The sequence below is a fragment of the Planococcus sp. TJ-307 genome (assembly GCF_058268435.1).
Map to the genome: position 1 here is coordinate 1093028 of NZ_JBZDOJ010000001.1, position 115343 is coordinate 1208370.

The following is a 115343-nucleotide window of genomic DNA, read 5'->3' on the forward strand; positions in this document are numbered from 1 at the left end:
GGATAGCACGCGATAAAAAACCTGCGAAAACAGCAGAAGCTTAGTAAAACACAAAACCGGTCGGGGCGTATGCTCCGGCCGGTTTTATTGTTTCATTATCTTTACCAGGAACAACGAAAAAAGTCATCACCCGAAGGCGATGACTTTTTCAAAGCAAACTTTGTTCCTAAAGCTTGCAGTGGGTTTGGCACCCAATGGTTCCTATTGATTTCGACAATCTCCTAAGAACGATCGATGCCAAATCTTTTACTTGGCTAATCATATAATGCCTCGGGCCAAATGTAAAGTAGTTAGAAAATTTGACGAATCGGCTGTTGTGTCCGCTTAACAAAAAGAACGATTGTTGGAAAACCTTTCTATAGGAATTCGCACTTGCTATATACCAAATTTATATTTTCGTAAAAGGGATTGTCGTCGTGATATTCGTGGTATAGAATAAGAACAAACGTTCCCTTTCGAGAGGTGGTAATTGTAATGGCTTTTGAATTGCCAGAACGTTATATATTTTGTATTGATATGTGCGGCTTTTATGCCAGCGTTTCCGCCGTTGAGCTGGGTTTGGATCCGCTCGAAGTCTGCCTCGCGGTAGTTGGAAATCAGGAGCGGAAAGGGAGTGTTGTTTTAGCGGCATCGCCGATGATGAAGGAGCGGTTTGGTGTGAAAACCGGCACCCGGCTTTTTGAAATTCCGGATCATCCCGATATTTTGCTGATCGAGCCAAAAATGAAACTGTACTTGCAAAAGTCCATGGCCATCACCGAATTGTTGGGGACTTATGTGCCGAAAGAATCGATTCATATCTACAGTGTAGACGAGAGTTTTATCGAGTTGACCGGAACTGAAAAGCTATGGGGTCCGCCGACCTCCACCATGCACCGCATCCAGCAGGAAATTCTGGATGATTTCAAATTGCCTTCTGCAGTTGGGGGAGGGCCAAATATGCTGATGGCCAAATTGGCACTGGATTTGGAAGCGAAAGAAAAAGGTTTCGCCTATTGGACTCACACGGACATTGCCATGAAGTTGTGGCCAGTAAGACCGTTGAGTAAAATGTGGGGAATTGGGCACCGGACAGAAAAAACCTTGAACAGTATGGGCATCTATTCTGTTGGCGATTTGGCGTGCACAGACGTTGCCCTCCTGGAAGAACAGTTTGGCATTATGGGAAACCAGCTCCATCAGCATGCCAATGGCATCGATTTATCAGATATGGGATCGCCTTTAATCGAAGGCCAGATCAGTTACGGGAAAGGACAAATTTTGTATCGGGATTACATAGAAGAAAAAGACATCATGACGATTATCCTGGAAATGTGCGAAGATGTCGCTATGCGAACGCGGCAAGCCCGCCGTGCAGGGCGAACCATCCATTTGAGCATGGTTTACAGCAAGACCGCTTTTGGCGGAGGATTTTCACGCTCACGCTCTATTGACGAAGCAACAAACGACACTTTAAAGATGTACCAGGTTTGCTTGCAGATTTTCAGGGAGAATTTTCAGTACAAACCCATTCGGCAGATTTCACTGGCGATTAGCAACCTAGAAGAAGAATCAACAATGCAGCTAAGCCTTTTCGATGAGAAAAAATTTGAAAACAGAAGCCTTGGAGAAGCGATGGACAGGATCCGAAAACGATATGGCTACTCGGCGATTTACCGGGGAATCTCGGGTACTGCGGCAGGAACGGCCATTGCAAGAACAAAATTGATTGGCGGACATAATAAAGAATAAGGAGGTGGCCCAATGAAGCGCAATAAATACTTGAAAACAGTAGGAGACATCAAAGACCGTGGGCGCATTAAGTGGACAGCGTTAATGTTGCCAGAGCATGTTGAGTTGATCCGGGCATGGTATGAAAAAGACGAATGGGTGCCAAAACCCGATCTAAATGAATTCGATCTGGAGTTGATACAGGAAGAAATGGACATTGCACTCAAACGCCAATGCAACGTCATTATCCACAGCTGGAAGGCCGGGGTGATCTATACAAACAGAGGGGTGATTAAAGGAATCGATGCGACAAGCCGGATGCTGATTTATGGAGATCAATTGGCGAACCACAGGCTGCCGATGGATGAAGTCATTTCAATTGTGATTGTTGATTAGAAACTGCCAAGTCTATCGCAAAAGAAAAACCGCACAGCCCAAAGGCTACGCGGTTGCTTTTATATGATTCCTACTGGGCTCGAACCAGCGACCTCTACCCTGTCAAGGTAGCGCTCTCCCAGCTGAGCTAAGGAATCGTGGTAAACGTTTATGTAATGACGCTTACAGTACTTCGACATTATTTAGTATATACGTTTGAGACGAGCACTACAATAGCTTTTTGAAAAAAGTTGAAAAGTTTTTATGATTGTTGTTTCTGCCTTGTTTGTTGAGAATATGGTAGAAAGAGGATGGGATCTGCGATTCTTGACTAATAAAATGAGCCAACTTGAAATTTGAGTTGGTTCATTTTTGTTCTGATTTTTAGGTTATTTAGAATCCGTAACAAATACTAAGGAAAATATAGTACAATAACGGATAGAAGAATTTATAAATCTAAGCTGTTTCTCTGAGGAAGATAGTAAATAATCATAACAATTTTAAAAGTATGCTAACTGTTAAAAGTTAAATCAATAATAAAATGATAAAATCCCAACTTTCAACTAGAAGGATATGGAGATTTAATAAACGCAAGTTAACATTAAATCGAATGTTAACAGTAAGGAGTTGGGTTGCACTGAATCGTGAAATTAATTCTATATATTATATTCGTATTATGGCAATGGTGATGGTAGTTCTCGTACATACTACCGCTCAAATTTTTCACTTGTTTGAACCTTTCACATATCAACATCAATTTTATCACTTCATTAACCGAATAATCCGTGTGGAGTCGTCACTGTTTGTTATGTTGGTCGGCATTGTGTTTTTCTACAACTATCGGACACGTGTATTAACAAAAGATGTTTTTAAGTCCTATTTTAAAAAACGGGTAACGTATATTATTATTCCTTACATCATCTGGTCTATTTTTTATGAATTTTTCAATGTCCATCTAGGTGCCAGAACTTTTGTTCTTGAGGAAGCGTGGCATAGGCTGCTAAACGGTGAAAGTCATTATCAGCTTTGGTTCATCTATCTGATTGTGCAATTTTATCTTATATTTCCACTCATTCTAGTCATAGTGCGTTATTCGAAATTTCTGCGGAAATACTTGTGGCTCATTGGCTTTTTGATTGAATTTATCTTTTTCACATTAAATATGGAGTACCGCTTAACATCAACGCACTTTTTCTTGAACTATTTTGCGGCATTTTCATTAGGTGCATGGATTGGCCTTCACTATGAAACCGTATCCGCTAAAATAACCAATCGAAAAATTGCGCTGGCCGGTGCTGTCTCGCTTTTCTGTGGCATAATTTTTGTATCCATACATTACCGGAATTTGTTCGGTGAGCGGGTTGACATACCTATAGAATATTATCGCCTTATTGGGATTATCTATTTGACTGTAGGTGCACTTTTCTTCTTTTATATTTCCGAAAAATTTGCTGCGTTCTTTGGTGGGAAGACTACTGCCAAGCTTAAATATGTAGCTTCTTATTCGTTTGGTTATTATTTGGTGCATCCATTTATCCTGTATTACGTGATGTTATTCTTCCCAACAAAGGAAACAGGACTCTCCTGGCATATCATGATATGGCTTCAGTTTGGACTTGCAGTTGTATTCTGTTACTTTTTCATCTGGGCGTTCCATCGGTTTATACCTTTTGCGGGCTTTATTTTCGGAAAGTTACCGAAAGATGCTCCGCTTTTCTGGAAAGCAGGACCCAAAGAAAAAAACTGGGAGCAACGGAAACAGATTAAAAATCCTGATATTTGACTATGATTAAATAGAGCGGATTTATGAAGTAGCTTTGTGAATTGTTATTTTTAAAAATACTCATTCAGTTTTTCGTTTTTTGAAAGCTGCTTTAAATTTTTTATCCTCAAAATAAGTTAGAAATAAAAGAGCCTGGCTTTTCTACTTCATCGTAGAAAAGCTAGGCTCTTTACAGAGTAAAAACACTATATACCAGTCTTTATTGCCCAACGCCTCGAAATCCAGCATCTTGTGCGTCCTGCTCCGAACAAAACCATTCTTCGGGATTGGTCTGTTCATACGAAGAGTCGCTTGGCAGGTGGTAGATTTTGTTGCCGCTGCGGTTGATGTTGCCTTTGATATCGCAGTCGCCATTGGTCTGTTCTTCATTGAAAGTAGTGGTTTCTTCCTGTCCATAGGCATCCGCATTAAAGCCTCGGTCAGTTGAATAGTTTTCGTATTGCCACACGCCAGTTTCATCGTCTTTTGCGATTTGTTCCGCTTGCTCAAAGTCATCGAGGTAGCGGGTGTTTGGAGGGAATACGTAGGCGACTCTGGCCAGACCAGACTCGAGCAGCTGTTCTTGAACGCTTTCGCCATCAACGTAAATATAAGCCAGCAGCCGGTCATAATCATCAAAGCGGTCGCCAACGTCAAATTCAATTGATACGTCACCGGATTCGATCAGCCGTTTGTTGGCTTCGGTCGCTTCTTTGCCAAGAGGCTGCTCGCCAAGTCGCGGGTGATTGGTTTCCGGCGTATCCATCAGCAAGTACCGAACGGTCACTTCTTCGCCTTCGTAGATGATTTTAATGGTATCGCCGTCGATGACTTGTGTCACTTCCACACCAATGCGGTTGGTCGTACCGGACGTATCAGTCGATTCCAGCATGCTGCAGCCGGCCAGGAACAGTAAAGCCGCTAGCATTAGTTTTAATTTCATAAGGATCCCCGCTTTCATTTCTTCATCAGTATAGGAACAAATAGACTCTTTGGCAATCAGACCGCTGACTGCAAATTTTGAATCTCTCTGAAAATCTGCATAACAAAACGCCTTTTTCAATCGTAAAAGTTGAACAAGGCGTTTTTATGTACGTAAGCAAAGCCGATAGGCAAGTTTCAGCAATTAAAGGGCTGACTCTGTGGGTGCTGCTTCTTCGTAATATAAGAACGATTCTTCGGTCGTGCTTTCCAGCTTTTCTTTATTGACACCGATTTCCAGTTGGCCAGTAAAGATCGGTTCCCACCAATTTTTTTCTTCATTCATGTTATTTCCTCCTTAAGGGTGTAATGCTATTGTTTGACTATTCTATACCCTTACAGGTTACACTAATAAACAAATAGCAAAAAAAGCCGAAAGGCGTTTACAAGGGGAGATTTTATGATTTCAATTGGCATTATTGGAGCCGGCATTGTTGGAGAACGGATCATTAAACAAATTCAGCAGGAAAGCCATGTAGAAATAAAGATAGTCTACGACCAGCAAACAAAACGTCTTACAGAAATCAGCGAAGCGTATGGCCTCCCAATGGCTAAATCTGTAGAAGAAGTGCTGCATTCGGACATTAACTGGGTTTACATAGCAACGCCGCCTGCATTTCATGCCGAAATCGCAGAACTGGCGGCCAGTGCCGGAATCAACATCCTGTGTGAAAAGCCATTGGCACATAATGTCGAAGCCGGCGAACTGATGACAGCTTCGGTTCAAAACAACCGTGTCCGGACAGCTATGCACTTTCCGCTAATGTACAAGCCAGCAGTCCGCGAAATGGCCAAGCGCATCAAGGGCGGCGACATTGGAAAAGTAGTCCGGATTGAACTGCAAACCTTTTTCCCGGACTGGCCGAGATTGTGGCAGCAAAACCCATGGATCGGTTCTAAGAGTCAAGGCGGGTTTGTCCGGGAAGTGTTCCCCCATTATTTCCAGTTGATGAACCGGCTCTTCGGCGAACTGTCATTTACTTCCCATCACATTACGTATCCGGAACAAGCAGACAAATGCGAAACTGGTTTGATTGCCCACGGCTATACCGCTCAGCAAATTCCGTTCTTGCTGACTGGAATCAGTGGCATTGGCCAAAAAGAATTGCTGCAGTTTAAAGTTTACGGCGAAGAAGGCGTGTTGACGCTGGAAAACTGGTCCGATCTCTACGAATCAAGAAAAGGCGAAGACCGCCAATTGATCGCTGAATTTGAAGAGGTTCCTTCACTTTTTGAGGAGATGGAAAATCAATCAACTTTATTGGTCAATTTTGATGAAGGACTGGTCATTCAACGGTATATTGATCACTTGTTAGCTGAATAAGCATTCCTTTTTGAATTCCATGCGGTAGTTGGTATAATTTAGAAACTTGAAGGAGGTTGGACTGTGAATTTTACAGCATACGATGTAGAAAACATGATAGAAGAACAGCGAACTTATTTTTATACAGGTGATACGAAGCCCGCTGCTTTTCGGATTGAGCAATTGCTTCAATTAAAAAGTGTGATTCAATCCCACAAATCAGAAGTGATTGACGCTTTGAAGAAAGATCTAGGCAAAAGCGAGTTTGAAGCTTACGCCACAGAGGTTGGCTTTGTGCTCGACAGCATTGGCAACATGGCCAAAAATCTGGAAGAATGGATGAAGCCAGAGCAAGTAAAAACGCCGATCCACCTTCAGCCGTCTAAAAGCTTTATCCTCCGTGAACCGTATGGCTCTGTTCTGGTCATTGGCCCATTCAATTATCCATTCCAATTGGTGATGGAACCGTTGATTGGTGCAATTGTCGGTGGAAACTGTGCAGTAGTTAAGCCTTCTGAAGCGACGCCGAATGTGGCAAAAGCAATTCGGACAATCATCGAAGAAGCATTTCCTGCCTATTACATTCGTGTAGTAGAAGGCGAACGGGAAGAAGTCACAGCGTTGATTCATGCTTCGTTTGATTATATTTTCTTCACAGGCAGCGTCAATGTCGGAAAAGTCATCATGAAAGCAGCATCTGAACGATTGACGCCAATTACATTGGAACTTGGCGGAAAAAGCCCGGCAATTGTGGATCAAACAGCAAATCTGGATCTGGCAGCAAAACGCATTGCCTGGGGAAAGCTGGTCAACACCGGTCAAACGTGTGTAGCTCCTGATTATATTTGTGTGCATGAATCGGTCAAAGACGAATTCCTGAAAAAGCTGACGAAAACGATACAAGAGTTTTATGGCAAAGATGCACAAAAGAGTCCAGACTACGGACGTATCGTCAATCATCAGCATTTTGACCGCTTGGCAGAGATTGTACAGAAAGAATCCAGCCATATTATTTACGGCGGCAAAGTAGATCGCAATGACCGCTATATTGAACCTGTGATTTTGGATAACATCACTTGGGACAGCCCTTCAATGGAAGATGAAATTTTCGGTCCGATTTTGCCAATCATCAGCTATACAGATTTGCCGCTTTTGCTGCGCCAAATCCGCAAGTTGCCGAAACCGCTATCCGCTTATTTATTTTCGGAAAATGACCGTGCTGTCCGATTCTTCCTGGATCAATTGCCATTTGGCGGCGGATGCATCAACGATACGGTTTCCCACGTTGGCAGTTCTTACTTGCCGTTTGGCGGAGTCGGCACGTCAGGCATGAACTCTTATCACGGCAAAGCCAGCTTTGAAACGTTTACACACGCCAAATCGATTTTGAAGAAATCAACGAAGTTTTCAGTGAACATCGTGTTCCCGCCTTATAAAAACAGAGCAAAATGGATTAAAACGGTATTGAAATAAGCGGCCTGCGGGTCGCTTTTTTTATTTTACTCCTGCTATGATAAACAGAAGAGGTGATGGGGATGGCGGAACGCATTTTGATAGTGGAAGATGAAAAAAGCATTGCACGTGTATTGGAACTGGAATTGAAATTTGAAGGATATGAAATTGGCGTCGCCTACACGGGATCGGAAGGGTTGATTCAATTTCGCGAGCAGGACTGGGATTTGGTGCTGCTCGATTTGATGCTGCCGGAAATCCACGGCCTTGATGTATTAAAACGCATCCGTTCGGCAGATGCGGCGATTCCGGTTATTTTGCTGACGGCCAAAAACGATGTCAAAGACAAAGTGGCCGGTTTGGATTTGGGAGCCAATGACTACGTCACCAAACCGTTTGAAATTGAAGAACTGCTGGCGCGGATCCGTGCTTGCCTGCGCCTGTCGAATGGCAATGGAAATGCTGCTTTGCACCGTTTCCATGAGTTGGAGATGAACGAAAGCACGCGTGATGTGAAACGCAACGGGCGCATGATTGAACTGACACCGCGCGAGTTCGACCTGCTGCTTTACTTGATAAAAAATCCACAGCAGGTACTCAGCCGCGAGCAAGTGCTGAACGCTGTGTGGGGCTATGATTACTACGGAGATACCAATGTTATTGATGTCTATATCCGCTATTTGCGCAGGAAAGTGGATGCCGGTGAAAGTACAACTTACATCCAGACGGTGCGTGGCGTCGGCTATGTCATGAAGGAGCAAGGCGATGAAGCTAAAAAATAAAATTTACATTTCTTCCGCCTTGCTGATGCTGGTTATTTTGCTGATTCTGGCTTTTGTTATTTATTTTTCATTCAGCCAATTGACGTATTCAACAGAAGTGGAGCAGCTGCAGGCTGAAACAAATGCATTGGTGGCGGAACTCAACGATACTGAAGCGGCAGATCCAGGAATTTTGCTTCGCGCATACTTGCCGGTTAACGGGCTTGTGAAAGTGACTCTTCCGGAAGGTGAGCAGCCAGCGCCTATCCAATCTCCGTTGGTCACTGCGGCATTTCCTGCTGAACTTGATGGTCAGTCTGGAACGGTGGAAGTAGAAGGGGAACGCTTTGCCTATGCCAAAGCGCCGGTGATCTGGACAGACGGCCAAGTGGCAGAATTGACAGTTGCCCAGTCGCTGAGGGAAACAACCAATAATTTGAATACATTGCGTTTGGTTTTGATGATAGGCACTTTGTTGGCCATGATTCCTGTTATTATTTCCAGTATTGTGCTCGGGAAAATTGTGACCCTGCCAATTACAAATTTAACGAAGACGATGACGCGCATTCAGCGCAATGGCCAGTTTGAAAAGCTGCCAATTGAAGGGGAATCTCAAGACGAGCTAACGCAGATGGGCAATACATTCAATGAAATGATGGGCTTATTGGAAGAAAATTATTCCAAGCAAGAAGAGTTTGTTTCCAATGCATCCCATGAATTGAAGACGCCATTGACGGTCATTGGCAGCTATGCCAAACTCCTGCAGCGACAAGGCATGCAGGACGAAAAGATAGCAGAAGAAAGTGTGGCTGCGATCCGTACAGAAACGGATCGCATGAAAGCTTTGATTGAGCAATTGCTGCATATTGCCCGCCGCAGTGAATCCCGGGTGGAGTGGGCAAAAGTAGATGTACTCGAGCTATTGGAGCAAACTGTCACAGCGCTTAATACATCTTATGATCGTGAATTCAAGTTGATCACGACTGAAAAATCCTTGCCGGTTATTACCGATACTGCAAAGTTCAAACAATTGCTGTATATCCTATTGGATAATGCTCGGAAATACAGTTCGGACAAGATCGAAGTGGTGGCAAAAAAGAATGGGGACACCGTTATTCAAATCCGGGATACGGGAATTGGCATCCCGAAAGACGCTGTGCCTTTGGTTTTTGAACGTTTTTACCGTGTGGATAAAGCGCGGAGCCGCGAAACAGGCGGGTTTGGTCTTGGCCTGGCACTGGCAAAGCAATTGGCCGACTCGCTGAAAGTAGAAATTGAGCTAGAAAGCATTGAACAATTAGGAACTACGGTATCCATCATTTTCTCAGAGAATTTTAATGTTGAGGATGTACACTCAAATCAGGAGGGATTGTGATGCGAAAATGGATTTTAATGGCGTCAGCAACAGTCTTATTTGGTGTGGCAGTCTTCGCTTTTCTGCTATTTCCACGTGCTTCCCCGCAAGTGACCGAAGAACAAGCCAATGAAACGGTAGTTAACCTGTACGGGGGAGAAGTAGAACAAACTACAGAATCCGGAGATGATTACAGAGTCGAATTTAATCGGCCGGATGGGCGCTATTTGGCTCTTGTCAATCGCCAAAATGGACAAGTGGAGTCGATGGAGCTGATGGAAAAAACAGAAGCGGCTAAACAAGTTACTGAACAGCAGGCAGAGGAAATTGCATTGGAGCAAGCTGCAGGGACGATTGACGACGTTCTCTACAACGAAGAACGAAACGAATATGATGTCAAAGTAACAGGCGAAACACAACAATCAACGGTCATTCTATCTGCAGCCACTGGTGAGGTGCGGAGGATCAGCCAAGAGGCGGTCGAAGCTCCAGCCCCTGTTGAGGAGCCGGCACCTGAACCAGAGCCGGAACCTGATCGAGTCATTACGCGTGATGAAGCAATTGTGCTGGCAAAAAAAACACTCAATGGAGAAGCACAGGAAGCTGAGTTTGTGCAGACGGCAGATGGCGGCTACTATCTGGTGGAAATTGAAAACGACGAGACCGACCAAGAAGCGACCATTCAAATCCACGCAATCCGCGGCGATACCATGTCGGTGGAGTGGGACGAAGATGATTGACTCTGAGAACAGTTTCATGTATTTCTCATCAAATTCTCATAAAGCCTTAATCTTCTCCTCAGAACAGGAGGTTATTGTAAGAGTAACAACAAATGAGGAGGAGAAATTACATGAAAAAACTAATTTACATTCCGGTGGCAGCAGGGGTTTTAGCATTTGGAGGGATTGTCTTGGCAAACTCAGAATCACCCGCAGAAAATCCATCATCCACTTCAGGTACAGTAACGAACGAGGTCCAAAAGTCGTCAGCAACTGAAGAAATGCTCAGCTTTGAAGAAATTTCGGCAAAAGCATTAGAGTTGGCAAACGGCCGCATTACCGATATCGAGTTGGACAATGATGACAGAAGAGCTCATTACGAAGTCGATATCGATTTTGATGGGTATGAATATGATTTTGAGTTTGATGCTTACACTGGAGAAGTGCTGGAGCAAAAACGTGAGAAGGATAGAGATGATGATTCGTCACAATCGAAAGTTGCACCTAGCAGCGCACCATCTGCAGCCAACAATTCAAACAATGTAAAGTCTTCTCCAAGCGAGGGACTGATCGGCTCTGACAAAGCGATTGAAGCGGCATTAGCTGTAGTGAGTGGAACGGTTGAAAAATTCGAACTTGAAAATGACGATGGCATTGCTTATTACGAAATTGAAATTAGAGATGGCCGAACGGAGCATGATGTCGAAGTTCACGCAAAAGACGGATCTATCCTGAAAGTTGACTCAGATGACGATGATGACGACAACGACGATGATGATTGAAATTGAATGCAAAGAGAAAACTAGGCTATAAACAGATGGCGTAAAAAAGACTGAAGGAGAAAAATCCACTGATTTTTCTCCTTCAGTCTTTTAGTTATTCTGCCGGCAGCAAGATGGTGGCGACCGTTCCTACTCCCAGTGAGCTTGTTATGATCAGGTCCCCTTGGTGTTCTTGAACAATCTTTTGAGAAATAATCAGTCCAAGGCCTGTGCCGGTTGCTTTTGTTGTATAAAAAGGCTGGAAAATTTCACCCAAATCTTTTTCGGAAATGCCATTTCCGGAATCGCTGAAGCTAATGGACAACATAGAATCCTGTTCAGCTTTGAGCAGGATCCGAATCTCTCCAGGCTCTTCCATGGATTCTATCGCATTTTTTAGTAAGTTGATAAAAACTTGCTTCACATGGTGTTCTTCTCCATTCACATAAAAATCTTCCAGCCAGTCTTTTTTCACCGTGATGCCATGTAAATTCAGCTCTGGGCCAAATAGCAGAAGAATATCATCCAGTGCATTGTGTATGCTGAACTTTTTCAATGCCGAAGCTTGAGGTTTAGCCAAAACTAAGAACTCGCTAATGATTAAATTGATGCGTTCCATTTCAGATTGAATCAAAGACGTATATTCTGGAAACTGATGTTTGGGATCATTGTGCATGATTTGGACGAACCCGGAAATAACGGTCATGGGATTTCTGATTTCATGAGCAACGCCTGCGGCAATTTCTCCAGCCAGCTTGAGTTTTTCAGACTGAAGCATCATTTTTTCTGATTCTTTCTGGTAACTCATGTCCCGTGAGATAATGGACGTAGCAATCACTTTGCCGAACTGGTCGAAGATAGGCGACAATGTCACTTGAGCATGAAAGCGTGTGCCATCTTTGCGGGCGTCCACTGTTTCCAATAGAGAATAGCTTTTGCCTTGCTGGACTTCCCATGTTCGCCTCTCTGCATCTTCTTTCATATCATCTGGATAAAGCGGCAGCGATTTGCCAATGCATTCTTCAGAAGTCCAGCCATACAGTTCTTCAAACGCAGGATTGACGGCAATAATCTTATTATTCGAATCAAACACTGCAATCGCATCTTTGGCAGTTTCAAAAAACAGCTGCAAATATCCTTCTTTCGACAGCAAAGCTTTTTCCATCGATGCATTTTTCAGCTCTAATTGTTTCCAGTAACGGCTGAAATAAATGCTATGAAGCAAAGTGATCGACAATACGGCCAGAAAAAAGACAATGATGGACAATTGGATATAAGGCAGCGGAGCTCTTGCAGTAAAACGGTCAAATACAGTAATGAGAAGTAAAAACTCGAAAGAAGTGACCATCCCCAGCAGGATAATTGGTTTTGTATCGTTGTACAAGGCGGCAGCGATTATAGGCACAACAAAAAAGATGAGTGTAATAGAAGATAGGGATTCCAGGTTTAAAATAAAAACGTGCACATTCATGGCAAACAGAATTGCAAGTTGAAGAACTCGTTCCTTTATTTTGGTGGAAAAAAAAGCTAGCAATACTACATAAGATGCCATGCCAAAAAAAGGAGAAATGATCGCTGAATTCATATCTACCCATTGATTAAGCAAAAAATGCAGGATGCTTGAAAAGCCATATAAATGAATAAATAACTGGTTCCTTTTGCGATTGGTTGCATTGCTATCCATTGTACACCTCGAATTTTCTACATTTTGATTTTTAGCGAGCAAGCTAAGCGGAGAAACTGCTTCGATCTTCCTTAAGCCTGCAGAAAAAAGGCCAAATAGAAAGAACTCTACATGGACGCGATTCAACTGAATTAAAAGACTTTAACTAAATACTATAATACTATAAGACAGGACTGTCCGAACATCCTTGATTTTGATATGATTATAAGACCGAGGAGTGATATAAATGACTTATCAATGGAATCACGACGAAACGATCGAGTTATTAAAAGAAATAGTGGAAATTCCAAGTCCGTCCGGCTATACCATGGACGTCATGAAAAGAATCCGCAGCTTACTGGCACAATGGAATGTTGAACATACAACAACCCACAAAGGTGCAGTAATTGCGACCATCCAAGGGAAAAATCAACAACAACATCGTTTGCTAACAGCACATGTCGATACACTTGGTGCCATGGTAAAAGAAATCAAACCGAGCGGCCGTTTAAAGCTGTCGTTGGTCGGTGGATTTAAATTTAATGCCATTGAAGGCGAAAATTGCCTTGTACATAAAGCCGACGGTTCCACCGTATCGGGAACAATCCTGCTTCATCAGACTACAGTTCATGTCTACAAAGATGCGGGAACAGCTGAGCGCAATGCCGACAATATGGAAGTGCGCCTGGACGAAAAAGCCTTTTCAAAAGAGGCGGTTCAAAACTTGGGGATTGAAGTAGGGGATTTTGTTTCATTCCAGCCAAGGTTTGAAGCAACCGCATCCGGCTACATTAAATCACGGCATTTGGATGACAAAGCAAGCACGGCTTTGTTGCTTCAGCTCGTGAAGCATTTCAGTGAATCAGGAGAAGAGCTTCCTTATACAACTCATTTTTACATTTCGAATAATGAAGAAATTGGTTACGGCGGCAATTCCAGCATCCCAGTGGAAACACAAGAATATATTGCGGTTGACATGGGCGCTATTGGAGATGGCCAAGAGTCGGATGAGTACACGGTTTCTATTTGTGCAAAAGACTCGAGCGGCCCTTACCATTATGGGTTGACTCGCCATTTAATTGCGTTGGCACAAGATAACGCCATCGATTACAAAGTCGATATCTATCCGTATTATGGATCAGACGCGTCAGCTGCCATCAGCGCAGGACATGATGTTAAGCATGCGTTGTTTGGTCCCGGAATTGAAGCTTCCCATTCATATGAACGCACCCATACCGATTCATTAAAAGCGGCGGCAGCATTGCTACACGCATATGTGTTGTCTCCCTTGGTTTCTTAACAGTAAGGAGAGGAATTTCATGAACAGCAAAGAGTTACTGACGGCCATTCCATATAAGCAGATTACAGGTGTGCTACCGGAAACGATCGAACATTTGACAATAGATTCCCGTGACATTAAAGCAGATTCGATGTTTGTCTGCATTGCGGGCTATACAGTGGACGGCCACAATTTTGCCCAGCAGGCAGCCGATCAAGGAGCTACCGTGATCGTGGCAGAAAAACCATTAACCATCGACAATGCAACAGTAGTCATTGTTGAAAGCACTTCGCGGGCCCTTGGCTTGTTAGCGACAAAATTTTATGACTATCCTTCCAAGCTTCTCCATATGACAGGTGTGACGGGCACTAATGGCAAAACCAGTGTAGCAGGGATATTGCATTCAATGCTGATGAAGCTCGGAGAAAAATCAGCGCTGACTGGAACCATCGGCTTTGATTTGAATGGCCAATTGCATGCATCAGCCAACACAACAAACGATGCGCTCACGACCCAGCAAATGATTGCACGTGCCCGTGATGAAGACTGCTCGCACATGACGATGGAAGTGTCCTCGCATGGATTGATACTAGGGCGCTTAGCAGGTGTCGAGTTTGATACCGCAATTTTCACCAATTTGACGCATGACCACCTGGATTTTCACGGGACGATGGAAGAATATGGACATGCCAAAAGCTTGTTGTTTTCGCAGCTTGGCCAGGATCTGGCAAATCAGAAACAAGCTATTTTAAATGCTGATGATCCATGGTCTGATGAAATGGCGAAAATGACTCCGCATCCGGTTTACACATATGGAATCCAAAACCAAGCCCAGTTCCAGGCAAAAGATATCCAATTGACAAACGAGGGGACAACTTTTACGTTGAAATGCACAGAAGGCCAGTTTCCAGTGAAAATGAAACTGCTTGGTGAATTTAATGTTTCCAATGCTTTGGCGGCCATTACAGCTTTGTATGCAGAAGGCTATAATTTGAATGAAATCCTGAAAGCACTGGCAGAAATTGCGCCAGTAGAAGGACGGATGCAAAAAGTTGACCTGGACGTGCCCATTTCTGTTTTTATCGATTACGCGCATACGCCCGATGCTATTGAAAAAGCGATTGAGGCAGTGCAGGATTTTAAAGAACAGCGCATTATTTTCCTGGTAGGCACGGGAGGCAACCGCGACAAAACAAAGCGTCCCATCATGGCTGAAAAAGCATCTGTTGCAGATTATGTAGTTTTAACAACGGATGATCCGCGCGATGAGAGCTACGAGAGCATTTTAGGAGATTTGGAAACGGGAATGACCCATAACCACTTTGCCTGCATTGGTGATCGTGAAGAAGCAGTAAAGCATGCTGTTCAACAGGCGCAGCCAGGAGATATTGTCATCCTGGCTGGAAAAGGACATGAGGATTACCAAATTATCGGCAACACCAAGTACCCACACAGCGATAAAGAAATTGCGATTCAAGAAGCAATGAAAAAGTTTCAGTAAAAAGGAGCCTTTAAAGGCTCCTTTTTTCTGCAGGCGTTAAAATTCCTTGTTTTTTTCAGTTGCCTTCTCTAAGATGAAGAGAGTAGATTAAAGGAGCGTATAAACATGTCAGACCAATTAAAGAATGAAATTCAAAATAGAAGAACCTTCGCCATCATTTCCCACCCGGATGCCGGGAAAACGACCTTAACGGAAAAACTACTGTTATTCGGTGGAGCTATCCGTGACGCTGGAACGGTTAAAGCCAAAAAAAGCGGCAAGTTTGCTACATCCGACTGGATGGAAATCGAAAAGCAGCGGGGCATTTCTGTAACTTCTTCCGTCATGCAATTTGACTATGATGGACACCGCGTCAATATACTGGACACGCCTGGTCACCAGGATTTCAGTGAAGACACTTATCGTACCTTAATGGCGGTTGATAGTGCTGTTATGATTATTGATGTCGCCAAAGGAATTGAAGCGCAGACCGTCAAGTTATTTAAAGTTTGCAAAATGCGCGGCATTCCAATTTTTACGTTTATCAATAAAATGGACCGCCAAGGCAAAGAACCGTTGGAATTGATGGAAGAACTGGAAGAAGTTCTTGGCATCCAATCCTATGCAATGAACTGGCCAATCGGTATGGGCAAAGAGTTTCTTGGTATTTATGACCGTTTTAACAAGCGCATTGAACCGTTTCGTTCAGAAGGCGATCGTTTTCTTGAACTTGATGAACAAGGCAAAATGATCCAAGATCACGAAATGAAGAAAACTTCTTATTACACACAGGCAATGGACGACATTGAATTGCTGGATGAAGCAGGTAATGATTTTTCTATTGACCGAGTGAAAAAAGGTGAACTGACACCGGTATTCTTTGGCAGTGCGCTGGCTAACTTTGGTGTCGAAACGTTTTTAGAAACGTACTTGCAATTTGCACCGTCGCCGCAACCGCGCGACACGCAGGAAAATGAAGAAATTGATCCAATCGATATGCCTTTCTCGGGTTTTATTTTCAAAATTCAAGCCAATATGAACCCGGCTCACCGCGATCGGATTGCTTTTGTGCGAATTGTTTCCGGCAAATTTGAGCGTGGGATGAACGTAACATTGGCTCGCACTGGAAAAGTCTTTAGGTTGTCGCAAACAACGCAATTTTTGGCAGATGATCGGGAGATGGTCAACGAAGCTGTAGCAGGCGACATTATTGGTCTTCACGATGTCGGGAATTACCAAATTGGAGATACCATTACGAGCGGTAAGAAGTTTCAATTTGAAAGTCTGCCGCAATTTACCCCGGAGCTTTTTGTCAAAGTTACCGCAAAAAATGTTATGAAACAAAAGCATTTCCATAAAGGCATACTTCAGCTGGTACAAGAAGGCGCTATCCAATATTACAAAACGCTTCATTTAGAAGAAGTTATTCTTGGTGCAGTAGGCCAACTTCAATTTGAAGTGTTTGAACACCGCATGAAAAATGAATACAATGTGGATGTGCGGATGGAGCCGGTTGGTTCCAAAATCGCCCGCTGGATTGAGAATGAAGAAGATGTGAAAGAATCCATGTCCAGTGGACGTTCGATGCTCGTTCGCGACCGTTTCGACAATTATGTCTTTTTATTCGAGAACGAGTTTGCAACACGCTGGTTCCAAGATAAAAATCCAGGCATAAAATTATACAGTCTGTTATAAAAATGAAAACCTGCTGCTGGCAGGTTTTTTTGTTTTTTTCAAAAAAGTGGCATATAGGTGAACAACTGTTGTAAAGTTTGCGGTTGCAGGTATTTTTTCTTATGATAGAAAGAGAGGGAAAGAGGGTTAAGCAGATGAAAATAAGCGATTTTTCGATAAAAAGGCCAGTTTTTACACTGGTAATTATGTTTTTGATCATTATCTTGGGAGCGGTATCGTTTACTCGTATTCCTATTACTTTAATCCCCGAGCTTAGTCCTCCAATTGGTGTGGTAGTGACCAATTATCCAGGCGCGAGCCCGACAGAAGTAAGTGAAAAAGTGACAAAACCCCTGGAGGCAAGCTTGTCAACATTGCCAGGAATTGAATCGATTCAATCAAACAGCCAAGAAGGCTCAAATTTTATTTTACTGGAATTTGATTGGTCAACTGATATCGACGATGTCCAAACTGATATCATGCAGCGGATTGACCAGACACCAATCCCGGATGATTCAAATGATCCTCGTTTTTTAAAGTTTGACCCTTCACAATTCCCAATTTTGCAGCTGTCATTGCGTTCAAGTGATCCGGATGCTGACGTGCGGGTAATTGCAGAGGAACTGGAAACAGAGCTTCGCCAAACAGATGGTGTGGCGAGCGTTAATATCTCAGGTTCTTTAATAGAAGAAATTCAAATCGAGTTAAACCAGGCTGAGTTGGAAGAACGTGGCCTGCAGCAATCGGATGTTGTCCAGCTGATTCAGGCAAACAATATCTCATTGCCAGGAGAACCGATTGAGACAGAAGACGGGCGTAATTTAACCACTCGGATCATCAGCACCTTGACCAATGTAGACGAAATTCGTGATTTGGTTTTAACGATTGATCCGATCGAAGGCAATAATGTCACAATCGGCGACATAGCTAAAGTCAATGTTAGTGAACGCGAAAGCAACAGCGAAACAAGAACGAACGAAGAACCAGCTGTTTTGCTGTCGGCGCTCCAAGAGTCTCAGGCAAATACAGCGGATGTTTCGGATGCTTTCCAAGAGAGATTGGATGAACTGCTGAGCGAAGAGCGCTTTGAAGGAGTCGAAGCAGACATCCTGTTCGACCAAGGTGACTATGTCAAACTAGCCATTGGGAATATTGGCCAGACATTGGTTCTGGGTGGTCTATTTGCCATGTTAGTTTTGTTTTATTTCCTTCGTGGCATTAAAAGCCCAATTATTATTGGAGTCGCGATTCCATATTCGGTCATTGTTACGTTTGTTCTCATGTTTTTTGCCGATTTTGCGCTAAATATTCTAACCTTAGGTGCATTGGCATTGGGTATAGGGATGCTCGTGGATAATGCAATCGTTGTAATCGAAAATATCGAACGTCATTTGGCGATGGGCAAAAAGGCCAAACAGGCAGCGTCAGATGGTGCAAAAGAAGTTTCCGGTGCAATTATTGCCTCTACTTTGACAACTGTAGCGGTTTTTATTCCGGTCATCTTCATTTCTGGTTTAATAGGGGAAATATTCTTTGAGTTTGCCTTAACGATTTCGTTTAGTCTTTTCGCTTCCTTAGCGGTTGCGCTGACCGTCATTCCGATGATGGCCTCGCGAATGCTGGGGAAACCCGGTATGAAACCGAAAGTACAAAAAGACACTTCAAGAAGTGTCAAGGCGTTTGAGGGGTCCGTAGTTTGGGCACTGCGCCATAGAATTCTTGTACTGTTAACTGCATTGGTGTTGTTGGTCGTTGGAGCTTTCGGTGTCATGCAAGTAGGTACAGAGTTTATTCCAGCAACTGATGAAGGTTTTGTTAGTGTTTCAGTTGAACTCGAAAATGGATCTTCCAGAGCTGCAACGGACGAAGTGGTTAACTTAATCGAAGAAGAATTGAAAATTGAAGAAGAAGTAGATGTCTACGTCAGCTTGGTTGGCTCGACGCAGCAAGATCAGGCGCAGGACGCCTCCCAATCGAATACGGCTGAAATTTATGTGAAGCTCGTGGACTTAGCGGATCGTGACCGTTCAATTTTTGATTTTGTGGATGATGTGCAACCACGAATTTTGGAAACTGTGGGAGACCGTGCATTGGTTAGCTTTAATTTGCAAACAGCTGCTGGTTCTTCACCAAACACATTGTCATTCACTGTAACGGATACGGATCGTGCACGCTTGGATACAGCCGTCGCTGATATAGAAGCTGCATTAGAAAATCTTTCAGAAGTGACCGAGTTAACGAATGATCGCCAGGAAACGATTGACGAAATCCAAATGACCATCAATCGGGAAGCAGCGACCGAATACGGGCTGCCTCCGGCTCAGATAGCACAAACGGTCAATAACATCACGCGTGGTGTGTTGGCTACACAAGTATTGACAGAGAATGATGATGTTCTTAGCGTATATGTGGCTTATGGAGAAGAAGAAAGAGACAGTCTTGAGCAGCTTCGGGCTTTGACTCTTCGGACGCCTTCAGGAGAATTTGTAGAGCTTCAGGAGTTGGCAGACATTGAAGTGGCTCAAGGCCCAGTCAGCATTCAACGGGTAGACCAGGCAGATAGTGTTTCTTTCACACTTCAGCACCAATCAAGCATCACTTTGGGAGACATGTCAGATCAAGTGGATACAACAATTGAGGAATTGGACTTGAATGAAAATACGGTAGTGTCATTCGGTGGCGACCGAGAGCTGTTGGACAACTCGATAAACGATATGATGATGGCTGTGGTACTAGCTATTGTTCTCGTCTACATTGTCATGGCAGCCCAGTTCGAATCCTTTAAATACCCACTGGTTATCATGTTTACTGTACCATTGATGGCAATTGGTGTAGCAATCGCATTGTTTGTTACGCAGACGCCGATCAGTATTACTGCCGTTATCGGTATACTGGTTCTGGTAGGAATTGTCGTCAATAACGGGATTGTGCTGGTGGACTACATCAATCAGCGGAAAGAAGCGGGCATGAATTCTTATGATGCCATTATTACTTCGGTCCATGATCGCCGCCGTCCGATTTTGATGACGGCCTTGACGACGATACTGGGACTATTGCCATTAGCAATTGGAATCGGTGAAGGTACAGAAATCAACCAGCCAATGGGAATTACTGTAATTGGCGGACTGATCAGTTCGACCTTGCTGTCACTTTATATTGTGCCAATCGTGTACAGTCTGTTTGATAAAGAAACGAGAAGAATGAACAAAAAGTAAGCCTTCGGGTTTACTTTTTTTCTTTTTCTGCAAGTTAATAAAGAATTTAGTATGATGGGAGAAAAGGGAGCTGAAGCTATGAAAGAAGTGGTATTTACAGGCTTTCCAGGTTTTATTGCCAGCCAATTAATTCAAAAGCATGCACAGAAAAATGATTCTATTGCTGCCATTGTTTTATCGTCAGAACGTGCAAAAGCTGAGACGGAAGCTGAACGCATTCAAAAAGAGACAAATTGTCGAAGCATCAAACTAATAGAAGGAGACATTACAAAAGATGGACTGGGATTGTCCAAAAGCGATAAAGCATACCTGATGGAAAAAAATATAGTTTTCTGGCATCTTGCAGCTATTTATGATTTGGCTGTTCCCAGAGATATTGCTTGGAAAGTCAATGTGGAAGGAACACAAAAGGTAAATGAGTTTATCAGTGAGTTGCCCAGACTGGAGCGTTATGTATACTTCAGTACCGCCTATGTAGCTGGTAATCGACAAGGAATCATTTACGAAAATCAATTGGAGCGACCGGGAGTTTTTAAAAACTTTTACGAAGAAACCAAATTCGAAGCGGAACTGCTGGTGGTGGAACTAAAGAAAACAGTACCCACTTTAATCATTCGTCCTGGCATAGTTCGTGGGCATTCGGTAACAGGCGAAACAATCAAGTTTGATGGTCCATACTTTTTCTTGAATCTGATCGACCGACTCAAATGGTTGCCAATAATTCCATATGTAGGACACTCGAACTCATACATCAATGTTGTGCCAGTCGATTACATTTTGGATGCTTCTATTTACCTCAGCGAACTGGAAGCGGCGTCAGGTGAAACTGTACATTTGACTGATCCCACTCCTCATCCTGTTGAAGAAGTGTATCGAAGTATGGTCCAATCAATGACAGGAAAGAAACCGAAAGGACGGTTGCCACATAGTATGGCTAAAATTTCGCTGTCTTTTGGTCCTGTAAGAAAAGGGCTAGGTGTTGAAAAAGAAACGCTGGATTATTTAACTTGGTCAGCTGATTTCGACACGCAAAATGCACAGCGGTTGTTGGAAGGGAGCAATATACACTGTCCGGATTTTCTGGAAACCATGCCGGCGATGGTACAGTTTTACAATTTGCATAAAAAAGACAAAAATTTTCAAATCTCCATTATTTAAACTACCACTCTAAATTAAATGGTGCTATACTGACATTACAAAATAATACACTTTGACTTTCAGTCAAGGGGGAGTAGCTATGGGGAAACCTATTTCACAGTCGTCAAGACATGGTTAGTAGCCATCGGTTGTGATAGCAAATTTTATTTGCTTAGCGAGACCTTTGCCTTTATTTAGGCAGAGGTCTTTTTTGTGGGGAAAAATAGGGAGGGAAAAACGGAATGGAAGCAGTATTATTGGAGTATGCTTGGGTCTTATTGGTTTTAGTAGGGCTTGAGGGGTTGCTGGCTGCAGACAATGCAGTAGTAATGGCGGTCATGGTGAAGCATTTGCCAAAAGAGCAACAGAAAAAAGCGTTATTTTATGGTTTGGTGGGGGCTTTCGTCTTCCGTTTTGCAGCATTGTTCATGATTACATTGCTGGTTAATATTTGGCAGATTCAGGCACTTGGAGCAGCATATCTCTTGTTTATTTCAATCAAGAGCATTTATGATCAGCGCAAAGGGGACACGGACGAAATTCTCGAAGGCGTAGATGCACCTGCGAAAAAAGGATCAAGCTTTTGGATGACGGTATTAAAAGTTGAATTGGCTGATATTGCTTTTGCCATCGACTCTATGCTTGCAGCGGTTGCATTGGCTGTTACCTTGCCTCACTTGAATGTATTTGGAATGGATGACATTGGCGGTATAAACTCTGGCCAGTTTATGGTCATGCTTGCCGGTGGATTAATTGGTGTTATTATCATGCGATTTGCAGCCCATAAATTTGTTCAATTGCTTGAAAAATACCCACAACTCGAAACAGCTGCGTTCGTTATCGTTGGTTGGGTAGGAGTCAAATTATTGGTCATGACCTTATCACACGAAAATGTAGGCGTCTTGCCGCACGACTTCCCGCACTCAACACCATGGACACTGGTCTTCTGGACAGTATTACTCGGCATCGTAGTTGTAGGCGGTCTGCTTGGAGTTAAACAAAACAAAGATCAAGCTAAAGAACACGAGGCAAAATAGATAATGAATTTAGGTTAAGAGTAGAAAAGTGCATTGATTCCATTTCAATGCACTTTTTCTTTGTCTTATTTTAAATGAGGTTTATGGAATTGAAATAAGGCGGACCACCCACAAAAGAATTGGCAATTGGGCGAATATATGAGAGAAACAGAAAACCTGCCTCTTTTCAATCGAATCCTTCAAAGTTACAATCAAATAGGCAGTGACTTTGAGAAGAGGTGAATGATGTGCTTTTGTCTTCATTAAGCGGGAGATTTGGATGTATTGAAAAATCCAATGCTGAAATAATGGTATTACAAGCACAAGGCGGTGACGAACAGGCGCTGCACGATTTGCTTTTTTCTTATGCACCTTTTATGAAAAAAACCGCTTCTCAAATATGCAAACGATTTATTGACGATCACGATGATGAATACAGTATTGCTTTGGCGGCTTTTAATGAGGCAATCCAAAAATTTGATCAAACCAATAATGCTTCATTTCTGACATTTGCCCATATGGTCATTCGAAGGCGAATCATCGATTTTATACGCAAAGAAAGTCGCAGAGAAGAATTTAGCCATGATTTTATGCCGTCTGCAGATCCGGAAGGGCATAATGGCATCGCAGATCATGCAGCATCTTATGCGCATACAATTGAGCAACAAGATCAAAAAAGACGTGAAGAAATTTCCTTGTATGAAGAAATGCTTCAAGAGTTTGGGTTATCATTTCGCATCTTGGCCAAGGTATCACCAGTTCACGAAGATGCACGCATTACGGCTATTCAAATCTCGCAGTTGGTGGCCGAAACAGATGAATACAGGAACCACTTGGTGGACACGAAGAAATTGCCTATCAAGGAAATTGAGAAACTGGTCAAGGTATCTCGAAAAACGATTGAACGAAATCGGAAATACATAATTGCAATGGCTTTGCTTCAAATGAGCGATCTGCATTTTTTAAAAGATTACTTAAAGGGGCGGTTAAACTAATGCGCATACAATCAGGAATATGCATTGAATCAAACCAAGACCGCTCGGTATTTCTAGTGAAAAATGGTGAATTTGTTCGAGGAACGCCGACCGGCACCCCTTTAATAGGAGAAGAAGCCTTTTTTTATCCATTCGAAAAACAACCATTGCTTCGCTGGCAGTCAGCTATGGCTCCAGTGTTAGCAGCAGTAGCAGCCCTTGCTTTCTTTGTATCTGCTTTAGCATTTCCAAAGGAAGAGGCATTTAATTATGTTCAGGTTGAAATCAATCCAGGCATTGAACTGGGACTCAATGACCAGTATGAGGTTGTTTCGATTCGAGAGCTGAACAGCGATGGACATGACTTGATTCACGAATTGGGTAACTGGAAAAATGATTCGGTGACGAGTGTCTTGGATCGCGTGTTTGTGTTGGCTGTAACTGAACAAACTCAACAAATCACCATTACTTCGGTTGAAGAAGATGGCAACAATCTGGATCGGTCTATAAAAGAATTTGTTTTAGCCCTATCTTCAGTTGCAAAAAATGAAAACATAGCGATTCAAATGAAAGAGGCTACTCGGGCACAATGGCGTCAATCGAAAGAAGATCTTGTGCCTATGGGCCAATTGATTGATAAAGCTGAAACCTTAAAAATACAAAAAGAACCCGAAGTTCAGGTTCCTGTAAGAGAAAGTGAACCAAATTCTACTCCGAAAGAAGAAAGTTCAATAAACGAACAAGAAACATCAAACGATAAAAAAGCAGAAGATCCAATTCAACAAAACAATGAAAGCAAAGAAACAACTATTCAAAAAGAAACGAATGAACCCAAATCTCCAGAAAAGAAAGTCGTTCCGCCAATCGTGGAAAAGAAAAGTGAGGCTGCAAAGCCAGAACCGCAAAAAACACCCGAACAAACTAATATGAAGGATAAACCATCAGAAAAAAATGAGAATACCCCTCCAGTGAAAAAACAGCATGAAGAACCTAAACCAAAAGAAGTACCTTTTGGAGAAGAAGAACAGAAAACACCAGCAGAGAGCGAACAGAAGGAAAGTGAAGCGCCACGCCAGCAAAAAAAGGATGATGCTCCCAATGCCACTAGTTCCACTGTAGAGAAAGAATCCCGTAATCTGTCAGGACAAGAAAAAAATAAAAAACAGCCACCCGGCAAAGAAAAGCAAAAAGAGCAAGAGAAAAAAGACAATGCCGCTAAACAGAAAAACCAGCAAAACAATAACGGAAAAGAGTAGGAAATTTTTTCTACTCTTTTTCGGTATTTTGTTTCAAGTCTCCTAGTGAATGGGTAGAAAAGCAAGTTTCTAATTATGAAAGCTCTAGACATTCACGAGCTATTCAAAAACCGTATGGCTAGTCCTTTTGCACAAGAGCAATCATCTTTACGTGAACTTAAAGTAGTAGAAATCAGACCCATTCGCAAATTCAACTGCTTATAGCTAAATAGATTTTCGATTTCTCTTTCTTTTTATCTATTCTTTTCATAGAATGGGGAGAGAGTAAAACGTTGAAGGGAATCTATGTCTTATGAATAAAACATTTCAAAAAGTGCGGAATCTTACACCTGCCCAGGCGATTGTTTCGTATTATTTTGTCGCAATTGCCATTTCCTTCTTATTACTAAGGTTGCCAAATGTCCATAAACCTGGAATGACGATTCCTTTGATTGACAGCCTGTTTACAGCTGTAAGCGCTGTGAGCGTAACCGGTTTGACTGTTATAAACGTGGTCGATACTTATACCACTTTCGGTATCGTTGTTTTGATGTTTATTTTGCAGCTGGGTGGCATTGGCATTATGTCCATAGGGACGTTTTTTTGGCTTCTTGTCGGTAAACGCATCGGGTTGCGTGAGCGCCAATTAATAATGGTGGACCATAATCAATCGAGTATGTCGGGTGTTGTAAAATTGATTGTGGAAATCGTAAAAATTTTACTGTTGATTGAAGCGGTTGGAGCACTTATTTTAACGCTCTACTTTACGCAATATTTTCCAACGTTTCAGGAAGCATTGCTTCACGGCGTTTTTGGATCTATAACTGCCACAACAAACGGAGGATTCGATATTACTGGAGAATCCCTGGTGCCTTACTTTAATGATTATTTCGTTCAAATCATTAACATGATTCTGATCATATTAGGAGCTATTGGTTTCCCGGTTTTGATTGAAGTAAAAGAATTTTTGTCGAACAAACAAAAGCATTTCCGTTTTTCGTTGTTTACGAAAATCACGACTAGTATTTTCGCTATTTTATTGGCTGTCGGAGCCATTGGTATTCTGCTATTGGAATCGTTTCGGGCATTTAGAGGAATGAGTTGGCACGAAACAGCATTTGCAGCAATCTTCCATTCGGTGTCGTCGCGTTCTGGTGGCTTGGTAACAGTCGATATTACGCAATTCAGCGAGGCGACCAATATTTTTATGAGTGCATTGATGTTTATTGGGGCTTCTCCAAGTTCTGCAGGAGGTGGGATCCGGACCACGACTTTTGCCATCGCCATCCTGTTTTTGATAAACTTTGCACGTGGGAAAAACACCATCCAAATCTTCAAGCGCGAAATTGAATTGATTGATGTTTTTCGTTCGTTTGCCGTTATTTTTCTAGCAGTTTTCATGGTATTGACGGCAACGATCACATTGCTTATTACCGAGCCGCAGGCAACGATTGTCGAAATTATATTTGAAATTACATCAGCGTTTGGAACATGCGGAATGTCTTTGGGCATCACGAGTGATCTTTCAGAACCCGGGAAGTTTATCATTATGGCGCTGATGTTTGTGGGGCGAGTTGGTTTGATTTCATTCCTCTTTACAATCGGCGGCAAAACAGACCCAACAAAGTTCCATTATCCAAAAGAGCGTGTAATCATTGGCTAATATTCTGAACGAATCTTGGAAGATGTTATTTTAATGAATAAAGACTATAATTAGTGTAACGTAGCTTAAACAGTGGAAAGAGTGGATAGCATGAACGAAGAAATCAAACAATCACTAAAATTATTTATTGTGCTGTCGCGTGCACATAAAGCCATTACCGAACAGACCAATCATTTCTTTCAGGCAAGCGGAGTCAATCCGACAGAATTTGCTGTCTTGGAGCTTCTGTATCATAAAGGAAAACAGCCGCTGCAAAAAATAGGTGGAAAAATTCTGTTGGCAAGCGGTTCGATTACCTATGTGATTGATAAGCTCGAAAAAAGAGGTTACATTACCCGAGTGAATTGTCCGAGCGATCGACGTGTGACTTATGCTGAGATATCGGAGCAAGGCAAAGAGTTCATGGCACAGATTTTCCCGGAACACGAAAAGAAATTGCACGAGCTCACAGATGCGTTATCAAGTGAAGAGAAAGAACAAGCAATCGAATTAATGAAAAAATTGGGGTTATCCATTAAAGACTTATCTTACTAATCATACAAAAGGCCTTCCGCAAGTCGGAAGGCCTTTTGTATGTGTAAGAAAGAAGTTTAGTTTTATTCTTCCGGTGAATCGATCGTACTTCCCATAGCGATAAAATTTTCTGTGGCATTGACAGTACTGTCATCAAAAATTGTCAAGCGCACCAACAGGTTCTCGTTTTCAAAAACAATACCGGTCACGGTGCCTTCGGTGCTTGGCACTTCATATGCTGTAGATTGATCAAAATCTTCTCCGTCAAATCCTGTAACTTCAGCAGGTTCTTCCTCCGGATTTACAGCTTGAAGAGTCTGGATCATGTTTTCCTCAGCGGCTGTAAAATCGATTTCTCCAGGAGCAAAAGTCTCGATGCGCATAAAGACGGCAGAATTATCAACGGCGAAAAGCGAATCTTTTTTAGGTTCTTCAGCAGTTAGTTCGTAGCCGTCAAGAACATACAATTCATAATTTTGTCCATCACTTTGTGTCAGAGTGCCGGCGGGATCAGCGTCTTCAGTATCTGTCTCTTCTTCAATTTCACCAGCGGGCTCACTGTCATCTGTCACTTCATCTGTTTCATCAGCCGACTCACTGTCTTCCGTTTCTTCGGCAGTTTCTTCAGCTGGTACACTATCGTCTGTTTCTTCTGCTACTACTTCTTCAGTCGCTTCGTCAGGAGAAGACCCAGTGTTTTCTTCGGCAGTATCAGACGATCCACAAGCTGCCAGAACGACGCCAACCGTCAGGACAGATGATAATAAAAATAAATGCTTCTTCATAAAAAAATTCCTCCTTATCGGTTTGTCTAGTAGACGTTCGAAAAGGAGGAATGTTTCATTTTATACCGGAAGAGGCAAAACAAGGAATAGGAGTATAATCATAACAAGATGAGCAACAATGATAAGAGGCAGGCTCCTTTTCCATTCGTAAAGCAAACCCAAAATCAAGCCTGCTGAGATACCTGCTGCTACACCCGGCCAAAACCCGCTTAATGCTAGGGCAGAGCCGAAAAGAATGGAACTGATCAAAATCGAAAGTGGAGTGGACAAGTATTTCTTCAATTTTTGTTGGACCAAGCCCCTCCAAAAAACTTCTTCACCTGGCACAATGATAAACATCAGGAGAAGATAATGCCAAATCGAAACCGGCGCAAATGCAGACAAAAAGGAGGCTACTGGCCCGGATATGTTAAAAGGAGAAAGCAGCACCAGTTGAAATCCACCAGCAATAAGGGCATAAAGAACAGTTCCATAACCTAAGCCATAAATGAGTGATTTCCACGTGACGAGTTCATCGAAAATCTTGACGAATATAATAGCGAGTGACATAAGGATCAGCATCGCAAATGTATACATATACCAGAAGATGGCGGTGTTTTCAAATGCTAAATTATATAAATAAAAAGCCAGGGGCAGCATCAAAATCAAAGGATGCTGTTTCAAAAAATTAATCATGTAAATCCTCCTAAAAATCACAGCTGCAAGGACAAAGATGTCCCACTTGTTTGTTTACTGTATACTATTTCCTAGTACAGATCTTTAGCATCTGTATATTAGGGTGGCTTTCAAAAATACTAGCCAAAATCGATAATGTTCATTCGTCTAGTATTATAACAGAAGGGCTCATTAAAACTAAGGCAAAAGGGGAACAATTCATGAATGACTATAACCAGCAACTCGAAAATTTGAAAAATGGGGAACTCGAATCCATTACAATTGCGAAAGAAGATTTCCTGGATTTTCGCACCGTCTTGATTGCACGAGAAGATTTCAAGCATTTCAGAGGTACAGCTTATCACCATGGAACTACTGTCTATACATACACAGTGGAACCATCAAAATAAATGAAAGTGAAGCGGGGGATAATGTGGAGAAATTAACGAAAGCTAAAGCGCAGTTGAACAGATTGGTAGTCGGCAGAGAAAAAGAAATTGATTTTATGCTAATTGCTTTGATTCAAGGGGGGCATGTCTTGCTCGAAAGCGTACCGGGTTCAGGCAAGACATGGATGGCTAAAGCATTTGCTGGATCGTTTGCCGGCCGTTTTCAACGAATTCAATTCACACCAGATGTCTTGCCGTCAGACGTGACCGGCATTCGTTTTTTTAATCCGCAAACTCAAGAGTTCGAGCTGCGTGCAGGGCCTGTCCAAACCAATCTGCTGTTGGCGGATGAAATCAATCGTGCAACACCGCGGACGCAGTCGAGCTTGTTGGAATCGATGGAAGAAAAACAGGCAACGATCGATGGGGAAACCATCCAATTGCCAGATCCGTTTATCGTCATCGCTACTCAAAACCCAGTCGAATCACAGCAGGGAACTTTTCCGCTTCCTGCAGCACAGTTGGACCGTTTTCTATTTCGATTGGAAATTGGTTACCCCAAATACGAAGAAGAGCTGTCCATCATCCGGAACTTCCGCGACAATGTTTCCCATAAAAAAGAAATTTTTCCGGTGGCATCCATCGAAGATGTTCAGCAATGGCAAATTGATGCTAGCAAGATAGCGGTTCACGAAGACATCGAAACCTATATTTTGGCGCTGGTTCGGGCTACTCGCGAACATCCTTCCATTGAGCTGGGTTTAAGTTCCCGTGCGGCGCTGGCGCTTGTTCATGCTGCTCAAGGGAAAGCCTTTGTGGAAGGACGGCAGTTTGTAACGCCGGATGATGTGAAATACATACTCGAACCTGTCGCAGTCCACCGTTTGATGCTGACTGCTGAAGGCATGCTTGTTCATGAGCCACGTGCTATTTTACACGAAATTTCAAATTCAGTGCCTTCACCGGTAGAGGCATTTTAGATGGTGTGGATCCGTCATACTGACGATACGAAAAATATGAAATGGGTACTAGGATTTTTACTGGTCTTATTTTTTATGGCTATGGCATTTTTGCAGTTTTTGGCGGCAGCGGTCATCAGTTTTGCCGCAGCAGTAGTCGGATTGCAACTCCTTTATTTGGAGTATGCCGGGAAGAAGCTGCTGTTCCAAAATGAACGGATGCGCAAACGCGTGCTTTACGGAGGGGATTCTTCTTGGGAGCTCGTTTTTAAAAATGACGGCTTGCCAATTTGGGGAGGCCAATTGAAAATTTGGTTTTACGATGCAGTGGAACCAAAAGAAATAGATGCAGCAAGTTACGGAGACCTGGTTGAGCTTGATCTGCCTTTTACCGTTGGCAGCAAGCAAACCATTAAAATCGAGGTGCCCATTACAGGCAAAAAGAGAGGGCTGTCACGCATCCAAAAAATGGAGGTACTTATTCCGCAGCCATTTGGAGAAGGCAGTTTGACTCTGGAGTACAAACTGGCAATTTTACAAGAACAGCTCGTTTTTCCTAAATTGCAAAATTACCCTTTTCGTTCCACGCCGTCCCGGCACAAGCCTGGCCAATTCAATTTGCGGCATTCCCTATTTGATGATGCTTTTCAGCCGATCGGCACACGCGACTATGTCTCAACAGATCAATTCAATCAAATTCATTGGAAAGCCAGCGTCAGAATGCAGAATTACCAAACCAAAATCTTTTCGCAAGTGGCCAATGAATCGATGCTGTTTGCACTGAACGTCTCTGCTCTTTATGGGACCATCCACGATTTGGAAGAGCGAATTGAAGAATTGGCTTCGTACGTAGAAAATTGCTTTCGTGCGGGAGTGCCGTATGCACTGGCGATAAATATTCGCTCAGCGGGTAAGATGCCTTATTTATATTTGTCTGCGGGACAAGGCCAGAAGCAACGCCAGCAGGCATTGGAATTGCTGTCGATCATTTCAAAAAACAGCGCTACACTTTCTTACCGCGCGATGCTTGGACATTTGGACATCCACACAGAATTGCCTTACACGACCTACCTATTGACCGGTGAGCCGAAAGAGGCTGTGCATTTTATTACCAAATGGAGCAGCCAAACAGAATTAACGGTCTTGCTGGGCGGAAAGGAACGTGATTTGGCATGACGGCGCGCTTAGTATCGGCCATTTATTTTATGTTGGATGCTTTTATTATTTCCATGGTTCTGGTTTTTGTTTCTAGTGAGACGGCATTGCCGGTAGTTTGGATTTGGCTGTTGGCAGCCATGCTGATGGCGTGTAGTTCTTATTTTTTGTTTTCAAAAAAAACGTATCGAGTAACGTGGGTCGTCGGTATTGCACTTGTTGCCGCGGCTGTTATGTGGACCGGAGGGATGGCATTATGGCTGGCCTTGATTTTAAGCATGCTATCTGTTTACTTGCTCCATGTCCGCTACTCAGTCCGATATGAAGGGTTTAATCACGGTTCCCAATTTTTGATGAAGTTTCTGGTAGTTTTCAGCATCATCTGGGTTATTTTACTGCTGAACCCGGAACCGCTGTCAAGCCGTTTACTCTTCACTCTTGTCCCTGTTGCGGTGTTGTTTTATGTAGCATTGCACTTGGTATACAGCTACCTTCACTCTAAGGCTGATGGTGCGCGGTTCAGCCAAGTTGTCGGTGCTTTTGGCACGCTTGCCATTCTCCCTGCAGTTGCGGCGATCGGTATATTTTGGATTGCTGATGAAGTTCGGAGTTTGGCTGGTTGGGCTGTTGGAGGCGTGATAAAACTGTTGTTTTGGCCACTTGCTCTGGTTCTTGAGCAGGTCACTGAGTTTTTGTCGGCTCTGTCGACTGAGGAAGAAATGCAGGAGACGATCGAAAAACTGGGTCCGGATGCAGAAGCTGTTCAAAACGATTTGGCAGTAAGCGAAGCCGTACCGACCGATTTTCCCGTTGAAATCTTCTTAGGCATTGCAGTACTGGCATGCGCCATAGCATTGGTGTATTGGGTGCGAAAAATAAAACCTGATTCACAAGAACCGGTGGAAGAAAATAAGGTCAGCATTACCAGGCATGACCACGCCTCAGTAGAGCAGCTTGTGCCGAGGCCGGCTGCACCTCATAGCCAGAATCTGGATCTCCATCAAATTCGGGAGGCTTTTCGGGAATTGGAGATGTTGGCAACAGAACAGCAAGTGGGACGCAAAAAATATGAGACGGTCCGTGAATGGACAGCAAGACTGCACTGGGACGTAACCGATTCTTTTTTCAAGACTTATGATCGGGTCCGGTATGGAGACATGCAATTGCCAGACTCCCAGGCCATGGAGTTTATCGGCGAAATTACAGAAATAAAAAGGAAATATTTAAATGAACATGTTTAAAGAACTTGGAAGAAGGGCATAATATACAAGAACACAGCAACATTCTCATTTCCCCCTTTTGTGGTCGGTCCGTTATACGGGTCGGCTTCTTTTTTTGCATTTTTTGAGTGGGAAATAAGTAAAAAATGTACAATATGTTCTTTTTAAAAAGAAAAGTGAATATCCTGAAGATTTTTGCTAAACTGAAGATAGATACAGAAGGAGGAAATACATATGAAGCTCGGATTTATTGGGACTGGAGTTATGGGCAATAGCCTGGTCAAACATTTACTGGACCATAAGCATGAGGTTTTCATCTATACAAGAACGGCCCAAAAAGCAGAAAACCTGATTGAAGCAGGTGCTATTTTAGTAGAGTCGCCTCAACAAGTTGCTGAAAATAGTGAAGTCATTTTCACCATGGTCGGTTATCCTTCCGATGTTGAAGAAATTTATTTTGGTGATAAAGGCATTATTCACCATGTGAAGACCGGGTCAGTGCTTGTCGATATGACAACTTCAAAGCCGCAGTTGGCGCAGCGGATTTTTGAAGCAGCGGCTGAAAAAGGATTACATGCCTTGGATGCTCCTGTATCTGGCGGGGATGTAGGTGCCAGAAATGCGGTTCTATCCATTATGGTTGGCGGTGAAAAAGAAGTTTTCGAACAAGTTAGTCCTTTGCTGAACCTATTTGGGGAAAACGTGGTATTTCAAGGCCCAGCGGGTTCTGGACAACATACTAAAATGTGCAACCAAATTAACATCGCAAACAATATGATGGGAGTTTGTGAATCACTGGTCTATGCAAAAAAAGCAGGTCTTGATCCAGAACGAGTCTTGCGTTCTATATCTTCCGGGGCAGCCGGCTCATGGTCATTGTCGAATTTGGCACCGAAAATGATTAACGAAGATTTTCGACCGGGCTTTTACATTAAGCATTTTATTAAAGATATGAAAATTGCTGCAGAAGAAGCAGAAAACTGGGGTTTGAATTTGCCGGGCCTTCGATTGTCACTTAGCATGTACGAAGAAGTGGCAGCCCAAGGATATGAAGATAACGGCACACAGACCTTGATCCGGCATTATGATGCATAAGAAAACCGGAAACCTATAAAGGTTTCCGGCTAAAGTTCAGCTTTAGTCAAAATAAGATTTTTTCGGCGAATAAAACCGGTCAAGTTGCCGGGGCTGGTAGGACTTGGTAAAATTGGAGACAGCCGCTTCTTTTTTCTGCGGCTCTAATCCGGTCAAAGTCCGCAAAATTTCTTTTGCCACTTTTAAATTCATTCGGCTTGGTGGATTACGGTATGTATCATCCAGATTGCCTAAATGCTCAAGTGAAGAAAAATCGTCTTTTTTCGGGAGCATATGAAAATAGTAATTGCCGCATTTTACGAGGACGGAAGATTGTTGTTGGCTTTTCTGAGGATTTTTGCTGAAGTGCAAACCGACTTTTTTAGCGCGTTGCTTTTCGATCATAAGATTTAATGCTTCTTTTTTCAATGCATACAAATATTGATTGTCGGGGGCAGTTTTTGCATGCCGATTAACTGTGAAGATGGCTTGTGCAATATCTGAATCAGACTTAGCAGCAGACATGGACTCATTCCTTTCATTTAAAAATATTGATATTTTCATCTCCATCATATCAAAATTTTCAGTCACTGTATACTCAAGGGGCATATGTGAAAAAAGGGGAATCCATTCGCTTTGTAGAACTAATGAATACAAGTGAAAAGATCTAAAATCACTGGTTGTAATCTAATTTAAAGGGGATGTTTGCATGTTTACGGATCAAACGATTATTGTTACAGGCGGATCGAGCGGCATGGGGCTGCATATGGCTAAAAAGTTCGCTTCAGAAGGTGCCAATGTTGTCATCACAGGGCGTGATATGGACAAATTAAACGAAGCAGTGAAAGCGATTACAGGAAGCCGTGGCTCAGTTGAAGTGTTTCAAATGGATGTACGAGAACACGAACATGCGAAAGCCATGGTACAGTTCGCACACGAAAAATTTGGAAGAATCGATGGACTGGTCAACAATGCTGCCGGCAACTTTATTGTGCATGCAGAAAAACTATCGCCAAATGGCTGGAAGTCGGTAATTGATATTGTATTAAATGGCACTTTTTTCTGTTCTCATGCAGTCGGCAATTACTGGATAGAGAACGGTACGAAAGGCAATATTATAAATATGTTAGCCACTTATGCTTGGAATGCCGGAGCAGGTGTTGCACACTCAGCTGCAGCAAAAGCGGGTGTTATGTCTTTGACGCGGACACTTGCAGTTGAATGGGGAACTCAGTTTGGCATCCGGATTAACGGCATTGCCCCTGGACCCATCGAGCGGACCGGCGGAGCTGATAAACTTTGGGAATCCGAGAAAGCAGCCAAACGGACGTTGGAGTCAATTCCGCTTGGCAGACTCGGAAAACCTGAGGAAGTAGCGGAGCTTGCTGCTTTTATTATGTCGGATAAAGCTTCTTACATGAATGGAGAAATCGTTACTTTGGACGGCGGCCAATGGCTGAACAAATTTCCTTTTTAAGGTATTTTGTGCACCAATTAAATAGTTTCAGGAATCCTGATGTGTTATGATGAAGTCTGAATGGATGGCATCTAATACAAGCGATGCAAAAGGAGTAGAGTACATGATTTCATTACCAAGCAGAGATTTTCTGGATACACCGATCGAAGACTATATCATTTCTTCCGAAAAAGTTGCACATGTTCAAATGGGCAATAGTGCCGAACATGCGTTACTCGTGTTGACGAAGACGGGCTATTCAGCCATTCCGGTACTGGATTTAAAATATCGCTTTCGCGGTTTGATCAATGCACAACGGATTACTGATGCAATTCTCGGAATGGATCATATAGAATACGAACGGCTTTCTGATATCCGCGTGGAAGATATTATGGAAAAAGACTTGCCTTTGATCCACATTAACGAACGTTTTCAAAAAGCGCTGGATATGGTCATCAACCAAAATTTTCTGTGTGTCATTGACGATGAAGAAATGTTCATGGGAATCTTGACGCGGCGTGTTGTGTTGAAAAAGTTGAAAAAACAAATTTATCAATTAAAAATTTAACCAAGCATCGCAGAAGGTCTCGTTCTAGAGGCCTTTTTTATGCTTAAAAAGCTAATTAAGCTGTAAAAGTGGAGCTTCTCATTTTTTGTTGAAAGACCAACTCAGAGCTCCGACCAATCTTTGCCGCTTTACTACATAGTTTTTGAACTCCAGCGCCCTGATGACAGGAACATAAGCCATTAGGGCTGTGTCGATGCAATCCAAAAGGGCGTTTTCGCTTTGTGTTGTCAGTTGAAAAGAGGTTTGGAAAATGAATAAAACAAAAAGGCCGCTTGTTTTGGTTGCTGTAATGCTGGCTATGTTTGTCAGCGCGGTTGAAGCGACGATTGTGTCGACTGCCATGCCAAGCATTGCATCTGAATTGGGTGGATTTTCAAAATACAGTTGGGTATTCTCGTCTTATTTGTTGATGAGCACCGTGACGGTCCTTTTGTACGGCAAGCTGTCCGATATATTTGGGCGAAAGCGTATATTCGCAGTAGGGATGTTGCTGTTCTTATTTGGTTCTCTATTGTGCGGCTTTGCGGATTCGATCGAACAATTAATTTTCTACCGGTTTGTTCAGGGGATGGGCGCAGGCGCAGTCATGCCGATTGCAACGACGATTGTCGGTGATATTTATTCGAGTGACGAAAGGGCGAAGATTCAAGGGTATTTATCCAGTGTCTGGGGTATTTCCGCCGTTACAGGCCCTGCAATCGGCGGGATTCTTGTCGCAACTATTGGGTGGCAATATGTGTTTTGGATCAACCTGCCTCTTGGTGTTTTATCTTTGATTGGTGTTCTGCTGTATTTGAAAGAGCCCGTGAACAAGAAAAAACCAGTTATTGATTACAAAGGAGCGGCCTTGTTGACGGCTGCCTTATCAACAATGCTGTATTTATTGGTGGAAGGCGGCGTGTCGTTTGACTGGCTATCCAGGCAATCGTTGATTTTGCTGTCAGCCAGTTTATTGTTTTTTGTGTTATTCATCTGGGTGGAACAAAAGGCAGTCGATCCGATGATGCCTTTTGAGATATGGCGGAACAAAACGATACTTTACGCCAACCTTGTTTCATTAGCCACCGGCGTTATTTTAATCAGCATCTCCAGCTATTTGCCTACTTATGTAACAGGCGTAATGGAGCAGCCAGCAGCCATTGCCGGATTCACCTTAACCGCTATGTCAATCGGCTGGCCACTGGCGTCCTTCTTTTCCGGGCGGCTGCTACTGAAAATTGGCTACTTTAGAACATCGTTGGCAGGCGGCGCTTTTCTGGTCGTTGGTACCTTGCTGTTTGTCTTGATGCAGCCTGGCTTCGGTCCGTTGTGGGCCGCCATGTCGAGCTTTTTTGTAGGCATTGGCATGGGCTTGACCAGCACCGCATTTATCGTGTCGATTCAGGCGGCAGTATCTTATGAACAGCGCGGATCGGCTACTGCTTCGAATATGTTTATGCGGAACTTGGGCAGTACCATTGGTGTGGCTTTGCTTGGCAGTGTCTTGAACAGTTCTTTGCTGCGCTCGTTTGCCGACAGTGGCCAAAATTACTCTCTAAGCTCCATCAACGATTTGCTGAGTGCTGACAGCCGCGCCGGCATTTCTGCCGAAGCACTGGATTTTCTGCAGCAAGCACTGGCCGGAGCGCTTCAAAATGTATACTTGGCCACTGCGGCTTTCGCGATCGTCAGTTTTATCTTAATCTTCGGGCTTCGGGGTCAAAAAGGAGAGAAGAGCCATGTCAAATGAAGAACTCATTATTAAAGTATTGGCTGAAGAAGGCAATATGAGAAAAGCGGCAGAACGGCTGTTTTTGTCGCAGCCCGCTTTATCACAGCGTCTTCAATCCATTGAGAAGGATTGGGGCCAACAATTGTTTATTCGCTCGCAAAAAGGATTATCGCCAACACCTGCCGGAGAACTGGTCATTCAATACGCCAATGAGACTATCCTGCGAAAAGAAGAAGTGTTTGAAGTGTTGCACACATTGACTTCCAAAGTGCATGGTACCTTGAAAATTGCCTGCGCAACAATCATCGGCCAAAATTGGTTGCCTAAAGTACTGAAGGATTTCGTGACACTTTATCCGGAAGCAAAAATCCAGTTGATTACAGGATGGAGCTCAGAAATCGTTCGTTCGCTTTATGATGGGGAAGCCCATATCGGAATTGTGCGTGGCCATACGGATTGGAAAGGGACAAAGCATCATTTATTTAAAGATACTCTGTATTTGGTCGACAAAGAAATTCGCTCGCTTGAAGAACTGCTTCAGACAGAGCGGCCCTTTATCCAGTTTAAAAGTGACTCGAATTATTACGAGGAGATCCAGCAATGGTGGCAAAAGCATTTTGCTTCCAATCCAAAACGGCAAATAACGGTCGACCAAATTGAAACCTGCAAGCAGATGGCGATCAACGGAATCGGCTACGCCATCCTGCCGTCAATTACATTGACGGGCACAGAGGATGTGCACATGATGCCGCTTACCAACAACAAAGAAGAACTGGAATTGACACGGGATACGTGGCTAATCGGCTATGAATCTGCTTTTCAACTGCGCCAAGTAGAGGCATTTGTCGATATAGTCGAAAAACATGCCGCTTTATTAAGGTGAAGCGGATGAATTTTTATGCTGAATCAGATATAATAACAACATCACTTATAGAAAGAGGTTTTTATTGATGAAACAGATGGATGCAAACGAAATAATCTCGTACATACAAAATGCAAAAAAGGCGACACCTGTAAAAGCATACATAAAAGGCCAAGGAGTGGCTGATTTGGATTACGGCACAGACTCTAAAGTATTTGGAGAAGGCAGTTCAATTACTGTATTCGGCGAATGGACAGATATCCAGAAAGCGTTGGAAGCAAATGCCGCTGTTATTGAAGATTCGGTTGTGGAAAACGATCGCAGAAATTCTGCTATTCCGCTGCTTGATATGAAAAATATCAACAGCCGCATCGAACCCGGTGCGTTTATCCGCGAAAACGTGGAAATTGGCAATAACTGCATCATCATGATGGGTGCTGTTATTAATATTGGTTCTGTCATCGGTGACGGAACAATGATTGACATGGGCGTAATCATGGGCGGCCGCGCAACGGTCGGCAAAAACTGCCACATTGGAGCAGGTGCTGTATTAGCTGGCGTTATCGAGCCAGCATCTGCAACTCCAGTCATCATTGAAGACGATGTTTTGATTGGTGCCAACGCAGTTGTACTTGAAGGCGTTCGCGTCGGCAAAGGCGCCGTAGTCGCAGCAGGAGCAATCGTAATCGAAGATGTTCCTGAAAACTCAGTAGTAGGCGGCACGCCAGCACGCGTATTGAAATTGATGGATGCAAAAACACGTGCAAAAACAGAAATCAAGCAAGAACTTAGACAGCTGTAATCGGTGAACCCGATGGAGTTAGTAAAAATCAGAAGAGATCTGCATCAGATTCCGGAAATTGGTTTTCAGGAAGTGAAGACACAAGCGTATCTTTTGAAAACGATCTCGCAGTTGCCGCAAGGACGGTTAGAAGTGGTCGAGTGGCGGACGGGGATCGCGGTCAAAGTGATCGGCACTAATCCTTCTAAGCGGATTGGTTGGCGAACAGACATTGATGCCTTGCCAATACAGGAAGAAACAGCATTGCCATTTCAATCGACTCATCCAGGATTTATGCACGCATGCGGCCATGATCTTCATATGGCCGTTGCACTTGGGCTGCTGAAAAAACTTTTAGATGAGCCAATTGAAGATGACGCTGTGATTTTGTTCCAACCTGCAGAAGAAGGTCCAGGCGGAGCCTTGCCATTTCGTGAATGGCTGAAAAACGACCGGCCTGATTTACTGCCGGACGTGATTTGTGCGCTGCATATTGCGCCGGAACTTCCAGTCGGTACAGTAGGCACCCGACCAGGTTTGTTGTTTGCCAATACTTCAGAATTGTTTATTGATCTTCATGGCAAGGGCGGCCATGCTGCTTTTCCGCATTTGACCGAAGACATGGCAGTTGCAGCTGCTTCGTTGTTGATGCAGCTGCAGACAATTGTCAGCCGCAACGTCAATCCAATGGACTCAGCCGTTCTGACCATAGGTAAGATGAGTGCGGGAACGGTTCAAAACGTGATTGCTGAGCACGCACGGTTGGAGGGAACGATCCGCACCTTAAACAGTGAATCGATGATTCATATGAAGCAGCGGATTGAAGGTTTCTGCCGTGCGGTCGAAGAAGCCTATAATTGCCGGATCCGTATTGATTACGGTTCGGGCTACTTGCAAGTGACGAATGATGAGGCGCTGGCAGAAAAATTTCTGGAATATGCCAGTAAATCAGAAGGCATAACAGCCATACGCAGTGATGCAGCCATGACAGGCGAAGATTTTGGTTATTTTACCGAGCAGCTCCCTGGACTGATGTTCTGGGCTGGTGTTTCCTCACCATACGGATTGCACCACGCAAAGCTGGAGCCGGATGAAAAAATCCTCAGTTTCATGCCTGAATTTATCCACAAGTTCTTTTCGGAACTATAAGAACGGATAGCATTTGCTGTCCGTTCTTTTTTCTGGAAAGAAAGTGATTTAAAAGATGCTTTTTTTGTAAGAAGATGGAACTATTTTTCATTGCCAGCGTACTAATAAAGAGACGCGTAAAAGGGGGATCATCATGCATAAACGCTTGCTGGCATTAATTGCTTTTGCATTGCTTATTAGTTTATTTATCATGCCGCAGCTATCGTTGGCGGCACCACAAATTACCGTGGATTCTAGTGCCGGATTTCAAAATAAGGTCAAGTATGAAAAAGGCTTGCCCCTTCAGTTTACAGTTACCAACGAAGGCTCGGCGTTTTCAGGGGACTTGGTAATCAGTTACTCGGAAACCTATAATCTTGGAGCTGGTATGGCTATGCCGATTGAACTTGCTGAAGGCGAAAGCAAGACGCTACACATCGCGTCGTCGGGTTTATCAGACATGAATTATACAGGTGGCCCTAACGATCAAAGCATTTTTCTGTTTGAGGGCGGCTGGGAAGAAGGCGAATCAATTGCTTTCAAAGGCAAAAAAACGATACAGCCCAGTTACTATTCGCCAGGGACAATGTTTGTTGCCACCTTGACCGATAACCAAGACCGCTTGCAGCCATTAAAACAACTTGCCGTACCATCCGGTGAAGGGGTGGAAGTGATTCACCTGAATCAGCTGCAAAATTTTTCTTTGCCGACGGAAGCACAGGCTTGGAGTATGATTGACTACTTGGTCATTGACGAGTTTTCATATAGCGATTTGCCAGAGCCGACTCAACAAGCCATTTTGCAATGGGTCCAGCAAGGTGGCCATGTCGTTACAGGTTCGACCAGCAATTTGGAAGCAGAGCTTGGCAACTTAAGCGAATACCTGCCATTAACGCTGGGGGATGAAATCAATGTTTCGGTTTCAGGGCTTGAAAATCCAGTACCAGCTTTCCAAGCAACAGCTAAAGAAGGAGCTGCAGTCAAGCTGCAAAATGATGGACAAGTATTTGCTGCCACACAGTCTGTAGGTTCGGGGAATGTGACCCAGATGAGTTTTTCTCTTGGAGATGAACCTGTGTCGGCACAAAAAGGCTATAGCCAAATGATGTCAAATTATTTTCCGGCACCAGTAACCAATTATAATTCGATGGGTGGCCAGTCAATTCTTGATTATATGACATATGAAGTTGGGGATGTCAATGAGTTGTTTGACAGCTTTGCTGTTTCAAAACCGTTTATTATTGCCATCATTGTGCTTTATATTCTATTAATTGTACCGGTTCTTTACATCGTTTTGAAGAAAAGGGACAAACGGGAATTCGCTTGGTTTATCATTCCTGCTGTTGCTTTGTTGACCTCGCTGGGACTTTTTGCGTATGGAGCCCAAGACCGAATCGGCAACCCGCAAATACAGCAAACTGGTTTTTTTGAGGTGGATGCCGATAACGGATTAAATGGCTATTATGTCAATTCATTGCTATCAAATCGAGGTGGGGATTATCAATTCACAGCTCCTTCTACCACGACGATGACCTACCGAATGGCCAGTGAATTTTCCGGGACCCAGCCACATCTCTCAGCCATGATGGAAAAGGGCGCAACCAGCAATCAAATGACAGTTCGGGATATGCGTTATTGGTCTGTCGAATCAATCATGGGCCAGTCCTATATAGAAAACACAGGAAACTTCGGAATTGATTTGGAAGTGGCCGATAATAAAGTGGTGGGAACCATCCTTAATAACTTTTCATTTGGAGTGCAAGACGTTTCAATTTGGACGGGTACACGCTTATTGGATCTGGGCGACCTGAGCCCTGGCGAAGAAGTGGCGGTGGATGAAACAATCCAATCGGATATTCTTTCACCGGCAGCAGCTATCGGCCAATCTTATGGCTACCAGCCCATTGCTGATTTGGAAGAGTTGGAAAAAGCACGTCGCCAATCGTTGCTTTCAACTTCCTATGAACAAATGTCTGAAAATGGAAAGTCGCCATATGTGATTGCCTATACGCAGGATGCCATCGTACCAATCACCCTGGAAAATCAGCGGGCTTCTGTAGACTCAGTCCATTTGCTTGCACAAAGCTTTAAACCAAAATTGACTTTGAGTGGAGAGATTAGTTTGAATGCGGATGCTTTCGGCATGGAACTGGCTGGTACCAGTACAAATGCCTATTTCGATAATATGTCGAATGATCCTTACTTATTTTATTTGGAGCCTGGAAACTATGACCTGACCTATACGCTTCCAGAAGATATAGAACTTTCAAAAGCTGAATGGAATGAACTTTCAATCGCCACTTCAGGCCAGGGACTAGCAGTCACACTATTAAATCATGACAGTGGAGACTACGAGGAAATCACCGAAGCCAACCAAAATTTCACCGATAATGCGATAAACTATATAGGAGAGGATGGAGACATCCAGTTAAAACTTGAAATGACGGACGGTTCAGCAACTGCTGAAGTTGTCGTGCCAAAAGTTAAATTGAAAGGAGTGATTGCTCCGTGATTGAAACAATTGGATTGACCAAAAAATACGGTTCGTTTTATGCGCTTCAAGATTTAAATCTGGTTGTGGAAGACAGCACCGTTTTTGGTTTTGTCGGTGCAAACGGTGCGGGGAAATCAACGACTTTTTCGATACTGGCAACGCTTCTTCAGCCAACAGCGGGCGATGCGTTTATCAATGGCATAAGTGTCACCAAAAATCCGCAGGAAGTGCGCAGGCAAATTGGTTATGTGCCGGATTTCTTTGGAGTTTACGATCAGTTAAAAACAGATGAGTATTTGGATTTTTACGGAGCGAGCTATGGCATCAAACCGAAAGAGCGTGCGGTGCTGATACCCAAACTGCTGGAACTGGTCAATTTGGAGAACAAACGCTATGACTATGTGGATTTATTGTCACGCGGGATGAAACAACGGCTATGTTTAGCGCGCGCATTGATTCATGACCCAAAAATTCTGATTTTGGATGAACCGGCTTCTGGACTCGATCCGCGTGCGCGCGTCGAAATGCGGGATATTTTGAGAGAGCTAAAAGCAATGGGCAAAACCATTTTGATTTCATCGCATATTTTGCCGGAACTTGCTGAAATGTGCGACAGCATCGGAGTCATCGATAATGGCAAGTTGATTGCACAGGGTTCTGTACACGCGATTCAAGCGCAACTGCAAAGCGAAAAAGTGCTTCGGGTCAAAGTAATGGGTGATACTCATTCGGTCGTACCATTTTTTGAAATGGATCCTTTTGTTTCCCAAATCGAAGAACAGCAGGATAAACATACCATTCAATTTTTCTATCGGGGAACCGAACAAGATCAATTGCGTTTACTGCAGCAAGCGATCGCTCAAAACGTACCGATCCTGTCATTTTCGGAAGAAGAAACTGATTTGGAAGATGTATTTATGGCAATTACAAAAGGAGTGGAAATCGGATGAAAACCCTCCTTACCAATCCTGTGCTGATCAAAGAACTTAAATTGCGTTTCCGCAACCTGAAAAGCTTTACGGGAATTTTGTTTTACTTGATTGCCATGAGCATTTTCGTTTTTGGTTTTATCTTTTTGGCAACGTCTTTGACCGGAAATGGATTTTTCCGGCCAGATGAAAGTTTTATGCTATTTAGCATCATGACGTACATTCAATTGGGCTTGATTTTATTTATTACACCTGCATTGACTGCAGGAACCATCAGTTCTGAGCGTGAAAAACAAACCTTGAATATTTTGCTGACCACCTCCCAGACTTCTTTTCAAATCATTTTTGGGAAAATGACATCATCCATTGCTTTTCTGTTGCTGATGATTGTATCCGGATTGCCGATTTACAGTTTGGTATTCTTGTATGGAGGGGTTTCACCCAGCCAATTGTTTTACATCTTTTTGTTTTATTTGCTGACTTTGCTGGCAATCGCCAGCATCGGCGTGATGTTTTCAACATTAATCCGAAAGACCATTGTTGCGATCATTGCAACCTATGGCGCCATGATTTTCATCGCAGGTGTCACAGCGTTTTTCTTGTTGATCTCGGTGCAAGTTTCACAGATGGGTTCGGGTGCGCCGAGCATGTCACCCTTGGCTCATTTCTGGGCTTCCATTAACCCACCGGCAGTGTTGTTAACTTTGCTGCAACCACCTATGGAAGATCAGTTGCAAGCTGTAACTATGATATCGATTCCGCTGTGGATCGGGTACGTAATCTTCTACAGTTTGCTAACCGTCGCCAGTATTTTTCTGGCAGTCAAAAAGCTTCGAGTCAATATGAATAAATACAAGTAAGGAGGGAATTTCATGACCAACCGCGATATCCAAAAGTATGTCAAAAAGACAGACAGGCTGCTGCGAATGCTTCATTTCACCCGCAGCTTTCAGTTCGCCTTGTTTGCAGGATTTGCTTCAGCAGCTGGTTTGCTTCTGGTATCGCGGTTGTTTGTGCTTCCTTATTATGAATTTTATGCATATGCAGCGGGATTTGCCGCTATCGCAAGTTGGATCTTGTTGACGATGAAAAATTTGCCGAGTACCAAACAGGCAGTCCAAGAGTTGGACCGTTTCACACCGCACAATCAGTTGCTGACCGTATGGAAACTGAACGAAAAAAATGCGCTGGCAGAAATGTTAACGAACAAAACTGCAGCAATTGTGCCTTTTAGCTACCAGCTGTTTCGTCAAGAACGTAAAGCTTGGCTTCGACCAAAATGGCTGATTGGGGCAGTAGCAAGCGGCGCACTGATGATGCTTCTACTGGTTTTTCCAAGCAATCTGCAAAATCAGGCAAATGATGTTGAAGAAGAGTTGGAACTGGTACAAGACATCAAAAAAGAAATTGATGACATAGAAAAGCAGGCAGAAACGGAAGCAGTAAAAAAAGAAATGGAAGCATTGAAAGCAGCAATTGAAAATATTGAAGATCCGGAAGCTGTGCTGAAAGAGCTTGTCAAAAAACAAAAAGAGCTGGATTTGAAAAAACGGCAGCTGGCGGAAGGACAAACTGCAGAAGCTGAAGCTGTTTCTCAGGATCTCGAAGAAGTTTCCGACAGATTGGCTGACCAGGCAGGAAAAACCCAAACCGCTTTGAGCAACATGGGCAAACCGGTAGCATTTCCCTTGCAGCAGACCATTGCTAATCGTGGGCAATCTGGCGAGGAAAACCCAAGCGGTTCCGCTGCCGGGGAATCTTCCAGTGAAGGCAGTGAGTCCAATACTGATGGTCAGGGATCTGGTAATGGAGAAAATGCAGGAGAAGCTGAAGAGCCAGAAAACGGCCAAGGGGAAGCTGAAGGGCAAGGCGAAAATGAAGGCCAGGGTCAAGGACAAGGACAAGGCCAAGGCCAGGGTCAAGGACAAGGACAAGGACAGGGTCAAGGACAAGGCTCAGGGCAAGGAGCTGGCCAGGGCCAAGGCAGCCGCGACTTGTTGACTGTACCTGCTCGCATCGGCGGAGAAGGCGATACGGCAGTTGATAACGGAAAAATTGGAGAAGGTCAAGCCGCAGGGGAACAGGAAGGGTCTGTTGCGGCAACTGCAGGCAGCGTGCAACCATACGCCGACGTAGTGGGTGAGTATTCAGCATCTTATTTTTCAAGCGCAGATCGCCTGCAATTGCCGCCTGATTTGCAAACCGTTGTAGAACAATACTTTACGGATATCGAAACCGAAGAATAGAAAAGAGGGGTTTTATGACGTATACAACCGACCAATTTACAGAAATGAGTCAGCTGCTTGGGGAAGTAAGATCAGAAATCGGACGTTTTATTGTAGGGCAGGAAAGCGCAGTTGAGTTTTCCATGTATGCTATTTTGGCGGACGGCCATGCGCTGCTTGAAGGGCTTCCCGGGCTTGGCAAAACCATGTTGATTCGAACTATTTCAGATGTGCTCGATTTGTCGTTTTCAAGAATTCAGTTTACGCCTGATTTGATGCCATCGGATATTACTGGCACAAGTTTGATCGAGCGGGATGCAGAAGGGCGACAGCAGTTTACATTCCGGGAGGGACCAATTTTTCATCAAATGGTGCTGGCTGATGAAATCAACCGGGCAACTCCTAAAACCCAAAGTGCATTACTGGAAGCAATGGGAGAAAAAACGGTGACCATCTTGAGAGACACTAAAGTGATGGCACGGCCATTTTTTGTACTGGCTACCCAAAACCCGATCGAAATGGAAGGAACTTATCCGCTGCCGGAAGCGCAAATGGATCGCTTTCTATGCAAAATCCTGGTTTCCTATCCAAGCCGCAATGAGCTTGCCGAAATCAGTCGCCGAACAACCGGAGCTGATACGGTAAGCCTTGATAAAAAGATGAACACCCAAAGCTTGATTAGGGCACAGCAGATGGTTAAAGAAGTGTTGATGGCAGAAGACATTTTGATGGTGGCAGTCGACATTATTCAAAATACCCATCCGGAGCATTCAGAGCACGACTCCATTCAGCAGTATGTGCAGTATGGCAGTGGACCGCGTGGTCTGCAGAGTTTGATCCGTCTGGCAAAAGCACGAGCATTGATGGAAGGCCGCTACCATGTTTCTATCGGCGACTTGAAATATGTTGCCAAGCCTGTATTGCGGCATCGCCTCCTATTGAATTACGAAGCTGAGGCAATCGGCAAACAAGCGGATGAATTGATAGATTTGGTACTCAGCACAGCTGGAAAAGGCGTTTTAAAATGACTTTATTGAACTTACCGGCTGATTGGGGTTCACGCCTCAGCCGCTACGCCATTGGAACCAAAGCGAAAATCAGGGGGCATCACAAAGGCTCTCATCGGTCGATGCGTTTTGGCAGCTCTTTGGATTTCTCCGATTTTCGCGAATATCATCCCGGAGATGATGTTCGCCACATCGACTGGAACGTTTATGCCCGAACCGAACGTGTTTATATTAAGCGCTTTTTGGATGAACAGGAGATGCGTGTTCATCTCCTGATCGACAGTTCAAAATCGATGGACAGCAAATGGCTGTTTGCCAAACAGCTGACCTTTTCCCTGGGGCTGATGGTGTTAGGAAGTGACGATCGCCTGACGGTCTCATCTGGACAAAAAGAAATTGTGCCTTTTCGCAAAAAAGGGAAGTCTGCGAAAAAACTGTTTGAGCATTTTCTAGCTTCGATGCCGGACCCGAAAAATCTTTCCTTTGCCAAGCAGGCAAGCTTCTATGCAGCAAAAGATTCCACGGTGCTTTTCATCGTTTCGGATGGATTGGAACCGCTCGAAGACTGGCACGTTTTTTTCAAACAGGCACCTGCATATGCACATGACCTCCGGTTTATCCACATCAGTACGGAAGAAGAACGCGCCCCCTCTTATAGGGGAGACCTCCGTTTTATAGACGACGAAACACAGCAAGTATTGAATGTGACGGTTACAGAAGAGGCGCTGCGCGCATATCAGCAACAAAGCGATCTTCATGCCAAAGGGCTGGAATCGCTTTGCCGAACTTACGGCATAGCTTATTTGCCAGTGCATGCAGAAGATGGAATTGAGCAAGTGCTATTTCATCAGATGATGCGAAAAAATTGGATCGAGTGAGGTGAAGCGGCATGGGTGCATCAAATTGGGGAATGATCTGGACAGCAGTGATGCCGCTGGCTGTGATCCTCTATTATTTCTTTAGAAAAAAATACAGGGACCAACACGTATCCTCGACGCTTTTTTGGCAAGAACGGATGAAGGAGCTGCAAGCTTCCCCGTATTTGAAAAAACTGCAGCATCATTTATTGTTTTATTTGCAATTGGCAGCGCTTCTGCTGTGCGTACTGGCACTGCTTGGACCGTTTAGTGAGTCGGAAACACTGGCAGGCAATGATTTTATCTTTGTCGTGGATACTTCAGCGACGATGCTGGCCGGTTCGCCTTCTCATTTTGAAAAGCACCAGCAGGAGATGAAAAGTTTGGCTGCACAAGCGGGCGGCAAACCGGTAACGATCGTCACAACCGGCACCAGTCCAGAAGTGGTCCTCCGCAATGAGCAGGAACTGGAAGCGATTGAACAAGCAGTGGATCAATTAACGGTAAGCTATGAAGAGGCTGAAATGGAACAAACCGTTTTATTTGCCGATACCTTGGCCATCACTGATTCAACAGTTATCCACATTTTTACCGATAGCTTAGACCGTGAACTGTTGGCCAGTAAAACCGGACAAAGCTATCAAGTTCATGGCGTTTCTGATACACTCCGCAATGTTTCCATCCAACAGTTTGGTCTTTCCGAAGCGGAAGACGGTGTCCGTGGTATTGTTCAGCTAGTCAATGGCAGCGATGAAGCATTGCCCGCTACAGTCCGGCTGTCCGCTGGTGATATCGAAAAAACCATGGAAGTGGAGCTGGCAGCGGCTGAAGTACGATTGGTTCCTTTCGAAGATTTGCCAACTGAAAAAAGCTGGCAGGCGACTGTTGACGTGCAGGACGATTATGCAGCTGATAACACAATGGCTGCTTACTTAACGCCTCCGGGAGATGCGGTCGTCATTGATTCGGCATTGCATGAATTGATTGCCAGCGGCTTTCGTTCGCTTGACCTCGATGTTAACTTGTCTGAGGCAGCCCAATTGCAGCCAGATTCAGGATTGCCGATTGTGACCAATCAAAGCGAGTTATTGGAAGAAGAGGCACCCATCTTGTTAATCGGCCGCAATGATGAAACGGCAGTTGAAGTTTCAGGACAAATTGAAACGCAGGAACACCCGTTATTTGCGTATGCCGAACTGGAAGAAGTATTCGTTTCCCAACTGTATCCGCCTTTTAATGGCTATGAAACCATCGCATCGATTGATGGACAGCCTTTTATTCAATTGTCTCCAAAAGGCGATATCGTAGTATTGGCAGATGTTCAGTCGACAGATTGGCCACTTTCCCCGTCGTTTCCGTTATTCCTTTGGAGTGCCATGAACAGCTTATCCGGGGATGAGGAATTTCTTGGGTTTTTCCAGCCAAACGAACACCGCTCCGTGTCTCTGGCTTCCGACACCGGAGAGTGGGAAATCTTTAAAGATGGCGCATACAGCCATTCTTATATTGAAGGCAGTGGTCCACTTATTGCGCCTACCGAACCTGGAGTTTATGAGGTGATCGGAGATGCAGAGACGATGGCCTTAATTGTTCAACTTGCCAGCGAAGAGAAAACTTTGGCTGTGGGCTCAACATACACGATGGGCGCAGCAGAAACAGCTCAAGACACGGTCCGCTTTTCATTTGTGCCGTTTATTATCGCATTGATCCTGCTGCTGGTTATTGCGGAATGGGAGGTGTACCGCCGTGGAATTGCGACTCGATGAACCGCTTTGGCTCTTATTGCTTGTCCCGGCACTCCTCTATTTTGGCTGGTTTGGAATAAAAAATTTCAAAGCCAACTCCAAAATGGCGAAAACGGTTTATGTCCTCCGGATAGCGACTGTCGTTTTGTTGATTTTTGCGTTGGCAGTTCCTTCCCTGTTTCGCTCGGTGAAAGAGGAGCAGGTTATTTTTCTGCTTGATCGATCTGCTTCTCTGGAGGGAATGGAGACAGAGATGGCAGCTGCCGTAGAAACGGCGTTGTCAGCAAAAAAAGATCATCAATCGGTTGGGATTTATACGTTTGCTGAGGATTTTTTGAGTCTTGTGCCCATAACAACAAACCCTGACACTTTGCCTGCCGAACTGGCTGTAAGCCAAGAAGGGCACACCAATATTGCGCGTGCGCTGGAACTTGCTTCAAACAGCGGCGATACGGATCTGGCGACGCGTCTGGTCATCTTAACCGATGGCAATGAAACGCAGTCTTCGGCTCTGGAAAGTTTAAACCGCTTGGAATCTGAACGGCTGCAGGTAGATGTTTGGCCGGTCGAACAAACAGTACAAAACGATGTAGCCATCAGCCGTTTTGAAACCCCTTCGCGGGCATTTCTGGGGGAAGCGCAATCTTTTAATGTCACGGTCGATGCAGATGCAGCAGCTCAAGCGAGGTTGGTTTTTTCTGTAAATGACCGTGATTTGGATGCACTAGATATCGAATTGGCAGAGGGGCAAAACGTCTTTACTTATTCATATCCGGCAAATTCAGAAGGCCTCTTAAAATACGAAGTACGTTTGGAAACAGCGCAAGATGCATTTTTAGAAAATAATTCACTGGCCAGCCTCACCGAAGTATCTGGAAATCCAGATATCTTGGTGGTCAGCGGAGAAGAGGGCAGTCCGATACCCGCTTTATTAGACACAAACAACTTGCGCGTGACTGAGCTGGCTTCCGATCAATTGCCGACCAGCTTGTCTGCTATTCTTCGTTATGATTCCATTATTTTCGATAATGTTTCAGGTACATCGGTTGGTGAGCAGCAGATGAACATCATCGAACAAGCTGTTCAGCAATTTGGGGTTGGATTTATGATGGTCGGCGGTGAACAAAGCTTCGGCCTTGGCGGCTATTTTAAAACGCCTATTGAGCGCTTGCTGCCGGTTGAAATGGAAGTGAAAGGCAAGCACGAATTGCCTTCACTTGGGTTGATGATTGTGATGGATCGTTCCGGAAGCACGATGGGCATGAAAATGGAATTGGCGAAAGAAGCGGCAGCCCGTTCGGTTGAACTGCTTCGGCCGGACGATACATTGGGGGTCATCGCTTTTGACGATCAGCCGTGGGAAATTTTGCCGACAGCCAAAGTGACCGATCCACAAGAAGCTGTGGATAAAATTTTGGGCATTACCCCCGGCGGCGGGACTGAAATTTATCGCTCGTTGCAGCAGGCTTATATGGAATTGGAAAATTTGGAGTTGCAGCGAAAGCACATTATCCTGCTGACGGATGGCCAATCGGCAACTTCCAATGATTATGACGCATTGATTGAAGGCGGCAAAGACAATAACATCACCTTATCCACGGTCTCAATCGGACAGGATGCGGACCGGAATCTGCTGGAGCAATTGGCAAACACCGGAAGCGGCCGTTTTTACGATGTGACCGATGCCACAACGATTCCGGCTATCTTGTCGCGGGAAACCATCATGATGTCTCGCACATTCATTGTGGATGAACCTTTTTATCCAGTTGTTTATGACAGCCAGTGGAATGAGTTGTTTGGAGACGGTGTTCCTCAGTTAAACGCGTACATTGCAACGACAGCAAAAAGCACAGCAGCCGTTGCGTTGGAAAGCGAAGAAGGCGATCCGGTGCTTGCCAGCTGGAATTATGGTCTGGGCAAAACAGTCGCTTATACATCCGGAAGCGGTGCATGGAGCGGAGATTTCCAGAACTGGGACAGGTGGCCGGATTTTTGGAATCGCAGCGTTGCCGAGTTGCTGCCGGCGTTCGAAGAAATTCCCTACTCAGTGACCCGAAAAGAACAAGGAGTTTACACGGTTGAAGATCCTACACAAAGTTCAGCCATTCTGAACGTGACTGCAGTCGACGAGCAAGGCAATGAGCTTCCGCTGCAAACAGAGCCGGTAGCACCAGGCAAAGTGGATGTTAAAGTGGATGCCGATCCGGGATTGGTCTTTTTCAGTATCACGAATGAAAGCGGAGCCGCCTATAAAACGGGTCTGACGATCCCTTATGGCGACGAATACCGAACGGCAGACACAAACATGCCTTTATTGACAACGCTGGCTGAACGGACAGGTGGACAGGTATTGACCACCATGGAAGACGCCTTCCGTGATATGTCCTATACCAGTGGTACGATTCGCCCAGTTCAGCTGTTTCTGTTGTTGGCCGCTATGGTGCTGTTTTTCATTGATATCACGCTGCGGCGCTTTGGGTTGCCAAAGCCACTGACAAAAAGAAAAGCCGCAAGGGAAGAGGCTTCTTCTCCTGCGGCAATCGATCAATTAATAAAAGCGAAAAAGAGAAACTGACTCTTTTTCGCTTTTTATTTTTAGCTCCGGCTCGTGGCCAAAAGCTGCTGTTTTCGCATTGACCAGGTATTTGCGATAAAGAAACAAACGATCAAAATGGCAGTTCCTAAAATATAAGGATAGCTCATGTTGATATCAAACAAAACGCCGGCGAGTGCTGGGCCAATCATGTTGCCAAGGCTCATATAGGCATTGTTCATACCTGCTGCAAAACCTTGTTCATCTCCTGCCAATTTGGAAATCAAGGTATTGATGGCCGGACGGAGCAGGGAAGCGGCAGTGAAGAATACAGCTGAAACCAGTAAAATCGCCCAGAACGAACTGACAAACAAAATGCCAATCATTGCAGCTGCCGATACCAGCAAATTGACCAGAATGACTTTCATCTCGCCAAAGCGTTTAAAGAGCTTATCAATGACAAAGGTTTGGACAACTACCCCAACAAAACCGCCGACAGTGATGAGAATGGCAATTTCCTTTGGTGTAAATCCGAATTTCTTGTCTGCGTATAAGGCAATGGTCGACTGAAAGTTGGCTAAACCAAAAGCGAAAATAAACATCACCAGTAGCATAACAAAATAGGGTGTATAAGTGGAACGCTTCATCTGCTGAAGCAAGTTTTCTGATTTCGTATCGGCGGCCTTAATTGATGGGGCTACATTCGGCAGCACAGCAAAGGATATAAAGGCTGCAATCAGGGCTACGGCAGTGGCGATATAGAAAGGAAACTCTATGCTGACTTCTGCTAAAAATCCACCGATTCCAGGACCTATCATAAAGCCAAGAGACATTGAAGCGCCGAGCAAGCCCATCCCTCTTCCTCGCTCTTCATAAGTTGTGATATCCGCTACAAATGCCATCATTGGTGGGATTAAAAATGCTGCACCCAAACCACTGAAGAATCGGGCAAGGTAGAGAATCCATAAATGAGAGGCTAGTCCGAATGCCAGCTGGGATAAACCAAAAACAATCAAGCCAAAGATGATCAAGTTTTTTCGGCCATATTTATCGGAAAGCTGTCCGGACAATGGAGAAAAAAGAAATTGTGCTAAGGCAAAAGTGGCAATTAAAGTGCCAAGAGCTTGGCCGGCCACACCGAATGTATCGAGATAGGCAGGCATAATCGGGATAATCAGCCCGATCCCGCTCATAGCAATGAACATGTTGAACATCAGCACATAAAGTGCAAACTTATTGGATCTTACGGCCATGGAGAGACCTTCTTTCGTTGTTATTTCGACTCACTAAATTTTAGACTTTAGAATCTACATACTATACCCCAAATACACAAAAAAAAACAGGCAAAAGTTCTGCCTGTTAATTTTCCATATCCATTTTAAACTCCAAGAATAATTCATTGTACGTACCGAGCATTTCAAGACCTAGATTTTCGTACACTTCCAGACGTTCCCGGAGTTCTTCTGGTGGATAAAACCGCTCATCTCCCGTAACCTCAGGATCCATTAAAGCGATGGCCTGTTCGTTCGGTGTAGAGTAACCGACATAATCAGCGTTTTGTGCCGCGACTTCAGGGTCCAGCATAAAATTGATAAACGCATGTGCGCCTTCGACGTTGTCAGCTGTTGATGGAATGATCATGTTATCAAACCACAAATTTGAGCCTTCTTCTGGAACAGAATAATCGATGTCTTCGTTAATCCACATCATATCAGCCGCTTGTCCAGACCAAGTAACGGCGACAGCCGCTTCTTCGCGGCGCATCATTTCGACAATTTCATCCCCAATAATCGCTTTCACATTTGGCCCCATCGTTTTTAATTTGTCGGTAGCTTCACGCAGCTCATCCAAATCGGTTGAATTTAAGGAATAGCCTAAGCTGTTTAATCCCATGCCGATGACTTCGCGTGCACTATCGACCAAGATGACCTCCTGTTGGAGCGTTGGGTCCCATAAATCGTTCCAGCTCTCAAACGTTTGGCCTTCGAGCAAAGTGGGATTAAACGCGATGCCGACAGTTCCCCAAAAATAAGGAACGGAGTACTCATTGCCTGGATCAAACGGAAGGTCAAGAAAATACGGATCGATATTTTGCAAGTTTGGAATCAATTCGTGGTTGATCGGCTGCAGCAAATCATTATCTTTCATTTTTTCGATCGCATATTCAGAAGGCATAGCCACATCGTAAGTGGTGCCGCCTTGTTCGATTTTGGTCATCATCGATTCATTCGAATCAAAGGTTTCATAAACGACGGAAATATTGGTTTCTTCTTCAAACTGGTCAATCAGTTCAGGATCGATGTACTCGCCCCAATTGTAAACAGAAATGGTGCCGCCATCAGCTGTCGCTGAACTTCTTTCTAAGACATTGACGGTATACATAAGAATGGCCGATACAATAACAATAGCGATAGCGGCTCTGGTGATTTCCTTCATACGTTAGCACCTCCTGTTCCAGGCGGTTGTCCAGCCTTTTGAGTAAAGAAATAATAGCCCAGGACCAAGCCGAGCGTGACGACAAATATTAATGCGGAAAGAGCATTGATCGTCAAGGTAATTCCAGCGCGTGCCATGGAATAAATTTCAATTGACAGCGTCGAGAACCCGTTTCCTGTGACGAAAAAAGTGACGGCAAAATCGTCAAGTGAATAAGTCAAAGCAAGGAAAAATCCAGCAAAGATGCCCGGCTTGATATATGGAATGATGACGCGCGTTAAGATATCCCGTTTGGATGCCCCAAGGTCTGTAGCCGCATCAATGAGTGAACTGCTCATTTCCTGCAGTTTTGGCAAGACCATGATTACCACAATTGGAATGCTGAAAGCGATGTGGGAAATCAGAACGGAAGCAAAGCCAAGCTGGACGCCAATCATGGTGAACAGAATCAGGAAGGATGCTCCGATAATGACATCCGGACTGACAATCAAAATGGTGTTTAAGGACAACACGGCATTGCGTGTTTTGCGGTTCCGCAAAAATACGATGCCGATCGCGCCTAATACGCCAATCGCTGTTGAAATGAGAGAAGACAGTAAAGCCACTATCACGGTGTTCATCAAAATGATTAAGAGGCGGGTATCGTTAAAGACGGCACCGTAATGTTCCAGTGTAAATCCTTCAAAACTCGACATGGTGCCGCCGCTGTTAAAGGAATAAAAGATCAAATAGAAAATAGGGGCATAAAGAATGGCAAAGACGAGTGCCAAGTAAATTTTCGCCGGCTTACTTAGTTTTGCCATTGTGTGCACCTCCTTTTTCTTTTTGGCCAGTCAGCATCATGATGATGATCATAAACAAGATCAGGAACACAGCAATGGTCGATCCCATGCCCCAGTTTTGAGTGACCAGGAATTGCTGCTCGATGGCGGTACCGAGCGTGATGACTTTGTTGCCGGCAATCAGACGGGTGATGACGAATAGCGACAAGGCAGGGATGAATACGGCTTGCACGCCGGACTTGACGCCGTTGATTGCCAAGGGGAAAATCACCCGTCTGAACGTAGTGAACGATGAAGCACCCAAGTCGCGCGACGCATCGATCAATGCGGGATTGATTTTATCCAGTGAATTGAAAATCGGCAACACCATAAACGGAATGAAAATATAAACTGAAACAAAGATAAAACTGAAATCAGTAAACAAAATTTGCCAAGGTCCTGCACCAAAGCTTTGAAGCAGGTTGTTGGCTGGGCCGTACAAGCCGAAAATCCCAATAAAAGCATAAGCTTTCAGCAGCAAGTTGATCCAAGACGGAATGATAATCAGCAAAAGCCAAAGCTGTTTGTGCTTGGTTTTGGTTAGCCAATATGCTGTCGGATAAGCAATGACAATCGTAATTAAGGTAATCAGAAAAGCATACCAGAAAGAACTTAAAGTCATTCGCAAATAAACGGAAGAAAAGAAGTTCTGGTAGTTTTCCAGCGTAAATGCTCCACCTAAATCTAAAAACGAAAAATAGAAGATGAGCGCAATCGGTGCAATAACAAACAAGGCAATCCATAAATAGTAGGGAACAAGGTATAGCGGACGCGACGGGTTATCTTTCATTGGCTGCTGCTCCGTAGGACTCCAGTCGCGCATCGAATGCTTCTTCTGATTCGTTCAAGCGCATAACATGGATCGCTTCAGGCGAAAAGTCCAAGCCAATTTGAGAACCGACTTCTACTTTTTTCGTAGAATGGACGAGCCATTCGTTGCCTACTTCATCAATTGTGGAAATTTCAAAATGGACGCCGCGAAACAATTGCGTATCAACGGTAACGGCCATTTTCCCTGTACCGTTCGGTGTGATTTCCAAATCTTCCGGGCGAATGACGATTTCCACCTGCTCATGTGGAGTTAATCCAGCATCTACACATTCAAAATCTTTATTGGCAAAACGCACTTGGTAATCGGCAATCATTTCTCCACTGACGATATTCGATTCACCGATAAAATCTGCAACAAAGCGGTTGATGGGTTCGTCGTAAATGTCCATGGGATTTCCGCTTTGCTGGATTTGTCCGGCATTCATGACGAAAATTTCATCCGACATAGCGAGTGCTTCTTCTTGGTCATGTGTCACAAAAACAAAGGTTTTGCCTAAACGCTGCTGCAGTTCGCGCAATTCGTATTGCATCTCTGTCCGCAATTTCAGATCCAACGCAGAAAGCGGCTCATCAAGCAAAATAACTTCCGGGTCGTTGACAATGGCGCGTGCAATGGCGACGCGCTGGCGCTGGCCGCCTGACATTTCGGCAATTTCGCGTTGTTCATAGCCTTGCAGATTGACGAAAGCCAATGCTTCTTGCACCCGTCGCTCGACTTCAGGACCTTTAACTTTCTTGATGCGCAGCCCAAACGCAATGTTTTCAAAGACGTTTAAATGTGGAAATAACGCATAATCTTGGAACACTGTATTGACCTGGCGCTGATTGGCCGGAACAGTGTTCATTTTTTTATCTTCTATATAAATATCTCCACTGGTAGGTGTTGCAAATCCGGCAATCAACCGCAGGATGGTGGTTTTTCCGCAGCCTGAGGGGCCGAGCAATGTATAAAATTTTCCTTTTTCAAGTTCAAAGCTGACATTGTTCAAGACATTGCCGGCACCTTCATATGTCTGTGTGACATTTTCAAAGCGAATAATGGGTGTTTCAGTCATAAGATCCCTCCTAGATTATAAATAAGATTGTGTTGTAACAATGATCACTTCAGAAATGCCATCAAATGCATTGGTCAACTGGTGATGATCAGACGCTTCGTAGTAAATTGAATCACCGGCAGAGGCCGTGTATTGATGATCACCGATGTAGAGGAGGACTTTGCCCTCCAATACATAAATAAAGGTTTCAGCTGAAGACGGTTCAAACTTTTTGAATTCCCCTTGAACCTGCAACGTTAAGTAAACAGGCTCCATTTCTTTCTCGTTGGATGTGGGAATCAGCCATTCGACTTCATAACCGGCTTCTTCATCAATATGTGCGGTGTGGTCACCTGTAGAATATACGACTTTGATGTCGTGCTCATCCGAAAAAAACTCTTTTGGGGTCGTGCCTAATACTTCCAACAAGGTGAAAAAGGTTTCGATGGAGGGAGAGTTCGTATCCCGCTCCAGTTGTGAAATAAATCCTTTGCTTAAGTCTGTTCGTTTTCCCAGTTCTTCTTGAGTCAACCCATTCTTTAATCGAAGGCGCTTAATTTTGTTTCCGATTTCCATCAGAATTCTCCTCGATTCCTAATAAATGAATACATGCCGAAAGTTTAGTTAAAATATACTTTTAGTTTACTAATAGCATATATTCATTATACGAAACGATTTAAATATTTCAAGTCGGAATTTATTTTCAATAAGGGATTGTTATCTATTGCAATTTACCGGTGATTTTTACTATCATAGAGAAAGTGTGAAATTAATAATGGTATCTAGCTTTTAACAAGCTAATCGAACCTTTGACATGAACCATGAAAAATAAACCGAATTGATACGAATTGAAAAACCTAAGCTTCTTGAAATGGATACCAATGATTTTATACCATCGGCCCGTGAACACACCGGCGCTGAGAGATTCCGATTTTAACAGCTCGACCAAACTCTAGGAGTGATTAATGTGAACGGCAAAATGAACTTCTTTCTTGATCCGAAAAACCGGGTTATCCAAAAACCATCAATTATGAATTACAAACAAGACCAGCAAGGACTGTACCTCATAGCCGACAAGCGCTTTATTAACTGGATGGATGTCCATACGTATTGCCATACGTGTTTGGCAGCTTTGACTTTTGATGATGAATTTGATGCAAGTTATTGTGCCAGCTGCAATGAATGGCGCGAAGAACCGTGTACCGATATTAGTTGCGAGTATTGTGAAAACCGGCCGAAGCGCCCACTAGATCCCCGCCGATAAGCGGGGTTTTTTTCTGTCCGAATAAAGGCATTTGAAGACTTTTAGTCCTGGCTATCTATGTTAAGATGGAGCTACATGAATGATTTGGAGGATGGATATGAAAAAGGAATTTGTAGTCATTGGATTAGGCCGCTTTGGCGGCAGCATTGTAAGGGAATTGATTGAACAAGATGCTGACGTTATGGCAATTGACAAAGATTCAGAACGGGTGGATGAGTTTTCTGCTATTGCAACCCAAGCAGTTGTGGCAGACACGACAGACGAAACCGTATTAAAATCGCTGGGCATTCAAAATTTTGACCATGTCATTGTGGCGATTGGCGAAAATATTCAAGCCAGTATTTTAACAACCCTCATGCTAAAAGAAATTGGTGTAAAAAAAATTACCGTGAAGGCACAAAATGACTATCACGCGAAAGTGTTGGATAAAATTGGTGCAGATAAGGTGGTCCATCCAGAGCGTGACATGGGCATACGAATTGCTCACAACATTCTCTCCAACAACGTACTGGACTATTTGGAGCTGTCGGATGAACATTCCATCATGGAAATCAAAGCCAATCAAAAACTGGCAGGCTATACTTTGATTGGACTGGATATTCGGGCACGCTATGGCATAAACATCGTCGCTATAAAAAGGGGAGGGGACATTATTGTTTCCCCGCAGGCCGATATGGAAATTGAACAGGAAGATATTCTGATCATCATTGGTTCTGACGCAGATATCAATCGCTTTGAGAAGAAAATGATGAACTGATTCAGAACAGTGGATGTTAGCAGCAACACAAAAGAGCCGTCACGGATTGCATATCCGCAGCGGCTCTTTTTGTGTTGTACTCGTATAGTTAAAGATCCTGTGAAGGTAGATTGCAGCACAAAAAAAGTGCACGGGGTGTCAACAACCCGTGCACTATTAGAGACGAAATAGTTTTTAAATTAAACTTCCATAATTACCGGCAAAATCATTGGACGACGCTTTGTTTTTTCGTACAAATACGGTCCAAGAACGTCAGAAATGTCATTTTTCAGCTCTGCCCATTCGGTGTTTTTGCCGTGTATTTTTTTATTGAGGTGGCGATTCAGCATTTGCTGTGCCTCGTAGATCATTGTGCCGGATTCCCGCATGTAGACAAACCCACGAGAGATAATATCAGGACCGGAAACCATTTTGTTCTTTTGCATATCGACACTGACAACTACAATAACCAGACCTTCTTCAGAAAGGACACGTCGGTCACGCAGAACAATGTTGCCGATATCGCCGATTCCGCTGCCATCGATGTAAACATCACCAGAAGGAACGCGACCGGCAACAGATGCTTCGTCCTGCCCGAGAGCAAGAACCTCACCATTTTCCATGATAAAGGTGTTTTCTAGTGGAACGTCACATTCAACTGCTAATCCTGCATGCGTTTTTAACATGCGGTATTCACCGTGTATGGGCATGAAATATTTTGGTTTGATCAAACGGAGCATCAGTTTGTTTTCAGGCTCTGAACCATGGCCGGACGTATGGATGTTGTTAAGCGATCCGTGAATGACGTCTGCTCCGGCACGGAACAGCAAATTGATCGTACGGTTAACGCTGCTCGTATTGCCCGGTATCGGAGAAGACGAGAAAACAACCGTATCGTTTGGCTGAATTTGGATTTGTCGGTGAGTACCATTGGCGATTCTGGAAAGAGCGGCCATTGGTTCACCTTGTGAGCCGGTACAAAGAATTAAGACTTCGTTTGCTGGCAAGCGATTTAATGTTTGTGTATCAACGAATGCATCTTCCGGCGCGTTGATGTAACCAAGTTCACGGCCGATTGTCATGGCATTGTCCATGCTGCGTCCAAAGACGGCAATTTTGCGTCCTTGCGCAACCGCTTCATCCGTAACTTGCTGCAATCGATAAATATTTGAAGCAAAAGTTGCAAAAATCAAGCGGCCATCAATTTTTCTCATAATGTCTTTGATGGATTCGCCGACTTTGCGTTCGGACATGGTGAAATCAGGAACTTCAGCATTGGTGCTGTCAGACAGCAAACACAATACGCCTTCACTGCCAATTTGAGCCATTTTTAATAAATTGGCAGGTTCGCCTACTGGGGTGAAGTCAAACTTGAAATCGCCCGTATGAACAATATTGCCAGGTGGAGTTTTTACTACAACCCCAAAAGCATCAGGAATACTGTGAGTTGTGCTAAAAAAGCTAACGGCTGTTTTACGGAACTTGATGACATCGTCTTCTACAATTTCAGTCATTTTCGTTTGGCGAAGCAAGCCGTGTTCTTCCAATTTTTTGCGCAATAGGCCAAGAGCCAATTTGCCGCCATATACCGGGATATTAATTTTCTTCAGCAAATAGGGAATGCCGCCGATGTGATCTTCGTGGCCATGTGTAATGAAAAGGCCTTTAATTTTGTCGACATTTTTTACTAAGTAGGTGTAATCCGGAATAACATAATCGATTCCGAGCAAATCGTCTTCCGGGAATTTGATGCCGGCATCAATCAGGATAATTTCGTCCTGAAATTGTACACCGTACGTATTTTTGCCGATTTCACCCAGTCCGCCTAAGGCGAAAACAGCTGTTTGGTCGTTCTTAACAAATTTCATTATTATTCGAGGCTCTCAACTTCGTAATATTGGCCCGCTTGTTCATACTCGAGGTGATTGCCTTCCAGTAATTGAACAAGTTCAATATTGTAGTTGCGGTCTTTTAAATGGTGTCGGACTTCACGCTCGGATGCTGCCTCTACATAAAGGCTTTGGGTATTTTCACGAACTGGTACTTGAAAACGGTTTTCTTGGTAATATACTTTAAAAATCATTGTTTGCTCTCCTTTTTCCACGCTCAAATAAATGCACTTCCTTTATATTATCATGACATTAGACTAAAATAAAGAATAGCCCTCCTTATTTATAAAGAAGGGCGAAAACGTTTATGCAATTTTCTTTTTGTTCAAGATGCCATTGAGCTGTCTGAGAAGTTTTCTTTTCAAACGTTTCAGCATGGCTAACCACTCCTTATTGGAATTATACTGTTTTTTCTGATAATTGTAAAGAAGTCAAGCCTTGATTTAAAGACCTTAATTTAAAAGATGGGGGACTAAAAAATGCCTAAATTACTATTGTTAGATATTGATGGAACATTATTGGATTCACACAAAAAAATACCGGCCTCTGCAAAAAAAGCGTTGGAACAGGCACGAACGAATGGCCACGATTTAGCAATTGCTACCGGACGCGGTCCGTTCATGATCACAAAGTTACTAGAAGAACTTGATATCGACACGTACATTACATTCAATGGCCAATATATTGCCCATAAAGGACAAGCCATTCATAAAGAAGCGATTGATTCGGCTATGCTGACGAATATTTTTGAGTATGCAGAACAGCGCGACCACCCAATTGTGTTCATGAATGAAAAGAAAATGGTATCTTCTATTGATTTTCATCCCGATATTCACGAAAGCATTAAAACCTTGAAAATGCCTCATCCGGAAGTGGATAAGGAATTCTACTTGCACAATGAAATATACCAAGCGCTGGTATTTTGTGAAGAAGAAGACGAACAACAGTATCGGGATACCTTCAAGGAAGTCGATTTTGTCCGTTGGCACCGTGTGTCGTGCGACATTACGCCCAAAGGTGGAACAAAGGCAAGCGGCATCGAACATTTGATCCGTGCGACTGGCCATTCGATTGAAGATACCATTGCATTTGGAGACGGGCTGAACGACTTGCAGATGATGGATATTGCAGGTTACAGCGTAGCAATGGAAAATGGTCACGAAAAAACAAAAAAACGCGCCTCTTTCATCACCGACCACGTAGACAATGACGGCTTAGCAAAAGCATTCAAACATTTAAAATTGATTTAGTAAAGAAAAGCGAAGGCAGCCAGGTAGCTCTGCTGGGCATAAGACAGACCAGCGAAGTGGCGTTCTTTGCCACACAGCTGAGTTGGCTTATGACCCAAAGAGCTGGCTGCCGGAGTCTGGACACAAAGAAAAGCGGAAGCGCCCGTGTAGATTCGACGGGCATAAGACGCTCTGGCGAAGCGGTGTTTCTTCAGCCGCACAGCCAGAGTACTTATGACCCTAGAATCTGGGCGCTGGAGCTGGACAACAAAGAAAAGCGAAGGCAGCCAGGTAGCTCTGCTGGGCATAAGACAGACCAGTGAAGTGGCGTTCTTTGCCACACAGCTGGGTTGGCTTATGACCCAAAGAGCTGGCTGCCGGAGTCTAGACACAAAGAAAAGCGGAAGCGCCCGTGTAGATTCGACGGACATAAGACGCTCTGGCGAAGCAGGGGTCTTTGCCGCATAGAGCTACAAAAAGAGACTCGGCTTATTCAGCCGAGTCTCTTTCTATCGCGATCGCATTTTCAATTTCAGCAAATGGATTTTTTGAATCAATATGGTCAAAGAACATAACGCCGTTTAAATGATCGAGTTCGTGTTGGAATGCGATGGCAGGCAATCCCTTTAAACGCATTTTGATTTCTTCTCCATCTAAATTCAACGCTTTGATGGTTACCCGGGCATACCTTGGCACATAGCCTGGAATTGAGCGATCCACAGACAAACAACCTTCTCCAGCAGCTAAATATGCTTTTTCTACAGAATGGCTGATAATTTTTGGATTAACAGCAATCATGGTGAGATTTTCTCCAGAGCTTTCATCAAAATGGAGGGCGAAAATACGTTTCCCTTCATTTATTTGAGGGGCCGCAATGCCGACGCCGGGCCGCAAATCATATTTTTCAGCCAGCTCATCGTCTTGGCTGTTTATTACATATTCCAAAAGGTCTTCACCCAATTTACGATCTTCTTGAGATAGAGGGAATTTTACCTCTTCAGAACGTTTTCTGAGTGTAGGATGACCTTCACGTATAATGTCTTTCATTCGAATCAAGTGATTTCATCCTTTCAAAATGGCTTGCTATACTTTTAAGTATAACTCAACTCAGCAAAATTGAAAAAAGAAAATGCTGTTGGCTCAGTTGTATTTTATTCTTCTGCATACTATAGTTAATTCATGGGAATTGAGGGGTGAATCGGAATGAAAAAGGTTAAAATTATGGTCATGATCTCCAGCCTCCTGTTGTTGGCTGCGTGTTCAGGATCTGGAATTCGTGAAGATTTGGATCAAGTGCTAAATGACACGTTCGATGCCGAAGAAGGTTACCGATCAGTGCAGGGTGACTTGGAAGAGCGTGAAAAAACGGAGCAGCAGTTATTTGAAGAAATAATGGCATTGACACAAGAACAGCAGGACGAAGTAGCCGAACAGGCACAGGAAGCACTGGATTCAGCAGACGAACGGCTTGGCTTCTTGCAGACTGAAAAAGAGTCCATGCAGTTAGCCGAAGAGAATTTTGCTGAAATCGACAGCGTGATCGAATCAGCCGAAGAAGAATCTGTGGTAGCTGATTTAGAAGCGCTACAAGTGCAAATGCAAGAACGCTTTGCTTCACATGATGAATTTGCAGAAGCATACGAAGAGTTAATTGTTCATCAGAAGGAATTGTATGAGATGCTTATGGACGATGAAAGCACATTGCAAATGCTGCAAGAAAAGGCGACCGAAGTGAATGAGCAAAATGAGCAGGTGCAGATGGCTGTTACAGAGTTTAATGAATTAACCCAACAGGTAAATAACTTGAAGGACACTACATTGGAAAATTTAAGTGAAAGCACAGAATAAGCGGCCTTAGGGGTCGTTTTTTCTGTGTTATAAAAGATTTGTTCTTGTGTTCCTGTATTATAATACAGGGGATAAAAACTACTGGTACAGTTTGCGGAAACAGATTAATCTTTAACTTCCTGTGGGCCAATAATGTAAGGTTCTCTATGATTGACCGAGTTATTCTTGTAACGTATACTGATAAGGAATGCGAAATTGTATCATAATTTACAGGTAATTATTTTAATACAGATAAAAAAGGAGAGTTGCTTTTATGGCTGCGAAAAAAACACAGCAGTTTGATCCAGTGGAAACACTTAATGCAATAGAAGAAAAGTTTGAAATGGTTCAAATCTTGAACGAAGAAGGCGAAATCGTCAACGAAGAATCAGATCCGAAACTTTCGGATGAAGATCTTCAAGAATTAATGACTCGTATGGTATATACACGAATTCTTGATCAACGTTCGATTTCATTGAACCGTCAAGGACGTCTTGGTTTTTATGCTCCGACAGCAGGACAAGAAGCATCTCAATTGGCTTCTCATTTTGCTTTGACAAAAGAAGATTTCATTCTTCCAGGTTATCGTGATGTACCTCAATTGATCTGGCACGGCTGGCCTTTGCACCAGGCATTCCTTTTCTCGCGTGGACATTTCATGGGGAACCAGATGGCTGAAGGCTTGAACATTTTGCCTCCGCAAATTATTATCGGTGCTCAATTTATCCAGGCTACTGGAGTGGCACTTGGTATGCAAAAACGCAAAAAAGAAGCAGTTGCTGTAACGTACACAGGAGACGGTGGTTCTTCACAGGGCGATTTCTATGAAGGAATCAACTTTGCAGGCGCATTCCGCGCACCGGCTATTTTCATTGTGCAAAATAATCAGTATGCGATTTCTACGCCTCGCGAACTTCAAACTTCAGCGAAAACCATTGCTCAAAAAGCGGTATCTGCCGGAATTCCAGGCGTCTTAGTAGACGGTATGGATCCACTAGCAGTATATGCAGTAACACGCGACGCTCGCGAACGTGCGATTAAAGGCGACGGGCCAACGTTGATTGAAACACTTTGCTATCGTTATGGACCACATACTATGGCTGGTGATGATCCAACACGCTACCGTACTTCAGACATCGACAGCGAGTGGGAAAAGAAAGATCCGCTTGTTCGTTTCCGCAAATACCTGGAAGCAAAAGGCATCTGGGATGAAGCGAAAGAAAACGAAGTAATCGAGAAAGCCAAAGAAGAAATTAAAGCAGCAATCAAAAAAGCTGACGGCGCTCCGAAACAGAAAGTATCTGATCTATTAGAGATCATGTACGAAGACGTGCCGTTTAATGTTCAGGAACAGTTGGATATTTATAAAGCAAAGGAGTCGAAGTAAGCCATGGCACAATTAACAATGATCCAAGCGATTACCGAAGCTCTGAAAACAGAGATGCAAAACGATGAAAACGTTTTGGTTTTCGGTGAAGATGTAGGTAACAATGGCGGTGTATTCCGTGCAACAGAAGGTTTGCAGAAAGAATTTGGAGAAGACCGTGTTTTTGACACGCCTTTAGCTGAATCAGGCATCGGCGGTTTAGCAATTGGTTTGGCTTTGCAGGGCTACCGTCCTGTTCCGGAAATTCAGTTTTTTGGATTCGTCTTCGAAGTAATGGATTCAATCAGCGGACAGATGGCTCGCATGCGTTTCCGCAGCGGCGGCAGTCTGAACTCTCCTGTAACAATCCGCTCACCATTCGGCGGCGGTGTTCATACACCTGAAATGCACGCGGATTCATTAGAAGGACTAATGGCGGCTCAGCCTGGCTTAAAAGTGGTCATTCCTTCGACTCCGTACGATGCAAAAGGCTTGCTGATTTCAGCAATACGCGACAACGATCCTGTTATTTTCCTTGAACACATGAAATTGTATCGTTCTTTCCGCCAGGAAGTGCCGGAAGAAGAGTACACAATTCCACTGGGTAAAGCGGATGTAAAGCGTGAAGGTACAGATTTAACAATCATCGCTTATGGCGCAATGGTACAAGAAAGCATCAAAGCAGCAGAAGAGCTTGAAAAAGAAAACTATTCGGTTGAAGTGGTCGATCTGCGCACCATCCAGCCGCTTGATATTGAAACAATCATTGCTTCAGTTGAAAAAACTGGCCGTGCTATGGTCGTTCAGGAAGCTCAAAAACAAGCTGGAATTGCAGCGGGTGTCGTAGCTGAAATTACGGACCGTGCAATTTTGACATTAGAAGCGCCTGTTCTGCGTGTTACTGCACCAGACTCTGTATTCCCATTCTCACAAGCAGAACAAGTTTGGTTGCCGAACTCAAAAGATATAGTAGAAACAGCGAAGAAAGTACTTACTTTCTAAAATTAGACAGAACCGAAAGGGTGATATAAATGGCTTTTGAATTTCGTTTACCGGATATCGGTGAAGGTATCCACGAAGGTGAAATTGTAAAATGGTTCGTTAAAGCAGGAGACACAATCGAAGAAGACGATATTCTTGTTGAAGTGCAAAATGACAAGGCTGTCGTTGAGATTCCGTCACCAGTTTCAGGAACAATTGAAGAAGTATTGGTCGAAGAGGGAACTGTTGCAGTAGTTGGGGACATCTTGATTCGCATTGATGCACCTGATGCTGAAGAAATGAACTTTAAAGGAGACCACGGCGACAAAAAAGAAGCCGCTCCAGAAGTAAAAGAAGAAACAGAAGAGTTAGTGCAGTCTGGTACAGCAGAAGCTGGACAGGATGTAGACAAAGCACCAGCTAAAGAAGAAGAGCCAAAAGAACAGACAGGCGCTGGAGCTCAGCCTCAAGCTGACACAACAGAAGAGTCTGATCCCAATGCACGTGTGATTTCAATGCCTTCTGTCCGTAAATTTGCGCGTGACAATGACGTCAACATTAAACAAGTTTCCGGATCTGGCAACAACGGCCGCATACTTAAAGAAGATGTTGAAGCATTCATGAACGGCGATCAGAAATCAGCAGCACCTGCAGCTTCTGAAGAAGCGACACAAGAAGCTGCACAAGCAGACACTGACAAAGCGGCACCGGCACCTAAAGCAGCAGCAGCTCCTGAAGGTGAATTCCCTGAAACGCGTGAGAAGATGTCTGGTATCCGCAAAGCAATCGCAAAAGCGATGGTTCACTCTAAGCATACCGCTCCTCACGTTACGTTAATGGATGAGGTTGATGTTACTGAATTGGTCGCACACCGCAAAAAGTTCAAAGACATCGCAGCAGAAAAAGAAATCAAACTGACTTATTTGCCGTATGTGGTAAAAGCATTGGTCAGCACATTGCGTGAATTCCCAGCCTTGAACACATCATTTGATGATGAAACAAGCGAAATTATCCAGAAACATTATTTCAATATCGGCATCGCAGCTGATACGGAAAAAGGCTTAATGGTTCCAGTGATCAAAAACGCAGACCGCAAATCAGTATTTGCAATTTCTGATGAAATCAATGGCTTGGCAACAAAAGCACGTGATGGCAAACTATCTGCTGCTGAAATGAAAGGCGCGTCATGCTCGATTACAAACATCGGGTCTGCTGGCGGACAATGGTTTACTCCGGTTATCAACCATCCTGAGGTTGCAATCCTTGGAATTGGCCGTATTGCTGAAAAACCTGTAATTAAAAATGGTGAAATTGTAGCGGCACCTGTGTTAGCATTGTCATTGAGCTTTGATCACAGAATGATCGATGGAGCAACAGCGCAGCATGCATTAAATCACATTAAACGTTTATTAAGTCAACCTGAATTATTATTAATGGAGGCGTAAAACTTATGGTAGTAGGAGATTTTCCGATCGAAACAGACACGCTCGTAATTGGCTCAGGCCCTGGCGGCTATGTTGCAGCAATCCGTGCAGCTCAAACTGGCCAGAAAGTAACAATCGTAGAAAAAGAGTACATTGGCGGCGTTTGCTTGAATGTCGGCTGTATCCCTTCAAAAGCGATGATTTCTGTTGGGCACCGTTTTGAGGAAGCTCAGCATTCAGAAGACATGGGAATTGTCGCAAAAGAAGTTTCACTTAACTTTGAAAAAGCACAAGCCTTTAAAGATGGCGTTGTCAAGAAATTGACTGGCGGCGTTGAGTCTCTTCTAAAAGGCAACAAAGTTGAAATTGTACGCGGAGAAGCTTATTTCGTTGATGAAAATACGGTAAAAGTGATGGATGATAAGTCTTCACAAACGTATAAATTCAAAAATGCGATTATCGCAACTGGATCTCGTCCAGTGGAAATCCCGACGTTTAAATTTACAAAACGCGTAATCAATTCAACTGGAGCTTTGGCACTTACTGAGCTTCCGAAAAAACTTGTCGTTATCGGCGGTGGGTATATCGGTACTGAGCTTGGTACTGCATTTGCAAACATGGGATCTGAAGTAACAATCCTTGAAGGTGCACCGGACATCCTGGCTGGATTTGAAAAGCAAATGACAGCAATCGTCAAAAAAGGATTGAAGAAAAAAGGCGTTGAAGTGATTACTAAAGCATCTGCTAAAGGTGTAGAAGAAACAGATTCAGGAGTTACAGTATCTTACGAAGCAGGCGGAGAAGAAAAAACGCTTGAAGCTGATTATGTACTAGTAACAGTTGGCCGTCGTCCAAATACAGACGAAATGGGTCTTGAAGAGTTGAACTTGAACATGTCCGATCGCGGCTTGATCGAAGTCGACAAACAATGCCGCACAAACATTTCAAACATTTATGCAATCGGCGACGTGGTTGCCGGACTTCAATTGGCGCACAAAGCGTCATACGAAGGTAAAGTTGCTGCAGAAGCAATTGCAGGTGAGAAGTCTGAAGTTGATTATATGGCGATTCCAGCGGTCTGCTTTACAGATCCTGAACTTGCAAGCGTCGGCTTGTCAGAAGAGCAGGCAAAAGAAGAAGGATTCGAAGCTGCGGCTGCGAAATTCCCATTTGCTGCTAACGGCCGTGCGCTTTCATTAAATGCAACAGAAGGATTCGTGAAACTGGTTTCACGCAAATCTGACGGCTTGTTGTTAGGCGCACAAATTGTTGGAGCAGGCGCATCAGATATGATCGCTGAGCTTGGTCTTGCTATTGAAGCTGGAATGACAGTGGAAGATATCGCAATGACAATCCATGCTCACCCAACACTTGCTGAAATTACAATGGAAGCTGCAGAAGTAGCTCTTGGAACACCAATTCACATTATCAAATAAATAATAGGGAGCCGCAATTGCGGCTTCTTTTTTATTTGGTAAAAATTTTCTTCTCATGGTAAGATTTGTGTAGTAAAGGGGTGTTTAGTTTGATACATAGAAGATGGACTGCGTTTGCAACAGCATTATTGCTACTGACTGCATGCGGACAAGCAAATGAGGCATCGCCTGAAAAAGAAATTGAGACTGCGGAAGAGCCTGCAGTTGCTGAAGAAGCATCAACAGTGGCTGAGAAAGTAGAAGAAGCCGTTGAAAGCGATGGAGGGGCCGTTGAAGATAAAGAAGAACCAGAAGAAGTGAACACACCTGAACCACAATACCGGATCAATCCGGCAAATTGGTCCGTGCAGCCAATCGATGATGCCGCAGAAAAAGTTGTGCTGTTGACGATTGACGATGCGCCTGACAAGCATGCAATGGAAATGGCAGAAATGCTGGAAAGCCAAAATATTCCGGCCATTTTTTTCGTCAATGGTCATTTTTTAAATACTGATGAAGAAAAACAGCAGCTAAAGCAATTGCATGAAATGGGATTCGCGATTGGCAACCATACCAATAGCCATCCAAATTTAAGAGATATAACCGAGCAGCAGCAGCGGGAAGAAATTTTACAGTTAAGTGAAACGATTGAACAGATTATTGGAGAAAAACCGAAATTTTTCCGTGCACCCCATGGAGCCAATACCGATTTCAGCAAACAGCTGGTAGAAGAACAGGAAATGGTGCTCATGAATTGGACCTACGGCTATGACTGGGAACAGCAATACCAAAATGCGCAATCTTTAACAGATATCATGGTCAATACAGAATTCTTGAACAATGGTGCCAATTTGCTCATGCACGACCGCGAATGGACTTCAGAAGCACTCCCAGAAATTATTCAAGGGTTAAAGGACAAGGGTTATGATTTTGTAGATCCTGCAGCTATAGAAGGCATTTAAAAAGATCCAAGAGCAAGGGCTCTTGGATCTTTCAGACTGTAGAAAAAGGTTTACCAAAATAAATGGCCGTGCATAACCCAACCGGTCTGGCCACTTCGCTTTCCGTGGGCTCAGCTTCAGCCTCCTCGTCACTTTCGTTCCTGCGGGGTCTTCAGCTTTCGCTGGGCCACAGGAGTCTGCGTGGCCAGCCCGGTTTGGGAGCGTGTAGCTCCAATAAAGAGAGAAGTCTGCTCGTCAATTTCTAAGCAATACGAGTTCCACCAAGCCTAATCATTACTTCATGTTAGGATACGGAGCGCAAGGCGGCGAAGGGCAAACATGTGCTCCTGCATGACCCACAATCCTGTAGGCCTAAAAGCGTCCGCCTGAAGCGTAGGATTCCGTATAAAACCCGACCAAATAAGATTTTATTCATTTGGTCTTGTAACTATTCTTTTGTGTCTATCTGATCGCTTGCTGCTCTTTTATAACGCGCAGCATTTGAAGCGTGTCATCTTCTGGTCCTTGTACAGGCAAACCTGCGGCTACATTCATATGGATGTAGTTGATGTTTTCTTCCGTAATGATTTCACCAGGAATGAAAATAGGAATACCTGGTGGATAAACCATGATGAATTCAGCGGAAATGCGTCCAACGGCGTCATTGATTGAAATGACTTCGGTCGTTGCATAAAAAGCATCGCGCGGGGTCATCGCTAACCGTGGAATATCAGGCAGCAGTACGACGGGCTCGATAATCGCTGCATCGCTATCGAAAGCCTCGCTCATGCGCTGTAGGGCATTAATCAATAAGTTTAATTCTTTGCGGGTGTCACCAATTGTGACTAAGCAGAGAATGTTGTATAAATCGGAAAGTTCAATTTCAATATTGGCGTTTTCTCTCAACCATTCTTCGGCTTGATGGCCTGTAATGCCTAAATTTTTGACTGTGATCAGCAGCTTTGTTGGGTCCATATCAAAAGTGGCCGAAGAATTCAGTAATTCTTTGCCTACACAATGCAAATGAGGAATCTTGTTGATGCGTTTGCGCGCGTCCTGAGCCAATCGGATGGCCTGGTCAATTAAATCATAGCCGTGAATGGCCAATTGGCGGCGTGCTGTGTCTAGTGATGCAAGAATTGGATAAGAAGTCGAAGTGGTCGTCAACATCGATAAGGTGGACTGTACGCGTTTTGGCGATACCAAGCCCTCCCGAACATTGAGTACAGAACTTTGTGTCATGGATCCGCCAAGCTTATGGACGGAAGTCGCTGCCATGTCCGCTCCTGCTGCCATTGCTGAAACAGGCAGGGACTTGTGGAAATGGATGTGGACGCCATGTGCTTCATCCACTAGGACTGGAACATTTCGCGCGTGCGCAATGTCGACGATCCGTTTTAAATCAGCAGCTACGCCAAAATAAGTAGGGTTGATAACGAGAACCGCTTTGGCGTCGGGATACTCAATCAACGCTTTTTCTACCGCTTCTGCAGAAATGCCATGAGAAATGCCGAGCTCAGGATCCACTTCCGGATGGATGAAAATTGGAATGGCCCCCGCAAAAACAATAGCAGACATAATGGATTTATGAACATTGCGTGGCACCAGTATTTTGTCATTGGGACCAACGACGCTCAGAATCATCGTCATGATGGCGCCGCTCGTGCCTTGCACAGAAAAGAATGTGTAATCTGCACCAAATGCCTTAGCAGCTAATTCCTGCGCCTCTTTGATGGCGCCCTTTGGAGAATGCAAATCGTCCAGAGGCGCGATATTAATCAAATCGATGGATAAAATATTATCGCCGACAAATTCCCGGAATGCGGGATCGACGCCTTGACCCTTTTTATGGCCCGGTATATGAAATTGGATCGGGTGCCGGTTTCGATGCTTTAAAAGCGCATCAAATAACGGAGTTTCTAATTGAGACAATGATAAGCCCACCTCACTAAATAAAATCAAAACAAAAAGAATTATAGCATGCCGCCACTCGCTATAGTACAAAATAAAAGGATTTTCTGTTGCAGAAGCGAATACATCTAACAGATAGAGACAAAAGGAGTGAGCTGATGGAATTCAATACGAGAGTGACAGAGCTGTTGGGGATTCGCTATCCGATTGTGCAAGGCGGCTTGGCTTATTTAGCCTATGCAGAATTGGCAGCCGCAGTTTCCAACGCTGGTGGGCTTGGGCAAATAACGGCCATGAGCCTTTCCACACCGGAAGAACTGCGCGAAGAAATCAAGAAAGTAAGAAGGTTGACGGACAAGCCTTTTGGTGTTAATTTTGCGATTGGCGATCATGGCCGTTCTTTTTCACATATGCTAGAGGTGGCGATAGAAGAAAAGGTGCCGGTGGTGTCAATGACAGGCGGCAATCCGACTCCGATATTTGAACAGCTAAAAGGGACAGATATTAAAAAACTGGTCCTGGTAGCTGCAAGACGGCAAGCAGAAAAAGCGGAAAGCTTAGGTGCGGACGCAGTGATGGTTGTTGGCCAAGAAGGCGGCGGGCATTTGGGGCGTGACGACATCGGAACGATGGTATTGATTCCGCAAGTAGTAGACGCGGTAAAAATCCCAGTGATTGCCTCTGGGGGGATCGGTGACGGTAGAGGATGGATGGCTGCACATGCACTCGGTGCAGACGGCATTGAAATGGGTACACGCTTTATTGCAACCAAAGAATGTGTCCATGCATCACAAGCTTATAAAGATCAATTGATCAATAGTTCGGAAACGGATACCGTTATTATCAAGCGCAGCATTGGCTCTCCAGCTAGAACCTTGCGGAGCGGCTGGACAGATAGAATTTTGGAAATTGAAAGCCAGACCCCCACTTACGAAGCTCTCAAAGACTTCATAAGCGGAGAAGCCAACAAACGCTTTATTTACGATGGAGAAAAAGACCAGGGGTTCGGATGGGCAGGCCAGGTTACCGGACTCATAAAAGATGTTCCGACGGTTCAGGAACTGATTGAGGACATGGTTAAACAAGCTGGAGAAATTCGCAAACAATGGGCAATTACCGAATGAAATGAGGGATGAGAAATGGATTATTCCTATCCATTTTCGATTGAATGGTCAACTGAAGAAATCATTGATGTTGTCAGTTTTTTTGAAGGCATTGAACTGGCTTACGAAAAGGGCATAAACAGGCAGGATTTATTAACGCGCTACCGGAAATTCAAACAGGTGGTTCCTGCGATATCAGAAGAAAAAACTTATTTTCGTGAATTTGAAGAAGAAAGCGGCTATGCCAGCTTTCCCGTTATCAAAGAAATGAAATCAGGAAGCGGCAGCGACGTGATCAAAATAAAAAAGAAGTAACAAAAAAACCTGCAGCCTTAACGGCTGACAGGTTCTTTTACTGGTTGGAGCAAAGCATTGTAGACAGGAAGCAGAGCTTCGAACGTATCTTCAGCGAATTGGAAAAACTGTTCTTTAGTTAAAGAAGCAGCTTGTTCTCTTGTCAAATGACGGCCAATCACAAATTCGCCTTTTTTTACGTCGCGCAGGCGAGTCAGTAACTTTTCAATGCCTTCATCCCCTAACTGAATTAACGAATCGGCTTGTGGCTTCATATGGTCACCAGAAGCGACAAAGTCATCTGATAACTGATCCAATACTTCGGAACGAAGCAGGTTCTCAGCCATCCCTGTTTTGTTGGGCGCTTCGTAAATTACTGCAAGGATGATAAACACATGGCTTTCCCACATGCCAATCTGAAAATGGGGAACGGCTTTGTATCCTCTTTTATATGGGGCAAAAGCAACCCAGCTGTCGTTTGGCGGATTGACCGTTCTCCGCATATGCTTGGCGACATGGGGGAAATACTCATCTCCAGTTTTACCTGAAAAATATGAGGAGAACTCAGTGCCGAGCTCTTCGAACTTCGGACGGACATATTCTTTCAATGCCTTCATTCTGGCATCCAGTCCGGGTGTATTAAAAACTTCGAAATCTTGTTCATTCCAATAAGACGTCAAGTAAATATCCTCCTTATAATTAGGTAATCAGGTTTCATTTTAACGAAGTTTGGGAAAAAAGAATATAAATACGATTTTGCTAATGGCTTTCATTTGAATAAAGTGGTATTATAATAATTGTAACAACATTAGTCAGAATTTTCGGAGTATGGTGAGAAAGGGGTGCTCATTATGAAACAGATGATTCAGATAATCCGTAAAGCGGATGTAGAAAAGGAATATGTGCACGTGCTGAAACTGGAACTGGACTATGAGCTTGCATCACTATTTGATGCAATGCAGCAGAAAGACGATCGTCAAATGTCTAAAAGCAAGCAGCGGCTTCAAGAGATTCACTTAGAACTGGAGGCCCTTCATGCGCTCTAATCTATCTATACATTAAAGGCATCTGCTGAAGTAAGACAGCGGATGCCTTTTTCGTTATACTGAAACAAATGAGGAGGGATACATACATGGACTTGCATGCTATGGACAATTACATAAAGTCACTGATCAAAGAAGCGGGACATCGGATCCGCAATTCATTTTTGACCGATATTACCATCGAATCAAAATCGAATGCCAATGACCTGGTGACGAATATCGACAAGGAAATCGAACAATTTTTTATTGAACGGATCCGCAAAGATTTTCCGGGGCACCGAATCTTTGGCGAAGAAGGGTTTGGAGACGACATCCAAGATTCAAAAGGAGTCATTTGGCTGTTGGATCCGATTGACGGCACCATGAACTTTGTCCATCAAAAGCGGAATTTTGCCATTTCATTGGGCATTTACGAAGAAGGCATTGGCAAACTTGGCTATATTTACGATGTTTTCAATGATGATTTATACCGTGGAATGAAAGATGGTGGCGCCTATTACAACGATGAACAGCTAAAGCCTTTAATGGAAACGGCGATTGCTGAATCGATCGTTGCAATGAATGCTACTTGGGCAGTGCCCAATCGTTACTTGGACCACGAAGCTGCCATACAACTAATTCGCGACGTCCGTGGGATGCGTTCTTATGGGTCGGCTGCGCTCGAACTTGCTTACCTCGCGAGTGGACGCGTTGACGCTTACATTTCCATGAGATTGTCTCCATGGGATATTGCAGGAGGTATGGTTATTGCGCAGGAAGTAGGGGCAGTAACGACAAACTTCAAAGGCAACCCTGCAAACTTGTTGAAACAAGATACATTCATCGCAGCCAACCCAGCTATACATCAAGAGCTAATAGAAAAATATATTCGATTCAAGTAAAAAAAGATGCGGAATTCCGCATCTTTTTTTATAATTATAGTAATCCGGCTTCCCGCATTTCTTTTTTCTTTTTGAAGCCCATGCCCATGACAAGGCAAAGCAATAAGATTGCCGCAAATATGCCAAGTACACTGCGCAGGCCAATAGCCAAGCCGATTCCGACCATTGCCAAGATTGCTGCCAGGGAATACAATACAAAGATCCATTTTGTGTTATTGATCAAGCTTTTCACGTAAATTTCCTCCCGTAGCTTACTGCCTAAAATAAAATCTTAGGGTTTTACACCTATATGTGCTATACTAGCACAGTTATAGACATGAAAAAAGAATATTGGAGTGAAATTATGACTAACTTACGTAACGACCTAAGAAACATTGCAATTATTGCCCACGTTGACCATGGTAAAACAACTCTAGTGGATCAGCTACTACAACAATCCGGAACTTTCCGATCCAACGAACATGTTGATGAACGCGCGATGGATTCTGGCGATATTGAAAGAGAACGCGGAATTACTATTCTTGCGAAAAATACTGCAATCCAATACAAAGACGCTAAAATCAACATCTTGGATACTCCTGGACACGCAGATTTCGGCGGAGAAGTTGAACGTATCATGAAAATGGTTGATGGTGTTCTATTAGTAGTAGACGCTTATGAAGGCTGTATGCCACAAACGCGCTTCGTACTGAAAAAAGCATTGGAACAAAACCTGAAGCCAATCGTTGTTGTAAACAAAATTGACCGTGACTTTGCACGTCCTGAAGAAGTGGTTGACGAAGTCATCGAATTGTTCATTGAACTTGAAGCCAATGACGATCAATTGGAATTCCCGGTTATTTTTGCATCAGGTATGAATGGAACAGCAAGCCTTTCAGCTGATCCTGCTGACCAAGAAGAAAACATGCAGGTCATTTATGATGCGATCCTGGAACACGTCCCAGCGCCAATCGATAACAGAGATGAGCCACTTCAGTTCCAAGTTGCTCTTCTTGATTACAGTGATTATGTTGGACGTATCGGAATCGGCCGCGTATTCCGCGGGACGATTGAAGTTGGACAATCGGTTTCATTGATGAAACTTGACGGTTCGTTTAAAAACTTCCGTGTTACGAAAATGCATGGTTTCATGGGCCTTAAGCGGGTGGAAATCGAAAAAGCCGAAGCTGGCGACTTGATTGCCATTTCTGGTATGGAAGACATCAACGTAGGGGAAACGGTTTGTCCACAGGATCATCAGGAAGCATTGCCGATCCTGCGCATCGATGAACCTACTCTACAAATGACTTTCCTAGTAAACAATAGCCCATTTGCAGGTAAAGAAGGAAAATGGATTACTTCTAGAAAAATTCAGGAGCGTTTGGATGCGCAATTGCAGACAGATGTATCCTTACGTGTAGACCAAACAGATTCACCGGATGCATGGGTTGTATCTGGACGCGGAGAGTTGCATTTGTCGATCTTGATCGAAAATATGCGCCGTGAAGGATTTGAAATTCAAGTTTCAAAACCTGAAGTTATCGTACGCATGGTTGACGGAGTTCGCTGCGAACCAGTAGAACGTGTTCAAGTAGACGTACCAGAAGAATACACAGGTTCAATCATCGAATCGTTAGGTGAACGTAAAGGCGAGATGCTGGATATGGTAAACAACGGCAGCGGACAAGTTCGTTTAGTGTTTAACGTACCAGCACGTGGATTGATCGGTTACACAACTGAATTCTTGACACAGACTCGCGGATACGGAATCATCAACCACACATTTGACAGCTACCAGCCAGTTGCTTCTGGCCGTGTTGGCGGACGTCGCCAAGGCGTATTGGTATCTATGGAGCGCGGTAAAGTTTCGACTTACGGCTTGATGGGCATTGAAGACCGCGGTACTGCATTTGTTGAAGTTGGCGCTGAAATCTACGAAGGCATGATCGTCGGAGAACATAACCGCGACAGCGACTTGACAGTAAACATCGTAAAAATCAAAGCTGCAACAAACATTCGTTCAGCTAACAAAGACCAAACGACGACAATGAAAAAAGCACGTTTGATGAGCCTTGAAGAAGCGCTTGAGTACTTGAATGATGATGAGTATTGCGAAATCACACCGCAAACAATTCGTCTGCGCAAAAAAATTCTTGATAAAAACGAACGTGAACGTATGGCTAAGAAAAAGAAAGTTGCCATCGAAGAATAAGCGAATGGGAAGGATGTATAGCCCGTGGACGATCAAGCTTTTGTCTATGACAATATGTATCCGGTAGCCCGAATTCTATATCAGAATATGCCGAGTTATGACATGGCAGGATACGCATTGTTTGCGGTAATTTTCCTGCTTTCGGCATTCGTTTATAAATTAGGGTTTGCTAAAAAGTTATCTATTGGAAAAAATGCATTGATTGGCCTGTTTCTGGCAGTCGGCGGTTTAGGGCTCACGTTTCTTGCCTTTTTCCTGCCAATTGTAGAAGGGCTCATTATTGCGGCGCTCATACTGATTCTTTACAAAATCCGCTTATGGCGCGAAAAACGCGAAAACGCTGTATCTCATTGAGATACAGCGTTTTTGCGTTCAAACGTTTTGTAGAGGATCGGCAATAGCAAAGCATATGTGAGATGGGCAAAAATCCAATACAGAAAAGCTCCCCAATCCGTGGCGGCTGGAACATCAGCTTCTACAGCAAGCCAGGACAATATAAAATAGAGGAATGGAAAAGGTGCAGACATTAGTAAGGAAATGATCACCAATTGGCCAAACGAGTAGTTGCGGCGTTTGGCAATATAGACAAATACTACACCGATGATCAACGCAATAATCATATGGAAAATAAATTCTGTAATCTCCGACCATTCCACATCGCCAATTATCGGGATAAAGTCAACATTCAATAGGAGCGTATATACTTGTTCGCCAGTGACGGATTGAATCCATTTGAGCAATAATCCCAAAATCAACCCGCTCCATAGTCCAATCCAGAGGCCTTTTAAGAGCTTCATCAGAAATCATCCTCAATGCTGCGAGAGCTTCGGTAAAAACGGAAAGAACCGGTCGCTAGGCGTTCCTTCGTCCTTTCGGTGATCCGGTCATGGCATTCATTGCACATGTGAGTGTGGATCGGTCTGTTGCGCAGGCGCTTTGCCTGGAGTGTATCATCTACTAATTCTTCAATTTTGTCGCAGATTACGCATTGTACGCGCATGCTGAATCACTCCTATTCGACTCGGATGGCTTGGATATCGGTAATTGGATCTTCCTGGTTGGAACCATCGGGAAGAAGCACATGGACAGGGCCATCTTCCTTTAGTGGCTTGCCATGGTCGCTGAACTTGAATACCAATTGTTCGGCATGTTCAATTGGAAAATCAAAATCTCCATGCAATGTTTCGAAAACAACACGTTTCGCGTGATCATGTGGTTCTGCATTTAAAAGAAAAGGCTTAAACAAAATGCCGAACGTGCCTGTCAGCATTTCTTTTTTTTCTTTGTTCTTGTACGTTTTTTCTGAATTCAAGGTCGGCGGCACTGTGCTGCCTTCCATGATTTCCCGAGACCAGTGTTCGCCCATTCCGCGTTTGTAGTCTTCGAGCTCATCTTTCTCGATCCGCTCTTCTTGGAAATAGGTCTCCAAATTCAGTTTTCGATCGTCAAAAATCCAAACAGTCGGATCCAATGTGAGCTTAAATTTCACTTCACCTTTAAAAGGTATAATAAATTCCATGGGTAAACCCTCCATTTACATAATCATTCTTTTAATAGTATACCTTCTTGTGTCAAGTTCCTAAAGGGATTGAGCTCTATTCATTATAGAGGCTTGCATTTTCCGTGCTTAAAAGATACACTTTAAACAGGAAAATAGAGAAGAAAACTCATAAAATGGGGGCGTCCTCATGGAACATACAGAAGAACAAACTTACCACCTAAAGGCTTTAGAGCTCCTTAGAGCCGACGCAGAAAAAATCGAGCAATTGATCAAGGTGCAAATGGATCATTTAACTTTGCCATCTTGTCCTTTATATGAAGAGGTGCTTGACACCCAAATGTTCGGCCTATCTCGTGAAATTGATTTTGCGGTTAAGCTGGGTCTGATCGAACGCGAGGCTGGAAAAAATTTAATGGATACCTTAGAGAAGAAACTTTCCATTCTTCACGAAGCGTATACAAATAAATGATCTAAAACTCAAACGAATTTTGTTTGGGTTTTTTTACTAATCTATCACCTATAAAATTAAAAGAGGTATAAAAATGAAATCCTACATCAAGAAATACGCAAAATTCTTTGACTATCCATTATTATTTACTTATTTGGCTTTAACAATATTCGGCTTAATCATGATTTACAGTTCAAGCATGGCGTGGTCGGTCAATTATTATGGCTCAGAGCCCGACCGTTTTTACATACAGCAATTGATAAACTTGGCGATCGCGTTTCCGGTCTTCGCAATTGCAGCCGTTTTCCCATACAAGCATTTTAAAAAACGGTGGATGATGATGACGATTTTAACCGTCGTTTTTGCCGGCTTGATTGCTGTCCACTTTGTTGGGTTCGCAGCTGGGGGCGCAAGAAGCTGGATTAGTCTCGGTTTTGCCAACATCCAGCCTTCTGAAGTAGCGAAAGTAGGCATTATCCTCTATTTAGCAGGTGTATTTTCAAACAAATACAATAACGGCACCATTAACAAATTAAACGAATCCATTATTCCCCCGGTCATTATTTTGACTCTTGTGCTGTTTTCCGTATTCTTGGAGCCGGATTTGGGCTCGATGCTGATTATCGGAGCTGTTGGCCTGTCCGTCATGTCTGCAAGCGGCGTCCGCCTCAAACCTTTTCTGCGGCTTGCCGGCGTCTTTATCGCAGCAGCATCCATCATCATTGTACCTTTTGTTATTTTTGCAGGAGATATGATTTTTACTGAAAAACGTTTAGGGCGCCTGGATGCCTTTTTCAATCCGTTTTCAGATGAGCTCGGTTTCGGCTTCCAAATTGTCAATGGGTACCTAGCTATTGGATCCGGCGGATTAGGTGGACTTGGTCTGGGACAATCAATTCAAAAATTAGGTTATTTGCCCGAACCTCATACCGATTTCATCATGTCGGTCATTGCGGAAGAGCTTGGTGTGTTGGGAGTCGTATTTGTACTGGGCGGTTTAGGGTTTGTCGTGCTGCGGGGTCTTTGGATTGCGATGACCACTCACGATCCATTAGCTAGAATGCTCGCAGCCGGAGTTGCCAGCATGATTGGTATCCAGTCTTTTGTGAATTTAGGTGGTTTGACCGGCATTATTCCATTGACGGGTGTAACACTTCCGTTTATCAGCTATGGCGGAACGTCTGTAATTTTGTTATCTTTAGCTATGGGAGTATTGATGAATGTTTCCATGTTCAATAAATACGAAAAAACGAAAAAGTAAAGGGTGTGCTGCGGTGTGAAGGAGATCAACAAAATATTGGTGGCAAACCGCGGGGAAATCGCTATTCGGGTTTTCCGCGCTTGCACAGAACTGAAAATTCAAACAGTTGCGATTTACTCACAGGAAGACAGTGGTTCATACCACCGCTATAAAGCGGACGAATCCTATTTAGTAGGCAAAGGAAAAAAACCAATTGATGCTTATCTGGATATTGAGGATATCATACGCATCGCGAAAGACTCCAATGTGGATGCTATTCATCCAGGTTACGGATTTTTATCCGAAAATGTTCATTTTGCAAGACGCTGCGAAGAAGAAGGCATTGTCTTTATCGGCCCAACTTCGAAGCACTTGGACATGTTTGGTGACAAAGTAAAAGCACGTTCACAAGCAATTGCTGCGGGCATTCCAGTTATTCCGGGTACAGATGGACCTGTTGAGTCCTTGGAAGAAGTCCAAGCTTTCAGTGAAAAAGCTGGATTCCCCTTAATGGTTAAAGCGTCTCTTGGAGGCGGCGGCCGCGGAATGCGGATCGTCAGAACACAGGAAGAATTAGCATCGTCATATGAACGTGCAAAGTCCGAGGCAAAAGCCGCTTTTGGTTCTGACGAAATGTACGTTGAGAAATTTGTCGAAAAACCTAAGCATATCGAAGTTCAAATTCTTGGCGATTCAGAAGGTAATGTCATTCATTTGTATGAAAGAGATTGTTCCATACAACGCCGTCATCAAAAAGTTGTGGAAATTGCACCTTCCAATTCAATCAGCAACGAACTGCGCAACGAAATTTGTGATGCTGCAGTCAAGCTGATGAAAAACATTAACTACATAAATGCGGGCACAGTAGAATTTCTTGTTGCCAATGACGAGTTTTATTTTATTGAAGTAAATCCGCGCATTCAAGTGGAACATACGATAACGGAAATGATTACCGGGATCGATATTGTTCACGCACAAATCCACATTGCCAGAGGGCATATGATTCACAGTGAAGAAATAGGCATCCCACAGCAGGATAAAATTCCATTGTTCGGATATGCCATTCAATCACGTGTAACAACAGAAGATCCGTTGAATGATTTTATGCCGGATGCTGGCAAACTAATGGTTTACCGTTCAGGCGGTGGATTTGGAGTGCGCCTCGATGCCGGAAACGGATTCCAAGGCGCGGTCATTTCACCGTATTACGATTCCCTATTGGTGAAAGTGTCGACCTGGGCAGTGACATTCAAAGAAGCAGCTGCCAAAATGGACCGCAATTTGCAGGAATTCAGGATTCGTGGAATCAAAACGAATATCCCTTTCCTGGAAAATGTAGTAAAACACAAAAAATTCATTAAAGGTGATTTTGATACCAGCTTTATTGATACGACTCCGGAGCTGTTCATTTTCCCAGTACGCCAAGACCGCGGAACTAAATTGCTGAGTTATATCGGCAATGTGACGGTCAATGGCTTTCCAGGTATCGAAAAGAAAAAGAAACCAATTTTCGGAGCTCCACGCAAACCGGAGATAGATTTACTGGCGCCGATACCAAACGGCACAAAGCAAATATTTGATCAGCAAGGTGCTGAAGGTTTAACGAAATGGATCCATGAGCAAAAAGACGTCCTTTTGACGGACACAACTTTCCGTGATGCCCACCAATCGCTTCTGGCTACACGCGTGCGTTCGCATGATTTGTATGAAATTGCTAAAGAAACGGCACATCTGCAAAGCGATTTGTTTTCATTGGAAATGTGGGGAGGCGCCACTTTTGACGTATCCTACAGGTTCCTGAAAGAAGATCCTTGGGAACGCTTGATCAAGCTTCGCCAGGAAATTCCAAATGTCTTGTTCCAAATGCTGTTCCGCGGTGCGAATGCTGTCGGGTATAAAAATTATCCGGATAATGTTATTCGTGAATTTGTGCGGAAATCTGGAGATGCAGGAATTGACGTGTTCCGTATCTTTGACAGCTTAAACTGGATCAAAGGAATGGAAGTGGCAATTGATGAAGTCCGCCAATCCGGCAAAATTGCAGAAGCAGCGATTTGTTACACAGGGGATATTTTAGACCCAAGCCGGGACAAATATACAGTTCAGTATTACAAAGAAATGGCGAAAGAATTGGAAGCAGCGGGTGCACATATTCTGGCAATCAAAGATATGGCCGGCTTGTTGAAACCAGAAGCGGCATATCGCTTAGTATCCGAGTTAAAGGATACGGTTTCGCTGCCAATCCACTTGCACACTCACGACACGAGCGGCAATGGCATCTATCTTTATTCAAAAGCAATCGAAGCTGGAGTGGACATTGTGGATACGGCACTTGGATCGATGGCAGGTCTGACATCGCAACCAAGCGCGAATTCGCTTTATTACGCAGCGAGCGGCAGTGGGCGTGAAGTACGAGCAAACATTGAGGGGCTCGAAAAACTGTCTCATTACTGGGAAGATGTCCGCAAACACTATGTGGATTTTGAAAGCGGCATGAACAGTCCGCATTCAGAAGTTTACGTACATGAAATGCCGGGCGGCCAATACAGCAATCTTCAGCAGCAGGCAAAAGCAGTAGGGTTGGGCATGCGCTGGGAAGAAGTCAAAGCAATGTATTCACGTGTCAACATGCTGTTTGGAGACGTTGTCAAAGTGACGCCTTCCTCGAAAATTGTAGGGGACATGGCTTTGTTCATGGTGCAAAACGAATTGGATGAAGAAACCGTGATTTCCCGTGGAAAATCAATCGACTTCCCGGAATCAGTCATTGAGTTTTTTGAAGGCTACATCGGTCAGCCGCATGGCGGATTCCCGAAAGAACTGCAAAAAGTTGTTCTAAAAGAACGCGAGCCGATCACAGTGCGGCCAGGTGAACTTTTGGAACCTGCAGATTTCGATGACATCCAGCGAACTTTGTATGATAAGTTGGAGCGCCCTGTAACAAGCCATGAGATATTGGCATATGCGCTTTATCCAAAAGTATTTGAAGAATATACAGCAACCAATGTCCAATTTGGCAAAGTATCGGTTCTCGACACCTTGACGTTCTTATACGGGATGAGATTAGGTGAAGAAATCGAAGTGGAAATTGAAAAAGGCAAGACATTGATGATTAAGTTGGTGTCGATTGGCGAACCGCAAAAAGATGGAACGCGGATTATTTATTTTGAATTGAATGGCCAGCCTCGCGAGGTCAGCATTCAGGATATGATGGTAGAAGCAGATAGTTCTGCCAAGCCAAAAGCAAATCCGACAAATGAAAGCCATATTGCAGCGACCATGCCGGGCACTGTGTTAAAAGTGCTAACGGAAAAAGGGGCTAAAGTGAGACGTGGAGACCACTTGCTGGTGACCGAAGCCATGAAGATGGAAACTACGGTTCAGGCTCCGTTTGACGGAACGATTCAAGACATCCACGTAGTTGCCGCAGATGGCATTTCTACAGGAGATCTTTTGATTGAAATGGAGAAAAAATAAAAAATGGCTGGCGCATTTGCGCCAGCCATTTTTTTATGAAGATTTTTTAATTCGGCTGCGCGAAACGAGCAGCACCATATAACACAGTAAGCCAAAAAGCATAGAAATCAACAGCGAATGAAGAAGTGCGACAAACAAATTTAATTTTGTCAGAACGACGAGCATTCCCGTTGTTGCCTGCAACAGCACGATGCCAAAGGCAATAATCCAACCCCAGTAAATCACACGCTGATTCTTGTACTCTTTGAATGCGTGCCACGCAATGTAGCCAAGCCAAATGACAATCAAGCCGGCAGCAGCGCGGTGGCCCATTTGAACCCATTCGTACATATTGCCTGGCAACGCAAAATCATCATTCCGACACAGCGGCCAATCTGAGCAAATCAGGCTGGATTCTGTGTGGCGAACCAACGCACCAGAATAAACCACAATATAGGAGTAGAGGGTAACACCAAGCGTATGGAAACGCAGTTTTTTTCCAATCTGTAAGCGATCGGCATCAAACTTCCGATCTACTTCAAAAACGAGCAGCGTCAGCAGCAAGATGGAAGCGAACGATAACAGGGAAATCCCGAAATGCAGCGCCAGGATAAAATCACCTTGTCCCCAAAGTACTTGTGCTGCTCCAATCAATGCTTGCAATACCAAGAAAAAAACAGCCATAACAGCCAAAAATTTCGTTTCCCGAACATGTCCAAATTTTCTCCATGCCCAGACTGCCAAGATGACAATCAAAATGCCAACTACTCCAGTAACGAGGCGATGAGAAAACTCAATTAATACTTCAGGCGTAATATTATCCGGAATCAGTTTGCCATTGCAGTCTGGCCAATTTCGGCCACAACCCAATCCACTGTCAGTTTTTGTAACGAGAGCACCGCCAAGTAGAATAAATAACATACCTACCGTAGCTGCCACAGCGAACCATTTAATATATCTATTTTGCTTCAAAACTCCACCTACTTTTTTTATAGAAAACTTTTCAACGTTCATCTGCCTGCATACTCGATAATAGCGAATGTTTCTTTAAAATACAACGAGAAATCAGCAATAGTGTAAACTTTCAAGATTTGGACATAATAAATGGAGCTTCACAAACTGTTCAAAAACTATTATTTTTCTATCTTAAAATAACGTGATTGTTGATGTATGATTAGAGATGGATATTAGTGAGACCAATTACGTGTATATCATCTCTTTTATCAGGAAATTTCAGTTATATGTAGAAAAACAACTGGAATTTAGATATAGTTATGGTTAGCGGAATATGCTTACATCTTTGAAAGGAGGGACTTACATGTCAAACGGCCGGGCAATGTCTGCAGATACTCATGAAGCGCCGGAAGCGACAACATTCCTGAAAGACTTTTTGGCACTTATAAAAATTGGAATTGTAAATTCTAATTTGATTACTGTCTTTACAGGTTTGTGGTTGGCATTTCAGTTTTCCGACAGACATTTTCTGAACGAACTGGATATTCTTGTCTATACTATCGTCGGTTCAGCACTGATCATCGCAGGTTCTGCAGCCATGAATAACTACATCGATACAGATATAGACCCTTTGATGGAAAGTAAGAAAGCACGTCCGACAGTGACTGGAAGATTCAAGCCGTCTGCTGTATTGGCCCTAGCTATTTCTTTCATCGTTATAGGCGAATTGTTTTTGTTTTCCGCTTCTGTATCAGCTGGTGTACTGGGAATAGCCGGAGTTTTAGCTTATGTCGTCTTATATTCCATGTGGTCAAAAAGACGTCATGTCAGCAATACAATTGTAGGGAGCATTTCTGGTGCCATTCCACCGCTTATCGGGTGGGCTGCAGTGGAACCGACTCTCGGCATGGGCGCTTGGGCGCTATTTCTAATTATGTTCATATGGCAGCCACCACATTTTTATGCGTTGGCTATGAAAAGAACAGAAGAATATCGGGCAGCGAATATTCCCATGCTACCGGTAGTTAAAGGATTCCATCGAACAAAAAAATCGATGCTTGCATGGGTTGTAATGCTTTTCCCTCTGCCATTCCTATTAATGGAACTTGGGACGGGCTTCATCATCTTGGCGACACTTTTGAATATCGGTTGGCTGGTATTGGCCATTCGTGGATTTAAAGTTGCTGATGACTTGAAATGGGCGAAGACAATGTTTATTTATTCATTGAACTATATGACCATCTTATTTGTTTCAATGATTATTTTTGCTGTCTTCATCTAAACGGCCATTTCGACAACGTAATTATTTAAATGAGAGGGGTATGAAAAGCTATGATGAAGGGAATAAAAAAATGGCGGCTTTTCGCATTGATGACTACATTGCTAGTTGTTCTTGCGGGATGTGGGCGCGAAGAAATTTCGACCTTGATACCTGCGGGCGAAGTTGCGCAAGATCAGTTTAACTTATTGATTTTATCGTCTGTTGTTATGCTATTCGTAATTATTGTTGTATCGATCATTTTCGTTTTAGCAATCGTTAAGTTCCGCCGTTCTAAAATGGGGGAAGACATGATTCCTGAACAAGTTGAAGGAAGTGCAAGATTAGAGTTTTTGTGGACAGCAGTTCCGATTGTTCTCCTACTGATTCTTGCTGTTCCAACAGTTTATTCAACATTCGATTTGGCTGACGTCTCTACAATGGACGTTCAGGCAGAAGATGGTACTTCAACTCATCTAACAGTCAATGTTACCGGAAAGTTATATTGGTGGGAGTTTGAGTATCCTGAACAAGGGATTGTAACTGCACAAGAATTGGTTGTACCAACCGACGAACGTGTTTACTTTAACTTGATTTCAGCGGACATCAAGCACTCGTTTTGGATTCCATCAGTTGGCGGTAAATTGGACGTCAATCCTGAAAACGTAAACACTTTCTACTTAACTTTCGACCAAGAATCATCAGAACTTGAAGATGGTGTATTCTATGGCAAATGTGCGGAGCTTTGCGGACCATCTCACGCATTAATGGATTTTAAAGTGAAATCTGTGGATCGCGAAGAGTTTGACCAATGGGTAACTGCAATGCAGGCAGAAGAACCAGCAGCAGTTGAAGGCGACCTTGCACAGCAAGGTGAAGAGTTGTTCGGACAGGACGGTTTAGCTTGTATTTCTTGTCATGCGACTTCTGGTGCTGGCGGAACTGGCGGAGTGGGACCTAACTTGGCTACATTTGGTGACCGCAACCGCGTTGCAGGGTACTTAGAACACAATGAAGAAAACCTTAAAAACTGGATTCAAAATCCACAAGAATACAAACCTGGCAACTTAATGCCAGATGCAGCATCATTGAATAATGGTGAAGACCTGTCAGATCAAGAACTCGATGCTCTTGCAGCCTATTTAATGGGCTTATCAGTTGAAGAGTAGAAAAAAAGCATAAAAAGGGAGGTATACAGTGTGAGTTCTATCGCTCAAAAAAAGGGCTTCGGCGCTACTATTTGGGACTTCATGACAACGGTCGACCATAAAAAAATCGCGATCCTTTATCTCATCTCAGGTGGTTTCTTCTTCCTGGTTGGTGGCGTAGAAGCGATGTTGATCCGTATTCAGCTGGCGAAAGCTGGAAATGATTTCCTGAGTGCCGGACTATATAACGAAATTATAACAATGCACGGTACTACCATGATTTTCTTGGCGTCGATGCCAATATTGCTGGCTTTCATGAACGCGATTATGCCTTTGCAAATCGGTGCGCGTGACGTAGCTTTCCCATTCTTAAACTCACTTGGTTTCTGGTTGTTTTTCTTTGGTGGAATTTTCTTGAACCTTTCTTGGTTCATGGGAGGCGCACCGGATGCAGGTTGGACGAACTATGCTTCGTTGGCGCTGGCATCAGAAGGGCACGGAATTGATTTTTATACACTGGGATTGACGATATCTGGTTTTGGTACATTGATTGCAGGAATTAACTTCCTGGTAACCATTATCAACATGCGTGCTCCAGGTATGACGTATATGAGAATGCCATTGTTCACGTGGACAACTTTTGTTGCTTCTGCTTTAATATTGTTGGCATTTCCACCACTTACAGTCGGACTTTTCTTCATGATTTTTGACCGTTTGTTCGGCGCTAACTTTTTCGCAGTTGATATGGGTGGTAACACAATTATTTGGGAGCATTTATTCTGGATTTTTGGTCACCCTGAAGTTTACATTCTTATTTTGCCGGCTTTCGGTATTTTCTCTGAAATCTTTGCAATCTTTTCACGTAAACGCTTGTTTGGATACACGGCACTTGTTTTTGCCACCATCCTAATCGGTTTTTACGGGTTCATGGTTTGGGCTCACCATATGTTTACAGTCGGCTTAGGACCAACGGCTAACGCTGTGTTTGCCTTAGCAACTATGATCATCGCTGTCCCAACCGGTATTAAAATCTTTAACTGGTTGTTAACCATTTGGGGAGGAAACATTTCCTTCACAGTCCCAATGATTTATGCTGTAGCGTTTATTCCTTCATTCGTAGCAGGCGGAGTTACAGGAGTTATGCAAGCAATCGCGCCATTGGATTATCAATTGCATGATTCTTACTTTATCGTAGCTCACTTCCACTATGTTATTGTCGGCGGTGTTGTATTGGCGATTCTAGCAGGTACACATTTATACTGGCCAAAAATGTTTGGAACAATGCTTAGTGAAAAACTTGGGAAATGGACGTTCTGGTTCTTCTTTATCGGATTCCATTTAACATTCTTTATCCAGCATTTCTTAGGCTTGATGGGTATGCCGCGCCGTGTTTACACGTTCGGAGCAGACCAGGGCTGGGATTTGTTTAATGCCATCAGTTCAGCAGGTGCTGCGTTTATGGCAATCGGAGTCATCATTATGCTAGTTAACGTAGTAATGACAACGATTAAAAATGAGCGTGTCGGCAACGATCCATGGGGCGATGGCCGTACGTTGGAATGGGCGATTCCATCTCCACCGCCATTCTATAACTTTGCACAAACTCCATTAGTTCGCGGTCTTGATACGTACTGGATCGAAAAAATGGAAGGCAACAAAAAAGGCATGATCTTCGCTGAACCTCTGGGCGATATCCACATGCCGAATGGTTCGATCATTCCTTTCGTGATGTCGCTTGGGATGTTCATTGCTTCATTCGGAGCTTTGTACTTCCTCGATGGCGATAAGCCATGGGCGTTAGCAGTCTTGGTTATCGGTCTGTTGATCCTGTTCGGCTCAATGCTCTTGCGTTCATTGAAAGACGATCTAGGATTCCATATTACGAAAGCAGAATTGCTTGAAGACGCGAAGGGAGGCAAAACCGATGGACATTAATCAAAAATATACCCCTCAATCATGGCCGGATCATCCTGAAACGGCTACGTTGGAAGGGAAAAATAAGTTTATTGGTTTCTGGTTGCTTCTTGCTGCGGAGACAGTAACGTTTGCTTCGCTTTTCGCAACTTATCTTGCATTAAAAGACAAAGGACCAAGCGGCATGGAGTATTCTGCCGCTGGACTTTTTGAACTGCCACTAGTCTTTGCAATGACAATGATTCTATTAACATCTTCACTGACAAGCGTTTATGCAATGTATCACATGAAAAACCATAACTTTAAAGCGATGCAGGCATGGTTAGGTATAACTGTCATTCTTGGGGCGACATTCCTAGGACTGGAAATTTATGAGTTCAACCACTATGTTCACTTAGGATTTGGTTTTACAAATAGTGCTTTTAGTTCTGCATTTTACGTTTTAGTTGGAACGCACGGGGCCCACGTATTATTTGGTCTAAGCTGGTTTATTGCACTGATGATCCGTAACTCCAAACGCGGACTAAATATGTACAACGCACCGAAGTTCTACCTTGCTTCGCTATACTGGCATTTTATTGACGTCGTATGGGTATTCATCTTTACTGTCGTCTATTTGATGGGAGTGATCGGATAATGGCACACGATACACATGTTCATGTTAGATCGCAGGCGGAATTTGAGTACGTAAAGAAAAAGAGAGCAGACGAAATGAGGGGACATTTAGCAACCTTCGCAATTATGATCTTTTTGACATTGATTGCCTTTACGATGGTTGCAGCTGGATTTTCGACTTATCTAATTGTTCCAATCATTCTTTTGCTGGCGGGTATTCAAGTCATTCTTCAACTGTATTATTTCATGCATATGAGCGGTAAAGGACACGGCATGATTGCGTTCTTTATGTTCAGTGGCATGTTTGTTGCTTTTATCACCGTTCTTACATTCGTTACAATTATTTGGTGGTAGGCTCTTTTAAACCCCTTACCTTTTCGAGGTAAGGGGTTTTTATGCTTTTATGTAGGATTGTCTGGTTAGTATTAGTAGAAAAGAAAGTGTCGTGTTGTATGACTTGTCAGTCAGGAGAATCTTAGAGTAGGGCTAAAAAAACCTTGCTAAAATAAGTTTTATCTTAAGTGAGCGATTTCGCATTGTTCATAGTTCGTTCATTGATATAGTTTGCAACCCGCTATATAATGAGGGTACTTGAGGAAAAGGAGGTCCCATAACATGCCAATCAGTATCTTCGGGTTTCAAGCTTTGTGGAGTCCCGTTTACTTAGCAGTCCTCGTTTTGGTGACGATTTTATATTTTTTAGTGACTACCAAATGGCGCGGGAAGTTTAAAGAAAATCAGCCGCTTACCATAAGAGAAGCTGCGCTTTTTGTATCAGGCCTCGTCCTACTTTATATTATTAAAGGCTCACCTGTTGATCTATACGGCCATATCCTCTTTACAATGCATATGATTCAGATGGCGCTGTTGCTGCTGCTAATTCCGCCGTTATTGATCATGGGGATACCTACTTATATCTGGAGAGCATTTATTGCCCTTCCAGTTATTAGACCTTTGTTTAACTTTCTGACGAGACCCATGCTGGCGCTAATCTTGTTTGGAATGATTTTTTCGTTTTACCATATTCCGATGGTATTCGATTTTGTTAAACAGGATGCATGGATTCACGGTGCTGTAAATATTGTGCTCTTTACCTCTGCTATTTTTTACTGGTGGCCGGTTGTTAATAACCTCGAAGGCATGCATAAGTTTCATGGCCTGAGTAAATTGGCATACTTGTTCGGATTGAGCGTTTTGATGACTCCTGCATGTGCATTGATCATCTTCAGCGGCACTCCTTTTTATGCTACCTATACAGATGGGGAAGCGTGGCTCCAGGCGATGGCCTTGTGTGTCCCTGCTGGAACCCTATCGCAATTAAATCTTTCGGGTCCTGAGCTATTTTCTACAATGTCAGCGATCGAAGATCAGCGCACCGGTGGCATCACGATGAAAGTACTACAGGAACTTGTGTTTACCGTATTCTTATGGCTTGTATTCCATGAATGGCTTCGCAATGAAACAGACAAAGCGGATGAAATTACTGCAAAAGTTTTGCAAGACCGCAAGGACATGGCTTATCACAGACATAACGCTTAATGAAACCTAAAGGAGAATAACTTAAATGAATTTGCCGCTATTGCCGACTATTAGTACTTTTTTTATCGTATTAAGCGCGATTTTGGTAGCGATTGGCTGGAACCTGATCCGTCGCCGTCAAATTGAAGCCCATAAGAAAGTGATGCTTGGAGCTGGTGCTGCGGCGCTGACTTTCTTCATCATTTACATGTCACGCACTATTTTTGTCGGGAATACCGCTTTTGGTGGCCCGGATAGCTTAAAGATCTTTTATACAGTTTTCTTGATTTTCCATATTATATTGGCAACTACTGGCGGTATTATGGGACTAATCACTATTTACTGGGGATGGAAAAACCAATTAGCGAAGCACCGCAAAATTGGTCCGATTACCAGTGTTGTTTGGTTTTCAACTGCAATAACGGGAGTCATGGTCTATTTGCTGCTTTACGTATTTTATGAAGGTGGCCACACAACTTCCGTATTCAAAGCTATTTTAGGCGGATAAAAAAAGGAACCCAATGAGGTTCCTTTTTTTATACTTTAAAATCAACTTTTATCATGCCGGCTTCACGAGCAGAAGTGAACAAAATTACAATTAATGGACCGACGAAGAAACCGAGAAAGCCGATCAATTGCAGTCCAATAAACATCGCGACCAATGTTGCCAGTGGAGACAAGCCGATTTGTGTCCCCATAACTTTTGGTTCGACCGTACGTCGAATAATTAGCAATACGAGTGCCAAAATAGCTAGCTGCGTTCCTTGAACAATATCCCCGGTGATAAATTCGTATATAAACCAAGGTGTCAGGACGATGATCGATCCTAAAATAGGAATAAAGTCGATTAACCATATCAACAGCGACATAACGATGGCATACTCAGGAGAAATGAATGCCAAAGCAATAAGAGAAACGACAAATATGATGCAACTAACAAGAAATTGTGCTTTTAAAAAACCAAAAATGACTTTATTCAAACGTGCAAACATAAACCGTACTTTTTCAGCGGTGGAATCTTTAAATCGATTGAATAGCATAACTTTTAAATCAGGCAAATCAAGCATGAATAAAAACAATGCAATGAGAAATACGATAAAGCTAACTAGGAAAGAAGGGATGCCTGTCAACAAGTTGGATACCGTATCGTAATTGACAATCGTTAAGATCCAATTACGAATCCCTTCCATGAATCCTGCCAGTTCAGTTTCAAATGAAGATATCACTTCGACTGGCATATCTTCTGTGGATCGAAAAAAGAAACCCTGAAACTCATCCCACATGACAGTCAAGGAGTTGATATACTCCGGAACCATTTTTGAAAACTGAATAATTTGCCCGATTAATTGAGTAACAATCCAGTAAAGCAAACCGGAAACAACCACCAAGAACAGAATAAATACGGATATAACGGCTGATTTCCTGTGCCATTTGAATCTTTTATGTATAAAATTTACAAGCGGTTCCAAAAAAATAGCCGTTATTAAGGCGATGATCAACGGAATAGATACTGGCAATATGTATATCGAAATTAAAATCAAAGCTGCTAGAACCACAGCGATTGTTACGGTTTTTTTCGTCAACCACTTCACGGATAGAATGCCCCCTTAAATATGAAATGCCCATCATTGTTTAAAAAAACCGCAGTTCAATTACTGAACTGCGGAAATTTTATACCTTAATTTCGAAACCTTGAACTTCCTTCTTAATGGAAGTCAATAGTCCGATACACGTTTTAATCAAGTGTTCTGGGAATTCCTCATCTTCACCGTACTCGATGCCATGCGGATAATAATGTTTGCCAAGTGCTGGCTTCATGACACGCATTGTTGCATCGTTGGAATCGACATCGCCATTAGTGGCATATGCGAATACACGCAAATAGTAAGTACCTTCGCGAATGATGAATTTGCGGTCGTAAGTAACACGCTCGTAATCCCATTGACCTTCTTTAGTCAAACCGTGTTTGTTCATAATGCTTTCAAGTAATTCGATATCTACATGAATGTTTTCAAGTCCTGTATTTTCAAAATACATAGGATCTCTCCTCCTCTATAACAAAAAAGACTACATACTCCTTTAATAATAGATCATAATTTAAGTTGTTGCAATGGCTAGATTGTGTCAGTGTAGAGGCGGCTGTTATAATAATGTAGATACAATAGTAAAGGGGCTGTTCGATTGAAAGACTTGCTGCGCATTATGATTTTTCTATCGATAGTTCTAATCGGTTTGTTTTATTTGGATCCATCAATAAATGAAAATGAAGTACTGGAAGCACCACAAACGGTAGATCCCTTGCCAAGTGAAGATATCGTAGATGAAACCTTAGATGTTGATCGTCCTGCTACAGGGATATCAAGTTTTATCGGCGAATCAAGTGATGCATGGTTGGAACAATACGGTGAACCTGAGCGGAAAGAACCTTCCGCTTATGGCTACGAATGGTGGGTTTATAACGCCAGCTACTCTAATTTCATCATGACAGGAGTAAAAGATGGAAAAGTGGTTCAGGTGTATACGGCAGGGACTGCAGTAGATGCAACTCCCTACAAGATTGGCCAAAACCTCGATGAAGTTTATCGCTTTACGATCCTGGAAAATGAAGTAACAGTTAAATACGAAAAAAATACTTATACCTTTAATGTTACGTCTGAAGACATGGACAAACGGATTCTCGTCAAATTTGATGGCGTCTATGCGCAATTGTATATTGATTCTGAAGACCGTGCTCTTGAGGCCGTTCGCTTTATGGATGCAGAGACGTTAATTCGCCACCAGCCTTACGATCTGATGTATTCTGGTGAGTTATTGCCGAAACAGACACCCTCCTCAACGCTGCAGCGATCAATAGACGAAGGAAATGCCAACCAAATTATTGACTTAGTAAATGTTTACCGCTTGCATCATTCAACAAGGCCATTAATTGTTAGCCCGTTGGCAAATAGAGTATCAGAAGAAAACAGTGAAGACATGGCTAAACAAAATTTCTTGTCGGAAGAAATGGAAATCACCGATCTTCATGGCCGTTTGGAACAGGCTGATATTGTTTTCGAACAGGCTGCTGTTAATACTGCCACTCGCTATTTTGACGCAGCGGAGACGGTACATGGCTGGATCAATTCAGATTCCCATCGCAACACATTGCTTAGCGATGAATACAACCAAACAGGAGTCGGGGTGTTTGGCAAATACTATACCCAGATTTTTCTTGAGAAAGAACCTGTTACTGCTTTAGAGCAATAGCAGGCTCTTTCTGTTTGGGGACGATAAAAAAAGATCCGGTTGCGGTTGCAATATGCTTGCCGTCTTGCTGAAAAATGTTTCCTTCGATCACCAATGTGTGCCTGCCACTGCGGATGATGCGTGCTTCGGCGTTAATAGTGTCTTCATCGGCTACCGTCAAGTAATGAATCGTCAAGTTTGTCGTAACCGCACCAAAGCCTTGCTGGCATTTGCTGTTGGCGAGTGTACCCATTGCTGTATCAAGAAGAACTGCCAGAATTCCACCATGTGGGATATTAATATTATTGTGGATAAAGGCGGTATTCGGTATAGTGACAATTGAAGAACGGTCGTCGGTGACACGTGTCATGTTCAATGCAGCGCTTAAATAAGTTGCGAATTCACCTTGCTGCTTTTTCTCGAAACTTGCTAAGTAATCGGTTAACATCTCAAGATCTTCAGGACTGCTGTTTTTTACAATACGTGCAAATTGATCAGTTATAAGACTCATGCTGCCAATCCTTTCTTGTCTATAGTGAAATACAAAAAAATCTGCTATGATTAAAGCGTAAAGGAGGAAATGCTATGATTATGACCTATGAATGGGCTGAAATCACTGACTTTGCGGACGAGCTAAGTGACATGATCCTACAATCAGAGCAGGCTGATCTTTACAGAGAAGCATATGCCTCTGTCTATAACGATAAAATACTTGCGGACGAGATCCATGCTTTCGCCAGATTAAAAGACCAATATGAAGAAGTTCAGCGCTTTGGCAAATACCATCCAGAATACTCGCGGGTGATGAAACAAATCCGTGTGGACAAACGGCGCTTGGACCTCAACGAAAAAATAGCCAATCTGCGTTTGATGGAAAATGAATTGCAGGATTTGATGGACCAAGTAAGTTTTATCCTTGGTCGATCGGTATCGGAAGCAGTAAAGATTCCTTCTTCCAATCCATTCTTCTCATCGGATTCTTCCTGTGGCGGCAGTTGCGGCACAGGCGGCGGATGTTCTTGTTCAGCTTGACCGGTTAATTCTAAATAGCTCCATAAAAAAAGTGCAACGCTTGCGTTGCACTTTTTTTATATACGTTATTCTTCCATTTCTGAAATGAGTGCGACGGCAAGATCAGGTCTGTCGGTGATAATGCCTTTTGCTCCTGAATCAATTAATGTGCGCATTGCATCTGCTTCATCAATGACCCAATAATGCACGGGGATGTTTAAGTTCCCCAAGAATGCGATAAAGCGGGGAGAGTCCAAACGAAACACGGAGGACTTCACGGGAATTTGAAATACATCTGCACGCGGCTGATACAAATGGCCAAATTGGCTATTGAACGATGCAAAGGCTTTACGGACTTCGTTTTCGCCTGCGCCAATTGCCACACGATTTTGGGCATATAAATTGAAACGATCGATTTGTTCGTCGTAAAACGAAGTGACAGCTACCCGGTCCTGTACTCCAAGTGAGTCAATCAAGCGCCACAGTTTGGAAGGGACCAAGCTGCCTTCATACGTCTCTGGATCGTCTTTAATATCAATATTGATATACATCTGCGGGAACTTCTCCATCAATTCACGGAGCAGTACAACCTGTTCATTTTTGCCGCGGAATGAATGCTTGCCATCTAAGTCGATAAAATGATAGCCGAGATCAAAGGCTTTCAACTGAGCCAGTCCCATATCTGCCACTCTGCCGGCTCCATCTGTAGTCCGGTCGATGTATTCGTCATGAAAAACAAGAATTTCTTCGTCTTTCGTCATGCGGATGTCAATTTCAAAACCGTGTACACCCAGTTCAGCGGACTTGTTAAACGCAGCCCAAGTATTTTCCGGTGCCAATTTGGCGCCGCCACGATGTGCAAGAACGATTGGGCGTTCATAATTCAATACTTCTTTAGCCGGACGCAGCTGTGGAGTTGCCAAAGCTTTCGATCCTGCCCAGGCAGCCGCGCCGACAGCAGCAGCTGCTATTCCGATTTTTGTCTTTTTCCCCATACCTTGTGTGACCTCCCTGAAATTCTGTAATAAAAACAGTATAGCGAATTGCATGCTGTACTGTCAGTTTATTCGGTTGCGGCTTTTTTCTTTCCTATGGTATTCTAGAAGCTAAGAAAAGAGGGATACTTATGCATGATCGCCAAGGCCTCATTGTCTATGTGCATCATTTGAAACAAGCTAAATCGCTGCGGAAGTTTGGGCATGTCCATTATATTTCCCGCAAATTGAAATACGTTGTCCTCTATATGGATCAGGATGCCATTGAAACGACCAAAACGAAATTAAACAAACTGCCATATGTAAAACAAGTGCTCGAATCTTATCGTCCATTGCTGAAAACAGAATATGAAAACGCCAAGCCTGATAAAGCAAAAGAGTACGATTACAAAATCGGTCTTTAATTATTGCATTGGCGGAATGTAATGATTCAATCTTAATACCGAGATCAAGTGGCTATGGTAGAATTTTCTATCTGCATACACAGATGAGTGTTTGACTTTCATTTTGATTGGGCTATGGCCAAGTTCTGAAACGGTCTGCTCAAAAATGTCCAAACGTTTGGAATCAAGTGGAATTCCTTCACGGCAAAGATAAATTGGCATGAAATTGCCTTCAGATGCCGGTTTAAATACAGCTGCGATGGATAGTACCTCTTGTCCCTTTGGGTTTGTGGAAACAAAAACGAATCCATGCATAAAGCGCTGCTGGTTGCTGTTGATGAGTTCGCGGAGTTCGTAAATGTCTCCGTATCCTTCACCAAGTTCAATAAAACGTTGAATCATCGGGTCACGTCCTTTCCAGTCTTCATTTTACCATTATGCACTAAAAATGCATCAAGAAAATCATTTAAGTTAGAGGCGATAATATGCGTGTAGTAGCAGGCTCAGTTAAAGGGATTCCGTTAAAGGCGGTACCTGGCAATTCAACCAGACCGACCACAGACAAAGTAAAGGAATCCATTTTTAATATGATTGGCCCTTTTTTTGATGGCGGCTACGCTTTGGATTTATTTGCAGGCAGCGGCGGGTTGGGCATCGAAGCTCTAAGCCGTGGAATTGATCAAGTCATTTTTACCGATAAAGACAAACGCGCCGTCGAAACGATTCAGGCGAATTTGGAAAAAACACGCTTGACGGATCGTGCAGAAGTGTACCGGGCGGATGCGGAGCGTGCAATTAAAGCAATTAAGAAAAATGGGATACAGGCAAGGCTTCTTTTTTTGGATCCGCCGTATCATTTGGTGAAGCTCTACGACCTAATGGACAAAGCAGGAGAATTGGAAATTGTCACAAAAGATGCCATTATAGTCTGTGAACATGAACGGAATGTAGAGCTTCCAGATCGAACCAAGTATTTTGAGCGGTACAAAAAAGAGCTTTACGGCAGCACCATTATTTCAATTTACCGTTATCAGGGGGAAGAAGGAGAACACATTGACTAAAATTGCCGTAGTTCCAGGGAGTTTTGACCCGATTACGATGGGACACCTGGATATCATCAAGCGAGCATCAAAGATTTTCGATGAAGTGAAAGTAGTGGTCATGAATAATTCATCTAAAAATCCGTTGTTTAATGTCGATGAACGCATGCAGCTAATAGCGGAAGTAACACAATCCATTCCAAACGTCCAAGTGGATTCATTTTCCGGTTTGCTGATAGATTATTCAGTAGAAGTAAAAGCGAACGCCATTATCCGTGGATTGCGTGCAGTCAGTGATTTTGAATACGAGATGCAGATTACCTCGATGAACCGTTTTTTAAACGAAGACATTGAAACTTTATTCATGGTTTCAAATAACCAGTATTCATTCCTAAGCTCGAGCATTGTTAAAGAAGTTGCGAAATACAAAGGCAATATTACTGGCCTGGTTCCCGAGGCTGTTGAAAAAGCACTTTATTTAAAATTTCAGTAAGTCACGAACTTCGTGGCTTTTTCTTATGGAGATCCAATAAACTGACGATTTGATCCATAGAAAGGAAGAGCTGCATGAAAAACAAACGATTAGTTATTTTCGTCATTGTTATGGCGCTTGTAGTTTTTCTGTCCTCTTATCAATTAGACGCTTATATTACAAGACCGGGCGGTGCATATGAGCTATCGCCACTGGTTGAAGTAGCGGGCGGTGATGAGGATGATGCAGGGACTCTCAGCTTGATGACGGTTTCGATGCTGACAGCTACGCCTGCGCTGTACGTGTGGTCCCAATTTCAGGACGGTTATAAAATCTTGCCTCCGGAACAGGTCCGAAGTCCTCATGAAAGTGACGAAGAATACAATGTGCGCCAGTTGAAACTCATGTCGGATTCGCAAGTCAATGCTTTGCAAATTGCTTTCGAACAGGCGGAGCTGCCATTTGAAATTAACAATAATGGCGTCTTTGTTCTAAATATTTCGCCGGGTGGAGCCGCAGACGGCATTTTGTCGCCTGGCGATCGGGTTTTGGCAGTAGATGGCAATAATTTTACCGAAATGCAGGAGCTTATTGATTATTTAAGTGATAAAGAGGCTGGACAATTAGTAGAGGTACTTTATGAACGCGAAGATCGCGAAATCAGCACGGACATTGAATTGGCACCATTGCCGACGGATCCTGATCGGATAGGATTAGGAATTTCTTTTGTGGAAGACAAAAGCATTGAAACGACACCTGAAGTAGACATCGATTCTGATGCCATCGGCGGGCCGTCAGCGGGTTTGATGTTCACGCTCGAAATTCTCAATCAATTGGTGGATGAAGACATTACAAAAGGCTACAATATCGCCGGCACCGGAACGATGGAGAGCGATGGATCTGTAGGAAGAATCGGGGGCATTGACCAAAAAATCATGGCGGCCGATTCTGCAGACATCGATATTTTCTTTGCGCCAAATGAAGCAGTGGATGGTGGCGGCGATAGCAATTACGCAATTGCCGTTGAAACTGCGGAAAAAATCGGTACGGCGATGGAAATTGTTCCAGTAGATACCATCGAAGACGCATTGACATTTTTAGACGAGCTTCAGCCCCGGTAAATCGGCGGGGTGGCAAATTCTTTTTTCAAATCCATGCAACCCACACCTTGCAAGTACATGGCAGTGGCATGAATATCAAGTTTCCCCATCGGGCCGTCCAGATCAGCTGCGCGGCTCACTAGGGGAAGCGCGATGTTCTTTTTTATGTGCTTTAAATAAAGTCTTCCTTTGTCAGACATGCCAAGAAGTCTAATATATTCTGGACCTTTGAATGAACGCAGGCTTTGCCATGTAAATCCTGTAAAAATATGTGTCAGCATTCGCTGGATGCGGGTTCTTGTAAAGCGTTTTGATTTGACAAGCGTGATGAAAGATTCAAAGCTGTCTGCCGTTTTTGCTGACTGATAAATCAAATTCTCGATGCCTTCGGTTACTTCGGCATACTGTTTCAGCCGCTCTGGGCCATCCCGTAAAATAGTAAATCGCAGCAACGCATAAAATGCTTCCCAGCTGCCGAAAGTGCCACAATCATTTTCAATTTGCTTCAATGTTGCGATTGACGTTTGTGGCATGTAAGGCGACAACTGTTCAACAGAATCTCCTTTAAAAAAAGCTTCCCGAATTCCGGTGGCGCTGGCAATCGGCAGCCCTGCTTGGATTGAGTCATGGTAATTGGCGCCAATTCGTTGAATTGTCAGCGGCTGCATAGCAGAACCAAGGCGTTGTGCGGCTTCCAAATAATGAAATCCTAAAATATTGTTCGGCTGCGCCAAATCAGCAAAGCCTTCCCGATCAGCCGTCAAAGCCTTGTAAGCAGTGTTTAGAGCTTTCGGATAGCTGATGCCCGTTTGGACAGCCTCGTGGATGAGGTGCTGGTATTCAGCTGCTTGCTCGGTCAAGAGCTGGCGGGAGTTCAGGAAAGGTGTAATTGATCCTTGTTCACTGCCAAAACAGAAAGAAGAGCAGCCGAGTGCATGAAGCAATGCAATTCCGCCTTTAGCAAAATCGGATGCTTGAGCCGTCGCATAAACATAAGGAAGTTCAATTACCAAGTCAATTCCGGCATCCAATGCCATTTGTGTCCGTGCCCATTTATCTGCAAAGGCTGGTTCCCCGCGCTGCAGAAACTGTCCGCTCATAACGGCAATGACGAGATCTGCACCGGACTCATCACGCGCCTGTTTTGCGTGGTGAAGATGCCCATTGTGGAATGGGTTGTACTCAACTATAATTCCTACAGCTTTCAATCTGCTCACCTCTTTGGTAGAATTAAATCTAGTATACCGATGTTTGAAATAGAGTGACAAGATTTTTTCTTGACATCTTTTTCTGTGCATTATATAATCAACTTTGTTGTCTTGAGGTGATTACTTATGAAAATAGCGATTCAACAGCTTCAAAAGCATCGCAGAGACGGACTGCCAATTGACCAAATGGTTCATTTGGATGCAGTGAAATCACGGAATAGCGATATTCGGGAAATTTCACCTGTACATGTTACAGGGCATTGCACAATTGGTTCGCAACAATTAACGTGCCAACTCCATCTCGAAGGCATGCTCACGCTGCCTTGTGCCAGAACTTGGGAGGATGTTGAGTTTCCGATTAATGTCGACTCGGTCGAAGTCTTTGATTGGTCTGAAGAGGCCGGAGAAGACAAGCTTAGTGATGTTCACGCAGTAGAGACGGAGATCATTGATCTTCAGCCGATACTGGAAGAACTAATTTTGCTGCAGATACCGATACAGGTGTTTAAGGAAGACGCCGATCAATCCGTTATCAAAGGCGGAAATGACTGGTCGTATTCAACAGACGAAGAGTACGAAGCCGAGAAAGAAGCGGCACCACCAAAACCAGATCCAAGACTTGCTGATTTAGCAAAGTATTTTGATCAGTCAGATGAATAGAATTAGTGTAAGGAGGTGTCACCAATGGCTGTACCAGCTAGAAGAACGTCCAAAACCGCTAAAAGAAAACGCCGTACACATTTTAAATTGTCAGTGCCGGGCATGGTAATTTGCCCAAGCTGTGGCGAAAGTAAATTGGCTCACCACGTCTGCAAAGCATGTGGATCGTACAAAGGTAAAGAAGTAGTAGCAAGCAAATAAAACAGTATTTGCTGCTGAAAGGCTATTGAGAGGCCATGGCTCTCGATAGCCTTTTTCTCTGGATATAAATAAGCAGCGGAACTGCACTGTCTGCAGTAATTCGGTTGAAAAGAGGGATTTTCTTGTCTTATTCGATTGATCTTAAGGATGGCATTATGACATTTACCATTAACCGGCCCCATATCCGCAACGCGGTAAACAGTGAAGTGACGGAGGGGCTTGAAGAGTTGGTGCACAAAGCACAGGATCCTTCTATCCAGTTGGTTATTATTACAGCAACCGGCAAGCAAGCTTTTTGTTCAGGAGGCGATCTTTCGGTGTTTCATGCGCTTCGGACAGAAGAACAAGCCTATGGAATGCTGAAACGAATGAGTGATGTGCTGTATTCAATCAAAACACTGCCTGTACCGGTTGTAGCGGTAGTCAATGGCGCTGCTGTCGGCGGTGGTTGTGAAATCGCTACAGCGTGCGATTACAGGCTTGTATGGGATCATGCGAAATGCGGCTTTATTCAAGGCACCCTCGCCATCACTAGCGGTTGGGGGGGCGGTACTTATCTTTTGGAGACTTTACAGCACGACAGAGCTTTGAAAATGCTTAGTGAAGCGAAAGTGTATACCGTAAATGAGCTGGAAGAGTTGGGCTGGGTTTCCGCCGTCGTCCATAATGAGCAGGACCTTGAAGTGTTTTTTGAATCGATGAAAAAAATCCATCCGGATGTTCACCGCGCCTACAAGGAAATGGCCATCCGCAAATGGCGCATAACCAATTTACAGGATCGTGTCGAACAGGAAGTCAGAAGATGCGCCATTCTATGGGAAAAAGATGCCCATCACGATGCAGTCGACAATTTTCTTAACAAATCCAAAAAATGAAATCCCTTTTCGGAGGGGTTTCTTTTTTATTGGAGCAGCAGAAACAAACAGTACGGAAACCCGTTCGGCTGTACGGAGCGAAGAGACTTTGGTTGCTTCAAATTTTTGGTGTGAGCCGCGCCCAAAGCAATGAGGGCAAGAGTATTCGGCTATTCAATTTACTTTGAAAAGAAATATTTTAATGAATAGTTGAAATCGCTTACAAAATTCGTATATGCTATAGAAGGGAGAAAACATAGGGGGTATTTCAAATATGAAAAAAATCCTGATTGCGAACCGGGGCGAAATCGCACGCCGAATTATTCGGACATGTGAGCGTCTTGGAATCGAAACGGTTGCCATTCATTCCGAGGCAGATGGGGATCTGCCTTACGTCAATGAAGCAACCGAAGCTGTGCTGATCGGTCCCAATCCGGTCGTACAGTCTTACTTGCAAATTGAAAAAATTATTGAAGAAGCTAAAAAACACGAAGTGGACGCCATCCATCCCGGATATGGCTTGCTATCGGAGAATGCTGATTTTGCTCGACGCGTGACAGATGCCGGAATGGTCTTTATTGGACCTTCGAGCGATATTATCGAAAAAATGGGAGACAAAATTGAGTCCCGAAGAACGATGATCCAGGCAGGGGTGCCTGTAGTTCCTGGAACAGAAGAAGGTGTGGCGACACTTGAAGAAGCCTTACAGGAGGCGGAAGCCATTGGCTATCCATTAATGCTGAAAGCGAGTGCAGGCGGTGGCGGCATCGGCATGGTGCGCTGTGAAAGTGAGCAAGCGCTCACTCAACAGTTTGCTTCTGTTAAGAATCGGGCCAAAGCTTATTTTGGCGACGACATTGTTTACTTGGAAAAATTTATCGCAGATGCTCGCCACATTGAAGTACAAATTTTTGGTGATCATCAAGGCAATTTGGTTCATTTGTATGAACGAAACTGTTCGGTTCAGCGCCGCAACCAGAAAGTAATTGAAGAATCGCCTTCACCCAACTTGCCGCAGGATGTACGCGAACGTCTTTGCGAAGCAGCATTGCAGGCCGGAAGAGCCGTTGGCTATACAAATGCCGGCACGGTGGAATTTATCGTGAGTCCAAACAATGAATTTTATTTCCTGGAAATGAACACGCGTCTGCAGGTAGAGCATCCGGTTACAGAAGAAGTGACGGGGCTGGATTTGGTGGAATGGCAGCTGATTGTCGCTGGCGGAGGAGCATTGCCTGCTCAGGAGACGATAGAGACCAAAGGGCATGCGATTGAGTACCGCATTTATGCGGAAGATCCAAAAACCTTTTTCCCTTCTCCTGGCAAACTTGAAAAGCTTCGCTGGGGAGATGGTGCGCGCATCGAGACCGGTTACGAAGAAGGCAATTTAGTGACGCCTTTTTATGATCCGATGATTTCAAAAATTATTATATGCGGTTCCGATCGTGTTGATGCACTGTCCAAGTCACAGACGTTTTTCAATAAGGCTATAATTGAAGGGGTAAAAACCAATATTCCCTTATTCAAAGAATTTATCAGATCAGAAGAATTTATATCAGGTGATTACGCCACAGCGGTATTGCCGCTGTGGATGGAAAAAACGAAGGAGGAATACACATTATGAAAGAATTAAGAGCGTCTATGGCAGGAACTGTATTGAATGTACTAGCAGCAGAAGGGGAAGCTGTAACACCCGGACAGGCTGTTTTGACAATTGAATCAATGAAAATGGAAATTCCAGTAGAAGCTGAATTTGGCGGCAAAGTGGAAAAAGTACATGTGGAAGTCGGCGGTTTTGTAAATGAAGGCGATCTGCTGTTGACTGTCGGGGAATAATCGATTTCAAGCAAAGGGGACGATGAAATGACAAAAACCACTGAAACAACGGGGTACAATGATCGCTTGGAACAAAAGCTCGCAAAAATTTTTGCTGGGGGACAGCAAAAATACCACGAGAAAATGAAAGAAAGCAATAAATTGTTTGTCCGTGACCGTTTGAAATTATTGTTCGATGATGAAAACTACGCGGAAGATGGGCGCTTTGCCAATGTTGAAGCAGAAGATCTTCCTGCTGATGGCGTTGTTACGGCGATCGGCAAAGTGAATGGCGAAACGGTTTGTGTAATGGCCAATGATTCAACAGTCAAAGCAGGGTCATGGGGTTCACGCACCGTTGAAAAAATTATCCGCATCCAGGAAACAGCTGAAAAAATGCAAGTGCCGATGCTGTTTTTGGTTGATTCTGCTGGAGCCCGGATTACTGACCAGCTCGATATGTTTCCAAATCGGCGAGGAGCCGGCAAGATTTTTCACAATCAAGTGAGAATGTCAGGGATGGTACCGCAAGTCTGCTTGTTGTTCGGTCCATCTGCTGCAGGCGGAGCTTATATTCCTGCTTTCTGTGACATTGTCATCATGGTGGAAGGCAATGCTTCGATGTACCTCGGTTCACCTCGCATGGCAGAAAAAGTCATTGGTGAAAAAGTTACATTGGAAGAAATGGGCGGAGCCCGCATGCATTGTACCGTCAGCGGTGTTGGTGATGTGCTGGTTGCTACAGAAGAAGAAGCTATCTCAGAAGCACGCCGCTATTTGCTGAATTTCCCATCCAACTTTGCTATGAAGCCAGAAAAAATTGAGGCGAAAGCGGCGAAAGCCGGACGTTCACTGGAAGCGATTATTCCAGAAAATCAAAATGCACCTTTTGATATGTATGAACTGATCGACCAATTGGTCGATGAAGGCAGCTTCTTTGATATCAAAAAGCTTTTTGCTGGAGAATTGATTACGGGTATTGCCCGTATCGATGGCCAAGTAGTCGGCATTCTGGCCAATCAGCCAAAAGTCAAAGGCGGCGTGCTGTTTGGTGACTCAGCTGATAAGGGCGCGAAATTCATCAATCTCTGCGATGCTTTTTCGATTCCGTTGCTGTTTTTGGCCGACGTTCCAGGCTTTATGATCGGAACCAAAGTTGAACGTGCCGGCATAATCCGCCACGGAGCCAAATTTATTGCAGCCATGAGTTCGGCAACGGTACCTAAAATCTCGGTTATCGTCCGCAAGGCCTATGGAGCCGGTCTCTACGCAATGGCAGGCCCTGCATTCGAGCCGGATGTCTGTATTGCCCTGCCGACAGCGCAAATCGCCGTAATGGGCCCTGAGGCGGCAGTGAACGCAGTTTATTCAAATAAAATTGAAGCGATCGAAGATCCGAAAGAACGCCTTCAGTATGTGCAGCAAAAGCACCAGGAGTACAAAGAAGAAATTGATATTTATCGTTTGGCATCTGAATTGATTGTTGATGAAATTGTGGCGCCTCATCAATTGCGTTCTGTGCTTTCGCAGCGTCTTTCTTTTTATGAAACAAAAGATTTGCCAATGCCATATCGAAAACATCCGATTTATCCTGTATAATAAAAGTTATTATTGGAAGTCTGCCTAATATGGGCAGGCTTCTTTTTTAAGAAAAAATTGTGGCACTGTAAGGAGTGATTCCGTGAAGTATGCAATTATCGGAGCTGGCGCCAATGGATTGCTGCCAGCCTATCTTTTGAAAAAAGCGGGCCATGAAGTGCAAATCGTTGCACAGCATGAAGGACAAGCCGCCTTAATTAACGAGCAAGGAATTATATACGGCGAAAATCGCCAACGCGTGAAAGCCTATACGGATATTGAACAAATTTCTCCAGATGCTTATGTTATTTTGACGGTGAATTACGAAGAGATGCCGCCAATCTTAAGGCTTTTGAAGATTCGATGCCCCAGCAACAAAATTATTTTTCTGCAGCAGGGCATGTTATTTTTAGAAAAAGCGAGAACCTTAGCTCACCGCCATATTGCTGCTGCAATTCTGGAAACAGACTGTGTTAAACTGAGCGGCAACAAAATTAGCTTTACTAGTACTCCACATATGACTTTAGGATTGGTTAAAGGGAATGCCGAGGAATTCCAGCTGCTTCTGGAAACAACAGCTTGGAAAAGTCTATGGGCAGATAACATCGAAGAACCGCTTTTCGAGAGGCTATTGTTCGGGAGCTTGATTGATCCCTTAACGGCCATGATGAGAATTCGGAATGGGGAATTGGTCACGAACCCGCATGCTTATGAATTGTTCCGAACTCTTTACAATGAATTGTATTTGGCGTTTCCAGAAATTGAGTCATTGCAGCCAATCGAAAAGGTTGCCGCTTTCTGTGCAGCTGAGCCTGATAGAATGTCTGCAATGTTTGCAGATCGACAGGCAGGCGATGCGATGGAAATAGACGGATTGATGTTATATGTGTTAAACCGATCAAATCTTGAATTGCCCCTATTTAAAGCTTTCTATCATCTTTTAAAAACAGTCGAGGTAGGAAAATGACATTATTACAAACTATTGGAGCTGTGTTTCTTTATATTCCTTTTCTTCTTTTCATCATTGTTTACTTTATTTCATTAAAGCTCAAAAATAAAAAAGCGCTTGGTGTGGCATCTGATATTACTACATTTTTGCTGTTTTTCTCCGTACCGGCATCAGTAGAAATCTTATGGGGGTATTCGGTTTCCTCTGTAATTTATTTTGTCGCGCTTGTATTGGCAATCGTCTTATTAATTATTGAATGGAGAACGGCCAAAGAAATTGAAATCATACCTTTTTTCCGTAAACTATGGAGAACATACTTTCTGGTATTGTCCTCTGTCTATGCCCTTGTCTGGCTTGTGGGACTGGTGACTGTGATTATTAAATCAATTTAGCAGGCGTATTTTTTTTCATTGGGAGATGCGTTTGCTATAGTAGATTTTAAATGTAAAGTAAAAAGGGGACTTTTTTTCATGAAGCTAGAGGAACAATATGTAGAACCAGCCAGTAAATTGATGAGTGATTATATAAATGGCAAATCGGCCATCCACAACTATTTTTCATATGACCCGGAGCCAGCTTCATTTGAAGAACGTTTGCTGAAACTTCAAGACCACACAGTTAACCGTCCACAAGTGGCCGGCATACTGCGTAACTATATGAAAAATCATGGATTGTCCCATGCTGCGGAAGACAATTTAAAAAGTTTTGAAGAAGGTGCACCAGTTGTTGTGACAGGTCAGCAGGCCGGATTGCTGACAGGTCCATTGTATACGGTACATAAAGCCATATCCGTGATCATCTTGGCTAAGCAAGCCGCTGAGCAACTGAATACTAAAGTTGTTCCAGTTTTTTGGATTGCCGGTGAAGATCACGATTTAGCTGAAATCAGCCATCTTTACCGGGAAGTAAATGGCCGGGTGGATAAACTGAACATCCCACATACCGAATATGGCAAAAACTCAGCATCTTCGGCAACGCTAAACCAAGCCAAGATTGCCTCTTTCTTGGAAGAATATTTCCGGAGCTTGCCTGAAACGGAACATTCAAAAGAAATTCACGATTTGGCTTTTGGCCTGTTGGAAAAATCTCTGTCCTACACTGATTTCTTCGCTTCGCTTCTTCATTACTTTTTCGAGGAAGAAGGGTTGCTGTATATTGACGCAGCAGACAAAGAATTTCGCCAATACGAATCTCCGTATTTTATGGAAATGATCGAACGAGCAGAAGACATTGCAGAAACGGTTGTTTCAACCGAACAATTGCTGTTAAAAGATGGTTACGCTGCGGTAATTGGTGCGGAAAGAAATGCAGCCAATCTGTTCATCACAATAAAAGGCGAACGGTTGCTGTTGGAACGTAATGGCACGGATTTTGTGGTCAACAATGGTGCTATCCGTTATACCAAAGAACAACTTCTCGAAATTGCCAAAACAAATCCGGAACTCCTTAGCAACAATGTGGTGACGCGGCCGATGATGCAGGAAATGGTATTCCCCGTCCTAGCCTTCGTTGGAGGTCCCGGTGAAATTGCTTATTGGGCAGCGCTTAAAGACGCATTTAAATTGGTTGGCATGGAACTCCCAGTAGTAATGCCGCGCCTTAGCCTGACATTGGTTAACCGCCAAACGCAACGATTGCTGGAAAAATACGACTTGGATTTTTCAACTATAGTAAATGAACATCGAGTTACGTTGCTGAGAAATGAATTGATGGAGTCAATTCGGGAACAGGAAGCTGAGGCATTAATTGGCAGTATTCAGCACCAGTTAGAATCAGCTTACGAGAAAATTCATCAGCAATTTTCTTCCATCAGCAAAGGGCTTTCACCGCTTGTTGAAAAAAACCTCCAGTTGCATGTTAAACAGCTAAGTTTTCTGAAAAATAAGTTGCAGGATGAAGTGATGCTTCAAAACAGCATCGAGTTCGGGCACTACGATTCCATCGAAAATGAATTGCTGCCGAACGGCGGTTTCCAGGAACGCATCTACAGCCCTTTTATTTACATGAATCAGTATGGTCCGGACCTTGTAAAAGATCTTTTGAGACTGCCTTTGAAATATGACAAAAACCACAAAATAATTTGGTTATAAATGGTAAAAGCCTGCATATGCAGGCTTTTTTTATGTCAAAATAACTTGTTGAGATATTTTATTGCAACAAACTTGAAATATTTCAAAAACAAGTGGTGACAAGTGGGGGATTGTGGTACATTTATTACAATAAGTGGGGTGAAGGGCATGTTCATGGGCGAATATCAACATAGCGTTGATGCAAAGGGACGGTTAATTGTTCCGGCTAAGTTTCGTGAACTGCTGGGTGAACATTTTGTCATTACTCGAGGCCTGGATCAATGCTTGTTTGGCTACACGATGGAAGAATGGCAGAAAATTGAAGAAAAACTGAAAGAGCTTCCAGTTACTAAGAAAGACGCTCGTGCTTTCACTCGTTTCTTTTTCTCAGGTGCCACAGAAGTGGAACTTGATAAGCAGGGGCGCGTCAATATACCGACGACGTTAATTTCTTATGCGAAACTTGAAAAAGAATGTGTCATTTTAGGGGTGTCCAACCGCTTTGAAATATGGGCTAAAGATTCATGGGAAAGCTATTTTGCAGCATCTGAAGATTCTTTTAATGAAATTGCGGAAAATTTATCTGATTTTGACTTTTAGAAGTGAACGGGGGGAATGGATTGTTCAATCACACCACGGTTTTACTGCATGAAACTGTCGATGGTCTGAACATTCGTCCTGACGGCATATATGTAGATTGTACGCTGGGCGGAGCAGGGCACAGTGAATATTTGGTTCAGCAATTATCTGATGAAGGTCATTTATATTGTTTTGACCAAGACGCGACGGCAATAGCTCATGCAAAAGAAAAACTACAAGATTACTTACATAGAATTACGTTTATCCATGCTAACTTTAAATTTTTAAAAGAAGAACTTGAAGTTCACGGAGTAAGGAAAGTCGATGGCATTTTATACGACTTGGGTGTTTCTTCTCCACAACTGGACACACCTGAACGCGGTTTCAGCTATCATAACGATGCACCGCTGGATATGCGGATGGACCAAAGTGCTGAGTTAAGTGCCTATCATGTCGTGAATGAATGGTCATTCGAAGATTTAGTCCGAATTTTTTACCGCTATGGCGAAGAAAAGTTTTCGAAACAAATCGTTCGAAAAATCGAAGCGGCAAGAGAAAAACATCCCATTGAAACGACAGGGCAGCTGGTTGAATGCATCAAAGATGGCATTCCTGCTTTTGCCCGCCGAAAAGGCGGCCACCCGGCCAAGCGAGTATTTCAAGCGATTCGAATCGCTGTAAATGATGAACTTGGTGCGGCAGAGACATCCTTGCAGGATGCAATCGATGTTTTGGCAATCGGTGGAAGAATTAGTGTCATCACTTTCCATTCACTTGAAGATCGGCTTTGCAAAGCAATATTCAAAGAATCTTCATCGCTTCCGGAACTGCCTCCGAATTTACCGGTAATCCCGGATGGCATGGAGCCTATATTAAAACTAATTACAAGAAAACCAATCCTGCCTTCAGAAGAAGAGCTGGCACATAATAACCGGTCAAGATCCGCTAAGCTGCGGATTGCAGAAAAAATAAACGAGTAAGGACGTGTTCAGATGGCGTTGAATGCAAGAACTGAAACCTACATCCAACAGCCGGCCGTTCCTCAAAATCCGAGTCGGCAGCCGGCAAGAAAAAAAGGCTTAATTACTAAGGGCGAAAAAATATTGTATTTATCTTTCGTAGCAGTCTGTATCTTATGTGCGTTATTGGTTCTGCAGAATCAATCGACGATTCAAGCTTCTACTCAAGAAATTCAAACAATTGAACAATCAGTCAATGAAATAACGAAGCAAAATACAGACTTGTCTGTACAGGTGAGCGAACTGTCTTCATATGAGCGCATTTGGTCAAAAGCAAAAGAACTTGGCCTAAAATTAAATGAGCAAAATGTAAAGGTAGTGCCTGGACAATGAAAAAAAAGTTTCGATTTCAAGGGGGAGCCTTTCTGCTGTTTTTGTTATTTGCAGGGCTCTTTTTCCTTTTATTGACTAGAATTGTGACCATACAAGCCACGGGAGAAGTGGAAGGACAAGAACTCGCTGCCAGAGCTGCGGCTAAATACAGCCAGGAAGAAGTATTGACTGCCGAGCGTGGACGCATTCTTGATCGCAGCGGAGAAGTGATCGCTGAGGATACACTGACATATAAACTGGTTGCTGTGCTTGATGAATCTGCTACTCAAAAAGCAAGCGATCCGCGGCATGTAGTGGATGTGGAAGAAACAGCAGCTAAGCTATCGGGTTATTTAGATGCTTCTGAAGAAAGTATTTTGGAAACACTTCAGACAGGTATTGAAAATGACCGGTATCAAGTGGAATTTGGTTCTGCCGGACGCGAAATCAGCCATACGCTTATGCTGGAAATGCAAGAAGAAGAAATACCGGGTTTATTATTCGTGCGTGATTTAAAACGGCTTTATCCTAATGGCGTATTTGCTTCCCACCTTGTGGGCTATGCCATGAAAGAAGAGTTAGAAGATGGCGAGACGAGAACGACCGGCAGAATGGGACTCGAATCTATACACAACGATGTTTTGACTGGCCAAAATGGCAAAATAGAGTTTGATACAGATAAATGGGGCTTTTTGCTGCCAAACAGCGAATCTGCAGTCACTCCGGCTGTAGATGGCTCAGATGTCCAGCTGACATTGGACAAAACTTTGCAAAATTTTCTAGAAGATGCGATGTCCAGTGTTCAAGAAGAATATGATCCGACACGTATGATTGCCGTTATTGCTGATCCGAAGACAGGCGAAATTCTGGCAATGTCACAACGACCGACATTCAATCCGAATACACGTGAAGGCCTGTCCGAAAATTGGTTGAACGAAAGCATTCAGTTAACAATTGAACCGGGTTCCCCAATGAAGATGTTTACATTGGCGGCAGCAGTCGAAGAAGGCAAATGGGATCCTAATGCTACGTACAAGTCTGGTACATATTCGCTGTTGGACAGTACAATCGGTGACCACAACAGTGGACGAGGCTGGGGAACGATTTCTTATCTAGAAGGTTTTCAACGATCATCCAATGTCTCGATGGCCTATTTATTGGAACGCCTAGGTGCAGATACATTCATGACGTATGTTGATGCCTTTGGTTTTGGTGAACAGACTGGAATTGATTTGCCGCAAGAAGCATCGGGTACCATTCTCAATCAATACCCGATTAATAAATTAACTACAGCGTATGGACAAGGTTCGACGGTAACGCCAATTCAACTGATCCAAGCTGCCTCTGCAATTGCAAATAAGGGTGTGATGATGAAGCCGTACGTTATTGACCAGATTAAAAATGCTGACACCGGAGAAGTGTCTGTTAAAAGTGAGCCTGAAGAAGCAGGGCAGCCTATATCTGCAGAGACTGCAGATAAAGTAAAAGAAATATTGGCTTCAACTGTCACGTCTGAAGTTGGTTCAGCCCGCGGATTTGCTTTACAAGACTATACGACGGCTGGCAAGACAGGTACTGCTCAAATTCCAAAAGAAGGCGGCGGTTACCTCCAAGGCAGCAATAATTACTTGTTTTCGTTCCTTGGAATGGCTCCCGCCGATGATCCAGAACTGTTGATTTATATTGGTGTACAGCAGCCAAATCTGCCAGCTGATGAATACGGATCCGTACCTGTTTCAAAAATTTTTACTTCTGTCATGGAAAATGGATTAAAGCATATGAACATCCAGCCGGAAAATATGGCTGAGGCAACAACGATGCCTGTTGAAGATTATACTGGCCAAACGCCTGCGGATGCAGCTGAAGCTTTATCTGCGCTAGGTCTCGAAGCTGTTATGATAGGCGATGGGGACGAAGTGGCTGCTCAATATCCCGAGGCTGGCAATACTATACTTGATGGCGGACGGGTTATTCTTAAATCTGCTGGAAAAACAAGTCTTCCTGATTTTACAGGGTGGTCCAAACGCGAACTGCTGGCTTACCAATCATTGAGTGGTTTGACACTGGAAATTGCAGGACAGGGCTATGTGATGACGCAAAGCGTTGCAGAAGGCGAAGTGATAGCGGATAATGAGTCAGTGGTGATTGAACTTCATCCCCCAGAGATTTATTATCCTGCGCAAGCAGCTGCTGAAGAACAAGAACAACAGCAAGCTGATCAGGAAGCTTTAGAAGACGTTGGACCTGATACTGACAGGGCAGAAACGGATTTGGAACTTGAAATAGAAACAGAAATAGAAACAGAAATAGAAACAGAAATAGAAACAGAAACAACCGAGTAATCTCGTGTTTAAAGGAGCTCTCTAAATGAACGTATATCTAATAATGGGTCTTGTAATTGCTTTACTGCTAACGGTCGTGCTAATGCCACTCTTTATTCCTTTGTTGAAACGAATGAAGTTTGGCCAAAGCATCCGTGAAGAAGGACCCCAATCACATATGAAGAAAACCGGCACCCCTACTATGGGCGGCCTGGTTTTCTTAATTTCCATCATTGTTACTGTACTGGGTGTTGCTTGGTACGCCGAGCTGTTGACCGCAAAAGTCCTCATATTGTTATTGGTTCTTTTCGGATACGGATTGATCGGCTTTTTGGATGATTTTATCAAAGTGGTAGTAAAGCGAAACCTTGGATTGACTTCCTTGCAAAAATTGATTGCTCAAATTGTTATCGCGGTCATTTCATTCGCCGTTTTGAGTAGCATTGATTTTGAAACAGGCGTTTCTATTCCGTTTACAGATGTTTCACTTGAATTGTCATGGCTTTATGTGTTCTTTATTGTCTTTTGGCTGGTTGGTTTTTCAAATGCAGTCAATTTAACGGACGGGCTTGACGGCTTGGTAGCAGGAACAGCATCTATCGCTTTTGCGGCATTTGGTATGTTGGCGATTTACCAAGATGAAATCGGAATCGCCATTTTCACTTTTTCTGTTACCGGCGGACTGCTCGGATTTTTGATTTTCAACAAATACCCTGCCAAAGTTTTTATGGGCGATACGGGCTCACTGGCTTTGGGTGGGGCACTTGCAATGGTGTCCATCTTATTGAAACAAGAATTGTTGCTGCTGTTGATTGGACTGGTATTTGTTCTCGAGACAGCTTCTGTTATTTTGCAAGTGGGCAGCTTTAAGCTGCGCCAAAAACGGATTTTTAAAATGAGTCCGATTCATCATCATTTCGAATTGAGCGGTTGGTCAGAATGGAAGGTAGTCCTTGTTTTTTGGTCAGTTGGTCTTATTAGTGCGGCAATCGCAGTCTTTTTGGAGGTAATGTAAATGAAAGAGGCGCCACAATTATATCAAAAGAAAATACTGGTTTTGGGGCTGGCGAAAAGTGGTTTTACTGCTGCCCGTATTCTTCACAAACTTGGAGCATTTGTTACGGTAAATGATTCCAAGCCTTTTGAAGAAAATCCAGAGGCACAGGAATTGCTGAATATGGGCGTTACCGTGATTTGCGGCAGGCACCCTGAAGATCTTCTGGAAGAAGGCTTTGAACTGGTTGTTAAAAATCCGGGAATTCCCTATAGCAATGTGTTGATTGAATCGGCTATTGAAAAGAATATCCCGGTATGGACTGAAATTGAACTCGCTTATTTGATCAGCGAAGCGCCATTTATCGGGATTACGGGATCAAACGGAAAAACGACTACTACGACATTATTGTTCCACATGCTCAACCAAGACAACAAAAGTCCGTTGATTGCTGGAAATATCGGAACGGTCGCAAGTGGAGTTGCGGAAAAAGCGAAAGCCAAAAATGTTATCGTGACTGAATTGTCATCATTCCAACTAAAAGGAACTGCGGATTTTCGTCCTGAAATTGCGATCATTACAAACATATACGAAGCTCATTTGGATTATCACGGAACCATTGAAGATTATCGCGCTTCCAAAATGAAGCTGACTGAAAATCAGACAGAAGAAGACTACTTTATTTACAATGCAGATCAACCACTATTGGTGGAACATGCGAAAAGCTGCAAAGCCAAGCTTGTGCCGTTTACACTGAAAGGCCGGACAGCTACCAGCATTAGTGCAGACAATGAGTTTGTTTACTGGCAGGGCGAGAAATTGATTGAACGTTCACAAATTATATTAGGTGGTCAACACAACCTAGAAAACATTCTTTCCGCTACAGCAGCGACCTTGATCTTAGGTGGAACGAAAGAAACTGTCATCCGTGTTTTGACTTCATTTACAGGTGTTAAACATCGCTCTCAATTTATTGTGGAGTGGGAAGGCCGTAAATTCTATAACGATTCAAAGGCAACTAATGCTTTAGCTACAAAGAGTGCGCTTGAAGCTTTTCCTGAGAATATTATTTTGTTGGCAGGTGGATTAGATCGCCAACATTCCCTGGAAGAAATTCGTCCGTATATGGACCGTGTGAAAGCCTTGATTACTTTTGGAGAAATGGCACAGCGATTTACAGCATTTGCGAAAGATTGTGGCGTGCCGACAATTGTACAAGCGGGGCTAATGGACGACGCAGTTGAAAAGGCCATTAAGCAGTCAGGCAGTGGTGATACCATTTTGTTGTCACCTGCATGTGCAAGTTGGGATCAATACGAAAGTTTTGAAA

Annotated in this window: 114 protein-coding genes and 1 tRNA gene (2 of these 115 running past the window's edge); 86 read left to right on the plus strand and 29 right to left on the minus strand. The window is 43.6% G+C overall.

Annotated features, from left to right (window positions below):
* From AC4EHK_RS05260 to AC4EHK_RS05270, 3 genes are all read left to right on the plus strand, one after another.
* Positions 1–44, plus strand: the end of a protein-coding gene (locus tag AC4EHK_RS05260) for a TRAP transporter permease (protein ID WP_490977733.1). 1990 nt of this gene lie to the left of the window's left edge; only the last 44 of its 2034 coding nucleotides appear in the window; the start codon falls outside the window, past its left edge; it ends in the stop codon at positions 42–44.
* 430 nt (positions 45–474) lie between these two features.
* Entirely contained in the window at positions 475–1731 is a 1257-nt protein-coding gene (locus AC4EHK_RS05265; RefSeq protein ID WP_490977734.1) for a Y-family DNA polymerase, read from the plus strand.
* A 12-nt stretch (positions 1732–1743) separates the two neighbouring features.
* A complete protein-coding gene (locus AC4EHK_RS05270) occupies positions 1744–2106 on the plus strand; it encodes a YolD-like family protein (RefSeq protein ID WP_490977735.1) in 363 nt (120 codons plus the stop codon).
* 64 nt (positions 2107–2170) lie between these two features.
* On the opposite strand, the gene AC4EHK_RS05275 is transcribed toward AC4EHK_RS05270, so the two are convergent.
* Positions 2171–2243, minus strand: a tRNA-Val gene (locus tag AC4EHK_RS05275).
* A 452-nt stretch (positions 2244–2695) separates the two neighbouring features.
* Here AC4EHK_RS05275 and AC4EHK_RS05280 point away from each other — a divergent pair.
* The gene (locus tag AC4EHK_RS05280) at positions 2696–3868 is read left to right on the plus strand and encodes an acyltransferase (RefSeq protein ID WP_490977736.1); all 1173 of its coding nucleotides are present in this window, start codon (positions 2696–2698) and stop codon (positions 3866–3868) included.
* Between the two features lie 199 nt (positions 3869–4067).
* Here the strand turns inward: AC4EHK_RS05280 and AC4EHK_RS05285 are convergent, their stop codons facing one another.
* Both AC4EHK_RS05285 and AC4EHK_RS05290 read right to left on the minus strand, forming a co-directional pair.
* Positions 4068–4790, minus strand: a complete 723-nt coding sequence (locus AC4EHK_RS05285) for a thermonuclease family protein (protein ID WP_490977737.1) — start codon at positions 4788–4790, stop codon at positions 4068–4070.
* 183 nt (positions 4791–4973) lie between these two features.
* The gene (locus AC4EHK_RS05290; RefSeq protein WP_490977738.1) at positions 4974–5114 is read right to left on the minus strand and encodes a hypothetical protein; all 141 of its coding nucleotides are present in this window, start codon (positions 5112–5114) and stop codon (positions 4974–4976) included.
* A gap of 114 nt (positions 5115–5228) precedes the next feature.
* Here AC4EHK_RS05290 and AC4EHK_RS05295 point away from each other — a divergent pair, with 114 nt between their 5' ends.
* From AC4EHK_RS05295 to AC4EHK_RS05320, 6 genes are all read left to right on the plus strand, one after another.
* The gene (locus AC4EHK_RS05295; protein WP_490977739.1) at positions 5229–6152 is read left to right on the plus strand and encodes a Gfo/Idh/MocA family protein; all 924 of its coding nucleotides are present in this window, start codon (positions 5229–5231) and stop codon (positions 6150–6152) included.
* A gap of 63 nt (positions 6153–6215) precedes the next feature.
* Positions 6216–7604 carry an aldehyde dehydrogenase gene (locus AC4EHK_RS05300; RefSeq protein WP_490977740.1) on the plus strand — a complete coding sequence of 463 codons (1389 nt, stop codon included), beginning with the start codon at positions 6216–6218 and terminating at the stop codon, positions 7602–7604.
* Between the two features lie 62 nt (positions 7605–7666).
* Positions 7667–8365, plus strand: a complete 699-nt coding sequence (locus AC4EHK_RS05305; RefSeq protein WP_490977741.1) for a response regulator transcription factor — start codon at positions 7667–7669, stop codon at positions 8363–8365.
* The gene (locus tag AC4EHK_RS05310) at positions 8349–9719 is read left to right on the plus strand and encodes a HAMP domain-containing sensor histidine kinase (RefSeq protein ID WP_490977742.1); all 1371 of its coding nucleotides are present in this window, start codon (positions 8349–8351) and stop codon (positions 9717–9719) included. The genes AC4EHK_RS05305 and AC4EHK_RS05310 overlap by 17 nt, the downstream gene beginning before the upstream one ends.
* Positions 9719–10438, plus strand: coding sequence for a PepSY domain-containing protein (locus AC4EHK_RS05315; protein ID WP_490977743.1), 720 nt, complete (start codon positions 9719–9721; stop codon positions 10436–10438). Before AC4EHK_RS05310 ends, AC4EHK_RS05315 begins: the two co-directional genes overlap by 1 nt.
* Positions 10439–10548: 110 nt before the next feature.
* Positions 10549–11199 (plus strand): PepSY domain-containing protein, encoded by a 651-nt coding sequence (locus AC4EHK_RS05320; protein WP_490977744.1) that lies wholly within the window; start codon positions 10549–10551, stop codon positions 11197–11199.
* Positions 11200–11293: 94 nt separating this feature from the next.
* Here AC4EHK_RS05320 and AC4EHK_RS05325 read toward each other — a convergent pair whose 3' ends face one another.
* Positions 11294–12862 carry an ATP-binding protein gene (locus AC4EHK_RS05325; RefSeq protein WP_490977745.1) on the minus strand — a complete coding sequence of 523 codons (1569 nt, stop codon included), beginning with the start codon at positions 12860–12862 and terminating at the stop codon, positions 11294–11296.
* A gap of 226 nt (positions 12863–13088) precedes the next feature.
* Between AC4EHK_RS05325 and AC4EHK_RS05330 the strand changes: the two genes are divergently transcribed.
* The 10 genes from AC4EHK_RS05330 to AC4EHK_RS05375 all read left to right on the plus strand — a co-directional run bounded on the left by AC4EHK_RS05330 (position 13089) and on the right by AC4EHK_RS05375 (position 27048).
* Positions 13089–14141, plus strand: a complete 1053-nt coding sequence (locus tag AC4EHK_RS05330; RefSeq protein ID WP_490977746.1) for a M42 family metallopeptidase — start codon at positions 13089–13091, stop codon at positions 14139–14141.
* A 19-nt stretch (positions 14142–14160) separates the two neighbouring features.
* The gene (locus tag AC4EHK_RS05335) at positions 14161–15621 is read left to right on the plus strand and encodes a UDP-N-acetylmuramoyl-L-alanyl-D-glutamate--2,6-diaminopimelate ligase (RefSeq protein WP_490977747.1); all 1461 of its coding nucleotides are present in this window, start codon (positions 14161–14163) and stop codon (positions 15619–15621) included.
* 105 nt (positions 15622–15726) lie between these two features.
* The gene (locus AC4EHK_RS05340) at positions 15727–17295 is read left to right on the plus strand and encodes a peptide chain release factor 3 (RefSeq protein ID WP_490977748.1); all 1569 of its coding nucleotides are present in this window, start codon (positions 15727–15729) and stop codon (positions 17293–17295) included.
* A 134-nt stretch (positions 17296–17429) separates the two neighbouring features.
* Positions 17430–20489: an efflux RND transporter permease subunit gene (locus tag AC4EHK_RS05345; protein ID WP_490977749.1), complete on the plus strand. Its 3060-nt coding sequence runs from the start codon at positions 17430–17432 to the stop codon at positions 20487–20489.
* A 78-nt stretch (positions 20490–20567) separates the two neighbouring features.
* Positions 20568–21647, plus strand: coding sequence for an SDR family oxidoreductase (locus AC4EHK_RS05350; RefSeq protein WP_490977750.1), 1080 nt, complete (start codon positions 20568–20570; stop codon positions 21645–21647).
* 221 nt (positions 21648–21868) lie between these two features.
* Positions 21869–22663 (plus strand): TerC family protein, encoded by a 795-nt coding sequence (locus tag AC4EHK_RS05355; protein ID WP_490977751.1) that lies wholly within the window; start codon positions 21869–21871, stop codon positions 22661–22663.
* A 227-nt stretch (positions 22664–22890) separates the two neighbouring features.
* Positions 22891–23637 carry an RNA polymerase sigma-I factor gene (sigI, locus tag AC4EHK_RS05360; RefSeq protein WP_490977752.1) on the plus strand — a complete coding sequence of 249 codons (747 nt, stop codon included), beginning with the start codon at positions 22891–22893 and terminating at the stop codon, positions 23635–23637.
* A gap of 56 nt (positions 23638–23693) precedes the next feature.
* Positions 23694–24872 (plus strand): anti-sigma-I factor RsgI family protein, encoded by a 1179-nt coding sequence (locus AC4EHK_RS05365; protein WP_490977753.1) that lies wholly within the window; start codon positions 23694–23696, stop codon positions 24870–24872.
* A gap of 292 nt (positions 24873–25164) precedes the next feature.
* Positions 25165–26514: a TrkH family potassium uptake protein gene (locus AC4EHK_RS05370; RefSeq protein ID WP_490977754.1), complete on the plus strand. Its 1350-nt coding sequence runs from the start codon at positions 25165–25167 to the stop codon at positions 26512–26514.
* 90 nt (positions 26515–26604) lie between these two features.
* Positions 26605–27048, plus strand: coding sequence for a MarR family winged helix-turn-helix transcriptional regulator (locus AC4EHK_RS05375; protein ID WP_142826163.1), 444 nt, complete (start codon positions 26605–26607; stop codon positions 27046–27048).
* A 62-nt stretch (positions 27049–27110) separates the two neighbouring features.
* On the opposite strand, the gene AC4EHK_RS05380 is transcribed toward AC4EHK_RS05375, so the two are convergent.
* Together AC4EHK_RS05380 and AC4EHK_RS05385 are read right to left on the minus strand one after the other, a co-directional pair.
* Positions 27111–27812 carry a DUF8580 domain-containing lipoprotein gene (locus tag AC4EHK_RS05380; RefSeq protein ID WP_490977755.1) on the minus strand — a complete coding sequence of 234 codons (702 nt, stop codon included), beginning with the start codon at positions 27810–27812 and terminating at the stop codon, positions 27111–27113.
* Between the two features lie 60 nt (positions 27813–27872).
* On the minus strand, positions 27873–28487 hold the full coding sequence (locus AC4EHK_RS05385) for a CPBP family intramembrane glutamic endopeptidase (RefSeq protein WP_490977756.1): 615 nt from the start codon (positions 28485–28487) through the stop codon (positions 27873–27875).
* Positions 28488–28687: 200 nt separating this feature from the next.
* On the opposite strand from AC4EHK_RS05385, the gene ykzS reads away from it, so the two are divergent.
* The 5 genes from ykzS to AC4EHK_RS05410 all read left to right on the plus strand — a co-directional run bounded on the left by ykzS (position 28688) and on the right by AC4EHK_RS05410 (position 33284).
* Positions 28688–28876, plus strand: coding sequence for a protein YkzS (ykzS, locus tag AC4EHK_RS05390; protein WP_490977757.1), 189 nt, complete (start codon positions 28688–28690; stop codon positions 28874–28876).
* A 23-nt stretch (positions 28877–28899) separates the two neighbouring features.
* Positions 28900–29835, plus strand: a complete 936-nt coding sequence (locus tag AC4EHK_RS05395; protein WP_490977758.1) for an AAA family ATPase — start codon at positions 28900–28902, stop codon at positions 29833–29835.
* Positions 29836–30990, plus strand: coding sequence for a DUF58 domain-containing protein (locus tag AC4EHK_RS05400; RefSeq protein ID WP_490977759.1), 1155 nt, complete (start codon positions 29836–29838; stop codon positions 30988–30990).
* The gene (locus AC4EHK_RS05405) at positions 30987–32210 is read left to right on the plus strand and encodes a hypothetical protein (RefSeq protein WP_490977760.1); all 1224 of its coding nucleotides are present in this window, start codon (positions 30987–30989) and stop codon (positions 32208–32210) included. The genes AC4EHK_RS05400 and AC4EHK_RS05405 overlap by 4 nt, the downstream gene beginning before the upstream one ends.
* A 213-nt stretch (positions 32211–32423) precedes the next feature.
* The gene (locus AC4EHK_RS05410) at positions 32424–33284 is read left to right on the plus strand and encodes an NAD(P)-dependent oxidoreductase (protein WP_490977761.1); all 861 of its coding nucleotides are present in this window, start codon (positions 32424–32426) and stop codon (positions 33282–33284) included.
* A 42-nt stretch (positions 33285–33326) separates the two neighbouring features.
* Here AC4EHK_RS05410 and AC4EHK_RS05415 read toward each other — a convergent pair whose 3' ends face one another.
* Positions 33327–33788, minus strand: coding sequence for a YkyB family protein (locus tag AC4EHK_RS05415; protein ID WP_490977762.1), 462 nt, complete (start codon positions 33786–33788; stop codon positions 33327–33329).
* 184 nt (positions 33789–33972) lie between these two features.
* Between AC4EHK_RS05415 and fadH the strand changes: the two genes are divergently transcribed.
* The 14 genes from fadH (at position 33973) to AC4EHK_RS05485 (ending at position 51601) form a co-directional block, all read left to right on the plus strand.
* Positions 33973–34740, plus strand: a complete 768-nt coding sequence (fadH, locus tag AC4EHK_RS05420) for a 2,4-dienoyl-CoA reductase (protein ID WP_490977763.1) — start codon at positions 33973–33975, stop codon at positions 34738–34740.
* Positions 34741–34843: 103 nt separating this feature from the next.
* Positions 34844–35287 (plus strand): cyclic-di-AMP-binding protein CbpB, encoded by a 444-nt coding sequence (cbpB, locus tag AC4EHK_RS05425; protein ID WP_490977764.1) that lies wholly within the window; start codon positions 34844–34846, stop codon positions 35285–35287.
* A 250-nt stretch (positions 35288–35537) separates the two neighbouring features.
* Positions 35538–37016 carry an MDR family MFS transporter gene (locus tag AC4EHK_RS05430; protein WP_490977765.1) on the plus strand — a complete coding sequence of 493 codons (1479 nt, stop codon included), beginning with the start codon at positions 35538–35540 and terminating at the stop codon, positions 37014–37016.
* A complete protein-coding gene (ccpC, locus tag AC4EHK_RS05435; RefSeq protein ID WP_490977766.1) occupies positions 37006–37881 on the plus strand; it encodes a transcriptional regulator CcpC in 876 nt (291 codons plus the stop codon). The genes AC4EHK_RS05430 and ccpC overlap by 11 nt, the downstream gene beginning before the upstream one ends.
* Before the next feature lie 67 nt (positions 37882–37948).
* Positions 37949–38662, plus strand: a complete 714-nt coding sequence (gene dapD, locus AC4EHK_RS05440; protein ID WP_490977767.1) for a 2,3,4,5-tetrahydropyridine-2,6-dicarboxylate N-acetyltransferase — start codon at positions 37949–37951, stop codon at positions 38660–38662.
* A gap of 12 nt (positions 38663–38674) precedes the next feature.
* Positions 38675–39790 carry an N-acetyldiaminopimelate deacetylase gene (locus AC4EHK_RS05445; protein ID WP_490977768.1) on the plus strand — a complete coding sequence of 372 codons (1116 nt, stop codon included), beginning with the start codon at positions 38675–38677 and terminating at the stop codon, positions 39788–39790.
* 133 nt (positions 39791–39923) lie between these two features.
* Positions 39924–42281, plus strand: coding sequence for a DUF8725 domain-containing protein (locus AC4EHK_RS05450; protein WP_490977769.1), 2358 nt, complete (start codon positions 39924–39926; stop codon positions 42279–42281).
* Entirely contained in the window at positions 42278–43213 is a 936-nt protein-coding gene (locus tag AC4EHK_RS05455) for an ABC transporter ATP-binding protein (RefSeq protein WP_490977770.1), read from the plus strand. Before AC4EHK_RS05450 ends, AC4EHK_RS05455 begins: the two co-directional genes overlap by 4 nt.
* Positions 43210–44052, plus strand: a complete 843-nt coding sequence (locus AC4EHK_RS05460; protein WP_142826179.1) for an ABC transporter permease — start codon at positions 43210–43212, stop codon at positions 44050–44052. The genes AC4EHK_RS05455 and AC4EHK_RS05460 overlap by 4 nt, the downstream gene beginning before the upstream one ends.
* A 12-nt stretch (positions 44053–44064) precedes the next feature.
* The gene (locus AC4EHK_RS05465; protein WP_490977771.1) at positions 44065–45438 is read left to right on the plus strand and encodes a DUF8809 domain-containing protein; all 1374 of its coding nucleotides are present in this window, start codon (positions 44065–44067) and stop codon (positions 45436–45438) included.
* A gap of 14 nt (positions 45439–45452) precedes the next feature.
* Positions 45453–46445, plus strand: coding sequence for an AAA family ATPase (locus AC4EHK_RS05470; protein WP_490977772.1), 993 nt, complete (start codon positions 45453–45455; stop codon positions 46443–46445).
* Entirely contained in the window at positions 46442–47302 is an 861-nt protein-coding gene (locus AC4EHK_RS05475; RefSeq protein ID WP_490977773.1) for a DUF58 domain-containing protein, read from the plus strand. Before AC4EHK_RS05470 ends, AC4EHK_RS05475 begins: the two co-directional genes overlap by 4 nt.
* Positions 47303–47313: 11 nt before the next feature.
* The gene (locus AC4EHK_RS05480; protein WP_490977774.1) at positions 47314–49047 is read left to right on the plus strand and encodes a vWA domain-containing protein; all 1734 of its coding nucleotides are present in this window, start codon (positions 47314–47316) and stop codon (positions 49045–49047) included.
* Positions 49028–51601 carry a VWA domain-containing protein gene (locus tag AC4EHK_RS05485; RefSeq protein ID WP_490977775.1) on the plus strand — a complete coding sequence of 858 codons (2574 nt, stop codon included), beginning with the start codon at positions 49028–49030 and terminating at the stop codon, positions 51599–51601. The genes AC4EHK_RS05480 and AC4EHK_RS05485 overlap by 20 nt, the downstream gene beginning before the upstream one ends.
* 20 nt (positions 51602–51621) lie before the next feature.
* Here the strand turns inward: AC4EHK_RS05485 and AC4EHK_RS05490 are convergent, their stop codons facing one another.
* The 6 genes from AC4EHK_RS05490 to AC4EHK_RS05515 all read right to left on the minus strand — a co-directional run bounded on the left by AC4EHK_RS05490 (position 51622) and on the right by AC4EHK_RS05515 (position 57257).
* On the minus strand, positions 51622–52812 hold the full coding sequence (locus AC4EHK_RS05490) for an MFS transporter (RefSeq protein ID WP_490977776.1): 1191 nt from the start codon (positions 52810–52812) through the stop codon (positions 51622–51624).
* 106 nt (positions 52813–52918) lie between these two features.
* Positions 52919–53995, minus strand: coding sequence for an ABC transporter substrate-binding protein (locus AC4EHK_RS05495; RefSeq protein ID WP_490977777.1), 1077 nt, complete (start codon positions 53993–53995; stop codon positions 52919–52921).
* Positions 53992–54798 (minus strand): ABC transporter permease, encoded by an 807-nt coding sequence (locus AC4EHK_RS05500; protein ID WP_490977778.1) that lies wholly within the window; start codon positions 54796–54798, stop codon positions 53992–53994. The genes AC4EHK_RS05495 and AC4EHK_RS05500 overlap by 4 nt, the downstream gene beginning before the upstream one ends.
* Positions 54782–55606 (minus strand): ABC transporter permease, encoded by an 825-nt coding sequence (locus tag AC4EHK_RS05505; protein WP_490977779.1) that lies wholly within the window; start codon positions 55604–55606, stop codon positions 54782–54784. The genes AC4EHK_RS05500 and AC4EHK_RS05505 overlap by 17 nt, the downstream gene beginning before the upstream one ends.
* Complete coding sequence (locus tag AC4EHK_RS05510) at positions 55596–56702, minus strand: ABC transporter ATP-binding protein (protein WP_490977780.1); 1107 nt, start codon at positions 56700–56702, stop codon at positions 55596–55598. The genes AC4EHK_RS05505 and AC4EHK_RS05510 overlap by 11 nt, the downstream gene beginning before the upstream one ends.
* Before the next feature lie 15 nt (positions 56703–56717).
* On the minus strand, positions 56718–57257 hold the full coding sequence (locus AC4EHK_RS05515; RefSeq protein WP_490977781.1) for a helix-turn-helix domain-containing protein: 540 nt from the start codon (positions 57255–57257) through the stop codon (positions 56718–56720).
* 391 nt (positions 57258–57648) lie between these two features.
* On the opposite strand from AC4EHK_RS05515, the gene AC4EHK_RS05520 reads away from it, so the two are divergent.
* Complete coding sequence (locus tag AC4EHK_RS05520; RefSeq protein ID WP_490977782.1) at positions 57649–57945, plus strand: hypothetical protein; 297 nt, start codon at positions 57649–57651, stop codon at positions 57943–57945.
* A 97-nt stretch (positions 57946–58042) separates the two neighbouring features.
* Complete coding sequence (locus tag AC4EHK_RS05525) at positions 58043–58702, plus strand: potassium channel family protein (protein WP_490977783.1); 660 nt, start codon at positions 58043–58045, stop codon at positions 58700–58702.
* Positions 58703–58881: 179 nt separating this feature from the next.
* On the opposite strand, the gene rnjA is transcribed toward AC4EHK_RS05525, so the two are convergent.
* Together rnjA and AC4EHK_RS05535 are read right to left on the minus strand one after the other, a co-directional pair.
* Entirely contained in the window at positions 58882–60549 is a 1668-nt protein-coding gene (gene rnjA, locus AC4EHK_RS05530) for a ribonuclease J1 (protein WP_490977784.1), read from the minus strand.
* A gap of 2 nt (positions 60550–60551) precedes the next feature.
* Entirely contained in the window at positions 60552–60764 is a 213-nt protein-coding gene (locus tag AC4EHK_RS05535) for a DNA-dependent RNA polymerase subunit epsilon (protein ID WP_490977785.1), read from the minus strand.
* A gap of 285 nt (positions 60765–61049) precedes the next feature.
* Here AC4EHK_RS05535 and AC4EHK_RS05540 point away from each other — a divergent pair, with 285 nt between their 5' ends.
* Complete coding sequence (locus AC4EHK_RS05540; RefSeq protein ID WP_490977786.1) at positions 61050–61820, plus strand: Cof-type HAD-IIB family hydrolase; 771 nt, start codon at positions 61050–61052, stop codon at positions 61818–61820.
* A gap of 213 nt (positions 61821–62033) precedes the next feature.
* Positions 62034–62267: a hypothetical protein gene (locus tag AC4EHK_RS05545; RefSeq protein ID WP_490977787.1), complete on the plus strand. Its 234-nt coding sequence runs from the start codon at positions 62034–62036 to the stop codon at positions 62265–62267.
* A 21-nt stretch (positions 62268–62288) separates the two neighbouring features.
* On the opposite strand, the gene def is transcribed toward AC4EHK_RS05545, so the two are convergent.
* Entirely contained in the window at positions 62289–62855 is a 567-nt protein-coding gene (gene def, locus AC4EHK_RS05550; RefSeq protein ID WP_490977788.1) for a peptide deformylase, read from the minus strand.
* A gap of 147 nt (positions 62856–63002) precedes the next feature.
* On the opposite strand from def, the gene AC4EHK_RS05555 reads away from it, so the two are divergent.
* The 6 genes from AC4EHK_RS05555 to AC4EHK_RS05580 all read left to right on the plus strand — a co-directional run bounded on the left by AC4EHK_RS05555 (position 63003) and on the right by AC4EHK_RS05580 (position 69774).
* Positions 63003–63647, plus strand: coding sequence for a YkyA family protein (locus AC4EHK_RS05555; protein WP_490977789.1), 645 nt, complete (start codon positions 63003–63005; stop codon positions 63645–63647).
* 253 nt (positions 63648–63900) lie between these two features.
* Positions 63901–65013, plus strand: coding sequence for a pyruvate dehydrogenase (acetyl-transferring) E1 component subunit alpha (gene pdhA, locus AC4EHK_RS05560; protein WP_490977790.1), 1113 nt, complete (start codon positions 63901–63903; stop codon positions 65011–65013).
* A gap of 3 nt (positions 65014–65016) precedes the next feature.
* Positions 65017–65994 carry an alpha-ketoacid dehydrogenase subunit beta gene (locus AC4EHK_RS05565; RefSeq protein ID WP_490977791.1) on the plus strand — a complete coding sequence of 326 codons (978 nt, stop codon included), beginning with the start codon at positions 65017–65019 and terminating at the stop codon, positions 65992–65994.
* A 29-nt stretch (positions 65995–66023) separates the two neighbouring features.
* A complete protein-coding gene (locus tag AC4EHK_RS05570) occupies positions 66024–67418 on the plus strand; it encodes a dihydrolipoamide acetyltransferase family protein (protein WP_490977792.1) in 1395 nt (464 codons plus the stop codon).
* A gap of 5 nt (positions 67419–67423) precedes the next feature.
* Positions 67424–68833, plus strand: coding sequence for a dihydrolipoyl dehydrogenase (gene lpdA / locus AC4EHK_RS05575; protein WP_142826201.1), 1410 nt, complete (start codon positions 67424–67426; stop codon positions 68831–68833).
* An 89-nt stretch (positions 68834–68922) separates the two neighbouring features.
* Positions 68923–69774: a polysaccharide deacetylase family protein gene (locus tag AC4EHK_RS05580; protein ID WP_490977793.1), complete on the plus strand. Its 852-nt coding sequence runs from the start codon at positions 68923–68925 to the stop codon at positions 69772–69774.
* A gap of 441 nt (positions 69775–70215) precedes the next feature.
* Here AC4EHK_RS05580 and AC4EHK_RS05585 read toward each other — a convergent pair whose 3' ends face one another.
* Positions 70216–71685, minus strand: coding sequence for an aminotransferase class I/II-fold pyridoxal phosphate-dependent enzyme (locus AC4EHK_RS05585; RefSeq protein ID WP_490977794.1), 1470 nt, complete (start codon positions 71683–71685; stop codon positions 70216–70218).
* A 137-nt stretch (positions 71686–71822) separates the two neighbouring features.
* Here AC4EHK_RS05585 and AC4EHK_RS05590 point away from each other — a divergent pair, with 137 nt between their 5' ends.
* Both AC4EHK_RS05590 and AC4EHK_RS05595 read left to right on the plus strand, forming a co-directional pair.
* Positions 71823–72788 carry an NAD(P)H-dependent flavin oxidoreductase gene (locus AC4EHK_RS05590; protein ID WP_490977795.1) on the plus strand — a complete coding sequence of 322 codons (966 nt, stop codon included), beginning with the start codon at positions 71823–71825 and terminating at the stop codon, positions 72786–72788.
* A 15-nt stretch (positions 72789–72803) separates the two neighbouring features.
* Complete coding sequence (locus tag AC4EHK_RS05595; RefSeq protein ID WP_490977796.1) at positions 72804–73082, plus strand: UPF0223 family protein; 279 nt, start codon at positions 72804–72806, stop codon at positions 73080–73082.
* Positions 73083–73099: 17 nt separating this feature from the next.
* On the opposite strand, the gene AC4EHK_RS05600 is transcribed toward AC4EHK_RS05595, so the two are convergent.
* Complete coding sequence (locus AC4EHK_RS05600) at positions 73100–73741, minus strand: YktB family protein (protein ID WP_490977797.1); 642 nt, start codon at positions 73739–73741, stop codon at positions 73100–73102.
* Positions 73742–73912: 171 nt separating this feature from the next.
* Between AC4EHK_RS05600 and AC4EHK_RS05605 the strand changes: the two genes are divergently transcribed.
* Positions 73913–74107, plus strand: coding sequence for a YkzI domain-containing protein (locus AC4EHK_RS05605; RefSeq protein ID WP_490977798.1), 195 nt, complete (start codon positions 73913–73915; stop codon positions 74105–74107).
* A gap of 86 nt (positions 74108–74193) precedes the next feature.
* Positions 74194–74985, plus strand: a complete 792-nt coding sequence (locus tag AC4EHK_RS05610) for an inositol monophosphatase family protein (protein WP_490977799.1) — start codon at positions 74194–74196, stop codon at positions 74983–74985.
* Positions 74986–75019: 34 nt separating this feature from the next.
* Here the strand turns inward: AC4EHK_RS05610 and AC4EHK_RS05615 are convergent, their stop codons facing one another.
* Complete coding sequence (locus AC4EHK_RS05615; RefSeq protein ID WP_490977800.1) at positions 75020–75217, minus strand: YlaF family protein; 198 nt, start codon at positions 75215–75217, stop codon at positions 75020–75022.
* 111 nt (positions 75218–75328) lie between these two features.
* On the opposite strand from AC4EHK_RS05615, the gene typA reads away from it, so the two are divergent.
* Positions 75329–77176: a translational GTPase TypA gene (gene typA / locus AC4EHK_RS05620; RefSeq protein ID WP_490977801.1), complete on the plus strand. Its 1848-nt coding sequence runs from the start codon at positions 75329–75331 to the stop codon at positions 77174–77176.
* 24 nt (positions 77177–77200) lie between these two features.
* Positions 77201–77530 (plus strand): YlaH-like family protein, encoded by a 330-nt coding sequence (locus AC4EHK_RS05625; RefSeq protein WP_490977802.1) that lies wholly within the window; start codon positions 77201–77203, stop codon positions 77528–77530.
* Here AC4EHK_RS05625 and AC4EHK_RS05630 read toward each other — a convergent pair.
* The 3 genes from AC4EHK_RS05630 to AC4EHK_RS05640 are packed head-to-tail and all read right to left on the minus strand — an operon-like array spanning position 77524 to position 78695.
* Entirely contained in the window at positions 77524–77973 is a 450-nt protein-coding gene (locus AC4EHK_RS05630; RefSeq protein ID WP_490977803.1) for a hypothetical protein, read from the minus strand. The genes AC4EHK_RS05625 and AC4EHK_RS05630 overlap by 7 nt on opposite strands.
* The gene (locus tag AC4EHK_RS05635; protein WP_146556486.1) at positions 77973–78176 is read right to left on the minus strand and encodes a YlaI family protein; all 204 of its coding nucleotides are present in this window, start codon (positions 78174–78176) and stop codon (positions 77973–77975) included. Before AC4EHK_RS05635 ends, AC4EHK_RS05630 begins: the two co-directional genes overlap by 1 nt.
* A gap of 12 nt (positions 78177–78188) precedes the next feature.
* Positions 78189–78695: a peptidyl-prolyl cis-trans isomerase gene (locus tag AC4EHK_RS05640; RefSeq protein WP_490977804.1), complete on the minus strand. Its 507-nt coding sequence runs from the start codon at positions 78693–78695 to the stop codon at positions 78189–78191.
* 169 nt (positions 78696–78864) lie between these two features.
* Between AC4EHK_RS05640 and AC4EHK_RS05645 the strand changes: the two genes are divergently transcribed.
* The 3 genes from AC4EHK_RS05645 to pyc all read left to right on the plus strand — a co-directional run bounded on the left by AC4EHK_RS05645 (position 78865) and on the right by pyc (position 83842).
* Complete coding sequence (locus AC4EHK_RS05645; RefSeq protein ID WP_006828871.1) at positions 78865–79146, plus strand: Fpa/YlaN family protein; 282 nt, start codon at positions 78865–78867, stop codon at positions 79144–79146.
* Between the two features lie 73 nt (positions 79147–79219).
* On the plus strand, positions 79220–80386 hold the full coding sequence (locus AC4EHK_RS05650; RefSeq protein WP_490977805.1) for an FtsW/RodA/SpoVE family cell cycle protein: 1167 nt from the start codon (positions 79220–79222) through the stop codon (positions 80384–80386).
* Positions 80387–80401: 15 nt separating this feature from the next.
* The gene (pyc, locus tag AC4EHK_RS05655) at positions 80402–83842 is read left to right on the plus strand and encodes a pyruvate carboxylase (protein ID WP_490977806.1); all 3441 of its coding nucleotides are present in this window, start codon (positions 80402–80404) and stop codon (positions 83840–83842) included.
* A 33-nt stretch (positions 83843–83875) separates the two neighbouring features.
* Here the strand turns inward: pyc and AC4EHK_RS05660 are convergent, their stop codons facing one another.
* Positions 83876–84835 (minus strand): COX15/CtaA family protein, encoded by a 960-nt coding sequence (locus AC4EHK_RS05660; RefSeq protein WP_490977807.1) that lies wholly within the window; start codon positions 84833–84835, stop codon positions 83876–83878.
* Positions 84836–85139: 304 nt separating this feature from the next.
* Here AC4EHK_RS05660 and cyoE point away from each other — a divergent pair, with 304 nt between their 5' ends.
* From cyoE to AC4EHK_RS05695, 7 genes are all read left to right on the plus strand, one after another.
* Positions 85140–86057 (plus strand): heme o synthase, encoded by a 918-nt coding sequence (cyoE, locus tag AC4EHK_RS05665; RefSeq protein ID WP_490977808.1) that lies wholly within the window; start codon positions 85140–85142, stop codon positions 86055–86057.
* A gap of 50 nt (positions 86058–86107) precedes the next feature.
* Positions 86108–87202: a cytochrome c oxidase subunit II gene (gene coxB, locus AC4EHK_RS05670; RefSeq protein ID WP_490977809.1), complete on the plus strand. Its 1095-nt coding sequence runs from the start codon at positions 86108–86110 to the stop codon at positions 87200–87202.
* Between the two features lie 30 nt (positions 87203–87232).
* Complete coding sequence (locus AC4EHK_RS05675) at positions 87233–89116, plus strand: cytochrome c oxidase subunit I (RefSeq protein ID WP_490977810.1); 1884 nt, start codon at positions 87233–87235, stop codon at positions 89114–89116.
* A complete protein-coding gene (locus AC4EHK_RS05680; RefSeq protein ID WP_308786113.1) occupies positions 89106–89732 on the plus strand; it encodes a cytochrome (ubi)quinol oxidase subunit III in 627 nt (208 codons plus the stop codon). Before AC4EHK_RS05675 ends, AC4EHK_RS05680 begins: the two co-directional genes overlap by 11 nt.
* On the plus strand, positions 89732–90064 hold the full coding sequence (gene ctaF / locus AC4EHK_RS05685) for a cytochrome c oxidase subunit IVB (protein WP_490977811.1): 333 nt from the start codon (positions 89732–89734) through the stop codon (positions 90062–90064). The genes AC4EHK_RS05680 and ctaF overlap by 1 nt, the downstream gene beginning before the upstream one ends.
* A 261-nt stretch (positions 90065–90325) precedes the next feature.
* Positions 90326–91249 (plus strand): cytochrome c oxidase assembly factor CtaG, encoded by a 924-nt coding sequence (gene ctaG / locus AC4EHK_RS05690; protein WP_490977812.1) that lies wholly within the window; start codon positions 90326–90328, stop codon positions 91247–91249.
* Positions 91250–91274: 25 nt separating this feature from the next.
* Complete coding sequence (locus AC4EHK_RS05695) at positions 91275–91736, plus strand: DUF420 domain-containing protein (RefSeq protein WP_490977813.1); 462 nt, start codon at positions 91275–91277, stop codon at positions 91734–91736.
* A gap of 28 nt (positions 91737–91764) precedes the next feature.
* Here the strand turns inward: AC4EHK_RS05695 and ytvI are convergent, their stop codons facing one another.
* Together ytvI and AC4EHK_RS05705 are read right to left on the minus strand one after the other, a co-directional pair.
* Positions 91765–92820 carry a sporulation integral membrane protein YtvI gene (gene ytvI, locus AC4EHK_RS05700; RefSeq protein ID WP_490977814.1) on the minus strand — a complete coding sequence of 352 codons (1056 nt, stop codon included), beginning with the start codon at positions 92818–92820 and terminating at the stop codon, positions 91765–91767.
* 79 nt (positions 92821–92899) lie between these two features.
* Positions 92900–93265, minus strand: a complete 366-nt coding sequence (locus AC4EHK_RS05705; protein ID WP_490977815.1) for a YugN family protein — start codon at positions 93263–93265, stop codon at positions 92900–92902.
* A 144-nt stretch (positions 93266–93409) separates the two neighbouring features.
* On the opposite strand from AC4EHK_RS05705, the gene AC4EHK_RS05710 reads away from it, so the two are divergent.
* Positions 93410–94474 (plus strand): CAP domain-containing protein, encoded by a 1065-nt coding sequence (locus tag AC4EHK_RS05710; RefSeq protein WP_490977816.1) that lies wholly within the window; start codon positions 93410–93412, stop codon positions 94472–94474.
* On the opposite strand, the gene AC4EHK_RS05715 is transcribed toward AC4EHK_RS05710, so the two are convergent.
* Entirely contained in the window at positions 94455–94964 is a 510-nt protein-coding gene (locus AC4EHK_RS05715; protein WP_490977817.1) for a PaaI family thioesterase, read from the minus strand. The genes AC4EHK_RS05710 and AC4EHK_RS05715 overlap by 20 nt on opposite strands.
* A 74-nt stretch (positions 94965–95038) precedes the next feature.
* Between AC4EHK_RS05715 and AC4EHK_RS05720 the strand changes: the two genes are divergently transcribed.
* The gene (locus tag AC4EHK_RS05720; protein WP_490977818.1) at positions 95039–95485 is read left to right on the plus strand and encodes a YlbF/YmcA family competence regulator; all 447 of its coding nucleotides are present in this window, start codon (positions 95039–95041) and stop codon (positions 95483–95485) included.
* Positions 95486–95550: 65 nt separating this feature from the next.
* Here AC4EHK_RS05720 and AC4EHK_RS05725 read toward each other — a convergent pair whose 3' ends face one another.
* Entirely contained in the window at positions 95551–96459 is a 909-nt protein-coding gene (locus AC4EHK_RS05725) for a glycerophosphodiester phosphodiesterase family protein (protein WP_490977819.1), read from the minus strand.
* Between the two features lie 131 nt (positions 96460–96590).
* Here AC4EHK_RS05725 and AC4EHK_RS05730 point away from each other — a divergent pair, with 131 nt between their 5' ends.
* The gene (locus AC4EHK_RS05730; RefSeq protein WP_490977820.1) at positions 96591–96863 is read left to right on the plus strand and encodes a YlbG family protein; all 273 of its coding nucleotides are present in this window, start codon (positions 96591–96593) and stop codon (positions 96861–96863) included.
* On the opposite strand, the gene AC4EHK_RS05735 is transcribed toward AC4EHK_RS05730, so the two are convergent.
* Positions 96864–97244 (minus strand): DUF7147 family protein, encoded by a 381-nt coding sequence (locus tag AC4EHK_RS05735; RefSeq protein WP_490977821.1) that lies wholly within the window; start codon positions 97242–97244, stop codon positions 96864–96866. It abuts the gene before it with no gap.
* Positions 97245–97327: 83 nt separating this feature from the next.
* Here AC4EHK_RS05735 and rsmD point away from each other — a divergent pair, with 83 nt between their 5' ends.
* From rsmD to AC4EHK_RS05750, 3 genes are all read left to right on the plus strand, one after another.
* Positions 97328–97903 carry a 16S rRNA (guanine(966)-N(2))-methyltransferase RsmD gene (gene rsmD / locus AC4EHK_RS05740; RefSeq protein WP_490977822.1) on the plus strand — a complete coding sequence of 192 codons (576 nt, stop codon included), beginning with the start codon at positions 97328–97330 and terminating at the stop codon, positions 97901–97903.
* Complete coding sequence (gene coaD, locus AC4EHK_RS05745) at positions 97896–98375, plus strand: pantetheine-phosphate adenylyltransferase (RefSeq protein ID WP_490977823.1); 480 nt, start codon at positions 97896–97898, stop codon at positions 98373–98375. Before rsmD ends, coaD begins: the two co-directional genes overlap by 8 nt.
* A 74-nt stretch (positions 98376–98449) precedes the next feature.
* Entirely contained in the window at positions 98450–99475 is a 1026-nt protein-coding gene (locus AC4EHK_RS05750; protein ID WP_490977824.1) for a SepM family pheromone-processing serine protease, read from the plus strand.
* On the opposite strand, the gene AC4EHK_RS05755 is transcribed toward AC4EHK_RS05750, so the two are convergent.
* The gene (locus tag AC4EHK_RS05755; RefSeq protein WP_490977825.1) at positions 99463–100662 is read right to left on the minus strand and encodes a nucleotidyltransferase; all 1200 of its coding nucleotides are present in this window, start codon (positions 100660–100662) and stop codon (positions 99463–99465) included. The two genes, AC4EHK_RS05750 and AC4EHK_RS05755, sit on opposite strands and share 13 nt — an antisense overlap.
* Positions 100663–100788: 126 nt before the next feature.
* Between AC4EHK_RS05755 and AC4EHK_RS05760 the strand changes: the two genes are divergently transcribed.
* The 15 genes from AC4EHK_RS05760 to murD all read left to right on the plus strand — a co-directional run.
* Positions 100789–101322 (plus strand): YceD family protein, encoded by a 534-nt coding sequence (locus AC4EHK_RS05760; RefSeq protein WP_490977826.1) that lies wholly within the window; start codon positions 100789–100791, stop codon positions 101320–101322.
* Between the two features lie 24 nt (positions 101323–101346).
* On the plus strand, positions 101347–101523 hold the full coding sequence (gene rpmF / locus AC4EHK_RS05765; protein WP_006828847.1) for a 50S ribosomal protein L32: 177 nt from the start codon (positions 101347–101349) through the stop codon (positions 101521–101523).
* 122 nt (positions 101524–101645) lie between these two features.
* The gene (locus AC4EHK_RS05770) at positions 101646–102398 is read left to right on the plus strand and encodes an enoyl-CoA hydratase/isomerase family protein (protein ID WP_490977827.1); all 753 of its coding nucleotides are present in this window, start codon (positions 101646–101648) and stop codon (positions 102396–102398) included.
* A gap of 253 nt (positions 102399–102651) precedes the next feature.
* A complete protein-coding gene (locus AC4EHK_RS05775; protein ID WP_490977828.1) occupies positions 102652–104001 on the plus strand; it encodes an acetyl-CoA carboxylase biotin carboxylase subunit in 1350 nt (449 codons plus the stop codon).
* Positions 103998–104213: a biotin/lipoyl-containing protein gene (locus AC4EHK_RS05780; RefSeq protein WP_490977829.1), complete on the plus strand. Its 216-nt coding sequence runs from the start codon at positions 103998–104000 to the stop codon at positions 104211–104213. Before AC4EHK_RS05775 ends, AC4EHK_RS05780 begins: the two co-directional genes overlap by 4 nt.
* Before the next feature lie 27 nt (positions 104214–104240).
* Positions 104241–105791 carry an acyl-CoA carboxylase subunit beta gene (locus AC4EHK_RS05785; protein WP_490977830.1) on the plus strand — a complete coding sequence of 517 codons (1551 nt, stop codon included), beginning with the start codon at positions 104241–104243 and terminating at the stop codon, positions 105789–105791.
* Positions 105792–105873: 82 nt separating this feature from the next.
* Positions 105874–106737, plus strand: a complete 864-nt coding sequence (locus tag AC4EHK_RS05790; RefSeq protein WP_490977831.1) for a ketopantoate reductase family protein — start codon at positions 105874–105876, stop codon at positions 106735–106737.
* The gene (locus tag AC4EHK_RS05795) at positions 106734–107111 is read left to right on the plus strand and encodes a DUF3397 family protein (protein ID WP_490977832.1); all 378 of its coding nucleotides are present in this window, start codon (positions 106734–106736) and stop codon (positions 107109–107111) included. Before AC4EHK_RS05790 ends, AC4EHK_RS05795 begins: the two co-directional genes overlap by 4 nt.
* 78 nt (positions 107112–107189) lie before the next feature.
* Positions 107190–108809 (plus strand): bacillithiol biosynthesis cysteine-adding enzyme BshC, encoded by a 1620-nt coding sequence (bshC, locus tag AC4EHK_RS05800; RefSeq protein WP_490977833.1) that lies wholly within the window; start codon positions 107190–107192, stop codon positions 108807–108809.
* A gap of 147 nt (positions 108810–108956) precedes the next feature.
* Positions 108957–109388: a division/cell wall cluster transcriptional repressor MraZ gene (gene mraZ / locus AC4EHK_RS05805; RefSeq protein ID WP_490977834.1), complete on the plus strand. Its 432-nt coding sequence runs from the start codon at positions 108957–108959 to the stop codon at positions 109386–109388.
* Positions 109389–109408: 20 nt separating this feature from the next.
* Entirely contained in the window at positions 109409–110347 is a 939-nt protein-coding gene (gene rsmH / locus AC4EHK_RS05810) for a 16S rRNA (cytosine(1402)-N(4))-methyltransferase RsmH (protein ID WP_490977835.1), read from the plus strand.
* Positions 110348–110359: 12 nt separating this feature from the next.
* The gene (ftsL, locus tag AC4EHK_RS05815; RefSeq protein WP_490977836.1) at positions 110360–110719 is read left to right on the plus strand and encodes a cell division protein FtsL; all 360 of its coding nucleotides are present in this window, start codon (positions 110360–110362) and stop codon (positions 110717–110719) included.
* Positions 110716–113040, plus strand: a complete 2325-nt coding sequence (locus AC4EHK_RS05820) for a penicillin-binding protein (RefSeq protein ID WP_490977837.1) — start codon at positions 110716–110718, stop codon at positions 113038–113040. Before ftsL ends, AC4EHK_RS05820 begins: the two co-directional genes overlap by 4 nt.
* 25 nt (positions 113041–113065) lie before the next feature.
* A complete protein-coding gene (gene mraY / locus AC4EHK_RS05825) occupies positions 113066–114034 on the plus strand; it encodes a phospho-N-acetylmuramoyl-pentapeptide-transferase (protein ID WP_490977838.1) in 969 nt (322 codons plus the stop codon).
* Positions 114035–115343 carry the 5' portion of a UDP-N-acetylmuramoyl-L-alanine--D-glutamate ligase gene (gene murD, locus AC4EHK_RS05830; protein ID WP_490977839.1) on the plus strand. Its footprint extends 56 nt past the window's final position, so 1309 of the gene's 1365 nt are visible here — the first part of the coding sequence; its start codon is at positions 114035–114037; the stop codon falls past the right edge of the window.

Coding starts and splice junctions, on each gene's coding strand:
- AC4EHK_RS05545 (WP_490977787.1), top strand. CDS start 62,034: ATGACCCTAGAATCTGGGCGCTGGAGCTGGACAACAAAGAAAAGCGAA.
- coxB (WP_490977809.1), top strand. CDS start 86,108: ATGATGAAGGGAATAAAAAAATGGCGGCTTTTCGCATTGATGACTACA.
- AC4EHK_RS05295 (WP_490977739.1), top strand. CDS start 5,229: ATGATTTCAATTGGCATTATTGGAGCCGGCATTGTTGGAGAACGGATC.
- AC4EHK_RS05785 (WP_490977830.1), top strand. CDS start 104,241: ATGACAAAAACCACTGAAACAACGGGGTACAATGATCGCTTGGAACAA.
- AC4EHK_RS05410 (WP_490977761.1), top strand. CDS start 32,424: ATGAAGCTCGGATTTATTGGGACTGGAGTTATGGGCAATAGCCTGGTC.
- dapD (WP_490977767.1), top strand. CDS start 37,949: ATGAAACAGATGGATGCAAACGAAATAATCTCGTACATACAAAATGCA.
- AC4EHK_RS05780 (WP_490977829.1), top strand. CDS start 103,998: ATGAAAGAATTAAGAGCGTCTATGGCAGGAACTGTATTGAATGTACTA.
- cyoE (WP_490977808.1), top strand. CDS start 85,140: ATGTCAAACGGCCGGGCAATGTCTGCAGATACTCATGAAGCGCCGGAA.
- AC4EHK_RS05450 (WP_490977769.1), top strand. CDS start 39,924: ATGCATAAACGCTTGCTGGCATTAATTGCTTTTGCATTGCTTATTAGT.
- AC4EHK_RS05265 (WP_490977734.1), top strand. CDS start 475: ATGGCTTTTGAATTGCCAGAACGTTATATATTTTGTATTGATATGTGC.
- AC4EHK_RS05290 (WP_490977738.1), bottom strand. CDS start 5,114: ATGAATGAAGAAAAAAATTGGTGGGAACCGATCTTTACTGGCCAACTG.
- AC4EHK_RS05515 (WP_490977781.1), bottom strand. CDS start 57,257: ATGGAAATCGGAAACAAAATTAAGCGCCTTCGATTAAAGAATGGGTTG.
- AC4EHK_RS05540 (WP_490977786.1), top strand. CDS start 61,050: ATGCCTAAATTACTATTGTTAGATATTGATGGAACATTATTGGATTCA.
- AC4EHK_RS05400 (WP_490977759.1), top strand. CDS start 29,836: ATGGTGTGGATCCGTCATACTGACGATACGAAAAATATGAAATGGGTA.
- bshC (WP_490977833.1), top strand. CDS start 107,190: ATGAAGCTAGAGGAACAATATGTAGAACCAGCCAGTAAATTGATGAGT.
- pdhA (WP_490977790.1), top strand. CDS start 63,901: ATGGCTGCGAAAAAAACACAGCAGTTTGATCCAGTGGAAACACTTAAT.
- AC4EHK_RS05465 (WP_490977771.1), top strand. CDS start 44,065: ATGACCAACCGCGATATCCAAAAGTATGTCAAAAAGACAGACAGGCTG.
- AC4EHK_RS05590 (WP_490977795.1), top strand. CDS start 71,823: ATGGAATTCAATACGAGAGTGACAGAGCTGTTGGGGATTCGCTATCCG.
- cbpB (WP_490977764.1), top strand. CDS start 34,844: ATGATTTCATTACCAAGCAGAGATTTTCTGGATACACCGATCGAAGAC.
- AC4EHK_RS05650 (WP_490977805.1), top strand. CDS start 79,220: ATGAAATCCTACATCAAGAAATACGCAAAATTCTTTGACTATCCATTA.
- ykzS (WP_490977757.1), top strand. CDS start 28,688: ATGAATGACTATAACCAGCAACTCGAAAATTTGAAAAATGGGGAACTC.
- typA (WP_490977801.1), top strand. CDS start 75,329: ATGACTAACTTACGTAACGACCTAAGAAACATTGCAATTATTGCCCAC.
- AC4EHK_RS05345 (WP_490977749.1), top strand. CDS start 17,430: ATGAAAATAAGCGATTTTTCGATAAAAAGGCCAGTTTTTACACTGGTA.
- AC4EHK_RS05695 (WP_490977813.1), top strand. CDS start 91,275: ATGAATTTGCCGCTATTGCCGACTATTAGTACTTTTTTTATCGTATTA.
- AC4EHK_RS05320 (WP_490977744.1), top strand. CDS start 10,549: ATGAAAAAACTAATTTACATTCCGGTGGCAGCAGGGGTTTTAGCATTT.
- AC4EHK_RS05820 (WP_490977837.1), top strand. CDS start 110,716: ATGAAAAAAAAGTTTCGATTTCAAGGGGGAGCCTTTCTGCTGTTTTTG.
- mraZ (WP_490977834.1), top strand. CDS start 108,957: ATGTTCATGGGCGAATATCAACATAGCGTTGATGCAAAGGGACGGTTA.
- AC4EHK_RS05730 (WP_490977820.1), top strand. CDS start 96,591: ATGCATGATCGCCAAGGCCTCATTGTCTATGTGCATCATTTGAAACAA.
- AC4EHK_RS05380 (WP_490977755.1), bottom strand. CDS start 27,812: ATGAAGAAGCATTTATTTTTATTATCATCTGTCCTGACGGTTGGCGTC.
- rsmD (WP_490977822.1), top strand. CDS start 97,328: ATGCGTGTAGTAGCAGGCTCAGTTAAAGGGATTCCGTTAAAGGCGGTA.
- AC4EHK_RS05375 (WP_142826163.1), top strand. CDS start 26,605: ATGAACGAAGAAATCAAACAATCACTAAAATTATTTATTGTGCTGTCG.
- AC4EHK_RS05325 (WP_490977745.1), bottom strand. CDS start 12,862: ATGGATAGCAATGCAACCAATCGCAAAAGGAACCAGTTATTTATTCAT.
- AC4EHK_RS05415 (WP_490977762.1), bottom strand. CDS start 33,788: ATGTCTGCTGCTAAGTCTGATTCAGATATTGCACAAGCCATCTTCACA.
- AC4EHK_RS05570 (WP_490977792.1), top strand. CDS start 66,024: ATGGCTTTTGAATTTCGTTTACCGGATATCGGTGAAGGTATCCACGAA.
- AC4EHK_RS05270 (WP_490977735.1), top strand. CDS start 1,744: ATGAAGCGCAATAAATACTTGAAAACAGTAGGAGACATCAAAGACCGT.
- AC4EHK_RS05635 (WP_146556486.1), bottom strand. CDS start 78,176: ATGCGCGTACAATGCGTAATCTGCGACAAAATTGAAGAATTAGTAGAT.
- AC4EHK_RS05640 (WP_490977804.1), bottom strand. CDS start 78,695: ATGGAATTTATTATACCTTTTAAAGGTGAAGTGAAATTTAAGCTCACA.
- ctaG (WP_490977812.1), top strand. CDS start 90,326: ATGCCAATCAGTATCTTCGGGTTTCAAGCTTTGTGGAGTCCCGTTTAC.
- AC4EHK_RS05445 (WP_490977768.1), top strand. CDS start 38,675: ATGGAGTTAGTAAAAATCAGAAGAGATCTGCATCAGATTCCGGAAATT.
- AC4EHK_RS05280 (WP_490977736.1), top strand. CDS start 2,696: ATGTTAACAGTAAGGAGTTGGGTTGCACTGAATCGTGAAATTAATTCT.
- AC4EHK_RS05285 (WP_490977737.1), bottom strand. CDS start 4,790: ATGAAATTAAAACTAATGCTAGCGGCTTTACTGTTCCTGGCCGGCTGC.
- lpdA (WP_142826201.1), top strand. CDS start 67,424: ATGGTAGTAGGAGATTTTCCGATCGAAACAGACACGCTCGTAATTGGC.
- AC4EHK_RS05720 (WP_490977818.1), top strand. CDS start 95,039: ATGATTATGACCTATGAATGGGCTGAAATCACTGACTTTGCGGACGAG.
- ftsL (WP_490977836.1), top strand. CDS start 110,360: ATGGCGTTGAATGCAAGAACTGAAACCTACATCCAACAGCCGGCCGTT.
- AC4EHK_RS05715 (WP_490977817.1), bottom strand. CDS start 94,964: ATGAGTCTTATAACTGATCAATTTGCACGTATTGTAAAAAACAGCAGT.
- ccpC (WP_490977766.1), top strand. CDS start 37,006: ATGTCAAATGAAGAACTCATTATTAAAGTATTGGCTGAAGAAGGCAAT.
- AC4EHK_RS05610 (WP_490977799.1), top strand. CDS start 74,194: ATGGACTTGCATGCTATGGACAATTACATAAAGTCACTGATCAAAGAA.
- AC4EHK_RS05760 (WP_490977826.1), top strand. CDS start 100,789: ATGAAAATAGCGATTCAACAGCTTCAAAAGCATCGCAGAGACGGACTG.
- AC4EHK_RS05330 (WP_490977746.1), top strand. CDS start 13,089: ATGACTTATCAATGGAATCACGACGAAACGATCGAGTTATTAAAAGAA.
- AC4EHK_RS05535 (WP_490977785.1), bottom strand. CDS start 60,764: ATGATTTTTAAAGTATATTACCAAGAAAACCGTTTTCAAGTACCAGTT.
- AC4EHK_RS05350 (WP_490977750.1), top strand. CDS start 20,568: ATGAAAGAAGTGGTATTTACAGGCTTTCCAGGTTTTATTGCCAGCCAA.
- AC4EHK_RS05355 (WP_490977751.1), top strand. CDS start 21,869: ATGGAAGCAGTATTATTGGAGTATGCTTGGGTCTTATTGGTTTTAGTA.
- AC4EHK_RS05660 (WP_490977807.1), bottom strand. CDS start 84,835: ATGAACGTTGAAAAGTTTTCTATAAAAAAAGTAGGTGGAGTTTTGAAG.
- AC4EHK_RS05795 (WP_490977832.1), top strand. CDS start 106,734: ATGACATTATTACAAACTATTGGAGCTGTGTTTCTTTATATTCCTTTT.
- AC4EHK_RS05735 (WP_490977821.1), bottom strand. CDS start 97,244: ATGATTCAACGTTTTATTGAACTTGGTGAAGGATACGGAGACATTTAC.
- AC4EHK_RS05495 (WP_490977777.1), bottom strand. CDS start 53,995: ATGAAGGAAATCACCAGAGCCGCTATCGCTATTGTTATTGTATCGGCC.
- AC4EHK_RS05385 (WP_490977756.1), bottom strand. CDS start 28,487: ATGATTAATTTTTTGAAACAGCATCCTTTGATTTTGATGCTGCCCCTG.
- AC4EHK_RS05725 (WP_490977819.1), bottom strand. CDS start 96,459: ATGGGGAAAAAGACAAAAATCGGAATAGCAGCTGCTGCTGTCGGCGCG.
- ctaF (WP_490977811.1), top strand. CDS start 89,732: ATGGCACACGATACACATGTTCATGTTAGATCGCAGGCGGAATTTGAG.
- AC4EHK_RS05500 (WP_490977778.1), bottom strand. CDS start 54,798: ATGGCAAAACTAAGTAAGCCGGCGAAAATTTACTTGGCACTCGTCTTT.
- AC4EHK_RS05490 (WP_490977776.1), bottom strand. CDS start 52,812: ATGGCCGTAAGATCCAATAAGTTTGCACTTTATGTGCTGATGTTCAAC.
- AC4EHK_RS05595 (WP_490977796.1), top strand. CDS start 72,804: ATGGATTATTCCTATCCATTTTCGATTGAATGGTCAACTGAAGAAATC.
- AC4EHK_RS05680 (WP_308786113.1), top strand. CDS start 89,106: ATGGACATTAATCAAAAATATACCCCTCAATCATGGCCGGATCATCCT.
- AC4EHK_RS05555 (WP_490977789.1), top strand. CDS start 63,003: ATGAAAAAGGTTAAAATTATGGTCATGATCTCCAGCCTCCTGTTGTTG.
- AC4EHK_RS05370 (WP_490977754.1), top strand. CDS start 25,165: ATGAATAAAACATTTCAAAAAGTGCGGAATCTTACACCTGCCCAGGCG.
- AC4EHK_RS05460 (WP_142826179.1), top strand. CDS start 43,210: ATGAAAACCCTCCTTACCAATCCTGTGCTGATCAAAGAACTTAAATTG.
- AC4EHK_RS05630 (WP_490977803.1), bottom strand. CDS start 77,973: ATGAAGCTCTTAAAAGGCCTCTGGATTGGACTATGGAGCGGGTTGATT.
- AC4EHK_RS05305 (WP_490977741.1), top strand. CDS start 7,667: ATGGCGGAACGCATTTTGATAGTGGAAGATGAAAAAAGCATTGCACGT.
- AC4EHK_RS05750 (WP_490977824.1), top strand. CDS start 98,450: ATGAAAAACAAACGATTAGTTATTTTCGTCATTGTTATGGCGCTTGTA.
- AC4EHK_RS05310 (WP_490977742.1), top strand. CDS start 8,349: ATGAAGCTAAAAAATAAAATTTACATTTCTTCCGCCTTGCTGATGCTG.
- AC4EHK_RS05510 (WP_490977780.1), bottom strand. CDS start 56,702: ATGACTGAAACACCCATTATTCGCTTTGAAAATGTCACACAGACATAT.
- rnjA (WP_490977784.1), bottom strand. CDS start 60,549: ATGAAATTTGTTAAGAACGACCAAACAGCTGTTTTCGCCTTAGGCGGA.
- AC4EHK_RS05335 (WP_490977747.1), top strand. CDS start 14,161: ATGAACAGCAAAGAGTTACTGACGGCCATTCCATATAAGCAGATTACA.
- AC4EHK_RS05505 (WP_490977779.1), bottom strand. CDS start 55,606: ATGAAAGATAACCCGTCGCGTCCGCTATACCTTGTTCCCTACTATTTA.
- AC4EHK_RS05645 (WP_006828871.1), top strand. CDS start 78,865: ATGGAACATACAGAAGAACAAACTTACCACCTAAAGGCTTTAGAGCTC.
- AC4EHK_RS05340 (WP_490977748.1), top strand. CDS start 15,727: ATGTCAGACCAATTAAAGAATGAAATTCAAAATAGAAGAACCTTCGCC.
- fadH (WP_490977763.1), top strand. CDS start 33,973: ATGTTTACGGATCAAACGATTATTGTTACAGGCGGATCGAGCGGCATG.
- AC4EHK_RS05475 (WP_490977773.1), top strand. CDS start 46,442: ATGACTTTATTGAACTTACCGGCTGATTGGGGTTCACGCCTCAGCCGC.
- AC4EHK_RS05775 (WP_490977828.1), top strand. CDS start 102,652: ATGAAAAAAATCCTGATTGCGAACCGGGGCGAAATCGCACGCCGAATT.
- AC4EHK_RS05705 (WP_490977815.1), bottom strand. CDS start 93,265: ATGTATTTTGAAAATACAGGACTTGAAAACATTCATGTAGATATCGAA.
- AC4EHK_RS05430 (WP_490977765.1), top strand. CDS start 35,538: ATGAATAAAACAAAAAGGCCGCTTGTTTTGGTTGCTGTAATGCTGGCT.
- AC4EHK_RS05605 (WP_490977798.1), top strand. CDS start 73,913: ATGAAACAGATGATTCAGATAATCCGTAAAGCGGATGTAGAAAAGGAA.
- AC4EHK_RS05480 (WP_490977774.1), top strand. CDS start 47,314: ATGGGTGCATCAAATTGGGGAATGATCTGGACAGCAGTGATGCCGCTG.
- AC4EHK_RS05470 (WP_490977772.1), top strand. CDS start 45,453: ATGACGTATACAACCGACCAATTTACAGAAATGAGTCAGCTGCTTGGG.
- rpmF (WP_006828847.1), top strand. CDS start 101,347: ATGGCTGTACCAGCTAGAAGAACGTCCAAAACCGCTAAAAGAAAACGC.
- AC4EHK_RS05565 (WP_490977791.1), top strand. CDS start 65,017: ATGGCACAATTAACAATGATCCAAGCGATTACCGAAGCTCTGAAAACA.
- AC4EHK_RS05405 (WP_490977760.1), top strand. CDS start 30,987: ATGACGGCGCGCTTAGTATCGGCCATTTATTTTATGTTGGATGCTTTT.
- mraY (WP_490977838.1), top strand. CDS start 113,066: ATGAACGTATATCTAATAATGGGTCTTGTAATTGCTTTACTGCTAACG.
- AC4EHK_RS05315 (WP_490977743.1), top strand. CDS start 9,719: ATGCGAAAATGGATTTTAATGGCGTCAGCAACAGTCTTATTTGGTGTG.
- AC4EHK_RS05525 (WP_490977783.1), top strand. CDS start 58,043: ATGAAAAAGGAATTTGTAGTCATTGGATTAGGCCGCTTTGGCGGCAGC.